This is a genomic window from Halosolutus sp. DAT137 (assembly GCF_059736405.1).
This window is the reverse complement of record NZ_JCAQID010000008.1, coordinates 1-110,866: the sequence shown is the minus strand read 5'-3', so window position 1 is coordinate 110,866 and position 110,866 is coordinate 1. Positions and strand designations below refer to the sequence as shown.

At 61.0% G+C, this 110,866-nt stretch carries 121 protein-coding genes, 3 tRNA genes and 1 pseudogene (1 of these 125 cut by a window edge); 86 read left to right on the top strand and 39 right to left on the bottom strand.

Annotated elements, in window-relative coordinates; translation table 11 throughout:
* Both AC6I6L_RS13710 and AC6I6L_RS13705 read right to left on the bottom strand, forming a co-directional pair.
* On the bottom strand, positions 1-350 hold the beginning of the coding sequence (locus tag AC6I6L_RS13710; RefSeq protein WP_497918329.1) for a glycosyltransferase. Its footprint begins 775 nt before the window's first position; the window shows 350 of its 1,125 coding nt (coding positions 1-350); its start codon is at positions 348-350; its stop codon lies off the left edge, out of view.
* A 207-nt stretch (positions 351-557) separates the two neighbouring features.
* A complete protein-coding gene (locus AC6I6L_RS13705; protein WP_497918328.1) occupies positions 558-1,610 on the bottom strand; it encodes a DUF1616 domain-containing protein in 1,053 nt (350 codons plus the stop codon).
* A gap of 283 nt (positions 1,611-1,893) precedes the next feature.
* Between AC6I6L_RS13705 and AC6I6L_RS13700 the strand changes: the two genes are divergently transcribed.
* The gene (locus tag AC6I6L_RS13700; RefSeq protein WP_497918327.1) at positions 1,894-2,826 is read left to right on the top strand and encodes an NAD-dependent epimerase/dehydratase family protein; all 933 of its coding nucleotides are present in this window, start codon (positions 1,894-1,896) and stop codon (positions 2,824-2,826) included.
* 15 nt (positions 2,827-2,841) lie between these two features.
* On the opposite strand, the gene larC is transcribed toward AC6I6L_RS13700, so the two are convergent.
* Entirely contained in the window at positions 2,842-4,227 is a 1,386-nt protein-coding gene (larC, locus tag AC6I6L_RS13695) for a nickel pincer cofactor biosynthesis protein LarC (protein WP_497918326.1), read from the bottom strand.
* A 202-nt stretch (positions 4,228-4,429) separates the two neighbouring features.
* Between larC and AC6I6L_RS13690 the strand changes: the two genes are divergently transcribed.
* From AC6I6L_RS13690 to AC6I6L_RS13675, 4 genes are all read left to right on the top strand, one after another.
* Entirely contained in the window at positions 4,430-6,658 is a 2,229-nt protein-coding gene (locus AC6I6L_RS13690; protein WP_497918325.1) for a CDC48 family AAA ATPase, read from the top strand.
* Between the two features lie 396 nt (positions 6,659-7,054).
* Positions 7,055-7,336: a DUF8028 family protein gene (locus tag AC6I6L_RS13685; RefSeq protein WP_497918324.1), complete on the top strand. Its 282-nt coding sequence runs from the start codon at positions 7,055-7,057 to the stop codon at positions 7,334-7,336.
* 483 nt (positions 7,337-7,819) lie between these two features.
* Positions 7,820-9,856, top strand: coding sequence for a hypothetical protein (locus AC6I6L_RS13680; RefSeq protein ID WP_497918323.1), 2,037 nt, complete (start codon positions 7,820-7,822; stop codon positions 9,854-9,856).
* Between the two features lie 6 nt (positions 9,857-9,862).
* On the top strand, positions 9,863-12,928 hold the full coding sequence (locus tag AC6I6L_RS13675) for a hypothetical protein (RefSeq protein WP_497918322.1): 3,066 nt from the start codon (positions 9,863-9,865) through the stop codon (positions 12,926-12,928).
* A 184-nt stretch (positions 12,929-13,112) separates the two neighbouring features.
* Here AC6I6L_RS13675 and AC6I6L_RS13670 read toward each other — a convergent pair whose 3' ends face one another.
* The gene (locus AC6I6L_RS13670; protein WP_497918321.1) at positions 13,113-14,039 is read right to left on the bottom strand and encodes a DMT family transporter; all 927 of its coding nucleotides are present in this window, start codon (positions 14,037-14,039) and stop codon (positions 13,113-13,115) included.
* Between the two features lie 137 nt (positions 14,040-14,176).
* The gene (locus AC6I6L_RS13665) at positions 14,177-14,542 is read right to left on the bottom strand and encodes a DUF7344 domain-containing protein (RefSeq protein WP_497918320.1); all 366 of its coding nucleotides are present in this window, start codon (positions 14,540-14,542) and stop codon (positions 14,177-14,179) included.
* 200 nt (positions 14,543-14,742) lie between these two features.
* On the opposite strand from AC6I6L_RS13665, the gene AC6I6L_RS13660 reads away from it, so the two are divergent.
* The 3 genes from AC6I6L_RS13660 to AC6I6L_RS13650 all read left to right on the top strand — a co-directional run bounded on the left by AC6I6L_RS13660 (position 14,743) and on the right by AC6I6L_RS13650 (position 16,466).
* The gene (locus tag AC6I6L_RS13660; RefSeq protein WP_497918319.1) at positions 14,743-15,384 is read left to right on the top strand and encodes a ribonuclease H family protein; all 642 of its coding nucleotides are present in this window, start codon (positions 14,743-14,745) and stop codon (positions 15,382-15,384) included.
* 125 nt (positions 15,385-15,509) lie between these two features.
* A complete protein-coding gene (locus AC6I6L_RS13655; RefSeq protein ID WP_497918318.1) occupies positions 15,510-15,962 on the top strand; it encodes a DUF2240 family protein in 453 nt (150 codons plus the stop codon).
* Positions 15,963-16,055: 93 nt separating this feature from the next.
* On the top strand, positions 16,056-16,466 hold the full coding sequence (locus AC6I6L_RS13650) for a DUF7993 family protein (RefSeq protein ID WP_497918317.1): 411 nt from the start codon (positions 16,056-16,058) through the stop codon (positions 16,464-16,466).
* A 93-nt stretch (positions 16,467-16,559) separates the two neighbouring features.
* Here AC6I6L_RS13650 and AC6I6L_RS13645 read toward each other — a convergent pair whose 3' ends face one another.
* The 5 genes from AC6I6L_RS13645 to AC6I6L_RS13625 all read right to left on the bottom strand — a co-directional run bounded on the left by AC6I6L_RS13645 (position 16,560) and on the right by AC6I6L_RS13625 (position 20,140).
* Positions 16,560-16,835: a hypothetical protein gene (locus AC6I6L_RS13645; RefSeq protein WP_497918316.1), complete on the bottom strand. Its 276-nt coding sequence runs from the start codon at positions 16,833-16,835 to the stop codon at positions 16,560-16,562.
* A 102-nt stretch (positions 16,836-16,937) separates the two neighbouring features.
* Positions 16,938-17,606 carry an HAD family hydrolase gene (locus tag AC6I6L_RS13640; protein ID WP_497918315.1) on the bottom strand — a complete coding sequence of 223 codons (669 nt, stop codon included), beginning with the start codon at positions 17,604-17,606 and terminating at the stop codon, positions 16,938-16,940.
* 236 nt (positions 17,607-17,842) lie between these two features.
* Positions 17,843-19,123, bottom strand: coding sequence for a cation:proton antiporter (locus AC6I6L_RS13635; RefSeq protein ID WP_497918314.1), 1,281 nt, complete (start codon positions 19,121-19,123; stop codon positions 17,843-17,845).
* Positions 19,124-19,158: 35 nt separating this feature from the next.
* Positions 19,159-19,653 carry a cation:proton antiporter regulatory subunit gene (locus AC6I6L_RS13630; protein ID WP_497918313.1) on the bottom strand — a complete coding sequence of 165 codons (495 nt, stop codon included), beginning with the start codon at positions 19,651-19,653 and terminating at the stop codon, positions 19,159-19,161.
* Between the two features lie 115 nt (positions 19,654-19,768).
* A complete protein-coding gene (locus AC6I6L_RS13625; protein ID WP_497918312.1) occupies positions 19,769-20,140 on the bottom strand; it encodes a methylglyoxal synthase in 372 nt (123 codons plus the stop codon).
* A 205-nt stretch (positions 20,141-20,345) separates the two neighbouring features.
* Between AC6I6L_RS13625 and AC6I6L_RS13620 the strand changes: the two genes are divergently transcribed.
* Positions 20,346-20,765, top strand: a complete 420-nt coding sequence (locus tag AC6I6L_RS13620; protein WP_497918311.1) for a VOC family protein — start codon at positions 20,346-20,348, stop codon at positions 20,763-20,765.
* A gap of 86 nt (positions 20,766-20,851) precedes the next feature.
* On the opposite strand, the gene AC6I6L_RS13615 is transcribed toward AC6I6L_RS13620, so the two are convergent.
* On the bottom strand, positions 20,852-21,124 hold the full coding sequence (locus AC6I6L_RS13615; protein WP_497918310.1) for a hypothetical protein: 273 nt from the start codon (positions 21,122-21,124) through the stop codon (positions 20,852-20,854).
* A gap of 159 nt (positions 21,125-21,283) precedes the next feature.
* Between AC6I6L_RS13615 and pyrF the strand changes: the two genes are divergently transcribed.
* Positions 21,284-22,084 carry an orotidine-5'-phosphate decarboxylase gene (gene pyrF / locus AC6I6L_RS13610; protein WP_497918309.1) on the top strand — a complete coding sequence of 267 codons (801 nt, stop codon included), beginning with the start codon at positions 21,284-21,286 and terminating at the stop codon, positions 22,082-22,084.
* 43 nt (positions 22,085-22,127) lie between these two features.
* On the opposite strand, the gene AC6I6L_RS13605 is transcribed toward pyrF, so the two are convergent.
* Positions 22,128-22,304, bottom strand: coding sequence for a hypothetical protein (locus AC6I6L_RS13605; protein ID WP_497918308.1), 177 nt, complete (start codon positions 22,302-22,304; stop codon positions 22,128-22,130).
* A 143-nt stretch (positions 22,305-22,447) separates the two neighbouring features.
* Here AC6I6L_RS13605 and AC6I6L_RS13600 point away from each other — a divergent pair, with 143 nt between their 5' ends.
* Positions 22,448-24,052, top strand: coding sequence for a GTPBP1 family GTP-binding protein (locus AC6I6L_RS13600; RefSeq protein ID WP_497918307.1), 1,605 nt, complete (start codon positions 22,448-22,450; stop codon positions 24,050-24,052).
* Positions 24,053-24,175: 123 nt separating this feature from the next.
* On the opposite strand, the gene AC6I6L_RS13595 is transcribed toward AC6I6L_RS13600, so the two are convergent.
* From AC6I6L_RS13595 to AC6I6L_RS13575, 5 genes are all read right to left on the bottom strand, one after another.
* Positions 24,176-24,664 carry a double winged helix-containing putative transcriptional regulator gene (locus AC6I6L_RS13595; protein WP_497918306.1) on the bottom strand — a complete coding sequence of 163 codons (489 nt, stop codon included), beginning with the start codon at positions 24,662-24,664 and terminating at the stop codon, positions 24,176-24,178.
* A 2-nt stretch (positions 24,665-24,666) separates the two neighbouring features.
* Entirely contained in the window at positions 24,667-25,599 is a 933-nt protein-coding gene (mch, locus tag AC6I6L_RS13590; protein ID WP_497918305.1) for a methenyltetrahydromethanopterin cyclohydrolase, read from the bottom strand.
* 117 nt (positions 25,600-25,716) lie between these two features.
* Entirely contained in the window at positions 25,717-26,031 is a 315-nt protein-coding gene (locus tag AC6I6L_RS13585; protein WP_497918304.1) for an MTH1187 family thiamine-binding protein, read from the bottom strand.
* Positions 26,032-26,243: 212 nt separating this feature from the next.
* A complete protein-coding gene (locus tag AC6I6L_RS13580; RefSeq protein WP_497918303.1) occupies positions 26,244-26,582 on the bottom strand; it encodes a HalOD1 output domain-containing protein in 339 nt (112 codons plus the stop codon).
* A 540-nt stretch (positions 26,583-27,122) separates the two neighbouring features.
* Positions 27,123-27,193, bottom strand: a tRNA-Gly gene (locus tag AC6I6L_RS13575).
* Positions 27,194-27,630: 437 nt separating this feature from the next.
* On the opposite strand from AC6I6L_RS13575, the gene AC6I6L_RS13570 reads away from it, so the two are divergent.
* The 27 genes from AC6I6L_RS13570 to AC6I6L_RS13440 all read left to right on the top strand — a co-directional run bounded on the left by AC6I6L_RS13570 (position 27,631) and on the right by AC6I6L_RS13440 (position 46,208).
* Entirely contained in the window at positions 27,631-28,533 is a 903-nt protein-coding gene (locus AC6I6L_RS13570; RefSeq protein ID WP_497918302.1) for a putative RNA uridine N3 methyltransferase, read from the top strand.
* A 4-nt stretch (positions 28,534-28,537) separates the two neighbouring features.
* Entirely contained in the window at positions 28,538-29,557 is a 1,020-nt protein-coding gene (locus AC6I6L_RS13565) for a 50S ribosomal protein L3 (RefSeq protein WP_497918301.1), read from the top strand.
* A 3-nt stretch (positions 29,558-29,560) separates the two neighbouring features.
* A complete protein-coding gene (rpl4p, locus tag AC6I6L_RS13560) occupies positions 29,561-30,313 on the top strand; it encodes a 50S ribosomal protein L4 (RefSeq protein WP_497918300.1) in 753 nt (250 codons plus the stop codon).
* Positions 30,310-30,564, top strand: a complete 255-nt coding sequence (locus AC6I6L_RS13555) for a 50S ribosomal protein L23 (protein WP_497918299.1) — start codon at positions 30,310-30,312, stop codon at positions 30,562-30,564. The genes rpl4p and AC6I6L_RS13555 overlap by 4 nt, the downstream gene beginning before the upstream one ends.
* 1 nt (position 30,565) lies before the next feature.
* Complete coding sequence (locus AC6I6L_RS13550; RefSeq protein WP_497918298.1) at positions 30,566-31,288, top strand: 50S ribosomal protein L2; 723 nt, start codon at positions 30,566-30,568, stop codon at positions 31,286-31,288.
* The gene (locus AC6I6L_RS13545) at positions 31,285-31,707 is read left to right on the top strand and encodes a 30S ribosomal protein S19 (protein ID WP_497918297.1); all 423 of its coding nucleotides are present in this window, start codon (positions 31,285-31,287) and stop codon (positions 31,705-31,707) included. The genes AC6I6L_RS13550 and AC6I6L_RS13545 overlap by 4 nt, the downstream gene beginning before the upstream one ends.
* 7 nt (positions 31,708-31,714) lie before the next feature.
* A complete protein-coding gene (locus AC6I6L_RS13540; protein WP_497918296.1) occupies positions 31,715-32,206 on the top strand; it encodes a 50S ribosomal protein L22 in 492 nt (163 codons plus the stop codon).
* Positions 32,206-33,165: a 30S ribosomal protein S3 gene (locus AC6I6L_RS13535; RefSeq protein ID WP_497918295.1), complete on the top strand. Its 960-nt coding sequence runs from the start codon at positions 32,206-32,208 to the stop codon at positions 33,163-33,165. The genes AC6I6L_RS13540 and AC6I6L_RS13535 overlap by 1 nt, the downstream gene beginning before the upstream one ends.
* Positions 33,165-33,377 carry a 50S ribosomal protein L29 gene (rpmC, locus tag AC6I6L_RS13530; RefSeq protein ID WP_497918294.1) on the top strand — a complete coding sequence of 71 codons (213 nt, stop codon included), beginning with the start codon at positions 33,165-33,167 and terminating at the stop codon, positions 33,375-33,377. Before AC6I6L_RS13535 ends, rpmC begins: the two co-directional genes overlap by 1 nt.
* A 6-nt stretch (positions 33,378-33,383) precedes the next feature.
* Positions 33,384-33,788 (top strand): ribonuclease P protein component 1, encoded by a 405-nt coding sequence (locus AC6I6L_RS13525; protein WP_497918293.1) that lies wholly within the window; start codon positions 33,384-33,386, stop codon positions 33,786-33,788.
* Positions 33,779-34,216 (top strand): 30S ribosomal protein S17, encoded by a 438-nt coding sequence (locus AC6I6L_RS13520; RefSeq protein ID WP_497918292.1) that lies wholly within the window; start codon positions 33,779-33,781, stop codon positions 34,214-34,216. Before AC6I6L_RS13525 ends, AC6I6L_RS13520 begins: the two co-directional genes overlap by 10 nt.
* The gene (locus tag AC6I6L_RS13515; protein ID WP_497918291.1) at positions 34,216-34,614 is read left to right on the top strand and encodes a 50S ribosomal protein L14; all 399 of its coding nucleotides are present in this window, start codon (positions 34,216-34,218) and stop codon (positions 34,612-34,614) included. The genes AC6I6L_RS13520 and AC6I6L_RS13515 overlap by 1 nt, the downstream gene beginning before the upstream one ends.
* Positions 34,614-34,970: a 50S ribosomal protein L24 gene (gene rplX, locus AC6I6L_RS13510; RefSeq protein ID WP_497918290.1), complete on the top strand. Its 357-nt coding sequence runs from the start codon at positions 34,614-34,616 to the stop codon at positions 34,968-34,970. The genes AC6I6L_RS13515 and rplX overlap by 1 nt, the downstream gene beginning before the upstream one ends.
* Entirely contained in the window at positions 34,967-35,755 is a 789-nt protein-coding gene (locus AC6I6L_RS13505) for a 30S ribosomal protein S4e (RefSeq protein WP_497918289.1), read from the top strand. The genes rplX and AC6I6L_RS13505 overlap by 4 nt, the downstream gene beginning before the upstream one ends.
* A complete protein-coding gene (locus AC6I6L_RS13500) occupies positions 35,752-36,291 on the top strand; it encodes a 50S ribosomal protein L5 (RefSeq protein WP_497918288.1) in 540 nt (179 codons plus the stop codon). Before AC6I6L_RS13505 ends, AC6I6L_RS13500 begins: the two co-directional genes overlap by 4 nt.
* A complete protein-coding gene (locus AC6I6L_RS13495) occupies positions 36,284-36,466 on the top strand; it encodes a 30S ribosomal protein S14 (RefSeq protein ID WP_497918287.1) in 183 nt (60 codons plus the stop codon). Before AC6I6L_RS13500 ends, AC6I6L_RS13495 begins: the two co-directional genes overlap by 8 nt.
* Position 36,467: 1 nt before the next feature.
* Positions 36,468-36,860 (top strand): 30S ribosomal protein S8, encoded by a 393-nt coding sequence (locus AC6I6L_RS13490; protein ID WP_497918286.1) that lies wholly within the window; start codon positions 36,468-36,470, stop codon positions 36,858-36,860.
* A gap of 2 nt (positions 36,861-36,862) precedes the next feature.
* Entirely contained in the window at positions 36,863-37,396 is a 534-nt protein-coding gene (locus AC6I6L_RS13485) for a 50S ribosomal protein L6 (protein WP_497918285.1), read from the top strand.
* Positions 37,397-37,399: 3 nt separating this feature from the next.
* Positions 37,400-38,113, top strand: coding sequence for a 50S ribosomal protein L32e (locus AC6I6L_RS13480; RefSeq protein ID WP_497918284.1), 714 nt, complete (start codon positions 37,400-37,402; stop codon positions 38,111-38,113).
* Entirely contained in the window at positions 38,106-38,555 is a 450-nt protein-coding gene (locus AC6I6L_RS13475; RefSeq protein ID WP_497918283.1) for a 50S ribosomal protein L19e, read from the top strand. The genes AC6I6L_RS13480 and AC6I6L_RS13475 overlap by 8 nt, the downstream gene beginning before the upstream one ends.
* Complete coding sequence (locus AC6I6L_RS13470; RefSeq protein WP_497918282.1) at positions 38,555-39,103, top strand: 50S ribosomal protein L18; 549 nt, start codon at positions 38,555-38,557, stop codon at positions 39,101-39,103. Before AC6I6L_RS13475 ends, AC6I6L_RS13470 begins: the two co-directional genes overlap by 1 nt.
* Positions 39,100-39,759, top strand: a complete 660-nt coding sequence (locus tag AC6I6L_RS13465; RefSeq protein WP_497918281.1) for a 30S ribosomal protein S5 — start codon at positions 39,100-39,102, stop codon at positions 39,757-39,759. The genes AC6I6L_RS13470 and AC6I6L_RS13465 overlap by 4 nt, the downstream gene beginning before the upstream one ends.
* Positions 39,756-40,223 carry a 50S ribosomal protein L30 gene (locus AC6I6L_RS13460; protein ID WP_497918280.1) on the top strand — a complete coding sequence of 156 codons (468 nt, stop codon included), beginning with the start codon at positions 39,756-39,758 and terminating at the stop codon, positions 40,221-40,223. The genes AC6I6L_RS13465 and AC6I6L_RS13460 overlap by 4 nt, the downstream gene beginning before the upstream one ends.
* Before the next feature lie 2 nt (positions 40,224-40,225).
* Positions 40,226-40,720 (top strand): uL15m family ribosomal protein, encoded by a 495-nt coding sequence (locus tag AC6I6L_RS13455; RefSeq protein ID WP_497918279.1) that lies wholly within the window; start codon positions 40,226-40,228, stop codon positions 40,718-40,720.
* A 3-nt stretch (positions 40,721-40,723) separates the two neighbouring features.
* Positions 40,724-42,184 (top strand): preprotein translocase subunit SecY, encoded by a 1,461-nt coding sequence (gene secY / locus AC6I6L_RS13450; RefSeq protein ID WP_497918278.1) that lies wholly within the window; start codon positions 40,724-40,726, stop codon positions 42,182-42,184.
* Between the two features lie 309 nt (positions 42,185-42,493).
* On the top strand, positions 42,494-44,803 hold the full coding sequence (locus AC6I6L_RS13445; protein ID WP_497918277.1) for an amino acid permease: 2,310 nt from the start codon (positions 42,494-42,496) through the stop codon (positions 44,801-44,803).
* Positions 44,804-44,861: 58 nt separating this feature from the next.
* The gene (locus AC6I6L_RS13440; RefSeq protein ID WP_497918276.1) at positions 44,862-46,208 is read left to right on the top strand and encodes a glycoside hydrolase family 68 protein; all 1,347 of its coding nucleotides are present in this window, start codon (positions 44,862-44,864) and stop codon (positions 46,206-46,208) included.
* Positions 46,209-46,259: 51 nt separating this feature from the next.
* On the opposite strand, the gene AC6I6L_RS13435 is transcribed toward AC6I6L_RS13440, so the two are convergent.
* Both AC6I6L_RS13435 and AC6I6L_RS13430 read right to left on the bottom strand, forming a co-directional pair.
* On the bottom strand, positions 46,260-48,416 hold the full coding sequence (locus tag AC6I6L_RS13435; RefSeq protein ID WP_497918275.1) for a glycoside hydrolase family 32 protein: 2,157 nt from the start codon (positions 48,414-48,416) through the stop codon (positions 46,260-46,262).
* Between the two features lie 289 nt (positions 48,417-48,705).
* Positions 48,706-48,972: a cytochrome C oxidase subunit IV family protein gene (locus AC6I6L_RS13430; protein ID WP_497918274.1), complete on the bottom strand. Its 267-nt coding sequence runs from the start codon at positions 48,970-48,972 to the stop codon at positions 48,706-48,708.
* A gap of 102 nt (positions 48,973-49,074) precedes the next feature.
* Here AC6I6L_RS13430 and AC6I6L_RS13425 point away from each other — a divergent pair, with 102 nt between their 5' ends.
* From AC6I6L_RS13425 to AC6I6L_RS13415, 3 genes are all read left to right on the top strand, one after another.
* Entirely contained in the window at positions 49,075-50,487 is a 1,413-nt protein-coding gene (locus tag AC6I6L_RS13425; protein ID WP_497918273.1) for a hypothetical protein, read from the top strand.
* Positions 50,488-50,605: 118 nt separating this feature from the next.
* Positions 50,606-50,878 (top strand): DUF7410 domain-containing protein, encoded by a 273-nt coding sequence (locus AC6I6L_RS13420; RefSeq protein WP_497918272.1) that lies wholly within the window; start codon positions 50,606-50,608, stop codon positions 50,876-50,878.
* Positions 50,879-51,059: 181 nt separating this feature from the next.
* Entirely contained in the window at positions 51,060-52,739 is a 1,680-nt protein-coding gene (locus tag AC6I6L_RS13415) for a S8 family serine peptidase (RefSeq protein WP_497918271.1), read from the top strand.
* 242 nt (positions 52,740-52,981) lie between these two features.
* Here AC6I6L_RS13415 and AC6I6L_RS13410 read toward each other — a convergent pair whose 3' ends face one another.
* A complete protein-coding gene (locus tag AC6I6L_RS13410; protein WP_497918270.1) occupies positions 52,982-55,438 on the bottom strand; it encodes a cbb3-type cytochrome c oxidase subunit I in 2,457 nt (818 codons plus the stop codon).
* On the bottom strand, positions 55,438-56,256 hold the full coding sequence (coxB, locus tag AC6I6L_RS13405) for a cytochrome c oxidase subunit II (RefSeq protein ID WP_497918269.1): 819 nt from the start codon (positions 56,254-56,256) through the stop codon (positions 55,438-55,440). Before coxB ends, AC6I6L_RS13410 begins: the two co-directional genes overlap by 1 nt.
* A gap of 516 nt (positions 56,257-56,772) precedes the next feature.
* On the opposite strand from coxB, the gene AC6I6L_RS13400 reads away from it, so the two are divergent.
* Positions 56,773-57,177 carry a universal stress protein gene (locus tag AC6I6L_RS13400; protein ID WP_497918268.1) on the top strand — a complete coding sequence of 135 codons (405 nt, stop codon included), beginning with the start codon at positions 56,773-56,775 and terminating at the stop codon, positions 57,175-57,177.
* A gap of 187 nt (positions 57,178-57,364) precedes the next feature.
* Here AC6I6L_RS13400 and AC6I6L_RS13395 read toward each other — a convergent pair.
* Positions 57,365-58,282: pseudogene (locus AC6I6L_RS13395) on the bottom strand (formate/nitrite transporter family protein); the annotation flags it as partial.
* A gap of 244 nt (positions 58,283-58,526) precedes the next feature.
* On the opposite strand from AC6I6L_RS13395, the gene AC6I6L_RS13390 reads away from it, so the two are divergent.
* Positions 58,527-58,817: an amphi-Trp domain-containing protein gene (locus AC6I6L_RS13390; protein WP_497918267.1), complete on the top strand. Its 291-nt coding sequence runs from the start codon at positions 58,527-58,529 to the stop codon at positions 58,815-58,817.
* A 135-nt stretch (positions 58,818-58,952) separates the two neighbouring features.
* On the opposite strand, the gene AC6I6L_RS13385 is transcribed toward AC6I6L_RS13390, so the two are convergent.
* Positions 58,953-59,369, bottom strand: coding sequence for a DUF7975 family protein (locus tag AC6I6L_RS13385; protein ID WP_497918266.1), 417 nt, complete (start codon positions 59,367-59,369; stop codon positions 58,953-58,955).
* 59 nt (positions 59,370-59,428) lie between these two features.
* On the opposite strand from AC6I6L_RS13385, the gene AC6I6L_RS13380 reads away from it, so the two are divergent.
* The gene (locus tag AC6I6L_RS13380; RefSeq protein WP_497918265.1) at positions 59,429-60,064 is read left to right on the top strand and encodes an adenylate kinase; all 636 of its coding nucleotides are present in this window, start codon (positions 59,429-59,431) and stop codon (positions 60,062-60,064) included.
* A 35-nt stretch (positions 60,065-60,099) separates the two neighbouring features.
* Here AC6I6L_RS13380 and AC6I6L_RS13375 read toward each other — a convergent pair whose 3' ends face one another.
* The gene (locus AC6I6L_RS13375) at positions 60,100-61,599 is read right to left on the bottom strand and encodes a DUF7289 family protein (protein WP_497918264.1); all 1,500 of its coding nucleotides are present in this window, start codon (positions 61,597-61,599) and stop codon (positions 60,100-60,102) included.
* Positions 61,600-61,849: 250 nt separating this feature from the next.
* On the opposite strand from AC6I6L_RS13375, the gene AC6I6L_RS13370 reads away from it, so the two are divergent.
* The 8 genes from AC6I6L_RS13370 to AC6I6L_RS13335 all read left to right on the top strand — a co-directional run bounded on the left by AC6I6L_RS13370 (position 61,850) and on the right by AC6I6L_RS13335 (position 67,934).
* The gene (locus tag AC6I6L_RS13370) at positions 61,850-62,803 is read left to right on the top strand and encodes a DUF106 domain-containing protein (RefSeq protein WP_497918263.1); all 954 of its coding nucleotides are present in this window, start codon (positions 61,850-61,852) and stop codon (positions 62,801-62,803) included.
* Between the two features lie 170 nt (positions 62,804-62,973).
* On the top strand, positions 62,974-63,552 hold the full coding sequence (gene cmk, locus AC6I6L_RS13365; protein ID WP_497918262.1) for a (d)CMP kinase: 579 nt from the start codon (positions 62,974-62,976) through the stop codon (positions 63,550-63,552).
* Positions 63,552-64,460 (top strand): RNA-guided pseudouridylation complex pseudouridine synthase subunit Cbf5, encoded by a 909-nt coding sequence (locus AC6I6L_RS13360; protein ID WP_497918261.1) that lies wholly within the window; start codon positions 63,552-63,554, stop codon positions 64,458-64,460. Before cmk ends, AC6I6L_RS13360 begins: the two co-directional genes overlap by 1 nt.
* A 100-nt stretch (positions 64,461-64,560) precedes the next feature.
* Positions 64,561-64,631 (top strand) — tRNA-Pro (locus tag AC6I6L_RS13355).
* Positions 64,632-64,857: 226 nt separating this feature from the next.
* Complete coding sequence (locus tag AC6I6L_RS13350) at positions 64,858-65,157, top strand: DUF7563 family protein (RefSeq protein ID WP_497918260.1); 300 nt, start codon at positions 64,858-64,860, stop codon at positions 65,155-65,157.
* A gap of 112 nt (positions 65,158-65,269) precedes the next feature.
* Positions 65,270-65,791 carry a PD-(D/E)XK family putative nuclease gene (locus AC6I6L_RS13345; RefSeq protein ID WP_497918259.1) on the top strand — a complete coding sequence of 174 codons (522 nt, stop codon included), beginning with the start codon at positions 65,270-65,272 and terminating at the stop codon, positions 65,789-65,791.
* Positions 65,788-66,306: a DUF488 family protein, N3 subclade gene (locus tag AC6I6L_RS13340; protein ID WP_497918258.1), complete on the top strand. Its 519-nt coding sequence runs from the start codon at positions 65,788-65,790 to the stop codon at positions 66,304-66,306. Before AC6I6L_RS13345 ends, AC6I6L_RS13340 begins: the two co-directional genes overlap by 4 nt.
* A complete protein-coding gene (locus AC6I6L_RS13335) occupies positions 66,306-67,934 on the top strand; it encodes a helix-turn-helix transcriptional regulator (protein WP_497918257.1) in 1,629 nt (542 codons plus the stop codon). Before AC6I6L_RS13340 ends, AC6I6L_RS13335 begins: the two co-directional genes overlap by 1 nt.
* Before the next feature lie 344 nt (positions 67,935-68,278).
* On the opposite strand, the gene AC6I6L_RS13330 is transcribed toward AC6I6L_RS13335, so the two are convergent.
* Both AC6I6L_RS13330 and AC6I6L_RS13325 read right to left on the bottom strand, forming a co-directional pair.
* On the bottom strand, positions 68,279-69,094 hold the full coding sequence (locus AC6I6L_RS13330; RefSeq protein ID WP_497918256.1) for a hypothetical protein: 816 nt from the start codon (positions 69,092-69,094) through the stop codon (positions 68,279-68,281).
* A 90-nt stretch (positions 69,095-69,184) separates the two neighbouring features.
* Positions 69,185-69,364 (bottom strand): DUF8053 family protein, encoded by a 180-nt coding sequence (locus AC6I6L_RS13325; RefSeq protein ID WP_497918255.1) that lies wholly within the window; start codon positions 69,362-69,364, stop codon positions 69,185-69,187.
* Between the two features lie 279 nt (positions 69,365-69,643).
* Between AC6I6L_RS13325 and AC6I6L_RS13320 the strand changes: the two genes are divergently transcribed.
* From AC6I6L_RS13320 to AC6I6L_RS13280, 9 genes are all read left to right on the top strand, one after another.
* Positions 69,644-71,323 (top strand): hypothetical protein, encoded by a 1,680-nt coding sequence (locus AC6I6L_RS13320; RefSeq protein WP_497918254.1) that lies wholly within the window; start codon positions 69,644-69,646, stop codon positions 71,321-71,323.
* Positions 71,324-71,328: 5 nt separating this feature from the next.
* Positions 71,329-71,736, top strand: coding sequence for a hypothetical protein (locus tag AC6I6L_RS13315; protein WP_497918253.1), 408 nt, complete (start codon positions 71,329-71,331; stop codon positions 71,734-71,736).
* Positions 71,737-71,741: 5 nt separating this feature from the next.
* Positions 71,742-72,167: a hypothetical protein gene (locus tag AC6I6L_RS13310; RefSeq protein ID WP_497918252.1), complete on the top strand. Its 426-nt coding sequence runs from the start codon at positions 71,742-71,744 to the stop codon at positions 72,165-72,167.
* A complete protein-coding gene (locus tag AC6I6L_RS13305) occupies positions 72,164-72,616 on the top strand; it encodes a hypothetical protein (RefSeq protein ID WP_497918251.1) in 453 nt (150 codons plus the stop codon). The genes AC6I6L_RS13310 and AC6I6L_RS13305 overlap by 4 nt, the downstream gene beginning before the upstream one ends.
* On the top strand, positions 72,613-72,894 hold the full coding sequence (locus AC6I6L_RS13300; protein ID WP_497918250.1) for a hypothetical protein: 282 nt from the start codon (positions 72,613-72,615) through the stop codon (positions 72,892-72,894). The genes AC6I6L_RS13305 and AC6I6L_RS13300 overlap by 4 nt, the downstream gene beginning before the upstream one ends.
* Before the next feature lie 82 nt (positions 72,895-72,976).
* Positions 72,977-73,327 (top strand): hypothetical protein, encoded by a 351-nt coding sequence (locus AC6I6L_RS13295; protein WP_497918249.1) that lies wholly within the window; start codon positions 72,977-72,979, stop codon positions 73,325-73,327.
* 5 nt (positions 73,328-73,332) lie between these two features.
* Positions 73,333-75,063: a hypothetical protein gene (locus tag AC6I6L_RS13290; RefSeq protein ID WP_497918248.1), complete on the top strand. Its 1,731-nt coding sequence runs from the start codon at positions 73,333-73,335 to the stop codon at positions 75,061-75,063.
* Entirely contained in the window at positions 75,056-75,904 is an 849-nt protein-coding gene (locus tag AC6I6L_RS13285) for a hypothetical protein (protein WP_497918247.1), read from the top strand. The genes AC6I6L_RS13290 and AC6I6L_RS13285 overlap by 8 nt, the downstream gene beginning before the upstream one ends.
* Positions 75,901-77,073, top strand: a complete 1,173-nt coding sequence (locus tag AC6I6L_RS13280; protein WP_497918246.1) for an ATP-binding protein — start codon at positions 75,901-75,903, stop codon at positions 77,071-77,073. Before AC6I6L_RS13285 ends, AC6I6L_RS13280 begins: the two co-directional genes overlap by 4 nt.
* A 472-nt stretch (positions 77,074-77,545) precedes the next feature.
* Here the strand turns inward: AC6I6L_RS13280 and AC6I6L_RS13275 are convergent, their stop codons facing one another.
* Complete coding sequence (locus tag AC6I6L_RS13275; protein WP_497918245.1) at positions 77,546-77,761, bottom strand: hypothetical protein; 216 nt, start codon at positions 77,759-77,761, stop codon at positions 77,546-77,548.
* Between the two features lie 36 nt (positions 77,762-77,797).
* Here AC6I6L_RS13275 and AC6I6L_RS13270 point away from each other — a divergent pair, with 36 nt between their 5' ends.
* From AC6I6L_RS13270 to AC6I6L_RS13260, 3 genes are read left to right on the top strand one after another with little or no spacing between them, the layout of a single operon-like run.
* Complete coding sequence (locus AC6I6L_RS13270) at positions 77,798-79,975, top strand: hypothetical protein (RefSeq protein ID WP_497918244.1); 2,178 nt, start codon at positions 77,798-77,800, stop codon at positions 79,973-79,975.
* Positions 79,972-80,661: a hypothetical protein gene (locus tag AC6I6L_RS13265; RefSeq protein ID WP_497918243.1), complete on the top strand. Its 690-nt coding sequence runs from the start codon at positions 79,972-79,974 to the stop codon at positions 80,659-80,661. Before AC6I6L_RS13270 ends, AC6I6L_RS13265 begins: the two co-directional genes overlap by 4 nt.
* Positions 80,658-81,053 (top strand): hypothetical protein, encoded by a 396-nt coding sequence (locus AC6I6L_RS13260; protein ID WP_497918242.1) that lies wholly within the window; start codon positions 80,658-80,660, stop codon positions 81,051-81,053. Before AC6I6L_RS13265 ends, AC6I6L_RS13260 begins: the two co-directional genes overlap by 4 nt.
* A 195-nt stretch (positions 81,054-81,248) precedes the next feature.
* On the opposite strand, the gene AC6I6L_RS13255 is transcribed toward AC6I6L_RS13260, so the two are convergent.
* Positions 81,249-81,443, bottom strand: a complete 195-nt coding sequence (locus tag AC6I6L_RS13255) for a hypothetical protein (protein ID WP_497918241.1) — start codon at positions 81,441-81,443, stop codon at positions 81,249-81,251.
* A gap of 60 nt (positions 81,444-81,503) precedes the next feature.
* Here AC6I6L_RS13255 and AC6I6L_RS13250 point away from each other — a divergent pair, with 60 nt between their 5' ends.
* The gene (locus tag AC6I6L_RS13250; protein ID WP_497918240.1) at positions 81,504-81,920 is read left to right on the top strand and encodes a hypothetical protein; all 417 of its coding nucleotides are present in this window, start codon (positions 81,504-81,506) and stop codon (positions 81,918-81,920) included.
* Between the two features lies 1 nt (position 81,921).
* On the opposite strand, the gene AC6I6L_RS13245 is transcribed toward AC6I6L_RS13250, so the two are convergent.
* Complete coding sequence (locus tag AC6I6L_RS13245; RefSeq protein WP_497918239.1) at positions 81,922-82,230, bottom strand: DUF7692 domain-containing protein; 309 nt, start codon at positions 82,228-82,230, stop codon at positions 81,922-81,924.
* A 285-nt stretch (positions 82,231-82,515) separates the two neighbouring features.
* Between AC6I6L_RS13245 and AC6I6L_RS13240 the strand changes: the two genes are divergently transcribed.
* The 4 genes from AC6I6L_RS13240 to AC6I6L_RS13225 all read left to right on the top strand — a co-directional run bounded on the left by AC6I6L_RS13240 (position 82,516) and on the right by AC6I6L_RS13225 (position 88,220).
* Positions 82,516-85,080 (top strand): ATP-binding protein, encoded by a 2,565-nt coding sequence (locus tag AC6I6L_RS13240; RefSeq protein ID WP_497918238.1) that lies wholly within the window; start codon positions 82,516-82,518, stop codon positions 85,078-85,080.
* A 59-nt stretch (positions 85,081-85,139) separates the two neighbouring features.
* Positions 85,140-86,465 (top strand): hypothetical protein, encoded by a 1,326-nt coding sequence (locus tag AC6I6L_RS13235; RefSeq protein WP_497918237.1) that lies wholly within the window; start codon positions 85,140-85,142, stop codon positions 86,463-86,465.
* A 296-nt stretch (positions 86,466-86,761) separates the two neighbouring features.
* Positions 86,762-87,775, top strand: a complete 1,014-nt coding sequence (locus AC6I6L_RS13230) for a Cdc6/Cdc18 family protein (RefSeq protein ID WP_497918236.1) — start codon at positions 86,762-86,764, stop codon at positions 87,773-87,775.
* Positions 87,776-87,926: 151 nt separating this feature from the next.
* Positions 87,927-88,220 carry a hypothetical protein gene (locus AC6I6L_RS13225; RefSeq protein ID WP_497918235.1) on the top strand — a complete coding sequence of 98 codons (294 nt, stop codon included), beginning with the start codon at positions 87,927-87,929 and terminating at the stop codon, positions 88,218-88,220.
* A 5-nt stretch (positions 88,221-88,225) separates the two neighbouring features.
* On the opposite strand, the gene AC6I6L_RS13220 is transcribed toward AC6I6L_RS13225, so the two are convergent.
* The gene (locus tag AC6I6L_RS13220; protein WP_497918234.1) at positions 88,226-88,489 is read right to left on the bottom strand and encodes a winged helix-turn-helix domain-containing protein; all 264 of its coding nucleotides are present in this window, start codon (positions 88,487-88,489) and stop codon (positions 88,226-88,228) included.
* A gap of 234 nt (positions 88,490-88,723) precedes the next feature.
* On the opposite strand from AC6I6L_RS13220, the gene AC6I6L_RS13215 reads away from it, so the two are divergent.
* The 6 genes from AC6I6L_RS13215 to AC6I6L_RS13190 all read left to right on the top strand — a co-directional run bounded on the left by AC6I6L_RS13215 (position 88,724) and on the right by AC6I6L_RS13190 (position 93,264).
* Entirely contained in the window at positions 88,724-89,146 is a 423-nt protein-coding gene (locus tag AC6I6L_RS13215) for a helix-turn-helix transcriptional regulator (protein ID WP_497918233.1), read from the top strand.
* On the top strand, positions 89,143-89,463 hold the full coding sequence (locus tag AC6I6L_RS13210) for a hypothetical protein (RefSeq protein ID WP_497918232.1): 321 nt from the start codon (positions 89,143-89,145) through the stop codon (positions 89,461-89,463). Before AC6I6L_RS13215 ends, AC6I6L_RS13210 begins: the two co-directional genes overlap by 4 nt.
* The gene (locus AC6I6L_RS13205; protein ID WP_497918231.1) at positions 89,453-89,767 is read left to right on the top strand and encodes a hypothetical protein; all 315 of its coding nucleotides are present in this window, start codon (positions 89,453-89,455) and stop codon (positions 89,765-89,767) included. Before AC6I6L_RS13210 ends, AC6I6L_RS13205 begins: the two co-directional genes overlap by 11 nt.
* 370 nt (positions 89,768-90,137) lie before the next feature.
* Positions 90,138-91,328, top strand: a complete 1,191-nt coding sequence (locus AC6I6L_RS13200) for a tyrosine-type recombinase/integrase (RefSeq protein ID WP_497918230.1) — start codon at positions 90,138-90,140, stop codon at positions 91,326-91,328.
* Between the two features lie 444 nt (positions 91,329-91,772).
* Complete coding sequence (locus AC6I6L_RS13195) at positions 91,773-92,594, top strand: Nmad3 family putative nucleotide modification protein (RefSeq protein ID WP_497918229.1); 822 nt, start codon at positions 91,773-91,775, stop codon at positions 92,592-92,594.
* Between the two features lie 70 nt (positions 92,595-92,664).
* Positions 92,665-93,264: an acyltransferase gene (locus tag AC6I6L_RS13190; RefSeq protein ID WP_497918228.1), complete on the top strand. Its 600-nt coding sequence runs from the start codon at positions 92,665-92,667 to the stop codon at positions 93,262-93,264.
* Positions 93,265-93,458: 194 nt separating this feature from the next.
* Here AC6I6L_RS13190 and AC6I6L_RS13185 read toward each other — a convergent pair whose 3' ends face one another.
* Positions 93,459-94,628 carry an NAD(P)/FAD-dependent oxidoreductase gene (locus tag AC6I6L_RS13185; RefSeq protein WP_497918227.1) on the bottom strand — a complete coding sequence of 390 codons (1,170 nt, stop codon included), beginning with the start codon at positions 94,626-94,628 and terminating at the stop codon, positions 93,459-93,461.
* A 94-nt stretch (positions 94,629-94,722) separates the two neighbouring features.
* Positions 94,723-95,643 (bottom strand): arginase, encoded by a 921-nt coding sequence (rocF, locus tag AC6I6L_RS13180; RefSeq protein ID WP_497918226.1) that lies wholly within the window; start codon positions 95,641-95,643, stop codon positions 94,723-94,725.
* Positions 95,644-95,736: 93 nt separating this feature from the next.
* Here rocF and AC6I6L_RS13175 point away from each other — a divergent pair, with 93 nt between their 5' ends.
* The gene (locus tag AC6I6L_RS13175) at positions 95,737-96,423 is read left to right on the top strand and encodes a metal-dependent transcriptional regulator (protein WP_497918225.1); all 687 of its coding nucleotides are present in this window, start codon (positions 95,737-95,739) and stop codon (positions 96,421-96,423) included.
* Between the two features lie 41 nt (positions 96,424-96,464).
* On the opposite strand, the gene AC6I6L_RS13170 is transcribed toward AC6I6L_RS13175, so the two are convergent.
* The gene (locus tag AC6I6L_RS13170; protein WP_497918224.1) at positions 96,465-97,430 is read right to left on the bottom strand and encodes a hypothetical protein; all 966 of its coding nucleotides are present in this window, start codon (positions 97,428-97,430) and stop codon (positions 96,465-96,467) included.
* Positions 97,431-97,853: 423 nt separating this feature from the next.
* The gene (locus AC6I6L_RS13165; protein ID WP_497918223.1) at positions 97,854-98,282 is read right to left on the bottom strand and encodes a hypothetical protein; all 429 of its coding nucleotides are present in this window, start codon (positions 98,280-98,282) and stop codon (positions 97,854-97,856) included.
* A gap of 659 nt (positions 98,283-98,941) precedes the next feature.
* Between AC6I6L_RS13165 and AC6I6L_RS13160 the strand changes: the two genes are divergently transcribed.
* Positions 98,942-100,801 carry a PGF-CTERM sorting domain-containing protein gene (locus AC6I6L_RS13160; RefSeq protein WP_497918222.1) on the top strand — a complete coding sequence of 620 codons (1,860 nt, stop codon included), beginning with the start codon at positions 98,942-98,944 and terminating at the stop codon, positions 100,799-100,801.
* A 247-nt stretch (positions 100,802-101,048) separates the two neighbouring features.
* On the opposite strand, the gene AC6I6L_RS13155 is transcribed toward AC6I6L_RS13160, so the two are convergent.
* Positions 101,049-101,816: a hypothetical protein gene (locus AC6I6L_RS13155; RefSeq protein WP_497918221.1), complete on the bottom strand. Its 768-nt coding sequence runs from the start codon at positions 101,814-101,816 to the stop codon at positions 101,049-101,051.
* Positions 101,817-101,945: 129 nt separating this feature from the next.
* On the opposite strand from AC6I6L_RS13155, the gene AC6I6L_RS13150 reads away from it, so the two are divergent.
* Positions 101,946-102,752, top strand: coding sequence for an AAA family ATPase (locus AC6I6L_RS13150; RefSeq protein WP_497918220.1), 807 nt, complete (start codon positions 101,946-101,948; stop codon positions 102,750-102,752).
* A 230-nt stretch (positions 102,753-102,982) separates the two neighbouring features.
* Here AC6I6L_RS13150 and AC6I6L_RS13145 read toward each other — a convergent pair whose 3' ends face one another.
* Positions 102,983-104,140, bottom strand: a complete 1,158-nt coding sequence (locus tag AC6I6L_RS13145; protein ID WP_497918219.1) for a CBS domain-containing protein — start codon at positions 104,138-104,140, stop codon at positions 102,983-102,985.
* Between the two features lie 99 nt (positions 104,141-104,239).
* On the opposite strand from AC6I6L_RS13145, the gene AC6I6L_RS13140 reads away from it, so the two are divergent.
* The 7 genes from AC6I6L_RS13140 (at position 104,240) to AC6I6L_RS13110 (ending at position 108,754) form a co-directional block, all read left to right on the top strand.
* Positions 104,240-104,548: a lycopene cyclase domain-containing protein gene (locus AC6I6L_RS13140; protein ID WP_497918218.1), complete on the top strand. Its 309-nt coding sequence runs from the start codon at positions 104,240-104,242 to the stop codon at positions 104,546-104,548.
* 179 nt (positions 104,549-104,727) lie between these two features.
* Positions 104,728-105,480 carry a CAP domain-containing protein gene (locus AC6I6L_RS13135; protein ID WP_497918217.1) on the top strand — a complete coding sequence of 251 codons (753 nt, stop codon included), beginning with the start codon at positions 104,728-104,730 and terminating at the stop codon, positions 105,478-105,480.
* Positions 105,481-105,636: 156 nt separating this feature from the next.
* Positions 105,637-106,449 (top strand): YihY/virulence factor BrkB family protein, encoded by an 813-nt coding sequence (locus AC6I6L_RS13130; protein ID WP_497918216.1) that lies wholly within the window; start codon positions 105,637-105,639, stop codon positions 106,447-106,449.
* A gap of 63 nt (positions 106,450-106,512) precedes the next feature.
* Positions 106,513-107,193 (top strand): hypothetical protein, encoded by a 681-nt coding sequence (locus AC6I6L_RS13125; RefSeq protein WP_497918215.1) that lies wholly within the window; start codon positions 106,513-106,515, stop codon positions 107,191-107,193.
* Between the two features lie 117 nt (positions 107,194-107,310).
* A complete protein-coding gene (locus tag AC6I6L_RS13120; RefSeq protein WP_497918214.1) occupies positions 107,311-107,616 on the top strand; it encodes a DUF7344 domain-containing protein in 306 nt (101 codons plus the stop codon).
* 415 nt (positions 107,617-108,031) lie between these two features.
* A complete protein-coding gene (locus tag AC6I6L_RS13115; RefSeq protein WP_497918213.1) occupies positions 108,032-108,301 on the top strand; it encodes a hypothetical protein in 270 nt (89 codons plus the stop codon).
* 78 nt (positions 108,302-108,379) lie between these two features.
* A complete protein-coding gene (locus AC6I6L_RS13110; protein ID WP_497918212.1) occupies positions 108,380-108,754 on the top strand; it encodes a hypothetical protein in 375 nt (124 codons plus the stop codon).
* A 334-nt stretch (positions 108,755-109,088) separates the two neighbouring features.
* On the opposite strand, the gene AC6I6L_RS13105 is transcribed toward AC6I6L_RS13110, so the two are convergent.
* From AC6I6L_RS13105 to AC6I6L_RS13095, 3 genes are all read right to left on the bottom strand, one after another.
* Positions 109,089-109,163 (bottom strand) — tRNA-Val (locus AC6I6L_RS13105).
* 54 nt (positions 109,164-109,217) lie between these two features.
* Positions 109,218-109,484 carry a DUF7553 family protein gene (locus AC6I6L_RS13100; protein WP_497918211.1) on the bottom strand — a complete coding sequence of 89 codons (267 nt, stop codon included), beginning with the start codon at positions 109,482-109,484 and terminating at the stop codon, positions 109,218-109,220.
* Positions 109,485-109,745: 261 nt separating this feature from the next.
* Positions 109,746-110,282, bottom strand: a complete 537-nt coding sequence (locus AC6I6L_RS13095) for a cob(I)yrinic acid a,c-diamide adenosyltransferase (RefSeq protein WP_497918210.1) — start codon at positions 110,280-110,282, stop codon at positions 109,746-109,748.
* A 114-nt stretch (positions 110,283-110,396) separates the two neighbouring features.
* Between AC6I6L_RS13095 and AC6I6L_RS13090 the strand changes: the two genes are divergently transcribed.
* The gene (locus AC6I6L_RS13090; RefSeq protein ID WP_497918209.1) at positions 110,397-110,564 is read left to right on the top strand and encodes a DUF7838 family putative zinc beta-ribbon protein; all 168 of its coding nucleotides are present in this window, start codon (positions 110,397-110,399) and stop codon (positions 110,562-110,564) included.
* Positions 110,565-110,866 lie beyond the last annotated feature (302 nt).

Genomic DNA, 110,866 nt, shown 5'->3' with positions numbered 1-110,866 from the left:
GTCGCTGCCAGTAGGCGGGGATACAACTTCGCGGCTTCGACGACGTAGTAGGCGAGATTGTGGCCCACCTGGGGAGACAGGCGTTTCGTGAGGAACGCGGGCATCTCGCCCCACCGCGTGTCGCTCGTCCAGTTCCCCACCGGGAGCCGCGACCAGTTCCCCACCGGGAGCCGAGACCAGTTCCACGCCCGCTCGCGCTGGGCCGCGAGTACGTCGCACGTGACCCCTCTCGACTCCAGTTCCTCGATCTGCTCGCGAAAGAAGGTCGCTTCGTCGTAGCTCACGAGCTGGAGGACGCGCAACTCCGTCGGACGCTCCTTCGATTCCTGAGGCTGAGAATTCGTTTCCATGGACGGTTTCATTCGGTTTCGGTCATTATCGCTCGCTCCGGTTCAGTGGTCATTGCTCGCTCCGGTTCAGTGGTCATCGCCGCAGTCGAGTCGGCAACTCTCGGCAGTCGCTTCCGGCGGGATACTCCGCGGCGAGGCACATAGCGGGTCCGACTGTTCCTCGCATAATACTCTCCTTTCGATTCGCTCAGGGACCACTGACGCACGTCAGTTAGCAGAATCATCGTCTTCGACGGTGGTCCACAGGTGGACGTACTTGTCCGCGTTCTCCACCGATGGCGACTCCGGGACCTCTCCACCGACGTACAGGAGCCAGACGATACGCACGTCCTCGCTCGGAACCGTCGGCTCCAGTTCGTAATCGTAGTACTCGGTCTCACCGTGTTCGAGATGGAGATCGAATCGATCGAGTTCTCGCTGGTCCTGAATCGTCATCTCGGTACCCTCGCGATCGGCGGGTTGCTCGAGGACGACGGCGGTGTAGGTCACGTCTCGGTGCTCGTTGTTCTCGACGCCGAGGACGACCGTCTCGCTGTCACCGACCGCGAACTCGGTCGGATAGCCGTCTGCGACCAGATCGCCGTCGTCGGTTTCCGTCAGGAGCGATAGCTCCGAGAACGACTCGCCCTGAGAGGTGTTCGTGACGGCGAAGCCCACGCTGGCAAACGCCAGCACCACGGCGGCGATCAGAACGATGGTCAGTGCCACGTCGAGTCGCGACCCCGATCGGACGAACGGTGAGTGAACGCTCGCCAGCCACGCTCGGTACGGCCACCGGTACCGCTCCTGTTCGGGGCGTTGCCACCGCCGAACGAGGGCGACGGCCGTCGCGCCCACGACAAATACGCTCAGTGCGGCGGTAATCGAGAGCAGGCCGAGCGATACCGACGAGATGGTCAAGGCGAGTGCGAGCAGCGGCACGATCGCAACGCTCAAACACGGCGCGAGGACGAGTCGTGCGGGACCGTCGAGTCCGAGAGAGCGACGCAGCACCCAGCTTCGATCGCCCGTTGTAGGGTCGTCGTTCGATCCGTCGGGACCCGCAGCACCCTCGGGATACAGCGCAGCGACGAACACGTAGCCGGGAACGAAGAGGACGAAGAGGAGTGCGAGGGGAAGCCGAATCAACGTCTCTCGGACGCCGAGTACGACGATTACGAGGGTGACGACGATCGTAAACACGACGACCATGGCCAGATCCAGCGGTACGTCTCGGCGGTACCGTGGCGAACGGAGCCAACTCGGGGACCGATCGGACATCTGGCCCACACAACGAGACTGGTGATTAAAACCGACCGGTACTGGTTCACGAGTAACCGAATATTACGACCCCGGGCCGCAGGCGCTTCCGCGTCACCCGACGATGGTGGCCCGGGTCACCCGGAGACGGCGGCCCGCGTCGATCGACCGTTCGAGGCCGGGCGTCCGGGACCGATCGGGCGCGGCCTTCGCGGCTGCGAAACCCGATCTTGGCCCGACCAAGGCACCCAGTACTCGCCGCAACGACCGGAACACTCTCCCGTTCAGTATCTTTGGCCCGGATATGCACCCTGCCAAGCCGATCGACCAGACGGTGCTCGTTACCGGCGGTGGCGGCTTCATCGGAGGTCACATCGCACGCGCACTCGTGCCGACTAACGACGTTCGAGTCGTGGACTCGTTTACGACTGGCTCCCGCGAGAACGTCCCGGACGAGGCCACAGTCATCGATCGAGACGTCCGCGACGCTGACGGGCTTGCCCGCGCCGTCGACGGCGTCGATCTCATCTTTCACGAAGCCGCCCTCGTGAGCGTCCAGCAGTCGATCGAGGACCCACTGATGAGCCACGAGATCAACGCCGAGGCGACCCTGTCGCTGCTCGAGGCCGCCCGCGAGCAAGACGCCCGCGTCGTCCTCGCCTCGAGTGCGGCGATCTACGGCCACCCCGATCGGGTTCCAATCGCTGAGGACGACCGGAAAACGCCGACGTCGCCGTACGGACTCGACAAACTCGTGATCGACCACTACGCGCGACAGTACCACGAGCTCTACGGGCTCGAAACCGTCGCGCTCCGGTACTTCAACGTCTTCGGGCCGGGGCAGGTCGCGGGGGACTACAGCGGCGTCATCAGCATCTTTCTCGACCAGGCGATCGAGGGCGAGCCGATCACCGTCGACGGCGACGGCTCCCAGACGCGCGATTTCGTCTCGGTCGAGGACGTCGTCGACGCGAACTTGCGCGCTGGCACGACTGACGCCGTCGGAACGGCCTACAACGTCGGGACGGGAAGCGCAGTTTCGATTCGCGAACTGGCCGAGACCGTTCGCGAGGTGACGGATTCGTCGTCGGAAATCGTCCATACTGATGCGCGGCCGGGCGATATCGATCGCTCCGAAGCCGACATCTCGCGGGCGCGGGCGCAACTCGGCTACGAGCCGACGGTCTCGCTTCGCGAGGGAGTCGAGCGGACGGCGGCGTGGTATCGAACTCGGTAATCTGGCCCCGCCAGGTCACTCAGCTGCGTCCTCGCCGCCGTCTTTCGTGCGTTCGTCGTCCGTCTCGAATGCGCCTCTCGCGGCTCGTTCAGCCCGACGACTCACGTCACGGATCGCCACGTCGGTTTCGGCCGCGACCGCCGCCACGTCGTCGTACTCCGCGCTCACGTCGTACACCCGGCCGTCGGCGTCGCTCGCGATCTTCACCGTCACCTCGTACTGTCCGCCGTCGATCTCGATCGCCACCGTCTCGAACTCGCGATTCGCGATCCAGCGGTGTGTCGCGCCGGCGTCCCGAACGCCGAGCGTCCCCGTCTCTGTTGCCAGCCGTCGAGCGAGACGCTCGCGGTCTTCGGGCTTGCAGATAACCGTGACGAGGTGACCTGGACGGGATTTCTTCATCGTCGCCGGAACGATCGAGACGTCACGCGCACCGGCCTCCGCGAGCGTCTCCTGGAGGCCACCCAGCACCTCCGGGGTCGCGTCGTCGAGGTTCGTCTCGAGGACCGCGATGTCGTCTTTCACCAGGCCCCCTCGCTCGCCGCCGTCTCCGACGAGCACGCGAAGCACGTTCGGGTGCGGGTCGAGATCGTAGCCGCCGGCACCGTATCCCGAGCCCTCGATATCGAGCGACGGGAGCGAATCGACGCCGTCGGCGTAGTGGCCGAGAATCGCCGCCCCCGTCGGCGTCAGTAGCTCCGACTCGACCGGGCCGCCACGCAGCGACCAGTCCGATCGCTGGGCGATTTCGACGACCGCGGGCGTCGGCACGGGATATTCGCCGTGACTCATGGAGACCGTTCCGCCGCCCGTCGCGATCGGCATCGTGACGATTCGATCGGGGTCGAGGTCGTCGACCAGCAACGCGGCTCCCACGATGTCCGCGATCGCGTCGTCGGCACCGACCTCGTGGAAGTGGATCTCCTCGAGCGACTCGCCGTGGACGCTCGCTTCGGCCTCCCCGAGCAGTTCGAAGATCGCGAGGGCGTCCCGCTCGATCGACGGCGCGAGGCCCATGTCCTCGACGATCTCGCAGACCTCGAGATAGCTCCGGTGGGGGCCGTGGCCCTCGGCGGGGACGTGATCGTGACTGTGGTGGTGGTCGTGATCGTGGTGGCCGTACTCGCCGTCGTGATCGTGGTGACCCTGCTCGTGGTCACCGCCGTGGTCGTGATGGCCGCCACCCTCTTCGCGATCATCGGCTCCGTCGGCGTCGGTCAACAGCACGTCGACGGTGGTCGCGGCGATCCCGCTTTTGGTCGCCTCACCGATCCGGTACTCGACGTCGAGCGCCGTCGTCACGGGTTCGAGGGCGGCGGGGTCCGCCCCTGCATCGAGCAGGGCCGCGAGGACCATGTCGCCGCTCGCCCCCATCCGTCCGTCGAACGCGATCGTTTGCATACGTATCACGGCGGGTGGAACCGGCAAAAAGCCACCCCACTCGCGCCAGGACGATCGGTCAGAATCGGCCGAAGCCGGTACATCTATGTACCTCCCTGCCGGAGTCTGATATGGTAGCATCTAGCATGGTACGATCCACCGCTAGCAAAAAGCCTATCCGACACCGAATCGGAGTCACTCACATCGCCGTCCATCCCGAAACATGAACGAAGTCCAACTGGAGGTTGCGAAGGCATACCCGAACGACTCGGGTCGTGGTATCGCCCGACTCGACCCGGACACGCTGTTGCATCTCAAGCTGAGTCCGGGCGACATCATCGAAATCGAAGGTGCAGACACCACCGCCGCAAAGGTCTGGCGGGCCGACCGGCAGGACTGGAACACGGACACCGTCCGGATCGACGGATTCACTCGACAGAACGCCGACGTGGGGATCGGTGAACGGGTGACGATCCGCAAGGCGGAAGCGACCAAAGCCGACAAGCTCACGCTCGCGCCGCCGGAAGAGGCGTCCGTCCAGTTCGGCTCCGACGCCGCCGGCATGGTCAAACGACAGATCCTCAAACGGCCGGTCGTCGGACGCGACATCGTCCCCGTCATGAGTTCGACGAACCACCCCTTCATGCGATCGCCGGGTCAGGCGATCCCGCTGATCGCCGTCGAGACCGAACCTGAAGGGGTCGTCCTCATCACCGAGGATACCGACGTCGAACTCCGCGAGGAGCCCATTTCGGGCTTCGAGAAGACCGGGGGCGGGATCACCTACGAGGACATCGGCGGGCTCCAGAACGAGATCCAGCGGGTCCGGGAGATGGTCGAACTCCCGATGAAACACCCGCAGATCTTCAAGAAACTGGGGATCGAGCCCCCCCAGGGCGTTCTCCTCCACGGGCCGCCGGGCACCGGGAAGACCCTGCTCGCGAAAGCGGTCGCCAACGAAACCTCCGCGAGTTTCTTCTCGATCGCCGGCCCGGAGATCATCTCGAAGTACTACGGCGAGTCCGAACAGCAACTTCGGGAAATCTTCGAGGACGCGAGCGAGGAGTCCCCCTCGATCATCTTCATCGACGAACTCGACTCGATCGCGCCCAAGCGTGAAGACGTAACCGGCGAGGTCGAGCGCCGCGTCGTCGCCCAGTTGCTGACGATGATGGACGGTCTCGAAGCGCGCGGCCAGGTCATCGTCATCGCCGCGACCAACCGCGTCGACAGCGTCGATCCAGCCCTCCGGCGTCCCGGCCGGTTCGATCGCGAAATCGAGATCGGCGTTCCCGACGAGGTCGGGCGCGAGGAGATACTCCAGATTCACACCCGCGGGATGCCGCTGTCGGACGACGTCAACCTCCCGCACCTGGCCGACGAGACCCACGGCTTCGTCGGTGCCGACATCGAGAGCCTGACCAAAGAGGCGGCGATGAAGGCGCTGCGACGATACCTCCCCGAGATCGATCTCGACGAGGAGGATATCCCGCCGAGCCTGATCGATCGGATGATCGTCAAGCGCAAGGACTTCCGTGGTGCACTGAACGAGGTTGAGCCCTCCGCGATGCGGGAAGTGCTGGTGGAGTTGCCCAAAATTTCCTGGGACGACGTCGGCGGGCTACGGGACGCCCAGGAACAGGTCCAGGAGTCCGTCGAGTGGCCGCTGAACAACCCCGAGCGGTTCGCCCGACTCGGGATCGATCCACCCGCCGGCGTGCTCCTCTACGGCCCACCCGGAACCGGAAAGACCCTGATGGCGAAAGCGGTCGCCAACGAGACCAACGCCAACTTCATCTCGGTGCGCGGGCCGCAACTCCTCTCGAAGTGGGTCGGCGAATCCGAGAAGGCAATCCGCCAGACCTTCCGCAAGGCGCGGCAGGTCTCTCCGACGGTGATCTTCTTCGACGAACTCGACGCCCTTGCGCCAGGCCGGGGCGGCGACACCGGCTCGAACGTCTCCGAGCGGGTTGTCAACCAGCTCCTGACCGAACTCGACGGCCTCGAGGAGATGGAGAACGTGATGGTCATCGGGGCGACGAACCGTCCGGACATGATCGACCCCGCACTCCTGCGATCGGGCCGGTTCGATCGCCTCGTCATGATTGGCGAGCCGGATATGGACGGACGCGAGCGGATTCTCGACATTCACACCCGGGACACGCCGCTTGCGGCCGACGTCAACCTGACCGAAATCGCTGAGATCACGGACGGCTACGTCGGGAGCGACCTCGAATCGATCGCGCGCGAGGCGGCGATCGAAGCGCTGCGTGAGGATCACGAGGCCGATCTCGTCGAGATGCGCCACTTCCGGAAAGCGATGGAGAACGTCCGCCCGACGATCACGGACGATATTCTCGACTACTACGAGCGGATCGAAGAGGAATTCAAGGGCGGATCGAGCGGCCCGGACCCGACCGGACGCCGGGGCAGTCGAATCGGCTTCCAGTAACGACCGGCGCGGTATCGGGATTCGAGAGCCGCTCCGTCACCGGGAACCGAGAGCCGCTCCGTTATTGGGATTTGAGACGGATGCTTGCGGGCCGTCGCAACCAGTCGATCTTTTCCTGTATTCGTCACCGCCCGTCTCGCACTGACGGTCGTGTCTCGTCGACGAGAAACGGACCGAACTGTCATCGTACGTGTCAACTAGCTCCGATCGCTCTCGAGTCAATGGCTCATTACGAGCGATCGCAGACGTCTACCACGACGCCGCTTCGGCGGGCGTCCGTCCGTGTTCGAACAACGCCATTTCGGCTTATTCGCGTGAACGCATCCCAATCCGGCGAAACAGTCGCGCCGATATATGTGACCGCGGTAAAAATCGGCATCCCGAGAACACGGTTTCATGCCGACTCCCCCATCTACACACGACCGGCGGTCGACCGGGTCGGACGAGACAGCCACGGGAACGTCTGATTCGGGAGCACTGGAGCGAACCGTTCCATCGCTGGCACCGTCGATCCGCAAAACCGGATTCTGGACGGCGATCGTCATGCCGTTTTTTCACGTGCCGCTGCTGCTCACAGGGCTGTCTTCGTCGTTCGAGACGCTGCTCTTTCTCGTCTTACTCGCCGTCAATCTCGCTGCGCTGTACGTCGGGCACGCCTACGGGTCGACGACGCAATGACTGACGGGCGTTCACGCGAATCCGTGACTCGTAGGGAGCAGCTTGTCTTTAGCCAAGCGAAAAACCGCACGGCACCGGCGGCCTATCGGAATAACGTTTCGCAAGGAATGAGGATGACTCAACTGTGCCTCTGTACAGTATGATCCTCTCTCCGGAGGAGTTTCGCCCAGCTGAACTAGCGACGATCTACCGATGCCGGTGGGATGTGGAGTTGTTGCTCCAGAAATTCAAGACACAGTAGGCATTGGACGAGTTCGACACCACGAAGAAGCACCCCGTAGGGACTACTGCAGTTAGTCACTGGTGATCGTCGGTAACGAGTTGCAATAATTCTTATCAAATTATCGCAATTACATTCCAGAAGTCGCTGTAACCTGGCGATTTATTATATCTGTATCGGATATATTTTTGTAAACATCAATCCATAACCATATTTATCCAAATACACATAAGGTTTATTAGATCACTCTATGTACTGATTTCATGGATGGAAAGTCCAAAAAGTATGCAGAGATGACCAATGGTATAACACGCCGGAGCCTACTACTTTCAGGTAGTGCTCTTGGAATGGGCGCGTTGTTCTCGGGCGGTGTAAGTGCGGGAATGGACGCGCCCGCCTACGCCTCGATCCTGTCGCCGTATTACGAATGGATCCCGAATGGTGCTCCCGACGGTGGGGACTCGCTTCGACTCTCCAACGATGGGGGAGCAACGTTACATTTCGCCCCGAGTACGCCCGACGACCTTACGATCGACTTTACATTCCGGGTTCACGACTATACAGAGGGTGAAGACGGTAGATGTGGCATAGGATATACGTTCAGCAACAAACAAAGAATCAACGTATATCGGAATTTTAGAGGGTACGTCGGCGGTTGCAGGGGCTCAGGCGGGAATTCGAGCGAGGGTACGGACTATGACGAGATTGCAACGGGAATGTATTTCGGCGGTGATACCGGCTTCTCGGGCATGAGTGTAGGTGATCAAGAATACTCCGACTTCGCCCAGTGGAACTCCGTCCGTCTTGTACTCGATGCCTCTGAAGAAACGTTCACCGTATACCTCAACGGCGAAAAGGAAAACGAAATGGGTTACTCCGGAGATGGATGGACCGGGAGACCCGAATTCAGAATCATGGGCGCCAGTTTCGGAACTGACGATACCGTCCTCGAATTCGGCCACTTCACCATCTGCCCCAAAGCAGTCCATGGAGGCTCCCTCACTGCGTTCTCCGATTGCGCTCACTACGCCCTCAACGACGGCCAGGGACGGTTACTTCGAAACGGTAGGGACGATGGTAACGATGACGACGAATGTAGCTTCGAGCCGTACCGCCAGGATACGATTGATACGAGTTTCGACCTGGATCAGAATTCAAAAAACAATCTCGGACACCCACGGAAAGCTGCGAGAGCGATCGACCACTTCGAACTCGCCTGCGAAAGCGACAGTCTTAGCCACAACACTGGCATGAAGCTCACCCAGCGGATGTTCTGGTCGACCGACCTCGTCAATTCGGGGGTCGAGGGGCTCGTCGGACGGCGTAGCTGGGAGGATGGGGAGATACTCGACGACGATGATCCGCAACTCGAGGGAGAGGCACCGACGAACCTCATTCAAAACTTCATCGATACGCTTGCGGAGCTTATCGACCTGGTCAGCCTCATTCAGGGCGTGATCAGCGGGACACTCAAGGCCGGCGCACGGTTTGTCGGTCAACACTACAGAGACAGGCTGGAGGAACTGTACGACAGGCTGAAAGATAGCCTCCGGAACGTTCGGTGGCTCAGAGAACTCGGTGCCGATATCGACTACTGGGTCGATGAAGGTAGAAAAGAGGTAGAGGATTTCGTCAAGAAACGATTTGAGGGACGAGCCGATAACTCAGCCGAGTGGTACGAAGAACAGTTCAACCTCTCTGACATGGCAAAAGGTCAACTTCGAAACGTGCTCGTCGACAATTTCGAGAAATCCGACTTCGATCAAAATGACGAGACATGGGAGACCTGGATGACCATACGTGAAAATGAGGACGAGGAGAGGGCGATAGACACGGCCCAAATACTGACGCCGGGGTTCGGGGATCTGACGTACTTTTCGATCGAAAAAATGAAACTCAAAGACGGAGAACCACAGATCACGTCAGCATACGACCAGAACGCTGCCAGCGCGGCGCATCTCAGCGGACTCACCTCGATCAATAATAGTCGATATGCCGCGGAGGTACTTTTCGATGAGTCCCTGCAGGTCGACAGCGATAATGTGGCCAGCCAGGTCATCCAGTGGATCGAGGATGCCGCTGAGTGGCTTAGTGAGACGATCCCTGAGGAAGTTCTGACCCACTTCGATTGGGTGAATAATCGGATGGAACAGATCGAAGCACTTGTCGAATTAACGACCACTGCCCTCGAAAAAGTATACCTGATCCTCGAATCAGTCGGTATGACAGTGGGCTTCGGTGCGCTGTTAAACATCTCTACAGAAACGGAAGACGCAACGGCAGACGTTCTTACGGTGTAAGTATCAATGCCACTCACAGAATCCACGTTCGAGACGCTGTTCGACGATCTAGAATCACAACTCGAGGCGAACGATTACGAGGCGGTCGATTCGACGATCGACGCCTACATTGACCACTGGGACCAATCTCGTAGCGAAGAGGACTCACTCGAGGATCAACTTCGCAATTCCACGACTGGGACCCAACACGACGTTCTCACTGATGAGGCGGTCACCGAGTTCGGTACACTCGCGATGGAGAAACGACTCCTCCGTCGAAGGCTTTACGCCAAGTTGGTTTCGTACTCGATAAATCCAACCGAAGACAAAGCGACAGACATTCTCGACTTCCTGTCGGACATCCGTGACACTGAGTCGGCATACGCAGCGAGTCTCGAATCGACCAGAACGGAGTTCTCGGCTGGAACCACTCCGGAACTCACCGCGGCACTCACCGAGACACCACCGGCGAACGTTCCGTATATCCATCAGTGGCTCCCCGAGGAGGATACGTTCACCGAAGTGGAAATTGTTATTCGCAACGACTCTGCAGAGGACTTCGAAAACGTCGGCATCTACAACACGATGCGAGGATTCAGTCCGTACTCAGGGTCCATGGAAGAATACGAAAGTTGGCCCTCGATCCATCCCGACGACGCCGTTATCGACGTGATCCCCGCCGGTGAAACCATCACGCGTCGCGTCCGGTTTCGAGCCTTGCCCAGAGATAACTTTGACACGCTCTTTTTTATTCCGTACGGAAACGACAGTGCCGATCTGTGGAGCAGTGAGCTACCGGAGATCGGTGATCGCGTCAATCTCTGGATTGACTCCGTCGCTCGAAAGAAGCAGTTCTTCTTCACGGAGTTGTACGAAACGATCGATCGCAACCGGTTCGTCCTCGAAATCGACCCGCTCGCATCGGCGTTCCAACCGCTGTTGGATCTCGTCGACGTTGATACGTTCGCCGATCCGATCGATCCGACGGACTGGTCGGTCGACGAGCAGATGCACAACGAGTGGCTGATCGACGTCCACGAACGGCTCGCTGGTATCGAAGCGGCGCTTCCCGAGTTCGAGGCGGCGGTCGAGTCGTTCGATGGGGACGATCACGACGTTCCGTTAATTATGGAGCGATTGATCGAACAGTTCCCCGACAACATCGCACAGAGCGTCGAGCACGCGACCGCTGCCTGGGACGATCAGGAGGAGGCGCTCATGAACTACAACGTAACGGCCGACGACTTCGCCGGCGTGAAAGTCGGCGAGACGCTCACCGTCGAAAACGACGGCGAGTGGTACTCGCGACTCAAACTCGAAGACGAAGACGGTGATCTCGTCGGGAAGATGCCGCCGATTCTGCCGGGAACGAACACCATCGAACTCGAATCAGCAGCGTCGGTTGCACACGTGTATATTTTTGATGGGGACTGGGTGGAACTCGACCTCACTGAACGCGTCGATCCGTCTGCGATTACGGTATACCTCGATGGCGAGGACGTTGTCGTCGAAAATGGGATGGAACAGGACGCAACACTCCTGTTCGGCTCTGACGGCAGACTCGACGGGACCGAGGTGACCGCAGCACCCGGCACGAACAGCTACCAGGCGGACGCGGACGAGGTCGTCTCCGAACTCTCAATCTGGGACCCGATCGAGGAAGCGTGGCTCACCGTCGAGCTCCTTGCAGTCGACGCGAACGCGATCGACGGCGCGGTCGAAGATGGGGCGTTCATCGTGACGAACGACACCGACGACGAGGTCCAGATCGCCTTCGGGTCCGACGGCGCACTCGACGGGACGATCGATGCGGCCGACTCCGGAACGACAGCGTTCGAACTCGAAGACGGAGAGACCGTCGAGGAGTTGCTCGTGTGGGACCCCGATAGCTGGGAGTGGGTCCCGAGCGCGTACGACTCCGGTGCGAGCGAACCCGAAGCCGATCCAACGTCGGTCTTCGTCAACTTCCAGCCGCCGGTCGCGGGGATGAACGCCGAAACCCCCGACGGCTACCTCGCCGACGTTGGTCGCGAGTACGGCAATCACGACGGTGAGATCGACTACGGGTGGATCGGCGGCCCGGTCGAAGAGTATCGCGAACGCGGATCCGACGACGACGTTCGCTACGATACGCTCGCGCACATGAATCACCCGAACCATGATGCGATAGACGCCGAAGCGGAAGTCTGGGCGATCGACGTCCCCAACGGGACGTACGACATGAAGCTCGTGATGGGCGATCCCGACTACAACAATTCGGATAACAGCGTCGTCGTCGAGAACACGACGTTCGTCGACCAGGAGGGATCGGGCGGGTCGAACTTTACCATGCACCGGGGAACCGTCGAAGTCACCGACGGGCAGCTTCAGATCGAACCGACGGACGACGCAATCAATCAGAAGCTCACGTTCCTCGAACTCGTTCCCAAGGATGAGGTCGAGAGCGAACCTGGACTGATCGACCGCTTCGAGTACCCGGCCGGCGGTCTTGACGATCGCTATTATGTCTACTACCCAGACGAGCTCTATGGGGATCCAACGTACCATCACGATATCACGTACGATCGCCTCGTAATGGGCGACAGCACCCGGCTGTACGCCGCACCGGGGCTGACCGGCCACGATCTGAACTATTACCCCAAACCTGGTGACCGAATCAGTACGACGGTCTTGCTCGGCGACGAGGATGTCGTCGCCATATTCAACTTTGGCGTCGATCGCGACGATCCGCTCCGTGGGTATAGGGCCACACTCGATCCGACGAGTCAACATCCAAGCAGCGACGCGACCGTTCAGTTCTACAGCTATACCGGTGATGGGGACTATTCAAACCTCGAAGAACGCAAGATCGATCTGGACGGCGAGACGGAGTACGAGTTCGTCGTCGACTGGACCGATACCGCGGTGCAGCTACGATTGTTCGAGGCGGACGGAACCGAACTCACCGAGACGCCGCTCGAAATCGAGACGGTCGATGAATTCGACGAGTACCGAGGCGTTGCGTTCCAGACTCACTATCTCGACGATACCGCGGTCGGAGAGACGACGTGGCGGGACGCGATCGCGGCGATCGGTGCTGGCGACAACTCGTAGCGTCTCGCGAACACACCGTTTCGCGTTCGTCGCCTCCCACGTCCACATCGCCCCGAACTCGTCTCGCTATCGATCGGCGGCAAGCCGACGATCGTCTGTGTCACGACGACGGTTGGTGTCAGCCGATACGCCGCCGGGAGCGCACGTGCGAACCGTAGGGTAACACGTTTTGCGAGTCTCTCTCTCAGTCGCTCGACTGGCGGCGGGAGGCCGCTCGGAGTTCATCACGAAGCGCCCGACGTTTGACCAGGACGAATCCGACGGCGATGAGGCCGAATCCGACGAGCGTCGTCGTGTCGACGACCTCGCCAAGATAGAGGAAGCCGACGATGGCCGTAAAGACCGGCGCGACGTACGAGACCATGTTGATCTCGACGGCCCCGAGTCGCTCGAGCAGGTCGAAGTACAGTAGGAAGCCGATCGCGCTCGCGACCACGGCGAGATAGCCGAGTGCGCCGATCGCCTCCGGGTGGGTCCAGGTGGCCGGTTCGATCGGTTCACCGAGACCGAGGCTCACGAGGTGCATGAGTAACGCGCCGCCAAGCATCGACCAGGCTTCCATCGTTTCGATCGGGAGCGACGCGTCGATGCGTCGCGTGAGAACGCTCCCGAGGGCGAACGAGGCAGCCGCACAGAATACGAGGGCCTTCGCGACGACGTCGGTCGCCAGTAGATTCGACGGATCGGGCTGGGCGATCACGGCCACACCGATCAGTCCGATGATGACGCCGACGATACCGACGGCCGAGAGGGCGTCGCTTGGGACCAGCGCCCGTGCGAACCCGGTGGTCAGGACCGGCGAGAGGCTCACGAGGATCGCCGCTGCAGCGGCGGTCGTGTTCTGTTGGCCGACGAACAGGAACGCGTGATACGCTGCGATCAGGAACACGGCACCGACGGTGACGACGGCCCACTCGCTGCGACCGCGGGGCTGCCAGTCGTCCGTGACGTGGACGGCGTACCCGAGCATGAGTAGCCCCGCGATATCGTATCGGAGCGCTGCGAACAACACCGGTGGATAGTGCTCGAGACCCGCGCTGATCGCGACGAACGCCGTCCCCCACAGGGCAGCAAGTGTCAGAAAGAGGGCGATATTTCGGTACCGGCTCACACCGGTGATCGTCGGAGACGGGGCCTATGTATTTCGATTCGTGACTGTCGGCGGACGAAGCCACCAGAATCGATCGCACGGCCGACCAGCGGCGTACTACCGTAACGAAACGCGATCGACTTCCGCCCAGAAGCGGCTTACAGCGGCGGGAGCTGACGGATTTCCAGTCTGTCCTCCGTCTGTCTGAACTGGTCTAACAGGCCTCTGATGTCGTCGAACCCCTCCGCGAGGACGACGTCACCGCTTCGGAGGTCGTACTCGACGATATCGTGATCTGCGAGTCGCGGGAGGTGGTTGTGGACCATCGAGACGTACAGTCGCTGCTCGTGCTCCGTCTCGATCCTCCCGGGTGGGAGATCCAGTTTCCACGCGGCGATCTGTTCGAGGAGGTCCTCGAGGTTCGCAGTCTCGGCTTCAGCCAGTTGGTAAAGCAGAAATCGGCGCTCCGACTCCGCGAGTAGCGAGCATGCGGCTTCCATGCGCGAGGCCCTGGTCTGGCTCATACTCGGTCCGAGGCCGGCCCACGTAATACACACGTCGCCTAAAGAGATTGGTCGTCGATCGAAGGGATCGCACCGACCCGATCGAAACCGACAGACGGCACGGTCGTTCGATCGACGCGAGCGTAATCGGCTATCGTACCACGATGTAGCATGCTACGGCCGTCAGAACAGTTAAGTTTTGGAATGTCCAACTGTGATTCATGGCCGCTCACGGCCGACCCGCCTTGCGGGACCTGTTCGACGAGTCACCGACGCCCCACATTGCCCACCCTCCTCGCACCCACCATCGTGACTTCTACGTCGCTACCGATGGGTCTTTCCGCGAATCCGGTGGTGGGCTGGGTGCGGTTATCGAAACGCGAGACGGCACCCGCGTCGCCCGCGTCGCGACGACGGATACGCCGCCGGACAACAACGTCGCCGAGTATCGGGCGTTGCACCTCGGACTCGACGTCCTCGCGGCTCGAACACCCCGTGAGGCAAGCGTCGGCATACTCGTCGATCACGACGCCCTCGCTAGCAACGTCAACAACACCGTTCTCGCGGCGAGTCATCCGGATCGGACCCCGCCACGCCCGATTTCGGTCCCCGCTGCGACCCGGTATCACTGGCGGGGCATCCAGGCACGGCTCAGTTCGTTCGACGAGATCCGTGCCGCCCGGATCGACAGCGACCAGAACCCCGCACACCCGCTGGCCAACGCGCCGACCCAGTATCGACACGTCAACCGCGAACCGGACCGCTGTGTCCTGCCGGAACCCCCCGAGCCGACCGGAACGACGGAGTTCCCGCCGCCGTCTCGCGCGGATCGTAACGGCGGCCGCGGGCAGGCGTCCGACTAGTGACGCCCTGCCGTCGTCTGATTCGCGTTCCTTGACACCCGACGGAAATCGATCGCCGTTCGAAACCCCGCCCGGATCGAGCGGAACCGCTACCGTTATTTCGTCGCTCACGAGAGTCGTGTTCGATGAGCCTCCGCGTCGCCGTCGCCGCCCCGTTCGCCCAGAACGGTACCCGACGCCTCCGGGAAAACGAGTTCGTCGTCGCGCTATCGCTCGATCGCGACTGGTTTTCCCCCGATCAGTCACAGCGGCTGATCGACATCGCAACCCGCGAATCGCTGCTCGTCCGCGACGGTGGCGAACTCGAACTCGCGTTCGATCCGACGGCGGTATCGATCCCGGACGACTTCGTCCCCGACAACGACATTCTGCAGGAACGATCGGCCTTCGAGCAGGTTCTCGACGCCCTCGTCGCGGATGGCGTCGAAAAGCAGGTCGCCGTCGGCTCGATTAACACGCTCCAGCGCGAACTCGGTCTCACGATCGAAGCCGCTGCCGTCGTCTACGCCCACCGGGAGGGCATCGACGTGGACGATGTCGCCCCGATCGCTCGATCGGCGCTGACCGACGACCAATAAGTAAGTAATGGGGCAGACGCTGATCTGCTGTCCGCTGGGGCCGCGATCGGCGCTGATCGAAGGCATTAGGGACTGGTGTGTCGATCGATCAGTATGGTCGAGCAACGGATCACCGACGGGCGTCGGATCGCAGAACTGCTCGCGTCGGAACTCGACGGGCGCAACGACGGTGTTCTCGGTCGCGTCGCCGTCGTGAACGCCGATCGGGACGTCGAACCAACCCCAGACGGGTCGCGAGCGTACGACGTAACGGGTATCCGCGGCGACGGGGACGAAGACGGCGCGCGCCTCGCACGCGCGTTCGTCCACGACAATCGGTTACGTCTCGAATTCAGTAGTGGACAGGACGCAGCGATCGACGCAGCCGAAGCCGCCGGTCTCCGCGTCAGGCCAAAAGCGACGGAACCTCCGAGCGTGCTCGTCTTCGTCGAGAGCGGTGCCGAAGTCAAGCGAGCCTCCGACGTCGTCCAGTCGGCGGTCCGATCGATCGTCGATCGATCGTAAAGATGCCATCACTGGGTCGCAGGCGCACTCGTGTGGGGGGTGCAGTCGAATAGCAGTGACCGAATACAGTGACCGAAATCCGAGGCGGTGTCGCTACTCGTCTCGAAGCACCTCCGCGATCGATTCGAGTTGTGCTTTCCTGAACGGACGCGCCGCATTCTCGGATGCGTCATCCAGGCCGTCGATCGTTCGGAGAATTTCCGCACGCATCTCGGGTGTCGGCGGCAGTTGATTCCGATCGGTATCGTCACCGACGGCATCACAGATCGCGGCCAGGGCTTCTTTCGTAAACGCGGTCGATTCAATTCGTTCGTGCCTTCCTACGGCCAGTCGGATTTCGTTTCGGAGTTCGTCGACGGTCTGTGTCATACGAAGTGAAACGGACGGCGGTACCGAGTGCGTTGTGGTCCCACGTCGCCCATCCGTCTCGACTTCAGAGGGCGGTCGGTCGCCGGAAGCGAGGGGAGACCGTCAAGTCGGTGTGTCGATCGAGTCGAGCGCCCGCGGGACCGCCGTCGCGACGTCGCCCTGTTCGACGTGGGCGATCGCACGCGGGTCCGGGTCGGGACCGTCGGGCTGGAGGACCTGAATCGCCTGGAGACCGGCGTTGGTCGCGCCGTAGATGTCCGCTTCGACTTCGTCACCAACGTAGATCGCGTCTCCGGGATCGACCGCCAGGTCCGCGACGATCGCTTCGAACGCACGCCGGTCGGGTTTGCCGGCCTCGAGTTCGCCGGTGACGAGCGCGGCGTCGAAAGCGTCTTCCCATCCGAGCGTCGCCAGTTTGTCCCGTTGTGCGACGACGGGTCCGTTGGTCAACAGACCGACGCGATACTCCTCGCGAAGACGATCGAGCATTCCCTCGACGCCGGGAAGCGGTTCGATCGCGGCCGCGATCGACTCGCGGTAGGCTCGCGCGACGGCGGCCGGGTCGACGTCGCTGTCTCGGTCGGCAAGCAACGCCGCGAAGATCGGTTCTCTCGTCTCACGGGTGAGGTGCTGGCGGTGGGCCGCGAGGTACTCGCCCCGAGAGAGGTCGGGTGCGTCGGCGGCGTCCGTGGCTTCCGAGAGGATCGTCGCTCGATCTCGTCGGGGAACGGCGAGGGTGTAATCGAGGTCGAAGACGATCGCCCGTGGCATACTCCACAAAGGGGTCTCGAAGCGTTTGAAGCTACCTCTTCTGACCGGCTCGCAGAGCGGGCGGAGAACGAACGGCTACTGCGGGCGGAGCAAGAGCGACGTACTCCGACGAACCCTCCACATCGCCGGTAACGCGGTAGAACAGCCCCCTCTCTCATACGGATCAGTGTCATCAATTACCGCAGATCGGCCAAGACGGTTCGCCGTTCGGCGGTACCGACGGTCACTAATCCGTATCAGTCGTCGGTCGGCCGGGCCGCTCCGTCGGTCCTGCTCTCGAGGAACGGGACGACGGTCGATTCGATCCTGTCCGAGTACTGCATGAGCGTCGTGCCGAGAATGCTCATGAACAGTACGTAACCGACGGCGAAGGCGTAGACGGTCTCGGCGGTCCCTTCAGCGAGACCGGTTCCCGCCCCCGCGAGGGCGATACTGGCGATGATCAGCGAGAACTCGCCTCGAGTGGTCATGCCGAGACCGACTCGAACGGAGCGGCGCTCGTTGAGATCGTAGATGCGACCGCCGAGGTAGCCGCTGACGAGTTTCGAGGGGGTCGTCAGGAGAACCGCGAGCGCGATGATCCCGATGACGCCCAGGAATAGCATCGGATCGGTTATCAGGCCGATCCAGAAGAAAAACACCGCCGCGAACGTGTCCCGAAGCGGTTCGAGCAGGCTTTCGAGATCGTGGACGTGATCCGTAGAAGAGAATGCCATTCCGACGAAGAACGCCGCAACGGCTTCGCTGACGCCCAGAGAGAGCGCGGCACCGGAGATGAGGATCGTGATCCCGAGTGCCCGGAGCACAATAAACTCGTGGGAGTCGGTTTCGAGGCTCCGCTGGAACCACGTCGTCCCGAGGTAGACGAGCACGAGCAGTGCGAGGATGAACCCGATCGCGATCCCGATCTGGCCCGCTGCCTCGCTCACGTCGCCGCCGCCCAGGACCAGCGCCGAGGCGATCGCCAGGTAGACGGCGATAAAGAGGTCCTCGTAGACGAGCGTTCCGAGCATCGGGTTCGCTTCGTCGTTTGCGATCCAGCCGAGGTCGATCAGCGACTTCGTGATGATCGCACTCGAGGAGATGTAAACGATGCCGGCGGTGAGAAACGCCGGGAGGAACGAGCCAAAGATAACCCAGCCGAGGATGAGCCCGATCCCGAAATTAATCACGAGATCGACCGTGCCGGCCTTCCCGATCCGCTCTTTAGCCGCGATGAGCCGATCGAGATTGAACTCGAGCCCGAGGAAAAACAACAGAAGGACGATTCCGAGTTCGGCCCCCAGGTAGATGAAATCGGTTTCGAGAAGGGTGAGTTCGGTCCCGTGGGGGACGAGGTCGGTTCCCAGAAGGGCCGGGAAATCGATCCGTCCGAGGACGTACTCGCCAAGTATCATCCCGACGAGAATGTAGAACGGAATCACCGACTGGTTGATCCGTTTGGCAAGCAACCCGGCGAGTGCAACGGCGGCAAACAGAACACCAACGTCTATGAGTGCGGTCGATTCAGCTGTCACTTCCGCTCACCCCCAGCCTCGTCATCATTGCTGACCTACGCCTCGTGATTCTCGCCGAGCAGCTTCTCGAATTCGATACAGGCCTCTCGGTCACCGACGACGACCAGCGTGTCGCCGGCTTCGATGACGGTTTCCGGCGTCGGCGGCGTCACCACCTCGTCGTCGCGCTGGACCGCGACGATCGAAACTCCCGTTCGTTCTCGGATTTGTGCCTCAGCGATACTCTGACCGTCGATTTCCGCATCCGTGGTGACTCCGTACCACTCGAGGAAGGTATCGTCCGAGAGCATCGTCTCGACGCGATCGGTCTGGACCGGCTGGAAATACGCACCTTCGAGGATCGTCCCGATCTTGCGCGCGAGCCGATCGGACGCCTCGAACAGCTTCTCGCTGTCAGCGTCCTCGTCCGGCTTCAGGTACACCTCTCGTTTCCCCGTATTGTGTGTCACGATGACGAGTCTCGTCCCGTCATCGAGTTCGACCTCGAACTTTTTTCCGACCCCAGGAAGGTCACTCTCGTAGATGGTCATACACGAAATCCGGAGCGACAGATAATAAATGGCGTGACACCGCTTGGTCCACTGATACTGCCACGTCCCGATTCGATCGCAACTCCCTGGCCGGGGCGGGAGGTCAAATCGATACTTACGCCGAGCCGAGCCCCTCGATCAGGAACGTCGCCGACGCGAGATTCGTCGCCAGCGCCACGTCGTGAACGTCACAGATGCGCAAGAGGGCGGAGATGTCGGGTTCGTGTGGCTGGGCCCGCAGCGGATCCCTGAGGAAGACGATCCCGTCGAGTTGCCCCGCCGCGATCTCGCCGCCGATCTGGAGATCGCCGCCGAGCGGGCCCGAGGACTTGCGTTCGACCTCGAGATCCGTCGCGTCGATCAATCGCTTGCCGGTCGTCCCGGTTCCGACGAGGTCGTACTCCGCCAACTGTTCCTCGTGGCGCTGGGCGAACTCGATCAGGTCCGGCTTCTTTTCGTCGTGTGCGATCAGCGCGATGCGCGTCATAGGTCTGCATTCGTTTCGGGGGAGAAAACGCTAGGCGTTCGACGGCGATCGGTCGCAGGCGGCGACGACGGTCCCCGGCCTGTGTACGCATCGTCGGATACCCCTGACGATCGAGTGAGACACCCTCGCCTGCGGTCGGTTGACCGTCGGATGCCGTGCCTGCCGCAGTCGAACGGTTTTCCCGTCTCCTTACGAGAGTGGTGATATGGCCGATTGCAGCGCACACCACGTCGGTATCACCGTCAGCGACCTCGAAGCGACCGTCGCGTTCTACCGCGACGTGCTGGAACTGGACGTCCTCGATCGGTTCACGGTCGGCGGGACGGCGTTTGCCGAGGGTGTCGGCGTCGAGGAGGCACGCGCCCAGTTCGTCCACCTCGACGCCGGCGACATCCGACTGGAACTCGTCGAGTACGCCCCCGAAGCACGGCCCTCGCCGGCGGCCGGACTCAACCAGCCGGGGGCGACCCACCTCGCGGTTTCGGTCGACGACCTCGACGCGTTCTTCGCTGACTTGCCCGCGGACGTGCCGACGATCAGCGAGCCACAGACGACCGAAAGCGGAACCTCGATCCTGTTTCTTCGAGATCCGGAGGAAAACCTGGTTGAGGTTCTCGAACGCTGACCGCTGGGAGTGTTGTCCGCAGCATCCACGGATTCCAATGATAGCCGAGCGCCGGCGGTACGTCCCGAGGAAACCCGTCCGCAGAATTATCGGTTCCCGAGCGTCGACGGAACCTGCTCGACGTCGTTTTCACACCCCGAGCACGTCTGTTTCTCCGACGCGATGAACACGACCCCACAGGTCGAGCAGTGAAAGAGATTACCCGTCGAATCGTCTGTCGCCCCCGGCGCGTCTGCCGCCGGGTCGCTCCTGCCAGTCGCATCGGTCTGGTCGCCGGCGTTAGGAGTGAGCGTCGATCGAACGCGATCGCGAAGTCGACCGAGGCGCGAGGACGATGTCCGTTGCTGTCCGTGTTGCATACCGTGGTCGTCCACAACGACCGACAAATAAGTACCGTCAAATCACGTTGGCGAACGCCTGTGAGTCTCACACAGATGGCAATCATCTCGATCGGACGGTCGATGTCCGGGAGACCGTGGATAGCAACCTTTTCGACCGTCGGGTGGCCACTCGCCAGCATGAACTTCTTCGATCGCCTGCACGATCGGATTCGGACGGTCGATAGCGTGGTGAGCGTCGGACTCGACCCGGATCCGTCGCGCATCCCCGACCACCTCCAGGAGTACGACCTGCCGCGGTGGGCGTTCAACCGCCGGATCATCGACGCGACCCACGAACACGCCGCGATCTACAAACCGAACGCGGCCTTTTACGAGGACCCCGACGGCTGGCGCGCACTCGATGAGACGATCGCCTACGCCCACGGAAAAGGGGTTCCAGTCCTGCTGGATGCAAAGCGGGCGGACATCGGAAATACGACCCGCCAGTACGCCGAGGCCCTCGAGCGAGTCGATGCGATCACGGTCAACCCGTACATGGGTCGGGACTCGCTACAGCCGTTTCTGGCGGACGAAGAGTCGGGCGTCTTCATCCTCTGTCGCACGTCGAACCCCGGCGGCGCGGACCTGCAGGATCTCGAACTCGACAGCGGTGAGGCGGTCTACGAACGCGTCGCAGCACTTGCGGACCTCTGGAACGAGAACGACAACGTCGGACTCGTCGTCGGCGCGACCCAGCCCGAGGAACTCGAGGACCTCCGCGAGCAGGTTCCCGACCTGCCCTTCCTCGTCCCCGGAATCGGTGCGCAAGGCGGTGATGCCGAGGCTGCAGTCGAGTTCGGACTGGCCAACGGCGTCGGGTTAGTCAACTCCTCTCGGGGAATCATCTTCGCGGGCGAAAACGAGGGAGAAGCGTTCGCAACGGCGAGCGGACAGGCCGCAAAGCGGCTGAAAGATCGATTGAACCGCTATCGCGAGTAGTTCGAAGCGATCGACCTCGGTGTCTCTACGGGTGTTCGGCTGGTCAGAAGCGATTGATGTCGACGTCCTCGTTCCCACCGGGACGGGCCTGTGCGGCGCAGTCCGCACACAGTCTCGCGTCGCGATCGTAGTGGACCGAACAGGCGAACGTCCCGCAGTTGCGACACCGCTCCTCGGCGGTTCGGGATTCACAGATCTGGCAGAGTCCGCTTACGCTCATGTCTCAGCGTACGGACTCGAAGGCTATGAAACCGGGGCCGGATCGGCGCTTCCGAACTCCATCGTCGCTCTCGGTAGCGCTACCGTGTCTCCCGTTGACAACGCACGAGAAGGCTTTTGCCATGTGAGCCGCTACCGAACGGTATGAGCCGTGACCGGGCTCTCCTCGAGCGAGCCCTGGACCGTGGCGAACAGGACGGAGGGAACGTCGAATTCAAGGAACGCCTTCTACGGAACGTTCACCTCGAGGGTGGACGACGGGAGAGTCTGGCCGCACAGCTTCGCCACCGACTCCTCTCCGGAGACGGCGAGGCGACGTACGTTGTTGGCGTCACTGACGACGGCGGACTCGCGGGCATCGACTCGGATTCGTTCTCCGAATCGATGGACGTCCTCTCCCTGCTCGCAGAAGAGGCCGACGCCCACATCGATGACGTCCAGACGTGGGGCGTCAAAGACGGTCTCGTCGGCGTCGCCATCATCCACGACGGCGCGGTTCTCGAGACGGACGACGAACACGTCGTCATCGGAACTGCCGGCCACGTCGATCACGGAAAGAGCACGCTCGTTGGCTCACTCGTCACCGGGAACCCGGACGACGGCGACGGTGCCACGCGCGCGTTCCTCGACGTCCAGCCCCACGAGGTCGAACGTGGCCTCTCCGCGGACCTCTCGTACGCCGTCTACGGTTTCGACGACGACGAGGGCCCCATCCGCGTCCGGAATCCCAACCGTAAGACCGATCGCGCCGAAGTCGTCGAGGAGGCCGACCGTCTCGTCTCGTTCGTCGACACCGTCGGCCACGAACCCTGGCTGCGGACGACGATCCGCGGCCTGGTCGGGCAGAAACTCGATTACGGGTTGCTCGTCGTCGCCGCCGACGACGGTCCCACGCGCACGACGCGCGAACACCTCGGTGTCCTCTTGGCGACCGAACTGCCGACGATCGTCGCGATCACGAAAACCGACGCCGTCGACGACGATCGCGTTACGGAGGTCGAACGGGAGGTCGAACGACTGCTCCGTGAGGTCGATAAGTCGCCGCTGCGGGTCGCCCGCCACGGCGTCGACGCGGCGATCGAGGAAGTCAACGAACGCGTCGTTCCGATCGTGTCGACCAGCGCCATCACGATGGACGGTCTCGACACGCTCGACGAACTGTTCGATCGACTCCCGAAAACGTCCCAGGACACCGGCGAATTCAGAATGTACGTCGATCGAAGCTACTCGGTCACCGGTGTCGGCGCGGTGGCCTCGGGCACCGTTATGGCCGGCGAGGTCGAAACGGGCGACGATCTCCTCATCGGCCCGATGCCCGATGGGCGCTTTCAGGAGGTCGAAGTACGATCGATCGAGATGCACTACCACCAGGTCGACAAAGCCCGCGCGGGCCGAATCGTCGGCATCGCCCTCAAGGGAATCAAGGAGAGTGCGATCGAGCGCGGAATGGTTCTCCTCCCGGCCGACGCCGATCCCGAGCCAGTCCGGGAGTTCGAGGCCGAAGTGATGGTCCTCAACCACCCCACCCGGATCGGGGACGGCTACGAACCCGTCGTTCACCTGGAGACGATCGGTGAGGCTGCCGCGTTCCACCCCACGGAGGGGCGACTCCTCCCCGGCGATACGGGGGAGACCACCGTCCGGTTCAAGTTCCGCCCATACCTCGTCGAGGAGGGCCAGAAGTTCGTCTTCCGCGAGGGGCGAAGCAAGGGCGTCGGAACCGTGACCGACGTTCACCCCGTCCGCTGAGAGGGATGTTTCGGCGCTCTCTGAACGCGAGGTTCTCGACGAGAACACAGACTCCAGATCCAGATCGATCGCTGTGCCCGGCGTCGGGGTCCGCGCCCGTCGTCCTTCCCATCGTCGGAGTGTCTACGCCCGTCGATAGCCGTCCTCGGTTCGATCGACCAACCCGAGCAACGCGGCCCACTCCAGTAGTCGTTCGATTCGATCGCCTTCGTCTCCGTCGGCCCGGCCCGATCGGGCGCGTCGATCACCGTCTCGATCGGTTTCTCGTAGACCGGTCGTGAGAGCACTCGCTGAGAGGGGTTCGTCCGCCTCCTCGAGTCGCGCGAGCAGTTCCTCCGCACCGTAGACGCGATCGCGAAAGGCCCGTTGTAGCTCCGCGAGGTCTGGATCGGAGCGTGTCCGTCGAAAGCCCGATTGCGACTCGACTGCGAGCCCGAGTGCTCGAAGAAACGTCAGCCACTCGGCTGCCGCGTCGCGTTCGTCGAGATCGGTCCGCTCCAGCAGTCGCGCACAGCAGTCGTCGGTCTCGTCGGGATCGCCCGGAACGGCTTCGCGAACGGTCTCCAGAAACGCGATCGAGTCGGGGGCCACAGGAACGGGCTTGAACTGCATCGCTACAGGTCGAACGAGTCGGCGAGCAGTTCCTCGTCCGTCTCGCCGTGGACGTACGTCGGGCCGCCGAGTACGTCGATCGTCACCTTCCCTGGGGCGAACAGGTCCGCGGGGACCTCCGAGAACTCCCAGTCGAGTTCGTCGAAGAGCGTTCCGAACGAGCGACCGTGATCGTCGGCAACCGTCGATGGCACGTCCGAGAAGATGTCCGCATCCTCACGAACCGTCAGGTGAGCCGTCCCGCCGTAGGCGATCGCATCGTTCGTCCGGGCGATCGCGGTCCGTTCGTCCTCGGCGACCGGTGCGAGGGGTGCCCGGCCCGTGGCCGACACAATGTCGAGGGGGTCGTAGCCGAGTTCGGAGAGTCGGAACGTGGCGAGTTCGGCTGCGCGTGCGGCGTTCGTGATCGAACCGACGAGGCTCGCCGTTCGGTAGGCCAACAAAAAGACGCTGCTGGTGTTGACCTCAGCGAGGGTGGCTACCTGTTCGGCCGCGGACTCGGGCGGCAGACTGTCGGTCTCGAGAGCGAGTGCGGTCAGGTCGAAGGCGTCCGTGTAGCCCACTTTACGAAACTCCGCCTCCTCGGCGACCAGCGCCCGTGCTGGGCCGCTTCCAAGCCCCTCGAAGTCTTCGGTCGCGAGCTCCCAGCCCGCCTTCTGGGAGCACAGCAGTGACAGCGCTGGCTGGTCGGTCGTCAGCTCGACGAACGGGATCGGTGCCCCCCCGATCTCGCCGAGTTCGTGACTCGGCGTGGCCATGCCGGCCGTCTGGATCTCGGTCAGCAACAGCCCCGCTTCGACCCCGCCGTCGAACTCCACCCCGAAATCGAGTACCGTCGCCTCGTTCGCGAGGTCGTACCCCCCGATATTCAGCTCCTCGGCGTACTCGAGGGCTTCGTCGACCAGCTCGATCGCCATCCGGTTGAGACTCTCCATACCAGCCCTTCTGTCTCCCCGCTAAAACAGTTTGTCAGTTCGACTGCCGCCGTGACCGCTCCGTCAACGTCGTATCCAGCCTCCTCGATCCCCCGGTGGTCCAGACAGCCCGTTTGCTCACTTCCCGGCGCTCGTCGGCTCTCGGCCCAGTTCCTCGGCAACAGCGTCGACCTTCTCCTGAGCGCTCGACGTGTGCCCCCGCTTGTCGTCGATCTTGAGTACGGTACTGACGCGATCGGCGTCGACGGCGTCGTGTGCGGCCTGGGCGGCCGCGAACAGTTCGTCCGTGCTCTCGGCTTCGATTACGGTGCCCATCGGGTTAGTCTCGTACTCGACGTCGTACTCGTCGAGTGCGTCGACGGCGGCTGCAACCTCGCTTGCCATGCTGTCTTCGATCACCGGTGCGACGCTCAACAGCCCAATAACTGTCATACTCGGTTTCGACGCGATCGAAGCCCCTAAATCCGTACCTTGCTCTCGTCCCGCTCGATTTCTGAGACGAGACATCCTAGTCACTCGCGGAATCGATCGACAACGAACCGTACGACGCGTCCAGTACGGTCCTCGACGGGTCGGCGGCGAGACGGAGCGATCGACGCTGGCGTGAGGCGGCGAACCGAGCGCAAACCTGCCCCTCCGGACCGTTACGGGCGGTTGTCCGAGGGCGGGTAAATGATGATATCGCCGTTTGCGTAGACGTAAACCTCGTGGTCGAGCGCCGTGAACGCGATGTGGCCGCCGGTTCGCTTTGTCCCGTCGGCTTTCGCCCCAAATATTCGCTCGAGTGCGTCCGGATCGACGCTATCGTAGAGCGAAAATTCGCCCTGCGAGACGTCGGTGTCCGCGATCGACGCGAGGGCGTGGACGATCGTCGCAGTGAGCGTTGCACTCTGGTCGCTGTCGTGATTGAACACGTAGCGGTCGTTAGCCTGGTCGTACCGGCCGTCGGTCGTTTCGGTGGCGCGTGTCGGTTCTGTTTGCATAGGAGGACTGCTATTCAATCGTTGGTTGTGCCGTAGCATCTGCGAGCATAAAAATCGATCGTCGATCAGAATCGTTCTACAACCGTCGGTGAAAGTCACTCAAAATAATGTATTTGTTGCATTCCGTTCCCCGTACTGCGAGACGCCGTCGCCCCTCTGTCGGGGGGTCTGTCGAACCGATCGGAATAAACGTGGTCTTTCCGACCGAAACTCGCTTCGCTCCGTCTCGAAGGCGGTTGTCTCGGTTCTCGAAAAATACGCTGGCTGGGATTTGAACCACGCAAAGACGTTCCGTGTCGTTCGCTTCGCTCACTTCCCGGGTTGTGACTTCTCTACTTCAACTCCAGATCCGATTTCTGTCGCTCACGAGATTGTTCGCGCCAGAAATGCGCTGGCTGGGATTTGAACCACGGTCGGACGTACTCGCTTGCTTTCGCTCGCTGCGTGCGACCTCCCTGATTCAAACCCAGGGCGACTTTACGGCTCACGGATGACGAGCACACGCTACGCGGTGCTCGTCGAAACTGCTCGCCGTAGAAGTGCGCTGGCTGGGATTTGAACCCAGGTTGTGACCATGGCAAGGTCACGTGATACCACTACACTACCAGCGCCCTGTTGCATTTACATCTAACTCGGGAGCGGTGTATAAGAGTTGCGAATCGCACCCGGTATGGGTCTCGAAGTCGTGTCACACGGTGGCGATCGAACCGTTGTAGTCCCGTGTCTGGCTTGCAGTCCCGGTCGAAGACCGCCAACGCCTGTGCGCGAGCGCGCACACGAAACCAAAAATTTCTGGTCGACATAATTCTTCGCCCAGTACCCGAGCGAGCACTGCCACCCAGTCGATCTCCCTCGAATGGACGCGAGTAGCGGAATATCACTGTCCTCCGGATGCATCACCCCCTGTGACCTATTACCTTGAGAACCTGTATCGTGCGAATTTGCCCTTGTGGGCGGTTCACAGTGGGGATCGAATCCGCTATCCTTTTACCACCCTGTCGGTAAAAGATCGCTACAGTCTAGTGACGCGGTATCGAAGCGTCACGGCATGACCACCAACGTACTCGTGCCGTCGTCGATCACGCGGGAGGCCGAGGACAAACGCGAGGCAACTCGCAAGCTCGGATACGTCGCCCGCGCGGCGACGATCTTCCGGGTCGATCGCCTCGTCGTCTACCCCGATCGGGAAGGCGAACGCGGGCGATTCGACGGCGGGTTCGTAACGACCGTACTGCGGTACGCCGCAACGCCCCCATATCTCCGCAACGAGGCCTGGGGGATGCGAGACGAACTGGAGTACGTCGGGGTCTTGCCGCCGCTCCACGCCACGTCACAGACCGGCTCCGAATCTGACGGTTCGGGGTCGTCAAGACAAGGAATCGTGACCGAGGTCGGACCTGAAGGGCGCGTCCGGGTCAATTGCGGCTTGCAACACCCGATCTCCCTCAATACGCCTCCCAGTATGGAGGTGTCGGAGGGAGAGCGCGTGACCGTCAGGATCTCTTCGCGACGACCGGTCCGGGCGAAACTCGTCGACGAGCCTCTTCCGGGGCTGTCGGTCGAGCGGACGGACCTGCGGGCAGCTCTCGGCCGTGAGGACGCCGGCGTTCGCATCGCGGCCTCCCGATTCGGTGAGGAACTCACCGTCGGGCGGCTCGGAACGCTGGCCGGGCAGATCGATCGCGACGGGATGACCGTCGCGTTCGGCGCGCCCGAGAGAGGGCTGCCGGCTATCCTCGGAATCGAGGAATCCGCCGTCGGCGTTGACCCAGCGGGTCAACGAGACAGCGACGCGCTTTCGGCGCGTCGGGATGCGGATAACGGAGTCGAACCCACCGCCGATCCGGGGTTCGACCTCTGGCTGAACACGATTCCGGATCAGGGAAGCGAGGTCGTGCGAACGGAGGAGGCTCTGTTCGCGACGCTCGCATCCCTCTCACTGAGAGAGTGATAGAATGCCACAAGCAAATTCACCACGCAAAGGCTCACTCGGGTTCGGCCCACGGCAGCGTGCGACCAGCGAGGTCCCGCGCTTTAACTCGTGGCCGGACGACGACGGACAGCCGACGCTTCAGGGTTTCGCGGGCTACAAAGCCGGCATGACCCACGTCGTCATGGTCGACGATAAAGCGAACTCGCCGACCGAAGGGATGGAAGAGACCGTCCCCGTGACGATCGTGGAGACGCCAGCGATGCGCGCGGTTGCGCTGCGAGCGTACGAACAGACGCCGTATGGAATGAAACCAGTCACCGAGGTCTGGACCGACGAACTCCTTTCGGAGCTCGATCGCGTCCTCGACGTTCCCGGTGACGACTACGACAGCGACGCTGCCGCGGAGGAACTCCGCGGGCTCCTCTCCGAGGGGCGCGTCGACGACGTGCGCGTCATCACGCACACGGTTCCCGGATCCGTGCCGTCGGTTCCGAAGAAGAAACCGGACGTGATGGAGACGCGCGTCGGCGGCGGCTCCGTCGAGGACCGCGTCGACTTCGCCCTCGAACTGGTCGAGGACGGTGGCGAGCACGTCATGAACGACGTGTTCCGCGCCGGCGAGTACGTCGACGCAAGCGGCGTCACGAAAGGCAAAGGCACCCAGGGACCCGTCAAGCGATGGGGCGTCCAGAAACGAAAGGGCAAACACGCCCGGCAGGGATGGCGACGCCGCATCGGGAACCTCGGCCCCTGGAACCCGTCTCGCGTCCGGTCGACGGTCCCACAGCAGGGACAGACCGGCTACCACCAGCGGACGGAACTGAACAAGCGCCTCGTCGACATCGGCGACGGGGCTGACGCGACGGTCGACGGCGGCTTCGTCAACTACGGCGAAGTCGACGGCCCGCACGCGTTGATCAAGGGATCGCTCCCCGGGCCGAACAAGCGCCTCGTGCGCTTCCGCCCGGCGATCCGACCCGGAGACCAGCCGCGCCTCGATCCCGAGGTGCGCTACGTCTCCACCGCATCCAACCAGGGATAACACATGGACGCAACAGTACGAGACCTGGACGGCTCGGACGCGGGGCAGGTCAAACTGCCGGCAGTGTTCGAGACCCAGTACCGCCCGGACCTGATCGCTCAGGCCGTTCGCGCCGCCCAGGCAAACCGGAAACAGGACTACGGTGCCGACGAGTTCGCCGGCATGCGAACGCCCGCCGAATCGTTCGGTAGCGGCCGCGGGATGGCCCACGTTCCCCGCCAGGACGGACGCGCACGACGCGTTCCCCAGGCCGTCAAGGGACGCAAGGCCCACCCGCCGAAAGCCGAGAAGGACTGGTCTGAATCGATCAACACGAAAACGAAGAAACTGGCCGTCCGCAGCGCGATCGCTGCGACGACCGACGCCGAACTCGTCGCCGAGCGCGGCCACGAGTTCGACGAGGACGCCGAGATTCCAGTCGTCGTCAGCGACGAGTTCGAGGACCTCCAGAAAACGAAAGAGGTCGTCTCGTTCCTCGAGGCCGCCGGCCTCGCGGACGACATCGAACGCGCAGACGAGGGCCGAAGCGTCCGATCGGGTCGCGGGAAGACCCGCGGACGGAAGTACAAGACGCCGACGTCGATCCTCTTCGTGACCTCGAGCGAAACCGGCCCGTCACGTGCGGCCCGGAACCTCGCCGGTGCGGACGTCGCGACGGCCGCGGAAGTCAACGCCGAGGACCTCGCGCCGGGCGCACAGCCCGGTCGACTGACCGTCTGGACCGAGAGCGCACTCGAGGAGGTGGCCGACCGATGAGCACGCTGATCGATCACCCACTGGTCACGGAGAAGGCGATGAACGACATGGACTTCGAGAACAAGCTCCAGTTCGTCGTCAACCCGGACGCCACCAAGCCCGAGATTCGGGCCGAAGTCGAGGAGCGCTTCGACGTCGGGGTCGACGACGTCAACACGCAACTGACCATGAAGGGCACAAAGAAAGCAACCGTCAAACTCTCCGCCGAGGACGACGCCCAGGAAGTCGCCTCGCGAATCGGGGTGTTCTGAGATGGGACGACGCATTCTCGGACAACGACGAGGACGCGGCACGCCGACGTTCCGCGCCCCGTCGCACCGATACAAGGCGAAACTCGACCACAAGAAGGAAGAAGACGCAGACGTCGTCCGCGGAACGATCGTGGACATCGAGCACGACCCGGCTCGATCGGCCCCCGTTGCGGCCGTCGAGTTCGAAGACGGCGACCAGCGACTCATCCTCGCTCCCGAAGGCGTTTCCGTCGGGGAGGAGATTCAGGTCGGCGTCAGTGCGGAGATCAAGCCCGGAAACACGCTTCCGCTCGCGGAGATCCCGGAAGGAGTTCCGGTCTGTAACGTCGAAGCCAACCAGGGCGACGGCGGTCGGTTCGCTCGCGCATCCGGCGTCAACGCGGACCTGATCACCCACGACCGTAACGCGGCGGTCGTCCAGCTTCCAAGCGGCGAGGTCAAGCGCCTCGATCCGCAGTGTCGTGCCACGATCGGCGTCGTCGCCGGCGGTGGCCGAACGGAGAAGCCGATGGTCAAAGCTGGGAACAAGTATCACAAGATGAAAGCCCGGGGCTCGAAGTGGCCTCGCGTCCGCGGTGTTGCGATGAACGCCGTCGACCACCCGTTCGGTGGCGGCGGCCGCCAGCACCCCGGCAAACCCAAGTCCGTCTCGCGGGATGCCCCGCCGGGACGGAAGGTGGGTGACATCTCCTCGCGCCGTACCGGTCGAGGTGGAAACAAATGAGCCAGGAGTACAGAACCGGCCGCGAAGGTGAGTTCACCTACCGCGGCCACACGCTCGACGAGTTGCAGGATCTGGAACTCGAAGAGGTTGCGGAACTGCTGCCCGCTCGCAAGCGGCGAAGTATCGAACGCGGCCTGTCGGTCGAGAAGCAAAAGCTCCTCGAGAAGGCCCGCGGGAAAGACGAGGAAGAGACGGCGAACAACCCCGTTCGCACGCACCTCCGAGATATGCCGATCCTGCCGGAGTTCGTCGGACTAACCTTCGAGGTCTACAACGGACAGGCCTTCGAGCGCGTCCGCGTCGACCCGGAGATGATCGGTCATTATCTCGGTGAGTTCCAGCTCACCCGTAACTCGGTCGAACACGGACAGGCTGGTATCGGTGCAACCCGATCGTCGAAATTCGTCCCACTGAAGTGATCATCGTATGGGAATCAACTACTCAGTCGACGCGGATCCGGACGCGACCGCGAAAGCGATGCTCCGGGAGCGTCACATGAGCCACAAGCACAGCAAGGAGGTCGCACGCGAACTCAAGGGCCGGACCGTCGCGGACGCCCAGGCCTACCTCCAGGACGTTATCGACGAGAAGCAGTCGGTGCCGTTCCGATCGCACAACACCGGTGCCGGCCACCGATCGGATATCGACGGCTGGGACGCCGGCAAGTACCCGGAGAAAGTCTCCGAGGAATTCCTCGACCTGCTCGAGAACGTCGAGGCGAACGCGGATCATCAGGGCTTTGACGGCTCCTCGATGGAAATCGCCCACGTCGCCGCCCACAAGGTCGGTGAGTCGGTCGGTCGCAAGCCCCGCGCGATGGGGCGTGCATCGGCCTGGAACACGCCGCAGGTCGATGTCGAGATCGTCGTCAGCGAGGAGAACGGCTCCTCGGACGAAAACGAGGAGGATGACAACTAATGGCTGACGAACACCAGTTCATCGAAAACGGCCTGCAGCGGTCCCAGATCGACGAGTTCTTCCAGGAAGAACTCGGCCGCGCAGGGTACGGTGGTATGGACGTCGCCAAGACGCCGATGGGAACGCAAATCGTCCTCAAGGCCGAAAAGCCCGGGATGGTCATCGGCAAAGGCGGCGAGAACATCCGGAAGGTCACGACGGCCCTCGAAGAGAAGTTCAACCTCGAGGACCCCCAGATCGACGTTCAGGAGGTCGAAGAACCCGACCTGAATGCACGGATCGTCGCAGATCGACTGGCCAACGCACTCGAGCGTGGCTGGTACTTCCGGAAAGCCGGTCACACCACGATCGATCGGATCATGGAAGCCGGCGCACTCGGTGCCGAGATCGTCCTCTCCGGGAAGGTCACGGGCGCACGATCGCGCGTCGAGAAGTTCAACCGCGGCTACATCAAGCACAACGGTGAACCCGCCGAAGAGGTCGTCGACCACGGCCAGGGTGTCGCGGTCATGAAACTCGGCACGATCGGTGTCGACGTGAAGATCATCCCGCCGGGTGCCGAACTGCCCGACGACTTCCAGATCCACGACGACGTGGACCCCGAAGAACTCGTTCCGGAGGCCGTCGAGGCCAACGAGGCCGAGGGCGTCGAAGAACTGCTCGAGGGAGAACCGGAGACTGCCGAGGCGGCCGACGCCGGCGCTGAAGCCGCGGCTGAGGACGCCGTCGAAACCGATGCGGAGGCCGACCTCGACGAAGACGTCGTCGAGGAGGTCATCGAAGAAGAGACGGCCGACGACCTCGACGAGGACGTCGAAGTCCCCGACGACTCGCCGATCGAGGACGATCTGGACGAACTCGAGGAAGACGTCGAAGCGGAAGCCGAGCAGCTCGTCGCCGAAATGGACGACGACGCCGAGGCCGACGCGGAAGAGGCAGACGAGGGGGGTGACGCCTGATGGCGATCCTCCACGTCGAAGAGATTCGCGACATGACGGCCGCTGAGCGCGAAGAGGAACTCGAAGAACTCGAGACGGAACTGTTGAACCAGAAGTCCGTTCTCGCAGCCGGTGGCGCCCCGGAGAATCCGGGCCGAATCGGTGAACTGAGTCGCACGATCGCTCGAATCAAGACGATTCAGAGCGAGGAAGGCGACTTCGACGACGAATAACACACGATGCCACTGACACCCGAGACGCTGCCACGTCACGAACTCAACGGCCTTCCCGTACGGGTCGTCGACAGCGACGACCCCTCGCGGGTCGGCTTAGCGGGGCGTGTCGTCATCGAGACGACGAATACCCTGTCGGTAGAAGTTCGTGACGACGGCGACTCTCGGGTCGTCATGGTTCCCAAATCGGGCTCGACGTTCGAGTTCGCGATCACAGATGACGCCGCCGACTCCGAGAAGGGGTTGGGGACTGCGCCCAAACTGGCCGAAACTCAACCTGAGACTGCCGAGCAGTTGGCAGATACAGACAGCGCTGGCGAGGGTGTAGCCTACGTTACGGTCGATGGTTCGCGACTGCTCTCACGACCCGCCCGACGCACGGAAACGAATGGTGATTCACCATGGCAATAGGATTAGACGTTGAAACCCCTCCGGAACCAGAAAACCCGGAGGAATACGACTACGAGAAGTGTCCGTTCTACGGCGAACTTCCCGTTCGAGGGCAGATCCTCGAAGGGCAGGTCGTCTCGACGGACATGGCAAAGACCGTAGTCGTCGAACGAGAGTACGATGTAGCGGTCCCGAAGTACGATCGCTACATGAAGCGACGCTCGCGCATCCCGGCACACGTGCCGGGCGTGCTCGAGCCGCTCTCGGTCGGTGACACGGTCAAGATCGCAGAGACCCGACCACTGTCGAAGACGAAATCGCACGTGGTCGTCGAAGTAACCCAGGAAGCGACCGCCGAGGACGTCGCCGAACTCACGAGCCAGGCCGAGCCTGAGCCGGAGCTGTCGGCCGAAGACCTCGCGGCAGCCGCAGACGAGGGTGATGAGTGATGGAGGCGATGAAAGCCGACGTCACGCAGGGCCTGAAGAAAGGCTCCCTGATCACGTGTGCCGACAACACCGGCGCGCGTGAACTGAAGGTCATCAGCGTCGCGGGCTACCAGGGCACCAAGAACCGCCAGCCGAAGGCGGGACTCGGTGACAAGGTGACCGTCTCGGTCACCAAGGGTACCCCGGAGATGCGCCGGCAGGTCCTCGAGGCCGTTATCGTCCGCCAGCGGAAATCGATCCGCCGACCGGACGGCACGCGCCTCAAGTTCGAGGACAACGCCGCCGTCATCATCGACGAGAACGAAGAGCCCCGCGGCACCGAAATCAAGGGCCCGATCGCCCGCGAGGTCGCAGAGCGCTTCGGAGCAATCGCGTCCACCGCGACGATGATCGTATAATGACTACGCAACCACACAAACAGCGAACCCAGACGGAGCGTGCACCCCTCCACGAGCGAGGGAAGCAACTCCACGCGACGCTGTCCGACGAGCTCCGCGAGGAGTACGACACGCGACGGACCCGCGTCAACGCGGGCGACACCGTCGAAGTCATGCGCGGCGACCACGCCGGCGAGGAAGGCGAGGTTCTCCGCGCGATTCTCGAAGACGGCACGATTCACGTCGAAGACGTGACCGTCGAGACGGCCGACGGCGAAGAGGTGCCACGGCCGCTCGCCCCGTCGAACGTCCGTATCACGGACCTCGACCTCGAAGACGAGCGTCGTGAGGCACGCCTCGAAGGTGATACCGAATGACGAAACACCAGAAACGACTGTCAGTACCGAAGTCCTGGCCGGTCGAGCGCAAGACGAACGTCTTCACCGTCAAAGCCGGTGCCGGCCCGCACGGCGAAGACGGCGTCCCGCTCGTCGTCTTGCTCCGGGACGTTCTCGGCTACGTCGACTCGAAAAAGGAAGCACGATACGCGCTGAGCGAGGATTCGATCCTCGTCAACGGCGACCCGATCAACGACGAACAGCGGCCGATCGGAATGTTCGACATCGTCGCGTTCCCCGGTCGCGAGGAGTACTACCGCGTCTTCCCCGACGAAGGCGGCCGCCTCGCACTGACCGAAATCGACGCCGACGCGGCGGAAAGCCGCCTCGGCAAGATCGAGGGCAAACAGCAGGTCCCCGGTGGCGACACCCAGCTGACGCTGCACGACGGAACCAACATCACCGTCACCGACGAGTACAGCACGAACGACTCGATCGTCGTCGACAACGAGGACAAGTCGATCGTCGCACACTTCCCATACGAAGAAGGTGCACTCGTAACGGCCGTCAGCGGCAACCACGGCGGCAAGGTCGGCGAGATCGAGACGATCGAGGTCACGCCCGGCAGCGGCTCGAACACCGTCAGCGTCTCCACCAGCGTTGCGTCGGAGACGCAACGAGCAGACGGCGAAGCCGTCGACGAGGACGGCGGGTTCGAGACCGTCGAAGAGTACGTCGTCGTGATCGACGAGAACTTCACTGGCGACGACTCGTCGTCGGACAACGCGAACGGTGAAACCGTGAGCGGAGGTGACGACGAATGAGCGAAGCTGACTCTGCGGAGTTCCACGAGATGCGCGAACCGCGTGTCGAGAAAGTCGTCGTCCACATGGGCGTCGGCCGCGGTGGCCGCGAACTCGGCAAAGCCGAGGACATCATCGAGGAGGTCACGGGCCAACAGAGCGTCCGCACCCAGGCGAAAAAGACCGAACCCGACTTCGGCATTCGCCAGGGCGACCCGATCGGCACGAAGGTCACCCTCCGGAGCGACGACGCGATCGCCTTCCTCGAAAAGTCCCTGCCGCTCGCGGATCTCTCCGCGACGCAGTTCGACGACACGGGGAACTTCAGTTTCGGTGTCGAAGAACACACCGAGTTCCCCAGCCAGGAGTACGACCCGAACGTCGGAATCTACGGCCTGGACGTCACCGTCAACCTGGTGCGTCCCGGCTATCGTATCGCCAAACGCGACAAGGCGAGCCGATCGATTCCGTCGAATCACCGACTGACGCCCGAGGACGCGATCGCGTTCATCGAGGCGAACTTCGACGCCACCGTGGAGGAAGCCACAGATGAGTGAAAGCGAAACAGAAGCCGATCGCACGGGCGAACACGCCGCAAAGCGCACCGGCCAGATCGAGGACTGCCAGCGCTGTGGCCGCAAACAGGGACTCGTCGGAAAGTACGACATCAACCTGTGCCGACAGTGCTTCCGCGAAATCGCCCGCGACATGGGATTCAAGAAGTATCGATAATATGACCGGAAACGATCCACTCAGCAACGCGCTTTCGGGACTCGACAACGCCGAAAGCGTGGGACATCTGACCCACGAGGTAACGCCCGCCTCGAACGAGATCGGCAGCGTACTCGAGGTCTTCTACGACCGCGGGTACATCGACGGCTTCGAGTACGTCGACGACGGTAAAGCCGGTCAGTTCGAGATCGAACTGAAAGGAGCGATCAACGAGTGTGGCCCCGTCAAGCCCCGCTACGCCGCAGGTGCCGACGACTTCGAGAAGTGGGAGAAACGCTATCTCCCCGCTCGAGACTTCGGTGCGCTCGTCGTCACGACGAGCAGCGGTATCATGAGCCACTACGAGGCTCGTGAGCAGGGGATCGGCGGCCAGGTGATCGCATACGTCTACTAACCATGCGAGTTGAACTGGAAATCCCCGAAACCGTATCCGTCGAGGTCGATCATCTCGACGTGACCGTCGAGGGCCCGGACGGCAGCGTGAGCCGCCGTCTCTGGTACCCGGACGTGACCGTCGAGGTCGAAGACGACACCGTGGTAATCGAAAGCGACGCCGAGGACGCGAAAACGAACGCGACCGTCGGCACCTTCGAGAGCCACATCCAGAACGCGTTCCACGGCGTGACCGAAGGCTGGGAGTACAAGATGGAAGTCTTCTACTCTCACTTCCCGATGCAGGTCCGCGCCGAGGGCGACGAGGTCGTCATCGAGAACTTCCTCGGCGAAAAGGCACCGCGACGTACGACCATTCACGGTGACACCGATGTCTCCGTCGACGACGAGAAACTGGTCCTCTCCGGACCGAACAAAGAACACGTCGGGCAGACGGCGGCTGACATCGAGCAGCTAACGCGTGTCAGCGGCAAGGACACCCGCGTCTTCCAGGACGGCGTCTACATCACCGAGAAACCCGCGAAAGGAGGTGCCTGATAGATGGCAGACGACGAACCACAGGAACTCGAAGACATCAGCGGCGTCGGCGCGAGCAAAGCGGAGGCGCTGCGCGAAGCCGGCTTCGAGTCGATCGACGACATCAAGGAGGCAGACCAGAGCGAGCTGGCCGAGGCCGACGGCGTCGGGAACGCGCTCGCAGCGCGTATCAAAGCCGACGTCGGCGACCTCGAAGTCTCCGAGGAGACCGAGGCAGAGATCGAAGACGAAGACGCCGAGGAGGCCGAGGAGGCCGACGAGGACGTCGAAACCGAACTGCAGCCACGCGGGCTGACCGAGAAGACGCCGGAGCTCTCCGAGTCCGAAGAGCGTCTGCTCAACCGCCGACGGAGCGTCGGCAAGCCGCAGTTCAACCGACAGGACTATCACAAGAAAAAGCGGACGCCGACGTCCTGGCGCCGACCACGTGGCCAGCTCTCGAAGCAGCGACGTGGCGTCAAAGGCAAAGGACAGAAGGTCCAGGCCGGATTCCGAACCCCGAAAGCAGTTCGGGGCAAACATCCGAGCGGCTTCGAGGAAGTCCACGTCGAGAACGTCGACGACCTCGAGGGCGTAGACGGCGACCGCGAGGCGGTTCGGATCGCTTCAGCCGTCGGTGCGCGCAAGCGCGAACGGATCGAAGAGGAGGCCGAAGCCCAGGGCGTTCGTGTCCTGAATCCGACCTACGAAGAAGTCGAGGTGGAATCCAATGACTGATCTCTCCGCACAGAAGCGACTCGCAGCCGACGTTCTCGACGTCGGGCAAAACCGAGTCTGGCTCGACCCCGAGGCCCAGGCGGACATCGCCGAAGCGATCACTCGCGACGAGATCCGAGAGCTCGTCGACGAAGGTCGCATTCAGGCTGATGACGCAAAAGGCAACTCCCGCGGTCGTGCCCGAGAGCGCAACGCAAAACGCGCATACGGCCACCAGAACGGGCCCGGCAAGCGCCGCGGCAAGAAAGGCGCACGTCAGAACGAGAAAGACGAGTGGCAGAACAAGATTCGAGCACAGCGACGGAAACTCCGCGAACTCCGCGACAAGGGCGAACTCACGCCCACGCAGTACCGCACGCTTTATAGAAAGGCTGGCGGTGGCGAGTTCCGGAGCGTCCGGTACCTGTTGAACTATATCGACGACAACTACGGTGACCAATAATGGCGACAGGACCACGATACAACGTTCCGATGCGCCGTCGCCGTGAGGTCCGGACGGACTACCATCAGAGGTTGCGCCTGCTGAAATCGGGCAAGCCACGCCTCGTCGCTCGCAAGAGCAACAAGCACACTACGGCGCAGCTGATCACTCCCGGACCTCAGGGAGACGAAACACTTGCAAGTGCACACTCGAGCGATCTCGAGGAATACGGCTGGGAGGCCCCGACGAGTAACATCTCGGCGGCCTACCTGACCGGCCTGCTGGCCGGGAAACGAGCCGTCGACGCCGGTCTCGAGGAAGCCGTCCTCGACATCGGTCTCAACACGGCGACGCCCGGCAACAAGGTGTTCGCCGTCCAGGAGGGCGCGATCGACGCCGGTCTCGAGATTCCGCACAACGACAGCGTACTCGCTGACTGGTCGCGTACACGCGGCGAACACGTCGCCGAGTACGCCGAACAGCTCGACGAGCCGCTGTACAGCGGCGAGTTCGACGCGACCGACCTACCAGAACACTTCGACGAGGTACGAGAGGCGATTCTCGAATGAGCAACTACAACGACAGTGGATGGGAGCCCGTAACCCGTCTCGGCCGCAAGGTTCAGGAGGGCGACATCGACACGATGGAGGCTGCCCTCAACTCGGGGCTTCCGCTGAAGGAACCCGAGATCGTCGATCAGCTCCTCCCCGGACTGGACGACGAGGTGCTGGACATCAACATGGTCCAGCGCATGACCGACTCCGGCCGACGCGTGAAGTTCCGCTGCGTCGTCGCCGTCGGCAACCGCGACGGCTTCATCGGCTACGCGGAAGGCCGGGACGACCAGGTCGGCTCCGCCATCCAGAAGGCGATCGGTATCGCGAAACTGAACATCATCCAGGTCCCCCGCGGCTCCGGGTCGTGGGAAGACAGATCCGATCGGCCCCACTCGCTGACCCGCCGGACGAAAGGCAAAGCCGGCTCCGTCGAGGTCGAACTTATCCCTGCCCCCGAAGGGCTGGGATTGGCTGCGAGTGACACCGTTCGCGCGGTCATCGAACTCGCCGGTATCGAGAATGCCTGGACGAAGAGCCACGGCAACACGCGAACGACCGTGAACCTGGCCAAGGCGACGTTCAACGCACTCGAGAACGCCTCGAAGTCGCGTCACCCACAGCGCCGTCCGAACCGCGAGCGAGAGGACGCCGAGGTGGCTGACCAATGAAAGCGATCGTTCAGGTCCGCGGGGAAGTGAACCGTCAACAGGACGTACAGGATACGCTCGAGATGCTCAACATCCACAGCGTCAACCACTGCACGCTGGTTCCCGAGACGGACACCTACCGCGGGATGATCACGAAAGTCAACGACTACGTCGCGGTCGGTGAGCCTGACGCGGACGTCCTCGAGACGCTGCTCGCAAAGCGATCGGAGCCCCTCGAGGGCAAGCAGTCCGACGTGGACGAGGAGTGGCTGGCCGAGAACACCGAGTACGATGACTTCGGTGCGCTCGCCGAGGCATTGCTCGACGAGGAGACGACGCTTCGGGACGTCGGCCTGTCCCCGACGCTTCGGCTCCACCCGCCGCGTGGCGGCCACGAGGGAATCAAGAAGCCGACCGTCGAGGGCGGCCAACTCGGAAAACATACAACTGCGCAGATTAACGACCTGCTAGAATCGATGCGATAACAATGACGAGTAAAAAACGACGCCAGCGCGGTTCGCGCACGCACGGCGGTGGTACCCACAAGAACCGACGTGGTGCGGGCCATCGCGGTGGTCGCGGTCGCGCCGGGCGGAGCAAACACGAGTTCCACAACTACGAACCGAAAGGCAAACACGGCTTCAAGCGACCTGACGGCATCCGCGAGGACGTCGCAGAGATCGATGTCCAGAAGCTAGACGAGGACGCGATCCTCTACGTCGCAGACGGCGAGGCCGAAGCAACCGACGACGGCTACGCGATCGACGCCCGTGACGTCGTCGAGGACGGCCACGAGGTCGATGTCGTCAAGGTCCTCGGCTCGGGTCAGGTCCGCAATTCGCTGACGGTCACCGCGGACGCGTTCTCCGACGCAGCTCGCGAGAAACTCGAAGCTGCCGGCGGCAACGCGGTGGTATCGGAGCGCGCACAGGAGGACACAGCGGAAGCCGACGAAGACGACACCGAACAGGACGAGGAGTAACACATGGGATGGAAGGAAGCCGCTGAACCGGTCCTGACGCGGATGCCCACAGTTCGCCGTCCGGAGGGGCACGTCCCCTTCAAGCGAAAGCTCACGTGGACGGCCGGCATCCTGATGTTGTACTTTTTCCTGACCAACATCGCCCTGCTCGGTCTCTCCGGGGAGGGGACCGACCTCTTCGGTGAGTTCCGTGCGATCCTCGCCGGCGAGTTCGGATCGCTGTTGCAGGTCGGCATCGGACCGATCGTCACGGCCAGCATCGTCTTGCAGCTGCTGGGTGGTGCGAATCTACTCGGACTCGATACCGACGATCCGCGCGATCAGGTCCTCTATCAGGGCCTCCAGAAGTTGCTCGTCATCATCATGACGGCGCTGACCGCGCTTCCGATGGTGTTCGCCGGCGGCTTCCTGCCTGCCCAGCAGTCGCTGACGCTCGGCGGGTTTACCTTCGACCAGACGCAGGTCCAGATCCTGATGTTCGTCCAGATCTTCATCGGCGGCGTCCTCATCCTCTATATGGACGAGGTCGTCAGCAAGTGGGGAGTTGGCAGCGGGATCGGCCTGTTCATCATCGCCGGCGTCAGCCAGCGACTCGTGACGGGCTTCATTCAGCCCGCGACGGGCGGGTTCTTCTACAACTGGTACCAGATCATCGTCGGCGAGGTCGCCGTCGGGTCGGTTATCAGCGGCGACGGTCTAAACACGCTCTTGCTCGGCGAGGGCCAGATCATCGCCCTCTTGACGACGCTGTTGATCTTCGGCATCGTCGTCTACGCGGAATCCGTCCGAATCGAGATTCCGCTCAGTCACGCTCGGGTGAAGGGTGCTCGCGGTCGCTTCCCCGTGAAGCTCATCTACGCGAGCGTCCTGCCGATGATCCTCGTTCGCGCCCTTCAGGCGAACGTCCAGTTCATGGGCCAGATCCTGAACAGCCAGTGGGCCGGCATGCCATCCTGGCTTGGAACGTACAACCAACAGGGTCAGCCCGTCGAAGGGTTCTTCTACTACACGGCTCCGATCTATTCGCCCGAAGACTGGATGTGGTGGACCGGTGAAGTCGCTCAAGAGGCCTGGATGGTCATGATTCGCGTCAGTATCGACCTGACGTTCATGATCGTCGGCGGCGCGATCTTCGCGATCTTCTGGGTCGAAACCACGAACATGGGACCGGAAGCCACGGCAAAACAGATCCAGAACTCCGGGATGCAGATTCCCGGCTTCCGACAGAACGTCGGCGTCATCGAGAAGGTCATGGAGCGATATATCCCGCAGGTGACCGTCATCGGCGGCGCGCTCGTCGGCCTGCTGGCCGTCTGGGCGAATATGCTCGGGACGATCGGTGCCGTTACCGGGACCGGGTTGTTGCTGGCTGTCTCCATCACGTACAAACTGTACGAGGAGATCGCCGAAGAGCAGATGATGGAGATGCATCCGATGATGCGCCAGATGTTCGGTCGCGAATAACGGACGCGATCGATCGCGTCCGTCGTTTTCTCTATTGTCGGTTCGGTGGCTATCGAACCGAGCGACCTGCGTCGGAGCGATGATACCAACCGAAATTGCTCGCACAGCGATCGCATCGACTCGCGATCGGTCTCCCCAAATGCAAAATATTCAAGCCGGTGTGGTTTCTTGACCAGTATGTCTCTCTCCCGGTGGTCGGGATCGGATATTGTCCCGGCAAACGCACAGTACCGAGTAGAGTCTGGAAGCAACGATGGATATACCGGCACACATGTCTCTTACAGCCAACACCCACGACGGTGACGACCGATGAGCGCCGACGAGGAACTCGCAAAGGACCTGGGACCGCTTGCAGCCCTGACCATCGGTATCGGGACGATGATCGGGGCGGGTATTTTCGTGTTACCGGGGCCCGCCGTCGCTCAACTCGGGCCGCTGGCCGCGCTTGCGTTCGTCATCGGCGGGGCGATCGCACTATTGACAGCGCTCTCCGCATCGGAACTGGGAACCGCGATGCCGGTGTCCGGCGGGGCGTACTATTACGTAAACCAGGGGCTCGGACCGCTGTTTGGCTCGATCGCCGGCTGGGGGAACTGGATCGGGCTCGCGTTCGCCTCCGCGTTCTATATGTACGGGTTCGGGGAGTACGTCAACGCGTTCGTCGTCGTCTCGGGAGTCGAACTCGGCCCTCTTGCACTCGAACCGGCACAGCTAATCGGCCTGGTCGGGGCAGCGTTTTTCATTGCTATTAACTACGTTGGGGCGAAGGAGACGGGTCGGTTACAGAATATTATCGTCGTGTTGCTCGTCGGCATTCTGGCGGTGTTTACGCTGTTTGGGATACTCAACGCGGACCTAGAAACGCTCACGCCGATCGATCCGTTCGGCTGGACGCCGCTGTTACCGGTGACGGGTCTCGTGTTCGTCTCCTATCTCGGTTTCGTCCAGATTACCTCCGTCGCAGAGGAGATACAGGAGCCCGGCAAAAACCTCCCTCGGGCGGTTATTGGCAGCGTCGTGATCGTGACCGTGATGTACGCCTTCATCCTCCTGGCGGTGCTAGCAGCCGTCGAAACCGACGTCGTGGCGAACAACGAAACCGCCGTCGTCGACGTTGCACGGATGCTAATAGGGCCACTCGGTGCGGCAGCCCTGCTGATGGGCGGGTTGCTCGCGACCGCGTCGTCGGCAAACGCGTCGATCCTCGCTTCCTCGCGGATCAATTTCGCGATGGGGCGAGATAAACTCGTTACGCCGAAAATCAACGAGATTCACCCGCGATTCGCGACGCCGTACCGCGCCATCGCCATCACCGGCGGACTCATCCTGCTGTTTATTGTGGCGGGCAACCTCGAACTGCTGGCGACGGCGGGGAGCGTGCTTCACCTCATTGTGTACGGGCTGTTGAATATCGCACTGATCGTCTTCCGGGAGGCAGATCCCGACAGCTACGAACCGACGTTTGAGGTTCCGTTCTACCCCGCCACGCCGATTCTCGGTGCAGTGTTCTCGTTCGCACTGATCGCGTTCATCGAACCGATCGTAATCATGCTCTCGCTCGCGTTCGTCGCGTTCGGTACCGTCTGGTATCTCGGATACGCTCGCGCGCAGGTCGAAGAGTCTGGGGTGCTTGCTCGGTACGTTCTGGAACACTCCGAAAAGGTCCCGAACGCTGCGGTCGCAGCGTCGACATCTGTCCAACCCGAAAAGAGCGATTATCGCGTCATGGTTCCGCTTGCGAACCCTGCGCACGAAAAACACCTGATTACGCTGGCCTCTGCAATCGCTGACCAGCGTGACGGAACGGTCGTCGCCGTCAACATCGAACAGGTGCCAGATCAGACATCGCTGGAAGCGGCTCGCACCCAGGAGGAGTACGAGACGGCGCATCATCTCCTCGACCAGGCACGAGTCGACGCAGAAACCTACGGCGTCGACGTCGAAACGCACGTCGTCCTCTCACATCGGGCATTCGAGGAGGTGTTCGACGCTGCCAGGCGCTACGGTGCGGACATTACGGTAATGGGGTGGGGTCCAGACTCCCACGGTGCGCCGGGCCGTGCCGAACGCACCATCGACGAACTCGCACACTCACTCCCGTGTGACTTCCTGGTGTTTCGCGATCGCGGGTTCGATCCGTCACGTGTCCTGCTACCGACCGCTGGCGGACCGGACTCCGACCTGGCGGCGGCGGTCGCACGCACACTTCGCGAGCAGTTCGATTCGGACGTGACGCTCTTGCACGTGGCGTCCGATCTGAATCACGGGCGGCAGTTCCTCGAGTCTTGGGCCGCCGAACACGAACTAGCCGACGCGGAGTTACGCGTCGTAAGCGGTGACGTTCAGACCCAGATCTCCGACGCAGCCACGGACGCGACGATGCTCCTCATCGGCGCGACCGAGAAGGGGATGCTCTCTCGACTCGTTCGCGGTTCGCTCGTTCTCGACGTCCTCAACGATGTCGAGTGTTCGGTTATCCTCTCGGAGAAGCGCCACGAGCGGAGCCTTCGCGAACGGATTCTCGGGACGAGTGAGTCGGCCCGCGAGGTGGACAACACCGGCGTCACGACCGAACCGACGACGCCAGATTCGGAGGGCGTGCAGCCGAGGGACGAATAATTAACAACAGCTGTAGTGAACCGGAACTGTTTTTCCGCCATCTTGCGCAGTTCGTCGTATGAACCCGCAGCCACCACGATCGGGATCGGCGCGATCGGTCCCGCGCTGGACGCGGTCGCAAGCGGAGGAGATCCAGCGTACCGATGGGACGATCGCCCCGATCATCTATCCCCCCGACGAGAAGACCGACCCGGAGTTGCACCTCTGGGATACCTGGATGCTTCGAAACCGGGACGGCTCGATCGCGGAGATCGACGGCTACCGCGTCATCTTTTCGTTGACTGCCCCGACGACGCTGTTACCGGGGAAACGCCACGATGTCGCGACGATTCGGTATTTCTACTCACCCGACGGCAGGGACTGGACCTGCGGCGGACCCGTCTTCGAGGCTGACGCCGCCTTTGGGTCGCGCCAGTGGGCCGGCTCGGCGCTGTACGACGATGGCGAACTGTTTCTGTTTTATACGGCTGCCGGCTCGCGCGGGGAGACGGACCTGACGTACACACAGCGCATCGCCGTCGGTTCCGGCGGTTCGATCGAAACGAGCGAAGGCGGGCTTTCGATCGTGGGTCCGTTCGACCACGACATCCTGCTCGAACCCGACGGCGAATACTACGAGCGCGAGGACCAATCCCGGGGAATGATCTACACCTTCCGCGATCCGTGGTTCTTCGAGGACCCGCAGACGGGCGAGACGTGCCTGTTGTTCGAGGCGAACACCCCGATCCCCGACCCCGAACTGGAAGACCGGTACGACGTGGACCTCGCGGCGCTGGATTTCAACGGGAGCGTGGGTGTAGCCGTGTCGCCGTCCGGCGACCCGACCGAGTGGGAACTCGAGGAGCCACTGCTCGAGGGCGTCGGGACCAACCAGGAACTGGAACGACCGCACGTCGTCGTCCACGACGATCGCTACTACCTCTTTATCTCGAGCCACGAGCACACGTTCGCACCCGGCCTCGTCGGCTTTGACGCGCTGTACGGCTTCGTTTCCGACTCGCTTCGCGGCGAGTACGCGCCGCTCAACGAGTCCGGTCTGGTTCTCACCAACCCCGCCGATGCGCCCTTCCAGACGTACTCGTGGCTCGCTTATCCCTGTGACGAGGAAATACTCGTCACGAGCTTTTTCAACTACTACGATCTGCAGGGACTCACGCTCGACGACGTCGCCAACTTGCCCCCCGACGAACAACACCGCCGCTTCGGAGGGACCCTCGCGCCGACGGTCAGGCTGACGGCCGAAAACGATCGGACGCGGGTCCTCGGGACGCTCGACCACGGCCACCTGCCGATTCCAGGCGAGGAGCTGCCGCCGTTGCTCGCCTCGTTCGTCGACGAGGGAACCGACGATCGGTCCGACGTTCGATACGGTGGCAAGACTCCCGATCGAGATCCGGCCGAATAGCCCCGTTTCGTCGTCCGCGTTCGTCTCTCGTCTTCTGGCTCTCGATTCTCGTCACTCGTGTTCAGCCCAGGCGCTCCCGAGCGTCCAGACGGTCAGGTCGTCCACAGTAGCCGTTCCCTCGATCGCGGCGAGTGAAAGAGCCGTGCTTTCCTCCCGAGTCGGATAAATCCGGGTCGTCAGACAGTGGCGATCGTTCGCGAAGAGTTCGACGACGGAGCCGTCGACGAACACGCGCAGGGAGAGTGACTCATCGAACGGCGACACGGGCATCGAGACGGGCGCGGTGGACGCGCGCGGGTCGCGACTCGATTCGGATCGATCGACGATCAGGTCGCTCTCGCGGGTGTACCGGATGGGCGTCCGCTCGTCGCCGTCGGGTGACTCGCGGACGACGAGTTCGACCGCTTCGGCGTCTTCGATCCGGATTTCCGCGCGGAGTTCGAACGATCGACTCTCGACTGGCAGGTCCAGGCGCTCGTCTTCGAGTGTGGGGCACCCGTGATAGGCGCGAGCCTCCCGAAGGGCGGTTAGTTCGGGTGCAGGACGCTGGCGGAGCCGTCCCTCCTCGTCGAGATCGACGTGTCGCGGTAGCGAGAGCGTTCCCGACCAGCCGGCGTCCCACTGGGCGCTCACGTCGCGGCCTTCCTGTATCCAGCCCCACGTCAGCCATCGACCCTCAGCGTCCCGTAGGGACTGCGGTGCGTAGAACTCGCCGTAGTCGAGGAGTCCGCATCGATCGACGTCGAATTCGGCGTCGTCAGCGTCGTAGGCACCGAGGTAGTACCGCACCTCGTCGTAGTTCGAGACGTACAGCAGCTGGGCGTCGTCGAAATCGAGCAGTTCCGGACACTCCCACATGCGACCGTCTCGTTCGGGATCGCCCGTGAGGATCGGTCCCTGATACTCCCAGTCGGTTAGATCGCCGTCGCTCGTATAGCACAGCGCCGTCCCGCCGCCGTCTTCGACGCCGGAACCGATCAGGTGGTGCCAGGTACCGTCGTCGGCCCGCCAGACGGCGTGATCTCGAAACTCCGCGTGCCAGTGGTCGGTCGATCGCAGCGGCGGCTCGTCGGGGACGCTGTCGATGATCGGGTTCTCGCTCGATTTCTTCCATTCGGTGAGGTCGTCGTCGACTGCGGTCGCGAGACAGGGCAGTTGCAAGTCGTTGCGGCCGCCGGTGTAGAGGATTCGTACGGTTCCGTCGTCGTCGATCGCACACCCCGACCAGCAGCCGTCTCGATCCGGACCGTCGGGTGAGGGGATCAGGGCGACCGGACGATCCTCCCAGGTGACGAGGTCGTCGCTGACGGCGTGACCCCAGTGGATCGTCTCGTGGTAGGGTCCGCCAGGATTGTACTGGTAGAACGCGTGATACCGCCCGTTCCACTGGATCAGTCCGTTCGGATCGTTGAGCCAGTTCGCTGGCGGCGAGAGGTGATACCGCGGGCGGTGGTGGTCGTCGGCCAGCCGCCGTCGAGCTTCGGAGAGGGCGGCGGCGTCTTTCGGCCGCCCCGTCGCGAGTCGGCGGTTCTCGGTCGCCAGGGTGGAAAGCAGGTTCGTGACCAGCCGCGATCGGTTGCCAGCCGCCACCTCGGGCGGCGTTTCCGCGAACCGCAGCGCCGTCCCGAGACCGGCAACGTCTCCGGCACCGACCCGCCATCCCACGAGGGCGACCTCGTTGGGCGACTCGTGGCCGTCTCGAAGGGTGCTCGCGAGCACTTCGCCTCGTTCGGGAAGGACCGATTCGTACCGCGTGACGGGCTGTGACCCTCCCGGAGCCCGCGTCCGGATCCGAAGTCCGTCTACCCAGTCGAACACCGGAGACGCCTCGAATAGCGCCTTACAGAGCAGCCCGGTCGTCGTGGTCGGCGCTTCGACTGCGGAGACGTCCGGGGAGACGGCATCGATCCCCAGCGCGCGGACGGCTTCGACCGCCCGTAACGACAGCAAGAGTCCGCCACCGCCGCGCAGGTACGACTGGACCGGCCCCCGACAGTCGGCAATCTCGGTAACCGACGCGATCGATTCGGCCCGGTGCCACCAGCAGACGGGGTAGGAATCGAGAATGTGGGGGTCCTCCACCAGCCGGTCGAGTGAGACCCGTTCGACGTCGAGACCGACCTCGGAACACCAGTCCAGTGTCGATCGCTGTTCGGCTGACAGGTCGCCATCGACGAGGAACCCGACTGGGTTCGAGAGCGCGTTCATCAGTACGAACTCCAACACCCGATAGGTATAGAATTGCCGCCGTTTTTCGGTGGGTGTCACCGTTCATCGGGATCAGGGTCAATTTATCCGTCAGGAACTCAGGGTCGATCGTCCTCCCGGCTGTGAACCGGCTCCGAGCGACGACTCGAACGGGGTATTCGAGGTGTTCGCTGGCTCGTCAGTCGGCACTCCCCGGTGTAGAACGACGGACGACGGAACGACGAGTGGCGAACGAAGACCGCTGGTGAGAAAAACGCGACTGACGACCGAAATCCGCTCACAGGATCGATTACTGGATCGAGTAGCCCGCTGCGATCGTCAGCAGGAATACCATGAACACCGCAGTCGCCATCATGTAGGTGATCGATCGCGGTTCCTCGATCAGGTGCTGGAAGTAGCCGGCGATCAGCAGGGACTTGACGATTGCGAGGACGATCGTCCCGCCTAGCGCCATCTGGTAGGAGAATATCTCGGGAAACGAGAAGAAAATGAACTTGCTCGTCCCCAACACCAGCAGTGCGACGTAGATGAGCGTGTACGTGCGAACGTCAGCCATTGGTAGGCAATGAGGCTGACGGCCACTTATACCTTCCTCATGCGATCGACTCCAACCGATCGAAACGACACGTAGATGGGGCCAGGGACGAACTAGCGACCAATGAGTGGAGGGCCGGCTCGCAGTCGACGAACTGCGATCGCTCTCGCGATCGGTGTCGCGACGCTCGCGGCGGGCGTGGGCGTCGCGGCCGCGAGTAACGTCGCCGTCGGACTCACCGAACAGTCCGGCGACGTGACCGTTCCGACGTGGCTCTACCTGGCGACCGGCGGCGGCGTCATCGGTGCGTCCGCGCTCATGACGATGCTCGTCACCGATCGCGCCCTGATCGCAGACTATCACGACCGAGCGCGCGGCGTGACCGTCGATCGGCTGCTCACCGCCGGATCGCTCCTGGCCGGCACCCTCGGCCTGCTGGGCCTGACGATCGTGATCGTCGCCGCTGCGACGAATCCCACCGTCGCCGGATTCGCCAGTGCGGCCGTCCTGGTGACGTTCGTCGGCGGACGGGCGCTGCTGACGATCGTCGCCTACGGCGTCGGTAACCCCTGGCCGGCGCTGAACCCGTGGCGACGGATCGCCGAGGTACTCCCGAGCGGTCTCCTGGCCGAGGAGTACCCGCAACGGTGGGGCCTGTGGCCCGCCGTCGCCGCACTCCTGGCGCTCATCTGGCTCGAAATCGTCGCGCCGCTGAGTTCATCGCCCGGTGCCCTCCTGATCGCGGTGGCTGGCTACTCGGCGTATACGATCGGCGGTGCGGTCGCGTTCTCCTCGGAATCGTGGTTCGAACGTGGCGATCCGCTCTCGGTCTGGTTTCGCCTGTACGGTGCCGTTGCCCCGATACAGCGGACCGCGGACGGTCTCGAGGTGCGCTTTCCCGGATCGCGATTGAGCGACGACGACGTAATTACCGACGTGTCGTCGATCGCGTTCGTTCTCGTGCTCGTCTGGGAACTCACCTTCAGTGGCTTCATCGTCACGGCACCCGGCGTCACCACGATCGAGTTCCTGGTCGGAGTCGGCGTTCCGCCGGCGATCGTCTACCTCGGGCTGTTGCTCGCCGGATTCTGGCTGTTCTGGCGAGTCTACTGGCTCGCCGCCACACGGACCCGTGAGCGAGCCCAAACCTACATTTCAACGCGCTACCTCGCGATTCGGTTCGCGCCGCCGCTGCTCGCGATCGCGGCTGGCTACCACTTCGCACACTACGCCGGCTTTTCGATCACGCTGTGGCCGTCGTTGCTCGAGACCGTCGCGACGCCGCTGAACCCGCCCGCCAATCCCACGCAGTATCGACTCACCTCCTGGTTCGGCTACGTCGAGATCGCCGGCATCCTGCTCGGGCACATCCTCGCCGTCTGGGTCGCGCACACGGTCTCGTTCGAGTTGTTCCCCGGCAAACTCCAGGCCATTCGCAGCCAGTACCCCTTCATCGTCGTGATGATCTTCTTTACGATGGTCAGCCTCTACCTCGTCTCGTTGCCCGCGGTAGAGCCACCGTACGTGCCCGGTTGACACCTTCCTCGCCCGAATCGACACCGACATACACTTTGGTCCGACGCGCCAATTACCGGCTATCGGAATGAACACCGACCAGTTCGGAGGAAGCGGACTGAGAACGGGAGTCGAACAGGTGAGCGACGTCGAGTACGACGTCCCGACCGATGAGTCGCCCGCGTATACCTGTCCCTACTGCGACCGGCCGTTTCGATCGGAACGATACGGAACGTTTCACGTCGGAACCGCCCACCCCGCGGCGTGTTCCGAAGCGGAACGGGAAGCGTGGGACGAGGAACGAGACGACGAGCAGTTCGAGTTGTTCACGTTCCACGTGAAAGCGGCCGTGAGCGTGTTCATGCTGTACTTCATGTTTACATTCCTCTACGCCCTGGTCTGGGCCGGCTGATCGCGACGCCTCGGTACGTGGCTGGCCACCCACGGCACCCCGATACGTGGCCAGCCACCCGCGACACCCCGACGCGGGTCGGCCACCCACGGCCGCCGACCACCGGATTGCAGATCCGGTGCGGTTCGACACTGCGTTCGTCCAGAATCTCTTTAGTTCGTGACTGACCAGTACACGTATCATGGCCGTCCGTCTCCGCCGCTCGTGCTCGGGACAGAGATCTCGATCGAACGCACGCGCTGTCGCCGTTCTGGCGCTCTCGATCGTCCTGACGATCGGCCTCCTCTGTGCCCCGATCGTCCCCATCGCCGCGGGCGCGACGACCCCGGAGACGGGCGACAGCGGGCCAGGCGTCGCCACCAGCAATGCGACCGATGTGGTAGACGACGCGATTCCGTCGAACGGAACAATCGAAGTGGTCGTCCGACTCGAGGATGCGGCGGTCACCGACTCGATGCCAGAAGCAGACGTCGTGGAGACGCTCGAGACGCACGCCGAGGAAACCCAGGACCCGCTGCTCGACTACGCTGGGGCGACGAGCGGGATCTCGGTCGAGCAGGAATTCTGGCTCACCAACGCGGTCGTGTTGACGGTCGATACCGATCGCACCGACCTCGAGTCGATCGCCGAACTCGACGGGGTTGAGCGCGTCCACGAGAACTTCGCGATTCCCCATCCCAGTCCTGCGTCGGTGTCGGCCACTCCTGGCGAAGCCGAGAGGACCGACTCCGAGACGAGCCTCACTCGCCAGACGTGGGGACTCGAGCAGCTGAACGCACCCGCCGTCTGGGAGGCGTACGACACGCGTGGCGAGGGTGTACGCGTCGCCGTCCTCGACACCGGCGTCGACGCAGCCCATCCGGACATCGATCTGTACACCGACGATCCGTCGGACCCGACCTATCCCGGCGGCTGGGCGGAATTTACCGAAACGGGCGAACGCGTACCCGGCTCGACACCGTACGACAGTGGCATCCACGGAACGCACGTGAGCGGGACCGTCGCCGGCGGCAACGAAAGCGGCACGCAGATCGGCGTCGCACCCGACGTCGAACTGCTCCACGGGCTCGTTCTCTCCGACGCCGGCGGCTCGTTCGCGCAAGTCGTTGCCGGCATGGAGTGGGCGGTGGCGAACGACGCCGACGTCGCCAGTCTGAGCTTCGGCGCGTCCGGGACCCACCGGGCGTTCGTCGATCCGGTCCAGCACGCCATCGACAGCGGAACGATCGTCGTGGCCGCGATCGGTAACGACGGCCACGAGACGTCGAGTTCGCCGGGGAACGTCTACGGTGCGCTCAGTGTCGGCGCTGTCGACGCCAACGGAACGGTTCCCGACTTTTCCGGCGGCGAGCGACTGAACCGATCGGACTGGACGGACCCACCATCGACGTGGCCCGACTCGCATACGGTTCCCGACGTCGTCGCACCCGGTGTCGGAATCACGAGCGCCGTCCCCGGCGGACAGTACAGAAACCTCCCGGGAACGTCGATGGCAACGCCACACGTCACCGGAACGGTCGCACTCCTTTTGTCTCTCGAAGCGAATGCAACCGTGGACGAAATCACGGCAGTGGTAACCCAAACCGCCTGGCTCCCCGACACAGCAGCAGTCGACGCCGGCACCGACCGTGAGACGCGCTACGGCAACGGCATCGTCGACGCCAGCGCAGCGGCCGACGCGCTTCTCGCGGATCGAGCCGATGCTGACCCGACAGCTGCTCGAGAGGGTGGTACCGGGGAAGAACATACATCAGGCGATCCGCGCTCGATCGGTTCGGTCGGCATCGTCGGCTTGCTCGTCGCGATCGGACTCGTCGCGATAGTACTAACAGTCGGACTATTACGGCTCGACGATTGGTAGCTCGGGGGTGCGGTTTTTCGGGTCGTTGCGTCGCCACGCGATCGGCACCGGACGCACAGCCGATCGGTCGGTCGACGATCACTCGCGATCGACCGGTTCCTCGTCTCTCCGAAAACCGGCGCTGCCCGCCCGATACAGGCCGAAAAAACTCAAAAGAAGCCTGAGCACGACCGTCGGGACAGTAGCAAGAACAAGCGGCCAATCGATCGGTCGAGTAGAAAAACCGGCTCAGCGCCGAGGTGCTACATCAGGTAGAACAGTGGGAACAGGAAGACCCACACGATGTCGACGAAGTGCCAGTAGAGACCGAAGTATTCGACCGGCCGATGATCGTCGAGATAGGCATCCACCGAGACGATCCGGTAGATCATGAAGACCGCGACGAGCAGGCCGAGGATCACGTGGAGTGCGTGCAACCCGGTAGTGACGAAGTAGATCGAGTACTCGATCCCTTTCCACCAGTAATCGCCGTCGGCGAACTTCACGCTGTACTCGAAGGCCTTGACACCCATGAAGACCAGTCCGAGCAACAGCGTCGCGCTGAGTGCGCCGAGGAGCCCGCGCTTGTTCTTCCGTTCGGCAAACACGAGCGCGAGGATGACCGTGAAACTCGACGTGAGCAAGACGTACGTGTTGAGCAGACCGGGCCAGGAGGCAAACGGCACGGTCGTCCACTCGGTCCAGCCCGTGTGCAACCGCATGAAGATGTACGCGCCGATCGCGGCACCGAAGACGACGACGTCAGAGGCCAGGAAGACCCAGACGCCGAACTTCGTGTTGTCGACACCGCCGAACGGCCAGCGCTCAGCGATCGCCATCTCGGGAACGACGAACTGTTCTTTCCCGAAATTAAACAGCGTGTAGGCCATGATCGCGAGTCCGATGGCCAGGATTGCGGGATAGATAATGCTGGTTTCGCCCATATCGGAGATGCCTTCGGCACCTCGTTCGGCGGCGAACTGGGTGATGTACGGCGTGATTCCGCTCAGTCCGAGGAAGAATACGAACGTTCCGAGACCGATTCCCAGCGGCCAGATACTGGCGTGGTCGGCGTGTTCTTCCTCGTGGGTGACCGTCTTCGTGGCTGCGACGCCGCCGTCAGTCGCAGTCGCGCTGTCGTTGACGAACTCGAGCCGGCCGCTGGCGTAGCTCGGACGATCGTCCCAGTTCTCGAGCGGCGGTGGCGAGGGGATCGCCCACTCGGCAGTTCGCGAGAACTCCCACGGATTCTCCGGTGCGTCAGGTCCCCGCAGCCAGCTGTGGGCGAACGTCGCGAACATGATCAGGAACGACGTGCCGAAGACGAAGGCCCCGACCGTCGAAAGCTGGTGGTAGATCTGGACGCCCTCTCCGTAGTGGAAGACGCGCCGCGGCGTCTCCCAGGCCAGGAACTGCGGGAAGTACAGCAGGTTGAATCCGATGAAGTACACCGCGAAGTTGAGCTTTCCGAGCGCCTCGGAGTACATTTTCCCGCTGATTTTCGGCCACCAGTAGTAGAGACCGGCGATCAACGCGGTCACGCCCGAAACCATCACGTAGTGGAAGTGAGCAACGACCCAGTAGGTGCCCCGGAACTCGTAGTCGAGCACGACGGCTCCGAGGAAGACCCCGGTGATTCCGCCGAGGATGAACAACACGAGCGCGCCGAGACTGAACAGGAACGGCGTCGTAAACCGAACCCGGCCCTTGACCATCGTGTAGATCAGCGCGAAGACCATCAGGTCGAACGGCAGCGAAATCCCGATCGTCGTCGCCATGAACAGGGTCTTGATTTCGAGGTTGATCGTCGTCAGGAACATGTGGTGCATCCAGACCAAAAACGACTGGACAGCGACGAGCACCATCGCGATGATGACCCACTTTCGACCGACGAGGCGTCGGCCACAGAAGGTCTGGAACGTCTCGAACATGATCCCCAGCGCCGGGAAGAAGACGATGTACACCTCCGGATGGCCGAAGAACCAGAACAGGTGGGCCCACAACAGTCCCGACCCCTGGTCGGTCGCGAAGTACTGCGTGAGGAAGATGCGATCGGTGCTCAGCAACAGTAACGCGGCGAGCAGCGCTGCGAACGCAAAGAGCATCATCCAGACGGTCAGCAGCCACGACCAGGTGAACATCGGCAGGTTCCACAGGCCGAGCCCCTCCGCGCGCGATCGGTGAATCGTCACGAGGAAGTTCACCGTCCCGATCGTGATCGAGAAGACGAACAACATCAGGGCGAGAATCGTCGCGTTACCGCCAGTCGTCGCCTGCATCGCCGGCGTGTACGTCGGCACGTTCAGCGGCGCGTACATGGTCCAGCCGCCGGCAAAGGAGCCTCCCTGGAAGAACGAGATGCCAAGCAGGATGCCCGAGAACAGGTAGAACCAGTAACTCAGGGCGTTCATTCGCGGGAACGCGAGGTCTTTCGCCCCGATCTGGAGGGGGACGAAGTAGTTCGCGAACCCGGCGGCAAACGGCGAGAGGAACCAGAAGACCATCAAGAGACCGTGTGACGTGACGGCCTGGTTGAACTCGCGGTTCGTTAGCAGATCGATCCCGCCCGATTCCCACAGGTGGGCACGGAAGACGAGTGCGAGGACGCCTCCGAAGATCAGGAAGAACAGGGCGGTCGCGAGATAGAGAATCCCGACGTCTTTGTGATTTGTCGTGACCAGCCAGCGCTTGACCGACGTCATCGGCGGCAGATCACTCATCAGTTCTCACCTCCGTCCGTGGTATTGTCAGTAGACTCCTCGTCACCGTTTTCACCGTCTCCGTTTCCGTTCTCGGCTTCGCCGCCGTTTTCTTCGGTGTCGTCGGCTTCGTCACCGTTTTCTTCGCTACCGTTGGCTTCCTCGCCGTTCTCTTCTTCACCGTTCTCGTCCGCTCGCTGGTCTTCGAGCCAGCTGTCGAACTCGTCTTGCGGAAGGACCTCGACCGTTCCGACCATCTGCGTATGGCCGTCGCCGCAGAGTTCGAAGCACTGAATCTCGTGCGTTTCGCCGGCTTCCTCAGCGATGAACCACGTTTCATCGTACTCTCCGGGGATGGCGTCGGCTTTCACCCGTTGATCGGGTATGCCGAACGTGTGCCAGACGTCTCCGCTTGTCACCTCGATTCGGATCGGCGTATCCGCCGGAACGGTCATCGTCGATCGCTGGAGTTCGTACTCCTCACCGTAATCGAAACTCCATGCGAAGCCGGCACCTTCGACTTCGATCTCGATTGCATCTTCCGGGCTCTCGCTCGGTCCGTCCTCGACGTACAGGAGCATCCCGTACGTCCAGATGACCAGCGAGATAACGATGATCGCGCTCAGTCCGAACGAGAGGAATAGTTTCTTGCCGCCCTCTCCACCTGTCGGTAGCTCTCCGAGCGTCGGTGTGTCTTTGTCGCTTTCGGAGCCGCTATCGCGATACTTGTACGCGTTGTACAGCGTATACCCGATCACGACAACACCGACGAGCGTGCCGAGTCCAAGGAAGACGAGGAAAATCTCCTCGAACACGTCGACGCGCGTCTGCACCTGCATCGGAGTAGCTGCGTTGAAGATCGTATTCACCTCTGTTGAAGACCTCTTATATGTCGGACGATCATGGCTGAGAGCACTTATCTATTTGGAAACCGCCCAACTGAACCCGCCGTTTAGTGGGTTGTCGGGCAATTCGTCTTCGCGGTCCGCGACCGGTGCTCGTGACCCACGTCTCAGGTCGTCACTCGTCAGTTGGAGCGCGCCGTCTTTTGTCTATCGTTCGTCTCGGTGGGACGCCGTCGTCCAACTTCGAGTTACTCCCCATCGTCTCGTGTAGAACGAACGTGTTCGGTTCAGGGTCAGCGAGGGAGCCGCAGAATCGAGATCGAGACGACCAGCGGTTCCCAAACGGTCGCGCCTTCGAACGACACCTCCTGGGGCGCGATCGGTTCCTCACCCGGTGAGGTCGCTGCGACCACCGGGTTCGTACCGCCCATCGCAATAGGTCGCCGCTCGTGAACAGTCAGTAGACGAGGCAATCCGTACTGTCTTCGGTCGCAAGCGCGTCTGTCAGCTATGAACGTACTCGTTGCGATGGACGACTCCCCCAGGTCACGACAGGCACTGGAGTTCGCCCTCGATACGTTTCCGGACGCTCGTCTCCTCGCCGTCACCGCCCTCGAAGTAACGACCGTAGACCTCGGCACCGCCGACACCTCTCCGGTTGCGGCTGCACGTGACCGGGCCGACGACATCCTCGACAACGCAACTGCCATCGCAACCCGCTACGGACGCGACGTGCAAACCGAGGTGATCAGTGGCCACGCTGCCACGGCGATCGTTTCGTTCGCTGCCGAGATGGACGTCGATCACGTGGTCGTTGGAAGCCGCGGTGCGTCCGGTCTCGAACGGATTCTACTCGGGAGCGTCGCGGAAACGATCGTTCGGCGGGCACCGTGTCCGGTAACGGTAGTTCGCTGAGAGTCGTCCGTGGCGATCGTCCGGTGACCCGTCAGTCCTCGTTGGAGTACTCGATCGTTTCACCCGTCTCCTCGGGTTCTGCGTCGAGTTCTTCCGGATCCGTGTCCTCGGCCATCCACTTCGAGGCCGCTCCCGATTCGATGCCGAGTTGGTCTTCGGGAAGTCGCGAGACCTTGCCGGGTCTGGCCGGAACGTACGCTCGTCCGGCAAGACCGCCGATGACCCACTCACGCAACGTTAGCTGTCTGTCCGAGCCGTCCTCGCGAGCGGCTTCGAGTCGCCGTTCCGTGGTCTGGAAGTAGTTGACCACCGTGACGAGCAAGACGCCGCCAGTGGTGTTCCCCAGCAATACCGGGAGCACGAATCCGGTCAGTCCGGAGAGGAGTACCGGCTCGCCGAGGAAGACCAGATACATCAGCTCGGTAAAGGAGACGACGACGTGAAACAGGTCGGCGTAGGGAATCATCAGGAAGGCGATATAGATGAGGAAAAACCGGGTAATCGTGTCGCGAACGGCGTAATCGAGCCAGACGACGCCCGCGACGATCAGTCCGGCGAAGCCGGCTTTGAAGAACAGATCCCAGAACGCGGTTTCGATCCCCTTCATTGCGATATCGCTGGCGGCGAGGGCTGCGGGATCCGAGAACACGCCCGTGTAGGCGAGGACGAGTGCGCCGACCGTGCCGCCGGCAAAGTTTCCGATCAGGACGACGGTCCAGATGCGAAACAGGGCCGGGAGACTCGCCAATCGTTCGAGCACGAGGGTGACCGGCGGAAGCGTATTTTCCGTGTACAACTGGTAGCCGCCCAGAATAATGTAGACGAAACCGATCGGGTAGAGGATCCCACTCAGAATCGGGTGCCCGTCCGTCGAGGCGGTCATCGAGGCGTAGATCAGGAACGTCAGCGTGATCGCAAACCCGCCCGCGAGACTACTAAAGAACAGTTCTCGAAGCCCGATGTCGATCTCTTCGTCAGCGGCGGCGATGATTCGCTGGAAGACTTCGTTGCTCTCGAATCGGTCTCGAACGACTGCACCTTCCGCCGGTGCCCCGTGACTGGACTGTTCGAGTTCACTCCGGAGAGTGTCGTCTGGATCGGTCATCACAGCGGGATGTAGCCTCGGCAGGCAAAACGTCTTGCATTCCGGTCTTTCCGTCGATTCCGCCTGAAAAATACTGAGAGATCAACCTCGCGATCGAGTGAGTTTGTGACCGAGCACTCGTCTGTTGCCGAATTCGTTCGATCGCGATCCGTTCCGACCCGCCGACAGCGTGGTGTGTCGATGATCGTCTCGGGACGGATATTCTGACCATAGATTCTATACCCTGGGCCACTTATGAAACAGTATGCCGGAAGAAGTTCTGTTCAAGTTCGAACGATCGATGGAAACCGCTGAGATCGCTGACTACCTCCGGACGGTTGCCGACAATCTGGAGCGGGGTAAGGAACTCACGATCGACGCTGGCGGTGAGTCGGTAACGATGACGCCGCCCGCACGACCGACCTTCGAGATCAAGGCTGAACGAGAAACGTCCAGCTCCGGAGGCGACCCCGAGTTGAGCATCGAGTTCGAACTCGAGTGGGACGAGGGTGCCCCAGGGAACGACGAGGGTGACGGCGGGTTGACGATCGAGTAGGAGGGTGACGGCCGAGTAGGACTCGGACACGCACGCCCAACGATCAACGATTGCGGAACCCCGACACAGTCGCCGTCCGAGCCTTCGATCGCGGTAGCAATCGAGAACACATGATGAGTTGCATACCCGAAAACGTTAGAGTTCGACGACCCACACCCGGAACTCCGGGGAAAGGCCGTACGCACGCTGGAACGCGGCGTCGATGAACTGTGCGATTCGGTTCGCGTCGGCTTTGGCGCTGATCCGCACGTTGACGCCGTCGGCCGCCTCCGGTCGGGAGAGATCGTCGATTTTAAACGCCGGGTACTCTCCGAGCAGCGCCTTTATTTCCTCGAGTTCGTCGTCCGTGCAGTCGAGGTTTAGCGTGTCACCACCGAGCTGGATCCAGGGAACGCCGAGATCAGGGTCCGGACCGTCCTCGCCCTGGTCCGCGATGGACTCGACGTCGACTTCCAGGGTGAGGAACTCGCTTCCGCGCGCGCGATGGGCCGTAATCGCATCCACGTACAATTTTCGCCGTTTTCCTGGGTCTGCTGCGTCGAAACGGGTCATACCCGTACGCACGTGCGCAATTCTTTAAGCCTTTATGTGGTGGCGCTGAACGAGCGCATATGGCACAGCCACGAATACTCATCCTGGGAGCACCGGGAGCGGGAAAGGGGACCCAGAGCCAGAAGATCATCGAAGCGTTCGACGTCGAACACGTCACGACCGGCGACGCGCTTCGTGCCAACAAGGATATGGACATCTCCGAGATGGACACGGAGTACGACACGCCCCGCGAGTACATGGACCGCGGCGAACTCGTCCCCGACGCGGTGGTCAACGCGATCGTCGACGAAGCGCTCGCCCAGGCTGGCGGGTTCGTCCTCGACGGTTACCCGCGAAATCTCGAACAGGCCGAGGAACTCGACGGAATGACCGACCTCGACGTCGTCCTCTATCTCGACGTCAGCGAGGAGGAACTCGTCCACCGGCTCACCGGCCGCCGGATGGATCCCGAGACGGGCGACATCTACCACGTCGAATACAACCCGCCAGAAGACCCCGACGTCGAGGCCCGCCTCGAGCAGCGCGACGACGACACGGAGGAGACCGTTCGAGAGCGACTCCGCGTCTTCCGCGAGAACACCGAACCCGTCATCGAATACTACGAGGAACAAGGCGACCTGGAGCGCATCGACGGCGAGCAGTCGCCTGCTGAGGTCTGGGAAGACGTGAAGGCGACGATCGAAAACGCAGCATAGTCACGTTTCGATACTATCGAACAGAATCGAGCGGCTCAGTAGTTTTCGACGTCGAGCGTGTGAACGGCGATATTCAGGTACGTTATCTGTGGTGGAAGATCGTATCCATCCGGATACACCTCGATCTCTTCACCACTCAGGTCGGAATCGTAATCGAACGCAACGGAGTTCGAGTGAGCACAAGCCGAGTAGGCAACAAGCGAGCCGAAGAAGTCGCCACCACCTTGCATGTGAACCTGGTGGTGATCCTCGCACCTACCGTTCGCGCCGTTCCACCAGTTATTCTCTTCTTCGGAGGCGACGTAGAGCAGTCCTTCAAAACTCCCCGTGTTACCCGGTCCAAAGTCTACTGCCTGATGCGAGGGACCGTAGTATTGAATCGCCGACGCGTCACTCTCACAATCGGCAGTCGCACACACGTCTCCTTCCAGTATCGCCTTGTCGCCGCCGGAGTATATCCGCAGGATGTTCTCTTCGTCGTCGTCTCTGTCCGTAACACTGATGTGGCTATCTTCGGTGAGATGCACGGATTCCTCGACGATCAGCGTCGCATCGCCCTCCGTCAGGTTAAATTCGTACTCGACGTCGCCGTCGATCGAATCGACGAAATACGTTCCACTGTCTAACTCGTAACTATCGTTCGAGAGGACTCGATCGACGTCGCCGTCGTTTGCGTCGTCGATCAGTTCCTCGATAACCGGGTCCATCTCTGGCATCGGTGTTCCCCGTTCGTTAACGCCAGCGAACTTGTCGTGTTGATCGTGAAAGTGTCGATCCTCGTTCGAGCTGATGGTTGCTCCCTGCTCGAACGCCTGATCCAACTCAGTGTATCCAAACGTCGCAGTGACCGTTCGGTTTGCGTGATCGACATCCGGTGACCGCTCGGTCTGTTGCTGGAAGAACGTCTCCCAGCCTCGGTAGTACTCGCTTTGGACCGTAATCGTTACCGTATCGTCCCGGACGTAACTCGCGTTCTCGATCGGTTTCGTGCTGTTGTATCCGATCGAAATCTCACCGGAGTTCAGGGTTTGTTCACCTGAAACGGTCGACATCGGGAACCAGAGGGTATGGGCGTCCGAATCGTACTGGATGTTCGGCGCTGAAAGCATCCGCGTTTGATTCCCGCGTTCACTCCAGACCCCGCCCGACTGGAAGGCTACGATGGAGCCGTCATCGCCCTCGTACTCGATCGATCCGATCGATTCGTTGATTTCGACACCGCCGCCCTCGATCCAGATCCGCCCCGTGTCGGATTTTGCGATCGCACCCGAATCGCCGGCGTCGAACGTTACCGATCGAACCCCGTCGCTGTCCGCAGCAGCGGTCGACATCGTGTGTCCTAACTCGACAAACGCCTGTTCAATTCGTTCTTGTTCGGTCTGAGATTCCGCACTGGTAAGTACGTCCCCGGCGACGAGAAAAATTCCGACGCTTACTGTCGCAACCATCCCGATCAACAACACGATTCCGATCAGCGCTGCCTGGCCCCGATCGGAGCGCGTAGACCGGCGATGTTCGCGACAGAGCACGCTCATGTACACGTCCACGACAATCACAGTGTTAAATGATTCGGCCGAACCGATCGTCCATGCTGATTCGTTTCGACGCGGGGATCGGTCCCTGAATGCGTGTTGTCAGGGGCCGGTCAGTCTCTCGCCGGTGAACCGTTTCGTCGCCAGACCCTCCTCGTCTGTGCCGCGACGCATCGTTCTACTAGTGGACGGACGATTCGTGAGCGCTGTGAAGAAAAACACTTGTATATCGGACGGGCCTAGGTTTCGTCAGATGACGCGTACAGCCGAGAAGATCAACGCCCTCGTAAGCGAGGATTCCTCCATGTCGGAGGCGCTGGAGGCCATCCGCGAGGTAGCCGACGAGAACGGCGGCTCGGTCGAGTGGGGTGACGTCCGCGAGGACCTCACGAGCGGCCAGTGGGGCCGTCTGATCGAGAAGGGAGTACTGGTCGACGGCAACGCGGGGTTCGAGATTGCCGATCGCGAGGCCTTCGACGAGGCTCTCGACGGCGATGGTGACAGTGATTCCGGAGTTCCGGATGTCGACATCGACGACGAGGCGACCAGCTGGTCACAGTGGGACAAACTGGCAGCAGTCGGTGCGATCCTACTGATGGTCGGCTACTGGCTCGATTCCGTCCGCAACACGGTTGGCGGTGCGCTTGACCTCGTGTTGGGTCCGCTCGACGCGTTCCTGCCGTTCCATATCGTGATTCTGTCGGTCGCGCTGTTGACTGGGCTGTACTCGACGCTCCTGCAGGCGAACCTGATGAATCCCGAGATCATCGGCAAGTACCAAGAGCGGATGAAGGCGATGCAGAACAAACAGAAAGACATCCGTGAACGAAAGAAAGACGCCGAGGAGCGGGGCGCAAGCGAAGCCGAAATCGAACGTATCGACAACGAACTCGACGACGCCCGCGAAGAACAGATGGAAGCGATGGCGGAGAACATCGGGATGTTCAAAGAGCAGTTCCGGCCGATGGTCTGGATCATGCTCTTTACCATCCCGCTGTTCCTCTGGATGTACTGGAAGATCCTCGACGGCCACGTCAGCGAAGCCGAACTGACGATGGTGATGCCGATCGCCGGCGAGGTCTCGCTGGACGAGTCGCTGCTCGGCCCGATGTGGGCCTGGATCATCTGGTACTTCCTCTGTTCGATGGGCTTTACGCAACTGCTGCGGAAGGCATTGAACATCGACATGTCGCCGACAGGAGCCTGACGACGCCGAACCGACGCGAACCGCACTACTCGGGCCAACCGCTACTACTTTGACTCCCCTTCGACTGACGGCGCGACGGCCCCGGTTTCGTATTCACTCATCCCCGCGAGGGTCGGTCGATACCCCGATCGATTCAAAACCCATTTTACTCACCGCATCGGAGCAGAGATATGTTACTCACCGTCTCCGGTCCGCCGGGAAGCGGGAAGAGCACGACTGCGGAGTTGCTTGCCGAGTCCTTCGATCTCGACCACGTCAGCGGCGGTGACATTTTTCGCGAACTGGCCGACGAGCGAGGGTACACGCCACTCGAGTTCAACAAACTCGCGGAAGAAAACGACGAGATCGATCGCGACCTCGATCGACGGCTGCGCGAAATCGCCACTGAGTCGGACGGACTGGTGCTCGAATCCCGTCTCGCCGGGTGGCTCGCGGGCGACCACGCTGATTTCCGATTCTGGCTCGACGCGCCGGTCGGCGTCCGCGGAAAGCGTATTGCCGAGCGTGAGGGGAAAGACCCCGATCGAGCGACGGAGGAGACGAAAGCCCGAGAGGCGAGCGAGGCACAGCGATACCTCGAGTACTACGGAATCGATATCGGGGATCTGGGGATCTACGACCTCTCGGTGAACACGGCCCGCTGGGAACCCGATGCCGTCCTCGACATGCTCGTCACCGCCGTCGGGGAGTACGAGACCGCCGGTGACGAGGGGAAAGCGACCGTAACCGGTATCGAATACGAGTTCTGATGAGCCTTCGAGGCCCACCCGAGGACCGATCGCCGGCCGACCTCCTCACCTTCGGCGTCGTCAACCTCGACAAACCGCCCGGTCCCTCTTCCCATCAGATCAGCGGCTGGCTCCGGGATTCCGTCGCCGAGACGCTTGCCGACCGCGGTACCGACGCCACGATCGAGCAGGCGGCCCACGCGGGGACGCTCGATCCGAAAGTGACCGGGTGCCTGCCGGTGATGCTCGGGGATGCGACGCGACTCGCCCAGGTCTTCCTCGAGGGGGCAAAAGAGTACGTCGCGGTACTCGAGTGTCACGGTCCCGTGCCGGCCGACGTCGAGTCCGTCCTCGCGGAGTTCGAGGGACCGATCTACCAGAAGCCACCGCGAAAGAGCGCCGTTTCGCGCCGCCTCCGCGTGCGAGAGATTTACGGGCTGGACGTTCTCGAGAGGACCGATCGGCAGGTGCTGCTTCGCATCCGGTGTGAGAGCGGGACCTACGTCCGCAAACTCTGTCACGACCTCGGTTTGGCGCTTGGAACCGGCGGCCACATGGGACACCTTCGCAGGACGATGACCGACCCGTTCGATGACACGGCCCTCCACACGGCCGAGGTGTTCCTCGATGCGCTCGCGTTCTGGGTCGAAGACGACGATCCAGAGCCACTCCGGGAAGTCGTCTCGCCCGCCGAGCGCATTCTGGACGGGATTCCCGCCATCGAAATCGCCGAGAGCGCAGCGCGGGAAGTCGCGACGGGAGCGCCGGTGTACGCCCCCGGCGTTCTCGAGGTCGGTTCGGATGCCGATCGAGGCGATCTCGTGGCCTGTTACACGCCCGACGGCGCAGCCGTCTGTCTGGGCACGTTGGTCGGCAACCCGACCGCGGAAGAGGGTGTCGTGGTCGATCTCGAGCGGGTGCTGGTGTGAACGGGTGTTCGACCGCCATCCCGTCGCAGGCCTGTTTCTAGCTGTCGAGGAGCGATCGAAACGACACGCTTAAACGGCAGACGACCATCGGTCCGCATGCGGGACCGTGGGGTAGTGGTATCCTCTGCGGATGGGGTCCGTAGGACCCGAGTTCAATTCTCGGCGGTCCCATTCAACGTTCTGCTGGATGAAAATTACGACCAGCACAGCTGTTCTGCACTCAAAATACACTCCGGAATAGCATGGTGTAAACCCCTCTCTTTAAATGGAGGTGCGTCGGCGTGAGTAGTGACGCCGACGAAGTCCCTCCAGCGGTGCACGTTTGCCGATTCTGTGGCTTCGAGATCGACGACCAGAACCAGCAGTGCGTCGCGAAAGACGAAGGGGTGTGTCGGCCATGATGCGTCTCAACGTCGAGACGGATCCAAGCCACTGTCTCCGCTGCGGAGCACACGTCACTCCCGAGTTTCGACGTGGTTACGGTGACGATCGCGACCGCGCACACCGCTGTCCCGATTGCGACACCTACACGCGACTGAGTTCCGGAAGCGCCGCGGGCCTGGCGATCGCGATCGCCGATCCGCTTGACGACCCGAGCCGGTTCAACGAGTGTTACGAGGATCTGGCACCGCACGTACAGGCGGTTTGTCGCTATGGCTCTGGCGAGATTGCGACCGATGGGGGTGAATCAGCGTGAGCCGTCTGGTCGAATCCGACGAGTGCGAACGCTGTGGCGATCGAATTCATGGGCTACGTCAGCTCTGTTCTGACTGTACGCGCGACGTTCGCGACGCTCGGGAGGGACCGCTATGAGTTCGCGAACCTCACCGCTCGAGAGTCCGAAGGCCAGCGGGGACGCCATCGAGGCACACATCGTTCAGGACCTCACCGAACTCGAGTACGTCGGTGACCGAACGGCTACGTGGCACGACGCGCGGACATCGACGTTGCTCGAGCCGCGTCGATCGCTGCCGTTCTACGGAATCGTGTTGCTCGAGACGGACATCCCGGTCGAAATCAAAGGCTGCCAGCTCGAAACGAGTAACGGCGACGGAACGACCCACGGTCGAATCTACGTCAAGCGGGCGGCCCACGAACAATTGCTCGACGCGGCCGGAATGTACCTGATTGTCGTCTACCTCCCCCGGCCGGGATTGCCACAGGTCGCCCGCGCGATCGTGCCGGCAACGATCCTCGACGAACTCCTGTCCGGTCGGTGGTACGAGGTTAGCGGCGATCGATCGGAGCAAGAGGTCGCGAAACTCGCGTGGTCGCACGTGATCGATCCGGCGGGTGTCGATCCCGCGGTTACTGTGGGTGATCGGTCGTGACGGTCCACACGACGTACTTCGGGCGGCTACCGAGCTGCGAACCGTCCGACGACGCTTCCATCTACGGTGTCGTTCGCTATCCGAAGGATTTCGTCGAACGAATCACTGATCGGAACATCCCGGCGGTCGCGCCACCCGACGACCTACTCGACGCCTACAAGACCGTCGAGTCCGCTGCCGAAAAGAACGGCGAGGCCAACCCCGCCGTAATCGCGTGGGACTCCGTCGACTACGAGCGGCGGTATCTCGAGTACCTGAATCAAGCTGGTCCACAGACTGTGCTCGACGAGCTGACCAATCGCGCTCGGGAGCGTGATCTGTGGCTGGTCTGTTGGGAGAAGGACGCGCGGTGGTGCCACCGGCGGTTGCTCGCGAACACGATCGTCGCTGACTTGGAAGACGTCGAGATCGTTCACCACCCCGATCCGTCTACCATCCCGATCGACGATGGTGACGACGAGGTCGAGGATCCCGATGCGACACTGACCGACTTCGCCGAATCCGGGGGTGCGTGATGGCGGATCATCCGGCGTCAGCGGCTCACGAGATCCGCGGCTACCTCACCTTTACCGATCATGGCGACTCGCCGTACTGGCAGCTCGGCGAGCTGATCGGTGCACTCGACGGCGGTCAAAAAGACATGAACGTCGAGATCGACGGCGAGCCGTGGGTTGTCTCGGTTGGATATCAAAACGGGGGTCTGAAGCCCCGTCCGTCAGACAAAGTCGACGGTAATCTTCGGGAGTATCGAATCACCGCACACGGACGTGACGAGCGTAAGTTACCGCTGTTGATACAACCGCGACTCGATTGGTCGAGCGAGCGCCGGCCACAGTCCGTTCCGGCCGATCTCGGTCTCGCGACGAATGTGAAACTCGAAACGTGCTCGAATCTCGAGCCGCGAGAGATTCGCGAGCTAATCCCGCGCATTATGCGCACGCTTGCCGAAAAGGCCGGGATCGGATGGAACCCAGAATACTTCACCGGAACTCCTCACGAATACTCGAGAGTTACTCAGTATGAGCGCTACTTTCGCGTAAACCGAGAGTATGCGCGAAAAGTCGTCAAGTCCGATGGGATCTTTCACCGGCTGTTCCATCTGCTCGCCGACCAGGAGGGAAGCAAGATCGTCTTTTCAGCCGACAATCGCGAGATCGTGGGGTACAATCACCAGCTCCGTCTCCCAACGCGAGCCGTTTCAGAAATGTTTCCCGACGGTACTCGCCACGGACTCCAACTCAAGCACTACCACCCGGAGCACGTCCGCAAGAAAGACGACAGCGACCCACTCTATCATCCGAAACTCGGCTCACTGTTCAAGAAAGGTCTCAACGGCGAAGCGATCCCATGGCACGAGATCGACGAACTCGGTCACGAGCTCGAGGAAACGATTATCAATACGCTCGAGTGGGCAGGGGTGCCGACAAAGGGAGACGTCGCGTTCATATCCGACTGGCATTTTGACGCAAGCGCTCGCTCCGATCGCGACGTTGCACTGTTCGACGATCCTACCCCCGAAATCGAATCGCATCAAGACTCCGTACTCATGTCGACACTGACGCGGCTGTCGGATCGCGATCGCGACGTACTCGAGCGCGTCGCTTTGACCGATGGCGGAGACGCACACGTCAACGAGATCGCTGACGACACTGGTTGGGCGACCTCGACAATTTACCGCGCGCTATCGAAACTCGGAGATCTGCTCGAGAACGAGAATGGAAACGTCTCGTTCCTCTCTCAGAAGATTCGCGATCGTGTAGCCGACCTCGTCGACCAGCTCGACGAGACCGTTGAGGCAACGACTCGAATCATCGAGGATACGCTCAACGTCGATCCACGAGATCTCGAACGCAAGGGGCGAGCGTGGCAAAATTGGCTCACTCGCTACGGAGCCGAGCTCGTTCGCGACGGCAACAATCCCCAGGAGAACGCTAAAATCCGGATCCGCGAGATCCTGTCCACGTTCAAACACGATTCGTATGACCACGTCGGCGAGATCGTCGATTACGGTAAAATCGCATGGATCCGAGCCGGGCGCGATCCCGTCACCTTCGAGAACGCGACGGTCGTGTTCGACGATCCCGATGGGAACACGATCGCAAACAAAGCCCGCCTATTGATTGACCGCTACGACACCGGGTAAACAAGCCCGGTCGATAGTGGCAACGCCGTCTCCCGTTCATTCTTTTATAAGTGATACTCTGTTTTCCCGACTAACCCCCGTTTCATGTCGAGACCGCGTTTCGAGTGGAACTACTTTATTGCGTTCACCGACGGTTGTAACTCAGTCACCGTTCCCACTGCGCGGGCACATCCCCTTAGCGAGTGTGTCTAACGACACAATGTCAAAAATTACTCCGCCCCGCACAGCCCCGCTGCGCCGAAAATTTTGGGGTTTCGGATGGTTGAGACCCGATTCGCACACACCCCTCCCTACTTTTCCGAATCTCGAGTTGAAGGACACGAAACAGGGGTTGATGATTGACTCTATAAATACTCACAGTTGCCGGGGTACGTTGCCATCCCTTCATACTCAATGAGTTTCTTCTGTAATGCATCGATTTCAGATTCCATTTGATCCAATACAGTCGCTGCTTCAGAGGCAATGTTGTACTCTTCGTACTTATCGATTTGATCGATCACTTCCTGTAGGACAGAAGCTACCATCTCCTGATCATTCTCGATAGAGTTGTCCGATTGACGGGTAAGAATCACCTTATAGCTGTTTCCTCCACTACCAGGATATTTTATTTCATCCGCATGTCTACTAGTATTGCGCCCTAATGCTTGCTCAACTCTTTTATCGAGACCACTTTTCATCAGATCTGTCCGCTCAAGGAGGATTATTCGGTTAAAAACCCATTCATTATACCACTCTGTGGGTTCAAGATTGAGTGGTGCAGATTTGATCGGTTCAGAATCATTAAATTGGTCTACAAATTCATCTTTCAGAGTCTCGAACGATTCATTTAGATCTTCGATCTGGTTCTTATGTTGGCGGAGTTCATCTCCGTGATTCTTGATTAGATCCTGAAAATAGTTGTCCTCTTCGAGATTTGAGGGGGCAACGCGAAATGGATCATTTTGGCCAAAGACATATACAGGTTCTGCTGATTGGATTTGTGTTTTCTGTACGTCTGGCAGATGTTCTAACCATTCCTGTATTCGTTCACGTAATATGTCTGAATGATACCTTCGGCGCTCACGATTGTTTTGGCGATGAAGCAAATAGGTATAGTACCCAGTAACTAACACCAAAACAACCGTGGATCCAGCTTGGAGCCACGCAGGTTCGATAGTCATTATAACAACAAGATTTTTCTCGATCAAAAAACACACGCAATACCTCTAACATATGAAATTCGGCATCATGATACTCCATGGGTCAGTTGTTTAAAAATTATCAGGGTCAACTGCTTTAATCCTGTACTCGCCATCGCCAACGCGATCGACTGCGACACGAGCGTCTTTGATTTCACCGTCGTCGTCGACCAGGCCGTCTCGGAATAGGTCGTCTTTCGGGAGCGTCACTCCACCAGACCCGTCTATGTTTCTGAGCTTTCGGATTGGCATCGAATATCGGCACACCTCGTCCCCTCGTCTTAAAGGGTGGTGCTTCCGGGGGGTAGTACCCCGGAGAACCCGTTACATTCCTGAGGACTATCTGTTCGGTCCAAATCTGGTTCTCAGAGCGAGCGCGGTAGCGTTCGCTGTATACAGGTGACAGAATGTACCCAGAACAGATCGGTAAGACGCGGTGGCATCGAGGGGTTGTAGCGTGATCTCCGGTGTAACGATCGTGGGCTCGATGCTTACGCTCGTCGCGATCGCGGACGTATGGAGGGGAAGGCCGTGACAGACGACGAGCACGGGCTCGGAGGAAGCCCGGCTTTCCGCAAGTACATCAATCGGCTCCGAAGGCAATGGACGCCGGATCCCGAACTGGCAGCGAAACACGGTGTGCCCGCCGTAAACGGGCGATCTTACGATATCGACATGACCGAAACAAGCAGTGGCGAGAACGGAGCACAACTCAACGAATCACAGATGGGCCGACGCGCGTTTTGCGTCGGTACAGTCGCGACGATCGCGCTCGCGGGAGCTGGAACGGCGGTAGCTGACGACGGCGAACAACTCGCGTTCGACGCGGACGCCGTGCCAAACCCGTTCGCGAGCGCGACGACGACGATCGGGACGCACGAGCCCGGCTGGAACCCGCTTGAGTACGAGGGAGACGACGGCGAGGCGACGACGCTCCCAGCGGTGATCGACGATCGTGACCCGAACGATCACGACGAGACGACGGCGAACGTTTTCGGGCTCCGCGCGGATCGACTCGACGCGAGCGATTACCGCTCGTTCCCGCGCGACGTGACGTACGAGGACTCCGACGGCGACGTGCAAGACGTCTCCGCGATCGATCCGGAGTTTTGGACCGCCGGTGCGGACATGACTGTCACGGAGGGCGATCTCGAGATCGATAGCGTGCGGATCTCGACGGACGGCGTCGTCGACGGTGGCAGCACGACGGCGACTTTCGACGCGGACAGCCATGCTGACGTTCTTGCCGACGCGGATCCCCGTCAGTACTTCCAGCTCGGCGTGAACATCAGCACGATCGCGGCGGACGGGCTCGTCGAGTTCGCGTTCGTCGACGACGTCGGCGGAGCAAAGACCGTGCGGATCGATCCGAACGGGGACGAGACGGCCAACGAAGTCGTCGCGACCGCGACCGGCAGCGGGATCGTTCATCAGGTTCAATTCGGCGAGCTTGCTAACGAGCTCGAAGAAATCACGGCCGTCGAGATCACGGTCTCGGACGCTGACGCGGACGTGACGCTGTTCGGACTCAACGGACAGCGCAAGAGCCGGTGGGAGTTCGGAACGCGCGTCGTCGACGAAAACACCGACGACGAAGACACGGAGACGATTCGGGAGCCGTCGGGGATGTTTTGGGCGACGGATCTCGAGGGCGATCTCGTCGCGAACGCGACGCGGCACGATCTCGAGCTACCGCTCGCGTACGATGCGTCGAGCACGGACGTCGAGACGTCGCATAGTCTCGAGCAAACCGACCGGTATCCGCCATACGACGCGCTGTCGGAAACGCACGCGCGCATTGAGGTGCCGACGGCGTACGAGCTCTCACACAGCGATCTCACGCTCGAGATGCAACAGGAGCTCCCCGACGAGCGGTATCACGTCCTGGAGGTCGCGGAGGACACGGCGGACACCGACGACGAGGACGTCGACGGTGAGGATCGCCGGAATCAGCTCCCCGGCGAGGGTGACTATGCCGAGCTTGAGGAATTCGTTTCGACCGGCGTCGAGTACTCGGTCGTGGCGGAGCTGAAACTGACCGACAGCGAGACGGACCAGCTGTTTACCGACGGCGGGGGCGGCGGGTTCGGCGCTCGAAGCTCCGGCGGCGGTGGCTGGTTCAGCGGCGCTCGTGGGTTCGCACTCGCTGCCGTGACAGCCGTTACGGGCTACTTTGGACTGGTTCGGAAACGACTGCCGTTCACGGGGTGATTTAAATGGCAACTGACCCGGACAGTCTGTTCGACCGCGCGGGTGACGCACTCGACTCCGGCGGCTGGCGTCGGCTCCTGGAGACGGGATTCGGCACGATCTTCTTGGCCTGGGTCTGGAGTGTCTCGAACATCATGGGATCGTTCTTCCAGACGGTGTTCGCGCCGGTTCGCGCGATCATGCAGGGATTCGCTGATTTTATCTCCGGCACGATCGGCGCGGGCGTCGGCGTGATCGAGGCGGGTGGACTCTCGTCGGAACAGTCGTTGCTCGTCGGGATCGGATCGTTCGCTGGTCCGTTCGCCTTCCCGCTCGGAGTCGTGTCGGTCGTGATGGCATTGCTAATCGTCGATTGGTGGTGGGACCGCACGGAGATCGTTCCGTGGGGGATTATCACGAATAGGTTTGGGTGACAAGAATGGGAGACGACTGGGGTTGGACTCCGCCATCGCACGGTGGGACCAGCGGCGACGACGGCGGATCACTGTCAGACAGAGCGGGCGAGTACGTCGAAGACGGAATTCGTTGGTCGAAGCTCCTGCGAGATAGTGTCGGGGCCGTGATCCTTGCGTATTTCTTCTACGTCGTCGAGGTCGTCTCGTTCTTCCTGAGTAGTATCGAGGCGGCCATGCACCTGCTGTCTGGCTGGCTCTCAAACCTGATCTACGAGACCGTGACGTCACCAGCTGACGGGATGCAACGAGCGGTCGTCGAACTAATCAATTTCCTACACCACGAGGTGTTTGGGATTTTCGGGCTCCCGGCCGCGATCCTGATCTTCTTACTAACGCTGACTGTGATCGATCGCGTCTATCAGTGGGTTAGCGAAGAGGTGATTCCGTGAGTGACGACGATCTCGGAGAGCTGAGAGAACTTGTCGACTATGTAGACGAACTCACGAATATCGCGAGCTATGCGGATGAGATCACCGACTTCGCACAAGCACCGGGAGAATACATCCGCAATAGGATATTTGTCGTGATTGTTGAATCGTTCTTAAACATCGTCACCGGGCTGATCGGGTTGTTCCAGGAGATCGGATCTCTGTTTCTCGACGGTGTGTTGGGATCCGCGGGGAGCGCTGTGGTCGACTCTCTATCGGTCGTCGGCGCGATCCCGCTCTATCTGGTCAACTTGGTAAACGAGCTGTTGCTGTCGGCGTCGCTCGCTGCGGGGCCGGCCGCACCGATCGTGTACGTCGCGATGTGGGCGGCGATAATCACCGTGCTCGCGGAGTTCGGTATGCAGGCGTTCAATCAAATTGTCGGGAGAATCCCGGTGTTGTCCACATGAGCGACCGATATCTTGCGGGCGTGATCGGTACTGTCGCGGGCGTAACGGCAGATCTCGTCGTGTTCGGCGGCGACGTGATCGTCGCCGTGTTCCTGTTACTGTTTCAGGATCCGACAGTTGTGCTGTCGTTCGTCGCGACGCTGTCGACCTACGCGGCTCGAGCCGACTGGATCCCGCACGGAGCGGTCGATCAGGCGTATAACGCGATAATCGTAATCGTGCTGGCGTTCATGGCGATTCGATTACTCGAAAGATTGTATCAGAAAACAACAAAATGAGACGAGCAAAACGACCACGACCGGAGTATCGGCAGCGGCAGAGACGACAGCGACCGACGGGCGATCCCGGTGGTCGGCCGTGATGTCGACGCTGGGGCTCGGCGTCGCGCTCGGGCTGATCTCGACGGTCTGGCTCGCGCTCTACGCGGCCGCGGACGGAGACTCCGAGACCGCGACGCGGAATCTCGTCGGCGGCGTCGGCGGGCTCCTGGTCGGAAGCGTGACCGTGTTCGTCGCGGCGGCTCAGGAGGGCGCGGCCGTGCTCGGGATGTTTGGCGACGTGATCGGCGCGAACGCTCCGGCGGTGAGCAATCTGTTCGCGATCGCGCTCGGGTATCTCGTCAGTGCGGGATCCATCGGGATCACGCCGGAGACGTGGATCGTCGTCACGGTCGCGGCAATGGTCGTGCTCGCCATGTTCGATCGGAGGTAACTGGAATGAGAGCCACGCGTCACACGCTGACCGCGATCGCGATCGCGACCGTGCTCGCGCTGTCGCTGGCGACGGCTGGCGTCGCGGCGGCACAAGAGGGCAACGAGACCGCTGGAAACGAGACCGACGTCGAGATCAACGAGACCGACGCCGACGAGCTCGACGAGAGCTACGGTCTCGACACGCTCCGGGGCGGCGGGAGCGAGATCGCGGGAGCGGATCCGTCGACTCGCTGGCTGTCTGACTCGGGAAGCGTGTACGTCGACTACGGCGGTCACAATCCGATACTCTCGGAGTCAACCGAGGACTGGGAAGCGGAGAACTTGCTCGCGAACGGCGATCTCGTTCGCGTCGACGAACTCACGTTGCACGCGAACCGCGGCCGGTCGGCCGAGACCGCGGATCTCGAGCTGGTCGTCGTCTACTGGGATCCCGAAACGCGCGAGCGCGGTAACGAGACGGTCGCGGCCGCGAACGTCTACGCGGAGGACAGACACGAGATATCGCTCTCGGGCTCGTTCGATCGCGAGACGGTCCGTCTCCAGCGATCCGACGAACAGCGACACGTGACGATGTGGCTCGAAGACAGCGACGGCGATCGCGTCGACGGCGCGCAATGGACGTTCCGCCACCAATCGCTCGCGACGACGGCCGACGCCGGCGTCGACAGCGAGGGAGAGTACCTGTGGCGGGCGATCGTCGAGTTCCTGCTACCGATCGGCGTCGGAGCGTTTGTCGTCGGCGGGCTCGCGAACAAGGCGGTCAAACGCGCGGGCGCTGGTCCACAGATCGGCTACGTACCGTGGATCGTCGGACTGACGATCGGCACGTTCCTGTTCGTTGCGTTCCAGTTCGAGACGCTGGCGGATCTCGTCGTCGGCGCTCCGCTGATCGCGGCGCTGTATCTCACTGGGGTAATCGGGATCGTCGTGCTCGAGAGCGACCAGAGCGCGATCAAGGAAACGCTGTTCGTGCGACCGCACCTGGTGGACGTCGCGAACCCGCGCGGCGACGACGTCGTCGATTCGCTTCTCGGCGACGTCCAATCCGAGAAAATCGTCGAAATGAGCGGCGGGCGGCAGGCGGTCGTTCGTCCGGGCTTGCGCCCGTTCCTTTCGAGAGTCTTCGGGGGAATGGCGCGGCTCGAGCCGACGCGCCCGCTCACGACGGAGATGAATCTCGCCGAGAGCGAATGGGATCAGCTGATCTTTGTCGATCCGGACGCCGACGAAACGATCGACTACGAGCCGGAGGGCTGGAAATTCGAGACTCCGGAGATCAACGGCCGCGACGACGCACTCCGGCTGGCGACGATCGGAATGGTCGGAATCGGAATCGTGACGCTGGTCGGGACGTCCCTGGCGTGGTCCTGGGGGATCGCAACCGGGATCGCCCTCATCGTCGCGTACACGGCGACGCCGACGGAGACGAGCGCGACCGTCGAGCCCGCGACCGGCCACGAACGGGCGGCGTTCGTGAGCATGATGTATCTCGCGCAGGAGCACGATAGCGCGGAAACAATCGAATCGGCACGCGAAAAGCTGATTCAGGAACGTGCACGGTCCGAGCGCGACGTCGACGACGCGCTCGAAACTCAAGACGCAACGCTAATCGAGGAAATGTTCGGCTCGGACGTCGACCGACGAATCCTCGACGACGGCTCGAGTACGGAGACGAACTCGAGCGGCGACGGCGATCGCGACCAGGAGGCAAACGAGGTGCCGGCCGATGACTGATCGCGACGACGCCGTCGACGTCGCTCGCTCGCTCTTGCACAACGCGTCGACCGACGATCGGTCGAGCGGCGTCGATCCGGAGATCGCCGAGAGTCACCGACCGGCGCTCCAAAAACTCTCGCTTGATCTCCGGGATCTCCGTCACGAGCTCCTGGAGGGATTCAGCTCGCGCCGTGAGATCCTAACGTGGTCGCAACGGCTCACGGTCCGGACTCTTGGGGAGATTGATCAGGATTGGTATCTCGAGCTCGCGCGGCAATTCCGTGGCGTTCCATCCAGCGGGCGCGAGCGGGCGCTGTTGTCGGCGCTGTTGACGGCGGAGGAACGGAGCCGGCAGTTGGACCCGTCGGCTGTCGACGAGCTGAGAGAGCGAATGTCGGCAGTCTTGCTCGGCTCGTCGGGACACCGCGCCATGCGTGAGCTCCGGAACGACGCCGGAGAGTATCTCGACGATCGCGATAGCGGATCGAAACACGACCCGCAGTTACAGCGCTATATCGCAATGCGACCGGCGCTCGACGAGCTGGAGCGATATCAACAGCGGGCGCTCGCGGACTGTCTCGACGGGCTCCCTGATCGCGGAGCAATCCTCGAATGGGGAGACGATCTCGAGCTCGCGACGCACGGTGAGCTCTCGGAGTCGTTCGTCGAGCGGATGTACCGCGAGCCGTCGACGTCGTCGCTGTTGACGTCGACCGAGCCAACGGATCAACGCGCTCGCGAGCTGTTCGCGGCGTACCACCTGATCCCGGCATTCAATGCGGGCGTGCGCGATCTCGCCGGTCGCGCGGGAGAACAGCCAGACGACGAAAAACAGCGAACAGAACCTGAATTAGCATGAGTCTGAGTATACCACGATCAGCGGAGACGACAGACGACGAGACGAAACGAGAGCTCCTACAGCAATTCGCCGAACCGGTCCGAAACACGCGGCAAGCGCTAGCGGACGGGACGGATCCGGACTCCGACGGCGATCGTCGGAGACACACGGACGCCGACAGTATGCGGCGTCACTTCGGAATCCCGTCGTGGGATCCGGCTCGATTTAATTACGGAACGGTACTTCCGAATTGTTTCGAGAGCTACTGGGACGATTCGCCGGACGGTCAGCTCGAAGGCGGTTCAGATCTCTTGATCCGCGGCAAGCCGGGGAGCGGCAAATCGACACTGACGAACTTCCTTGCGGTTCGCGAACTCGAGATCAACGACGCGGCGGTCGTCTGGCGCGGCTCGAGCTCACGCTCGGAGTGGCTGCCGCTCGCTCCGTGGACGCGACTCTGTCTCCCGGAGGGCGCTGATCCGGAGATCAGGCTCGACGCGAAGAACCCGACGGAGCCGTCGGCGGTGCTCGACGTCGACGATCTCGACGAGATCGTGCGCGAGGTCGTGCGGTACTCGGACCCGATCGATCTCAATCACCGCGTTCTCCAGCAGGGCGCGTTTCATGTGGTCTATCCAGACCCGGAAATGCGCGGCTGTCAGGCCGTGTACGAGGAAAGCGACGAGCGGACTGTCGACCCACCACAGCGCGGCGAACTGTTCGCTCCGGAGGATCCCGCGAACCACTGGTGGTTCGCTTGGGCTCTTGCTCGCGTCGAGCACGGGCCGTTTCATTGGACTGCCTGGATGTGCGACGAACTCGGGGATATCATGCCGCAGGGCGCTCAGAAAGACCAGTTCGGGAGTTACCAGAAAGTCGATCTCATGAAAGACGCGTGGGTCGATCTCCGGAAGTTCGGCGTGTCGTTCTACGGCGTCGTGCACAGCGAGACGGACGTGCACGAAAAGATCCGCCGGAAACTCCGCTGGCGCTGCCAAATGCCGACGACGAGCAATCCGACGAGCGCGGGCGACGTCGTCGGGTTCGACAGCGTGCCAATGGAGACGGATATCACGTCGAGACGGTCGGTCGGAACCGCGCTGATGTTCAACGAGACGAATTTCGAGCTGTTCAAGTGGAAGAACATGCCGAGGGCGTCGAATCACAATCTGAAAATCAAACTGGGGTAATTTCAAAATGAAAATTTTTCAATCGAAAGGTAGGGTCGGTCGGATCGATTCGGACGGCTCGGCGGCTGTGTCGCCGGTCGACCAGCGGAATACGCGCGCGCGTAGCTCAGATAGGCACGGTGGGGTCCCCGGGCGTGTGCACGATCGCATTATGCGCGCGCTCCCGCCAGTACGTACTATGGTCACGTTGCTGGTAGTTCTCTTGATGGCGACGTCGGTGATCGCGCCGGTCGCAGCGGCGGGCGGCGACGTCGATCGCACGGATCGCGTCTCGTCGATCGCGTCGACGAGCTCGCCGGGCGGAATGGTTGGCGTACCGTCCGATCAGGTCGGACCACCGGACGATCGCGGCGGCGGTCCCGGTCTCCAGGGCGGACCTGGAGCCGACGCCGGTCCGCCGGATCACGCCGGACCGCCGGTCCACGCGAGCGATCGGATTCCCGATGACGCGGGGGTCTGGAACGTGATGGCGTCAGATCACGCGGGCGATCTTGGCGTCGAGATCGGAGAGACCGACGGCGGCGAGCTGGCGCTGGTTCTGAGCGACGACGTCAATCACGACGGCCGCGAGGTCGCGATCTCGCGCGACGCGCTCCGAGACGCGATCGGTCACGAGCCGTCGGCGGCGCATGGCGTGCACGAGAGCGGCGATCGGTGGTCGTCGTCGATCGATTACAGCGGCGATCATGCGACATTCAAGGTTCCGAAGTTCTCGACGAACACGGTGACATTTGACGGCGAGGTCGTGCTAACCGGCGACCCAGTAAGTGATGGATCTGGTTTTAGCTATGAATTGGCAGAAGATGAGGATCCGGGAGATGTTGAGATTGATCTTATCGGCGTTGAAAATGAGGAAAATAAGACTAAGACGGGAGTGATTGAAGCCGGTAAGTCGGAGACCATTGATATTGGTGGTACGAAATCCCCAACCGGACACGAAACTCTGAAACCGATGATCTCAACAGAAAAGAAGCTTGAGGAAGTTAGTGAAGACGGTTCGGTGGGGATTGACCTTCCGGAAACTGGCGACACAGACACGATCTATATTCCGGAGGCAGAGGGTGATTTGAAAGAGGTGGAGGTGCGTCAATATCACAATCATGACGTCGACACAAGACACGAGCTAGAGTCGTCGGTTTACTTTAAAGAGGGGGATGTTGGTAGTGATGTTTTCAACGGTATCAAGGTCGGCTCTATGTGGTCTGATGAATGGGATTCGGTAGTATCTGAAACTCAGACTGAGGATATTGACAAGAATATAAATGGGGCTACGATCGGGATACAGACCGACAAAGGTCACGATCTCAATAGTCCTGAAGATATAGAGGTGTCGTCCCAATGGTTCACTTTCACCTATGAGCGAGGGCACGAGCTGACTGTCGAAACGAACGGTGATAGTGTGGAGATCATAGATGGCGGCGAGAAAGAAATTGGTCTGGAAACTGACGATGAAGTTCTTAACGTTTCCGGTGAGGGGGCAGCTGATTACGAATTAAATTGGAAGGAAGTAACAGAATCCGCTAACCCAACTGTGACGATAAACGACGAGACTGTCTCTTACGACGGTACTCTGTCGGAAGATGAAAACACCACGTTGACCGCTGACAGTGGATCCATTGTTGAGGGTGAAAATACGGTATCAGTCTCCGTCAGTGAGGGTATCGATGGTCCGGAGGGCTACGTTAACCTCGAATATCGACACGCGGCCAGATCCGACCAAACTGTCGATTTTGTCGGGGAAACATGGACCGAGAAATACAATCTATCCCGCACATGGTCGGAAGACAGATCAGACGCAAGTGTCGAAATACCGTTTGCGAGCGATCGAATCGTCGAGATCCGAGACGTCGAGACACGCACGAACGGCGGGGAGTGGTCGTCACTCCCTGCTGACGCGATCGCGCTCGACGGCACGACCATGACCGCCGAACTCGGAAACGTCTCCGAGGGCGACGAGATCGACGTTCGCGCGACCGGCTCGAAAGTCGACGTCGACGGCGGCGCGATCGACGTCCTGAAGCCGACCGTCGAGGGTGACACGCTCGACACGGAGATCGCGATCGTCGATCACTCCGACGAGTTCGCGATCGACGTCGGCGGGACGTCCGAAGGGAATTGGCTACACACGACAGCAAACGAGAGTTGGACCGCACCGGAGACGTCCGTCGTGATCGGAGCGGACGGCTCCCAAAACGTGCGCGCACCGAAAGCGAGCGCGGGTAGCACTACGCGCGTGCAAACGCTGCCGCTGGAGGTCACGCCGAACGCGGGCAACGTCGAGCTCGCGCTCGTCGAGAGCAACGAGGAACTGACGTTCGACGTCGATCCGAGCGCAACGACGTCGGAGATCGACTACCGCTATCACGACACGGTCTCCGGCGATCGGTACGTTCTCTATTCGGAGACGCACGGCGTCGCTCGTGACACCGGATATGCGTCGAGCCCGGTCACGCTGACGGGCGACAGTTTCAGCGAGCGGCTATCGATCGTGCACGATAGCGACGACGGCGACGGCGTGACGACGTCGTCGGGCGGCGATGGCTCCGGCTCCGCGTTCGCGACGGCGACGGCTGGCGGCGTCTCGCCGCTCTTAGTCCTAATCGTCGGCGTGATCGCGACCGGCGGCGCGGCGGTCGTGGCGAGCCGGACACAGCTCCCGATGTGGATCATTGGCGGCGTTGGTCTCCTGGTCGGCGTGCTCGGGCTCGAGGCGATCTCGCCGGGATCGATCTCCGACGGATTCCGATCGGCGATCGTGCTGGTCTCGTCGGAGGTCGGTCAAGTGATGCCGCTCGTCGTGTTGATCGCGGTCGGCGTCGCCGGGTATATGGCCGTCCGCTGGTGGCAGTCTCGGACCGGTCCCGATACCGAGGTCGTGTTCGAATTGGGTGGTCGCCAGTGACGTACGACGTCGACACACCGCCGCGCTCCGTCGAGCGGCAACGCGAGTTCGAGGAGATCGGCACCGCGATCCGGGCGGCGCTCGCCGAGCTGATCACGCCGGAGCGGCTGGCGCTCGTGTTGCTCGTCGGGCTCGGTGGCTACGCGCTCGCGTTCGGAGAGCCGAGCTCGTCGGAGACGTCGGCGGCGCTCGAGGGTGTGACGCTCGTCGACGTCGGGACGTGGATCGCGATCGCGCTCGGAATCGGCGTGCTCCTGGTCGCGATCATTACGATCCACGAGCTGTGCCACTGGCTCGCGTTCTACTCTCTCGGGATCCCGGCGTGGTGGTCGGTTCACTGGCTCTCGGTCGGCGGACGGAACGTCTACCCGTTCGCGTTTAGCGGCGCGTGCGGTGCGAAAGCGAGCTCGAAGCAAGTGCGCATGAGCTGGCTCGAGAGCACGTTCGTTTCCCTAGCGCCGCTGGCGTTCACGGCCGCCGTGGTCGCGCCCGTGGTCGCGTATCACGTGCTCGTCGAGCCGGTCTCGTCGCTCCGATGGATCGTCGCCCTGATCGTGCTCATCACCGGACCGTCTCCAACGGACTGGCGGTTTGTCTTCCAGACCCCGCGCGAGCGCTGGGAGCAACTGGTCGAGCTCGAGGGCGCGTTCGATCGACACGCGTCGGTGGAGGGGATCGCTCGGTGAGACCCGTCGACGAGCTCGTCGAAACGCTCCAGTGGCCGATGGCGCTGGTCGCGATCAACGGCGGCGGGTGGCTGGCACGATACACGATGGTCCCGGCGGAGTGGGCGGACGTCGTCGCCGGGCTCCTGGTGGTCGTCGCGATCGCGTCGGTGATCGGAGCGCTCCGGGCGGCGGGCGTCGATCTCGAGGGCAGGCGCTGTCGGGCGGAGACGACGGACGGATCGCGCTGTCGACTGTCGCGAGATCCCGGCGACGACGTCTGTCACGTACACCAGCGCACGCACGACGTCCGATTGCACCCGGACGCGCTGGCGGAGACGGACGCGGTCGTGGCCGAGCACGATCGCGACCACGCGGACGGAGACGGGAGCGAGTACGTACGGACCCGCTGACGCACGTTTTCGCGTCGGTGTACGAGTGTTCGCGGGCGAGCGGCGGCGCTGGCGCGTATGCGCTATTAGACGCGGCCGTGCCGACGCCCGTAACCGTGCCCGCGGACGGACACGGGACCGCTCAGGTCCGCGCGAACGGGGTTGTGGGCACGGCCGCGAACGCCCGAATGCTGGTGCCCGCGGGCGGGAGATATATCACTCGTCTCGAAAAACAATCCTGATATGAGACGACGGGCGTTCATTGCGACGATCGGCGCGACGGCGGCAGCTGGTTGTCTCTCTCGCGGGGAGCCGGACGGCGGCGAGGACGTCGACGACGACGATCGCGACGCCGACGACCAGAGCGATCGCCAAGAGCCGGAGGCCCGAGATCGCGACCAAGACGATCACGACGTCACGGATGAACTGTCGTTTGGCGAGTGGGCGGAATTAAGCCGATTCGGTGTTGTTGTGGACGGCGTCGAGTTCGTCGACAACGTGATTCTGTCGGGAATGGGTGGTGAAGTGGAACATGAATTCGACCCGGATCAGCTCGCTGTAATCGACTATCGATTGAAAATGCTCGACCCGGAGCCCGCTGAGCTAATGCCTGGTTTTGATCTTGAAATCGAAATCGGAAACGATCGGCGTGAAGTTGGGTTGTCGAACGACGTCTTTTCAGATGCCGAGGTTTGCGAGTCCGAATCAGTGTGTCACGACCTTGGACGTAGCGATATGGAGGTTCGCGATCAACTCCGAGGGCACACTGGGCATTTTTTCGAAACAGGGGAAACGAACGAGCGATGGGACTGTGTGATCGTTCCAGGCCAAACGGATCTATCCGATATCGCGATCGTCGTCGACGATGTCGCCTGGTCGCTCGAATAACTCAGTCGCGCTGTTTCTCGGCGGTGATTGCTGTCTCGACGTCGAACCGGACGTTACCAGTTGAGAGTGTCGACGCAATCTCTCGGCGCTGTTTGCGTGTGAGGTCGTCGCGGCGAAGGACTGTCTTCACGGCAGAGACCATTCGGGTGACGTCGTGGCACGCGAACGCGGCGGCGTTGCTCCGGTTCGTGTTGTACCAGTCGGCGGCACGTTCTATTTCGTCGAATCTCCATTCGTTCCCGTCTCCGGTCCGGATTCGGATCGACCCGGGGACATCGTTTTGACCCATGTTCGTGAACACGAGGTCCATATCCTAGTAATCTCGGGTGAGCGAACGGACGCGCGTTTATAAAGGACGGGCGCGGGCGGGCTCAGTATCGTGTCGGCGCGCGGGTGATCGGACGCGATCGCGACCGCTGGTGAACACGCAACGCTCGCGCTCGTGTTCATATTCGGGAAACCGGTTTCGTCGACGTGCAACCCCTGGGAGAAGTGGGAAAAACGGACTGGTGGCAAAGCATACAAAACAAAATGAGAAGACTGCATTTGAAATTATTACCAAAAAACTAATCAGTTAGGTAACGTGATCATAGTTATGACCACGTCTGAAGTGGATCAGGCCCCAGAATCATTGTATGACACTGCACAAGAGTTTGGGGATCCAGAAGATTCCATCGATATTGACATTAGCTTTCGTATTATAAGGCAATTTTCCAAACAACTATACGATAATCCACGTAGGGCGATTGAAGAACTTGTTTGCAATAGTTATGATGCTAACGCTGAGGAATGTTATATTCACACTCCAGACAATACTGACGATGCACTCTATGTGCTCGATGATGGCCATTCAATGGATATGGAAGGTCTAGAGTGGCTCTGGAAGGTTGCTTCTAGTCGTAAATCCCAAGGAGGCAGTGATGACCGAGTAAGCGGAGACAGACAACAGATCGGGAAATTTGGGGTTGGAAAGTTGGCATCATTCGCTTTAGGCTCTAGATTGACTTACGTTGCAACAAAGAATGGAACAACCCGTGTGGTTTCGGTTCATCAGGAGCGATTAAAAGAAGATACGGAAGATGACGATTTTGATGTTTATGAGTTTCCGTCTGGTGAAGCAGAAGAACATATAGGCCACTTTTTCAGCAGTATTCCAAACCCTTGGGAAAAGAATTGGGAGAGTTGGACCCTAGCAGTGGTGGAAGATATTCCAGAAGGAAATACTGGTACAGATCTCCAGCCTTGGTATTTGAAGAATATGATCCGTACAGCAATCCCGACTTCTACAAATTTCACGGCTTACTTGAATCAAGAGCAAATCTCTGAAAGAGAGCCTAATGGAGAAGAAGTCTTCTCTGTTGACGTGACTGAAGATGTGATGATTGAGCGTATAGAAACCACATTGAAAAATTATTGGTCCTCTAGGAAGAATGTTGCCCCTGATGATGTGGACGAAGAATTGTATGAAGTCGAACTAACAACGTTCACCGATCCAAAGAATACCAATAATAGGCTAGCTGGGATTGATGTGCCAAAATTAGGTTATGTGTCTGGCCAAGGCCAATACTTTAACAGATCACTCACAACAGACAAACGACGCGAGAGAGGTTTTCAAGATCACGGCTTTCGAGTGAACGTAAGAGGTAAGCTCATTAATAAGTCGGATCCGCTCTTTGGATTGGAACCGTTGAGTTTCTCTACGTGGGCCCAGTTCTTGGGTGAGTTTGAGATGCCTGGCCTTGATGATGTCATCCGAGTCCAGAGAGATCAGTTAATGGACGAGCCGGAAACACATATAGCAAGAAGAATTCTCAAGCAGACTTTTCAAGAGGTCAGGAAACAACAGCGAAACCGTGACGAAGAAGAAAGTGACGGTATTATTGGAGAATCCAATTCTGGTTCTGAAGAGACTCTACAACGGACTTTCTCAGATAGGCTTCAAGAAAGATCTAATCATTATGCATATGATGCAGTAAGTGGACTCCATGATGAAACTGACAAAAGAGATCTCGATTTAGATGATATTGACATTAAGGTACAACCACTGAAACCTACCGACAGAGCAGTTGAATACGATTCAGACGAGCTGTTAGTCATCATCAATGAGGAACACCCACTCATAGATACTCTAAGAAGGTCATCAGATTTTACGAGAAATATCGAGGACGCATTCAAAGAGATACTAGCTGCCAGGCTCCTAATTTATGGTTATTTGAGAAAGAACGGTGCTGATAGGGTAGCATTGGCAGCCAGCAGGCAGATCTTCGATTCTGTATTGAGAAGTGCAGCTGGTAATCTTGGCGCTGATGAACTAGACTATCAACTTTCTGAGTTAGACGATGCAAGTACAGTTGGAGGAACAAGATTTGAAGAAGCAATAGTCGATATTTTCCAGAATATAGGGCTCAGTGCTGCACAGGAGGGTGGGCCAGACACCCATGACGGAGTAATAGAGATTCCACAAGTCGGTGATAACTTTAGGGTATCTGTGGAGGCCAAAGGATCACAAGGTATAGTGTCACATTCACAGTTGAGTTTTGATTCTGTGAATAGACACAGAGCTGAACAAAATTGTGACCATGCAATAGTCATTGCTCGTGAATTCCAGACAGAAGGCAGAAATGATCAAAGAAGTGCTCTACTTCGGAATCTTGATCCTGAAATCAATGAAGAGGCAGTAAGTAACATTTCACTTATGACGACAGAAGCAATTGAAACTTTTCTCCGACTTCATGATAGGCAACCATTCACCTATTCTGAGACAAAACAAATCCTTTCTAATGATGCTCTTCCAAGCGATTTACCTGATGAAATCGTCGCAGCTTGGCAAAATAAACCAGATGATGAGTTGACAAAATCTATACTCAAAATAGGACACGAGATGATGAAAACAGATCCGAATAACCCACCATCAGTTGGCGCTGTCGCATATGATGAAAGAATGAGAAATAGAGGGATTACACGAGAAGAAATTGAAGAGCGACTAGAGTCACTAGATGTTCTTACAAAATCAGTAAAGATGTTAGGTGATGGAAAGTTCGAGATTGATGCGGATGCGGATACAATATTGACTGAAGTTGACGATTCAAGAGAATCGGTAGACGAGGCATTGGGTGACAAGCTTATTGTGAATAGCAACAATATCGCAGAAGACCAATAATATACTCGTCTAACTGAACTCCATCGAAAGCTTGACGTCATGGAGTGCGATGTAGTAATATGAACAGTCAAGCTGGAGATGAAGACCTTGATCCTTTAGATCTTCCCGATCGGAAGCAGTATACCCATCGAGCGCATCGATTTCCTGGAAAGTTCCATCCACCGCTGATTGCCGAAATCATAGATCAACACTCAGGCCACGAGGTTATTGGAGATCCAATGTGTGGGTCTGGGACTACTGGCGTTGAAAGTGTTGTTTCGGGTAAAGACACTCTATGTGTTGATATCGATCCGCTTAGTGCGCTCATGACCCGCGCTAAGACCACCCCTGTAGACAAACAAGAATTTCAGGAGGTGTGTGAAAACATAGTTGATCAGGTTGATAAGTTCCCAGAGAAGGGGAGTTACTCAGAAGATGACGCCCGACAAGAAGTTGAGAATAATGTTTCTGTTGGTCGGTATGCTATACCCTATAATCTCTTCCATTGGTTCGATCCATACGTTGCGGTTGGCTATTCTCGTCTCTTGTATAAGTCACACCACGTACTCCAAAACGAATCTAGAGAGATGACCGACGCGGTTCGTACAGCTCTTGCAGCTATGGTACGACAAATTTCTCGAGCAGACCCCGACCCAGTAAGCGGCCTTGAAGTGACAAAAGTACGTCGTCAAAAACTTAATCAAGGGATTACCTTTGATGTTGAAAGTTCTTTTACTACAGTATCAAACCGTATTGCCAGAGGATATGGGCAATTGAATAGACTAGATGATTTTGGGAATAGTTGCGTCGTCGAAGGAGATGCAAAGAACTTCTCTGAAATATGTTCAAATGCAAGTAAAGAGCCGACCATGATCATTACATCACCACCATACTGTAATGCCATCGAATATTCTCGACGCCATCGATTAGAATACGAATGGCTAGGGCTGTTTAATGAACCAGATGTTGATAACCAGCGCAGGGAGCGTATCGAAACTTCGCGAAACTTTGTTGGCAGCACAACACCAAAGCAAGATACACTTCGAAACCTGCCTGAAGTACCACATGACGATATAAAACGTATTACAGGAGAAATCGAAGAGATGGGACAAGAGCGTAAAGCAAATCTACTCCGCAAGTATTTTTTGGACGCTTACGATTGGATCAATCAGGTTTATAAGGCGCTCCCGAAGGGTGGTCTCTTTTGTATGATCATTGGCCCAAGTACATCATATGGGAAAACAATCGATACACCAAACTATCTTAAAGAGATTGCAACAAATGAAACTGGCTTCGAGCTTGAAGAAGAACCTAAGCGGTACAAACTAGTTAATAACAAGATGCAGTATCCAACTAATGGTGAAACTACTGACTTAGAGTGCCTTCTAAAGCTTAGATCTCATTAGCAACAATATTCTAATTTTGTTAGATATCCGTCCTCAATCTGTAAGGCAGCGTCCTCTAATCCAATCCCATACATGGCAACAATCTCAACAGCAAGCAGCCCGGCACGATCAGCACGGTTAGGCTGAGGGTCTTGAATGCCGACGGCGCACTGAATTGGTGCCTCGACTACGAACAAGTCATCCCGCGGGTGTCGTCGGAGTGCATCGTCAACATTGGCCGCGGTCTCTCATTTAAACCCTCAGCTTGGGTTGTATTAATCGTCAGTAATTAATAGGGTGTCTGACACTGATATTGCATGATCACCAACGCTCGAGCCCTCGAGACGACGTACGTCCCGAAGGACCTCGAGCACAGAGACGGGCAAATCGATCAACTCGCTACCGCGCTAGAACCGATCGCCCACGGCCTGAGCGGTGAGCACAGCTTGATTTTCGGGCCATCGGGTTCGGGAAAGACAACGCTCGCGAAGTACGTCGTTCGGATGCTCCGGGAAGAGTCGTTCGGCGTGCGACGGGCGTACTGGAACTGCATGTCCGGATCCTCGAAAACCGAAGTCCTCCACGGGCTCGCTCAGGACTCCGGAATCGGTAACCATCTCTCGAGGGACGGGACCGCTGCCAGCGCGTTCATCGATGAGTTCCGCGAGTCCGACGATCACGTTGTCGCGATCATCGACGAGGTCGACGTGCTCGAGGACGAAACGTTATTACTCGGTCTCGGCGATCTCCCGAACGTGACGATCGTCGCGGTCACGATCGACGAGGACGATTTCTTCGCGAGGCATCGACTCAACGGGCGAGTGAAATCTCGGTACTCGAGCGCGGAAACGCTTCGACTCCGGAAGTACACGCACCGAGAGTTAGTCGATATCCTCCTGGCGCGGATCGACGCGGGGCTCCGTCCCGGCGTGATCGGGATGGATACCGTCGAGTATATCGCTGATTTCGCAGCTGGGGACGCACGAAAAGCGATCAAGCTTCTCGAGAGAGCCACCCGTCGAGTCGATCAGTCCGACCGATCGCAGATCACGCTCGAGGACGTCGACGCGATCCACGACCAGGCGCGGCGCGATCTCCAACAGGATCACATCAACTCACTCGGGACGCACAAGCGGTTGCTGTTCGATATCGTTGCCGACGCGGGCGAGATCGGCGTGACGAATTTGCATGCGACGTATGAGGAACGGGCCGCAGATCCGAAACCGAACCGGACCCGCCGGCGCTATCTCTCGACACTCGTAGACAAGTACGGCTTGCTCGAGTCTTCCGGGTCGGGCCGGGGGAAATCGTACACCGTCCCCGAACCGTGACGCGGTTTTCTCTTTCCGGCCAGTTTCCGGCCAGTTTCCGGCCACGGGTATTAGCCCGTCTCGTCGCTGTTTTCGTGCGGTAGATCGGTTTCGGGAAGTTTCCGGCCACTGCCGGTGTAGCAATATGGGGTAGACGTTCCTCGAGTCGTGTATGTCCAAGAGTACAACCAGATCACCGCCGGAATCAGGCGATTCACTCGGGGGCTTCGAGGTCGAGACGCCGATCGGTCAGGCAGCGGTTGAGGTCACGGGAGCGCCAGCCAATTGCGCGCGCGTTGATGTCCGGGTCGAAAACGGGCGTCACTGGGTGTTTGGAGTAAACGGTGACACTGCCGCGCTCGTGTTGGTTCTGAACCAGAACGGGCAACGCGTCGACGACGATCTCCCGAGCTGGATTGAGCCGATTATTCAGCGAACCGGACTCGAAGGGGTTGAGAAGGCGTGAACCGATCACTCCTCGGTCGACTCGAGGTTGTCGGCGTCGAGGTCTCCCGAGAGGTACTGCTCACCCAAATCAGTAATGGCGTAGTATCCCTCATCAACTCGCGTTACGAGACCATAATCAACCAAAACAGACAGTCTCCGATTTACCCCTGTTCGGTGGCGGTCTATATTTCTCGCGATGGTTGTAGGCCCGAGTTCCAACCCGGTGCTAAGGACCTCCAGAATCCTCTCGTCGGTTGGATTCTGCATCCAGCTACCGGGTTTTCTCATCACACGTGTATATCCCACCACCTTCTTACATGGTTCGAAATGTTGGATGTATTGTACAGAATAGGCCACCATAGTCTACTATATTGTAGAAGAATTTATTGCGGTGGACTCGAGAGTGGTCAGGTAACGCGAGTTTCACGTGGACCCGACTGTCCGTTGGGTCCGTTCGGAAAATGCGGTCCAGTGCTTAGGACACTGGGTCCGCGCGGCTCGCGTAACTGTGGTACGCGAACCATGTACGACGACAATTCGCGGGGTCTTGAATGCCCCGACACGATCGACGCATCGACTGTTACTGACCAGCGACTCGTAGCCGACGGCGGCACGACCTGGGGCGATCTAACCGGATTCCAGCGCGACTGTCTCGAGGCGATCTCCCGGCTCGAGCGCGACGGCGAGACCAGTTACGGACTCGCGATCATGCAAAAACTCGAGCGCGAACACGGAGAGGTCAACCACGGCCGACTGTATCCGAATCTCGACGAACTCGTTGATCGCGACCTGGTCGAGAAATCCGAGTTCGACAAACGCACGAACGAGTACGCGCTCACGGACAGCGGGCGCTCGCTTCTGTACCAGCGCGTTGAACGGCTCGCGGACGCGTGCGAAATGGCGATCGCCGTGGCCGACGGTTCCGGTGAGGTCGATCGCGAATGATCGACATTTCGGAACTCTCTGACGAGGAAATCGAGGCCGTCGTCAACACGCGCGGGTTTCAGAAGATGCTCGCGTACCGGCGACTCTCGGACGGCATCGAAGTCCTCGAAGACGAAGACCAGATTTTCGAGTCGATGGTCTCGTCGATCACGAAACAGCATTCGCAGGTCCGTTCCGAAGACAGCACTCGCGAGTTCTTCCGACTGTTCCGAAACGAAGTCGAGACGTTCACCGAAGGACTCGCCGACGAGGAAAACCAGGCCGGACAGGGCGATCTCGAAGACCTCTACGCCGACGGTGATCGCGATGGGGAGTGACGAGTTCCTTGCGGTTGATGCACAGGTAGACGTTCTCGAGCGGCAGGCGGAAGCCTTCGAGGCGATCGCGACGGAACTCCGTTACCAGAACGCGATTCTGTGCGAACATCTCGAGGCGATGGACGATCTTTCCGCGCGGGTGGATGATCACTACCCGGCGGAGAACGAGCCACGCGATCGATCCGGGCGCGCACTCCAGAGGGATATCAAGGACCGGCTGTTCGATCGCGATCGCGCCGAAGACGACCATCCCGAGTTTCGGTGGGGAAAACCCGAGAACTGGAAGGGTGGTGATCTCCGGTGACCGGTGAAGTCTGCGACAGCTGCGGAATCGAGAAAATCGGAGATCGGTGTCTCACTCGTTGGTGCGACGATCGTCACGAATCGGTCGATCGGCTCACGAAAGCGGAGGCAAATCGCGATGTCTGAGACCGGGACTGAGCGCTGTCTCGTCCACGTTGACAGTGAGACTCACAACGGTGAATGGCTCAGAATGGTTTCATGTCCGATCCCTCACTGTAATGCGGTCATGGGTCGGGATTACGAACGATTTGCGAGCCATTTGAGTGCTGAGCACGGACCTGAAGACGTTGGTCTGTCACCCGGCCGATGCCGTGTCGCCGCCGACGGTGGGCGCACACTACAGGCGGGGACTAAACGCGACGGTGGTGCGGATGGGCGGTGACGATCGAATCGACGACCTGGTCGACGAGATCGGGCGCTTGTCGGACCAGCTTGACGACGACCAGGAGGAACTCGAGCCGACCGATCCCAGAGAGGCGTTCGATCTCTGGATGCAGCAACTCGATCGCGCCGAGTCAACGCTCCAGTCCTATGAGTACCGGATCGAGCCGTTCCTCGAGTTCTGCGACGAGAACGTCGAAACGCTCGATCAGCTGACGTCGCGAAAGATCAAGGAATTCGAAGCCGTGCGGCGAGCGTCCGGACTCCAGCGGCAGACGATCAACAACCAGTTCGGGACGTTGAAACAGTTCCTCCGGTACTGCGAAGAGATCGAAGCGGTCAGTGAGGACGTCGTTGTCGCGCTCGACGTTCCGGACCTGTCCAAAGAAGACCGAGTAAACACTGAGAAGTTGGTCGCCGAGCGCGCCGAGACGATCCTTGAGGGGATGGAACGGTTTCAGTACGCTTCGCGCGAGCACGTATTGTTCATCCTTCTGTGGCGAACAACCGCCCGGATTGGGACGATTTACGCGCTCGATCTCGAGGACGTCTACATTGACGACGACGATCGCGAACGGCTACGCGTGTATCTCCGAGAGAGCGGCTACTCGGCGGATGTCGTTGAGGAAATTCTCGAAGAGGCGTCGCTGCCGTTCATTTTCCCACAGAACCGTCCGGAGACGGGAACCCGGCTGAAGAACGGCGATCTCGGCGAGCGCGTCATCAATATCGCCGACTGGGTCGCCGAGACGATCCGTGACTATATCGACGTCAACCGACCCGACCAGACCGACAAGCATGGCCGAAAGCCGTTGCTGACGACCCGGAAGGGGAACGGGCGACTCTCCAAGTCGTCGATGCGGAACTGGATTTACATCTACACGCAGCCCTGCGAATTCGGCGGGGAGTGTCCGCACGATCGCGACCCGGAGACCTGCGAAGCGCGCGAGCACGGGAAAGGATCGAAGTGTCCGAGCTCGCGCAGCCCGCACAAGCTCCGAACGGGATCGATCACGTGGCACCGCGACCAGGGCTGGCCGATTTCCGATCTCTCGGACAAGGCCAACGCCGGAGAGGACCTCATCAAGAGCGTCTACGACCAGCCGGAGAAGCTGGTTCGCGGCGCTGGACGTCGACAGCATTTGAACAAACTCGATAGCGAACGCGGTGACTCAGAATGATAACTAAACATATAGTTACGAGTACGAACACGACGCTGTATAGCACAATGGAACACGTCGGACTGCTGAGTAAGACCTCGGCGGTCCCACTTTTCGCGACGCGAAAATGGGAATAGGGAGCAGTTTATCTGCGACCGGGATCCCACTCGAAATTATCTAAGTGTTCAATTCTTAGACGCTCAACCCCCTCAGCCTGCCGAAAATCCAATTCTCGATTTCGCTATATTTTCACATACCCGATATGGCTTAAACAGGAGGTGGTCGGCGTGACGATCACGCCCTGGCCGTCGACTGGCAGTCAGTCAACCTGCCGTCACTGTGGTGCTCACGCCATCGATCGATTCGGTCAGGTGTTCGGTGACCGCTGCGAATATATCGTTTCCTCGAGAGTGAGCTTCGACCTCGATCGAGACCCTTTCGTCCATTCGATCGGAACGTCCGTCTATGACGGTCGTCCTCGCGGGTGTCGGCGCTGACAGCACAAATCTGGGTGTACTGGGGCCGCTGTACGACGATGGCAGCTTCGAATACGTGCCGATCCCGGAGAAAACCCGCCAGACCACCGAATCCGAGACCCTCGGTTCTTGGTCGCTGCGGGGCCAAGAAGGGTCCGCGGCTGACCTGACGACCCGGATCGAACCCCAGCCGGTACGCGGCGAGGCCGACTCCGTCAGCGGCGACGAACTCGCGGCGTGGCCGCTCCACCACGACCCGAACTTCGAGGCGCTGACCTACGGTGAACACCGGACCAGTGGGTACGTCTCTCGGCTATCGGCGCTCGACCCTGGCGATATCGTCGGCTTCTACGCTGGACTCCGGCGACCGGATGGCGATCGCGCTCATCGGTACCTCATCGGGTACATGACCGTTGCCGGCGTGACGTGTATCGATCCCGAGGCCCCGGCCGCCGAACGCCGTCAGCTTCTCGCAGCCCATCGCGAGAACGCCCACGCCAAGCGCGCCCGCGACGGCGACCTGTATCTCGACAAACCGGTCGTCGTCGTCGACGGCCGACGGCCGGGCGGGCTGTTCGATCGCCATCCAATCCGACTCAGCGACTACTACGTGAAAGACGGTAACGAACGCCCGCAATACTACCTCCGGGAGTCGATCGCGTCGGCATTTGCCGTCGAGGCCGGCGGACGGAACATGATGTACAAGCCGGCCTACCGGTGTCGCCTCTCGGATACGGCGTTTCGCGAGTTAGTGGGGACGCCCGGCGATCGGGATAGCGCCGAACTCGGTTCGGGGGCGTCCGAGACGTGACGCGACCGAGTTCTCACCGCCCGCCAGAATCGATCGGTTTCATTAGGTAAGCGTCCGAACCCGCGTTGCAGTGACCGACGACAGGACCCGACGACACGACCGCGTCACCGCCCATCCGACGCCCGGTCCGGGCAACTCCCTCGCGGAGTGGACGCGCGCCCGCCACCCGCTGCGGGTCGCGATCAACTACGTGATAATCTGGCTCGTACGGATCTCCCCGAGCCTGCGGCTCAAGCGCTGGCTCATGCGCCGGATCGGCGTCGCGGTCGGGCCGGGCGTTTCCTGGGGACTCGAGGCGACGCCTGACGTCTTCTGGCCGGACCTCATCACGATCGAGCGCGAGGCGATCGTCGGCTACGACGCGACGATTCTCTGCCACGAGTTCTTACAGGAGGAGTACCGCACCGGCGAGGTCGTCATCGGTGAGCGAGCCATGATCGGGGCCGGCGCAATCGTGCTTCCCGGAGTCGAGATCGGCGCGGGCGCGAGCGTGGCTGCAAACTCGCTCGTAACGCAGGACGTGCCTCCGGAGACGACGGTCGCGGGCGTCCCGGCGCGGCCGATGGACAGCGACACGATCCACGACGGCGAGAACGAACCGGCCGTCGGCAATGAGAACGAGACGGGGGACACCGGCAGTACGGAACCGGAAGAGACGACTCGAGAGTGATAGGGACCGTCGTAATTCGTTTCCGGCGATCGCTCGAACGGGGCGGCGATCGCGCAAACCGTTACAGCACTTCCTCTGAAAACGGAAATCGCGGGAGCGAGACGGCTGGGGTCACGGCGACAATCGACCGGCGACCGTCGCCGACAGTTCGGGCTGGCGAGTGGGTTTTCTCGGTTCGGACGGGTCCGGAGTCGTTACAGCGACGACCAGCACTTGCGGGCCGTATTCCAGGACGTGATGTCAGCGATCCAGCGAGCCGCGATCATCTTTTTCAAGTTCTTCGCCGGAACGCCACCGAAGGTCTCGACGGGCAACGAGATGCCAAACGCGGGCTTGATCTCGTGGGCGACCGCTTTCTCGCCGACGGAGACGACGGTCCCCTTGTTCTCGTACTCCCAGGTCTTCAGCGGACGCCCTTCGATCGCGCGAGCGATGTTCTCCCCGACGACCTCCGCAGCCTGCCAGGCCGCCTGTGCCGTCGGCGGCGCAGGCTGGTCGCCCTGGTCGATGATCGCCGAGTCGCCGATCGCGAACACGCGCTCGTCGGAGGTCCGGAAGGTCGCGTCGGCGTTGACGCGGTTGTGCTCTTTTTCCACGTCGGCGGTTTCGAGTGCATCACGGCCGGTGATCCCGCCGGTCCAGACGAGCACGTCGTGTTCTAGCGGTTCACCGTCGTCGAATTCGATGACATCTTCGGCGGCTTCGGTGATCGGGTCGTCCGTGTGTATTCGGACGCCGGCTTCCTCGAGGAGGTCGCGAAGCGCCTGCTGAATCTCCGGGTCGTTGCCGGGGAAAATCTCGTCGAGCGCTTCGACGAGGTGAATCTCCAGCGGTGCGCGGTGACTATCACGGAATTCCGCGATTTCGCCCGCGGTCTGGATGCCCGAGAGACCGGCACCGCCGATGACGATCTGGGCTGGTTCGCCGCGAGTCGCCTCCTGGCTGGCCGTTTTGATCGCCTCGTGGATCTCGAGTGCGTCGTCGAGACTCTTCAGCGTCAGCGAGTGGTCTTCGAGACCGGGGATGCCGTAGTAGGCGGTCTTCGTTCCGAGTCCGACCATCACGTAGTCGTACTGAACGTTTTCCTCGTCGGCCAGTTCGACGACGCGATCGTCCGTATCGAGTCCCGTGACTTCGGCCTGAATGAACTGAGTCGACGGGTCAGCGATTTCCTCGACTGGGAACGTGATGTCCGATCGGACGCCCGGATCGCGGATCGCGCGGTGGGATTCGTGGAGCACCAGGTGGTAATCGACGTCGGCGATCCACGTTAGCCGCGCGTTGCTCCCGAGTTCCGATTGGAGCGTCTTGATCGCACCGGCACCGGCATATCCGGCTCCGAGTACGACGACGTTTTCAGTCATACCCGACAGTCAGCAACACTCCGATACAAAGGTGTTGAAAGACGAATACGCGTGCCCAACGTTCACACGCCTCTTGCAGGTGTACGTGACGAACTCAAAGAATTCGCTTTCCGAACGTACTCGCGGTGAGTTCCGCGGCGAGCGTGGCCGTCTCGTTTGCCTCGTCGAGAATCGGATTCACCTCGACGACATCCATCGATCGAAGCACGCCGTCGCGTTCGTGGCGCTTCGAGACGGTTTCGAGGGCGGCGTGGGCCTCGCGGTACGTGACGCCACCACGGACCGGCGTTCCGACGCCCGGTGCCGTCTTCGGATCGAGCCAGTCGAGATCGAGGCTGACGTGGACGCCGTCGGTTCCGTCGGTCGCGACCGCGAGGGCGTCTTCGACGACCGGGGCGACGCCGCGCTGGTCGATGTCGGACATGGTGAACGCGGTCATCTCGCTGTCGCGAACGAGTTCGCGCTCGCGGTCGTCGATGCTCCGAAGGCCAACGTAGGCGATCGATTCCTCGCGCAGGCCCGGTGCCGGTGCCCACTCGAGTTCGTCGAACAGTCCACGGCCGAGTGAGGCGGCGAGGGGCATGCCGTGGACGTTTCCGCTGGGGGACGTTTCGGGCGTGTTGAGGTCGGCGTGAGCGTCGAACCAGATCGCGCCGAGATCGGCCTCCCGCGAGGACCCGTGCATCGATCCGGTCGCGACGGAATGGTCTCCACCGAGCACGAGAGGAAAAGCTCCGTCGTCGAGCGTCGCCGCGACCTCGTCTCCAAGTCGCCGACAGACGTCCTCGACTTCCCGGAGGAACTTCGCAGTGCCACGGTTCGGCGGATTCGCGTCGGGGTCGCGCTCTTCGGCCCGCGGGATGTGCAGGTCGCCCCCGTCGATCGAGGCGATTCCCGCCGCCTCGAGTCTGTCTCCCAGTCCGGCGTACCGGATCGCGGAGGGACCCATGTCGACGCCGCGTCGATCCGCACCGTAGTCCATCGGTGCACCGATAATTCGGACAGAGTCGCGCATACGACTGCTACGAGAGAGAGATGTTTGATCCTACTGGTTCGAGATCTCGATGGCGACAGTTTTAGGGTTAGACCGCTCTAAACCTCCGATAGAATGATGCTGAGTGACGTGATGGAAGACTACCTCAAGGCCATCTACCAGCTCCAGCAGACCACCGACGACCGGATTAAAACGTCGGCAATCGCCGAGGAGCTAGACGTTACGTCACCGACCGTCACCAGCATGCTCGACAAACTCGAAGAGCGGGGGTTCGTCGACCGCAAAAAGTACCGCGGCGTCACGCTCACGAACGAGGGTGAGACGGTCGCACTCGAGGTAATTCGCCACCACAGACTGCTCGAAGCCTACTTGACCGAACACTTAGACTACGACTGGTCGGAGGTCCACGAGGAAGCCGACCGACTCGAACACCACATCAGCGAGGATTTCGAGGCGCGTCTCGCGGACGTTCTCGACGAGCCCGAAGTCGATCCACACGGCTCGCCGATTCCGGGTGCCGACCTCCAACCGCCGGACCGCCCCGCTGCCGAATCGATCGCGACGTTTTCGGAAGGTGAGACGGTGGTCGTCGAGGAAGTTGCCGATCAGGATCCGGAGATGCTCTCGTATCTCGCTGATCACGGTGTCGAGCCGGGTATCGAACTCGAAATCCTCGAAATCGCCCCGTTCGGAATGATTACGGCCCAGTCGAGCCAACACGACGAACCCGTTTCGCTTCCCGAAACCATCGCCCTCAACATCCGCGTCGGCCGACCTGTCGATGTCGATCAGGTATCGTAGCCACTGATACGGATTAGTGTCAACAATTAACTCTATGCAAATCAGTTCTCCTCGTCGTCATCGTCGATTTCGATCGACGTTTCGGACGTAACGGTCGACTGTCCGACGCTCTCGCTCGCCCCAGCGCGCCGATCGCCGTCTCCGCCAGAAACGATCGCCGTCGAAGTCGAGCGTGCGCCGTCGTCGGAGACGGTCGTGGCGGAGACCGACACGTCGCCAGCCGCATCTACGGTGATCTCGATCGTCCGTTCACTGGTTTCCTGATCGATCGTGTGGGCGACCGTTCCCCACTCGAAGGTCGTCGTCTCCGCATCCGAGGCGGCCTGCCCGCCGTCGGTCGAGTCGGAGCCAGCCACTACGGAGACCGAGTTGTGGGTGTCGTTTTCGAGGGTTACGTCGACGTGTACGGTCCCGGTTTCGGGGTCGATCTCGGAGGCCACCGTACCCCACTCGAAGGTCGTTTCGGTCGTCGGCTCCGTATCCTGATCGATCGTCTCGGTCTCGAATTCGATGTCGATAGTCGTCGCTGCCGACGCGTCTCCGGAGGCGACAGCATCGGAATCGATCGCGACGGCGGTCCCGTCGGCCCCGTCCGCGCCGTCGGTCCCGGTCGTCACTGCACTTCCCCCGTCGCCCCCGTCACCACCGTCGCCACCAGCGGCGGTGATCCCGGTTCCATCCGCACCGTCGTCGCCGGATGCACCGCCGCCGCCGATCGCGGTAGCGTCTCCGCCGTCTCCACCATCGCCGCCTGCGCCGCCGAGTCCGCCGTCACCGCCATCGCCACCATCGCCGCCTACCGCACGAACGTTGCCGTCGGCACCGTCGGCACCGTCTCCACCGAGCACCTCGTCGAGTACCGCCGTCTCGTTCGCGCCCGGCTCCGCTTCAGGCGCTGACTCGCTCCCATCGGGAATCCCGTCCGAGGCACCGCCGAACGTGACAAATCCGACTAACACCACCAGTATCAGTACCCCGGCCAGAAACGCAGCGATCGTTCGGAGCATTCGTGTGCCCCGTTCGCATTCATCCGTATGAAAACGGCCCACGGTTTCACCGGTAGCTGGCCCATAATACGACTCCAGAACCCTGCAGGCACGCGATTCCGGCTGTCGGCGGCAAGCGACGAAATTCGGGTCGTAACACCGGCTTTCGGACACCGATCGAAGTGTCGAGCGGACTCCGACGCACGGGGCGACCGTGAACGCGGGAGCCGAGTCCTCGTCAGTACCGACGACACTGGCGCACGCAGAAATGGGGACAGGTCGCGAGACGGCAACCGGTATACCAACTGCGCGTACACTATCGTAGTCGGTCAGCCGTCTAGCGATTCGGTAGTTACGCCGCTTTCGTCGTAGAACTCACAACGGTAGCCACTCCCCTCGCGCCGCGTAACTCGCAAAAAATGAGGAACGAACCGACGAGCGGAGTTACCAGTTGTAGTTGTTCTGCGTGGTGTCGCTGAAGGCGAAGGCGTTGCCGCCGTCACCAGCGTCGCCAGTGTTGATGTTGACCGCGTTACCGCCGTTACCGCCGTTACCGCCGTCACCGGCTTCGTTGTCGTCAACGCCGTCACCGCCGTCACCGCCGTCACCGCCGACGCCGATCAGGAATCCGAACCCGTCGCCGCCGTCACCACCGTCACCGCCGGCGCCGATCGCGTTAGCGTCGCCGCCATCGCCGCCATCGCCGCCGTCGGCGCTGGCGTCCTGAACGATGTCTCCACCGGACGCATCAGCGACCGTCGTGGAGTCCGAGTAGTTGACCTGCGTGACGCCGGCCGCTGCAGCGCCACTCATCATAAATAGCATTCCCACTGCCGCCGCAACCGTAAGCAGTACCGTGAGTGTCCGTTTCATGGTTTGATCAGCGGGCACACACGCGCCAACGGAGCCCGGCAACGCCGTCACGGCTTCGGTAGCACCGTCACAGCGTGCCAAATTCGGCTCGTCTACGTCCGTGGGTGTGCTGCCCAGTCGACCCAGATGAGCGAGTTGCGTATTAATCAGACATATCGTTTCACGTATACTATCCTGAATTAGTCCCGAAACTGCCGACGGTTTCTCGAGAGAGACGGTACAGATCTCGTGGCCATCACTGTTTGTTGGCGTTGTCTGCGTGCTACCGGGGAGGGTGGTGCTGAAACAATTCCGATAGCAGTCCATGAACCCAATCCCCAGTATCGGTAATTTGCGATGGGGAACAGTTACATTCGTAAATACGTCGTAGAGTGATCATTGACATCGAGATACGTTTCATATATGTCTATATTTCCGGAGTAACATTCCACTTCGTAATCAGATTCGAATATCGTCGATTGGTCGAGAAATACGCTAATTTCACACAGTCAAGCTATCCGTAACGTCTGTCGCCACGATTACTGCCGTCTCGCACAGTCTGGTAGCCACCTTCTTCGCATCCCTAACGTACAGATTACAAAGACTGTCTTCCGGATACGTTGGTTCGCATCGCGCATTTGTAGCAAGAAACGACCCTCACGGGTCACGGACCAACACCAATGTCAACACGATCGAAACTTACGACGGTACTCGTCGTCGGTATGCTCGTTCTCTCGATGGTCGCAATCGCAACGCCTGCGGCCGCTTCGGGGGAGAGCCCTGACGACATGAACACGGTAGAAACGCTCGAAAACGACGAAGGACTCTATTTAGTCTTCGGTGCTGATCTCGGCGATCAGACGCTCGAGGAGTACGTCAAATCCCACGCGGCGGGTACCACGCACGCCAACCCGAGCGAGGCGAACTCCACCTCAGTCGTCCAGTATCAAGACGTCGGACAGGTAAATATCAACCAACAAGGTCAGGCGGTCTCCATCGCGATCGACGGCGGTCAGGCAACCGCGATTCAGGAAGTCGATCAGCAGAACATAAACATGCAAGAGGACTCCGCGACCGCCGAAAACATCCCCTCGGATCAGTACGACGCCGAGTTCGGCAACGTCGGCGACGTGCACCTGATCTTCGGTGAGAACGGCGACCACAGCTTCGACGGCTGGGCCGTCGTCGACGACGACGCGGACGTGACCCAGACGGCCGAAGCCAGCGTAACGCAGGCACAGCAAGTCTCTCAGTCGAACATCAACCAGGGGGCCACCTCGCTCGCGTTCGCCGAGGACGACAGCACGGCAACCTCCCTCCAGCAGGTCCGACAGTCCAACCAGAACCTGCAGGAAGGATCTGCGACGGCGACGAACGTTCTCGCAACTGACCTCGAGGAGGACAAAGATCGCGATCGCCACCACAAGCACAAGAAACACGACGAGGTAACTGGCATCGACCAGAGTGCAGAGGCGACGGTCGAGCAAGGCCAGGCAGTCTCTCAGACCAACGTCAACGAGGCGGGAAGTGCAGTCGCGATCGCGGTCGGAGAAAACTCGACGGCGACGGCGATCCAGATCGTCGACCAGTCGAACCTCAACCAGCAACTCGGCTTTGCCGAAGCGGTCAACGTCATGATGGACTCCGCCGGCATGAACGTCGCGACCGCCGGGACCGGCGCTGGCGAGGATATCATGAGCCAGGACGGCCAGGAGAAGATGCTTCCGGAGGAGACAAAACACGACAAGCCCGAGATGGATGACGACGGCGTCACCCAGACGGCCCAGGCCAGCGTTACGCAGGTCCAGAGCGTCGAACAGGCGAACATCAACCTCAACAGTTCTGCCGAAGCGATCGCGACGAACAACAGTGCCGCGACGGCGGTCCAGCTAACGTTCCAACAGAACCTCAACGCGCAGGTCGCCGCCGCTGACGCCCTGAACATCTTCGAGGAAGTCGAAGAGGTCACTGACAAGAAACACTACGACAAGTTACCAGAAGACGGCCACGAACACGAGTACGAGGGGTCCGTCTACACGCACTCGACGACGGTCTCGGTCGGTGACAACCCGGTCTCGGACATCGACCACATGTCGTTCGACTACGACGGAAACAACGATCAGCTCAACGACGCCGACCAGTACTCGAGCGCACTCGTCGAACAGAGCCAGAACGTCACGCAGGCGAACCTGCACTCGAACACCGCACTCGCCGTTGCCGAAGACGGCGGTAACGCGAACGCGTTCCAGTTCAGTATGCAGGAGAACGAGAACGTCCAGTTCACGTCTTCCGAAACGACCAGCGTCGCGGAAGGACCGATCGACGGTGACGAACAGGACGACCACGACGAGGAGAAAGAAGACGAGTACGATAGCGACGACCACGACGACTCCAACGACGAGGCGGAGACGGTCGAAGCGACCCAGACCGAGTCCGAGGACGACACCAGTGAGGACGACTCGGTGCCGGGTCTCGGCGTCGTCGTCGCCCTCGTCGCAGTGCTCGCTGCAGCCATGCTCGCAGCGCGCGGACAGCACTGACCGCTGACCGACGGTCCCGACCGTCGCTCCAGCAACCAGAATCGCATTCCGATCCGGTCGCGATTCGACCGGGCTGTGTTACCTGCATTCATAGGGATTATCGTAGGAATTCATAGTTTTCCTCTGAAGAACCGAGACACAGCGCCGAAGGCCCGGTTTCGAGACCTCCAGTTGGCTACGATAATCCCTATCAGATGACAGACGAATTACCTCACGCTGACCGAGGTCGAACCGTCGCTGCCGGCGTTCAGTTGCCCATCTTCTCGTCGTCTACGGAGTCAGACTCGCTATCGCCGCGGTGTCGTGTGAGGGCCTCCTCGATCGTCAACTCGCCCGCCGCAACCCGTCTGGCGAGTAGTTCGTCGATCGCCCGGTTCGTCTCGCTCTGTTCGCGCGATCTGTCCTTGATGACCTGCAACTCGCCCTCGGTCGGTTCGATCTCCCTGGCGTGGACCACCTCGCCGTCGAGGCGGGCAATGTTGATCGCGGCGACGACGTCGCCCATCCCCCGCGCGCCGGTTCCGAGGTAGGGCGTGGTTCCCGTCTCGTCGACCAGTTCGACCCGCAGATCTTCCAGATCGTTGACGAGCGTCGCGCCCTCGAGCCGAGAGCCATCACCGATACGGACGATCGGTGCGGGAGCGTCACTCGCTTCGCGCTGGATGACCTCGACGGCGTCCGAGAGCGGAACCTGAAAGACACCGACGACGACGTCGCCCGTCAGAACGGCGATGCCGGGTTTGCGTCCCGGGTCGACGCCGATGATCGTTCGTCCGCCGCTCCCTCGCATGGCGGTCAGGGCTCGGTCGACCGCACGCCGCGGCTCGTTCGGTCTGGCGACGATCGTCGGCACGTCACCGAAATTCGGTGCGTTGTCATCGCCGGTGATGATGACCGACGTTCCCTCCGGAAGGGCGTCGTCCGGTTCGATAGTGGTAAACGTCGCTCCCCGGTCGCGTAGTTCGGTGACGATTTCGTGATAGACCTCGAAATTCGACGTTGCGACGACGATCACGGCCGACGGTTGCACCCGGACTCGAATAAACGTATCTCGCTCGGCCGGGTGTGCTCGAACGACCGTCCGGACAGGAACGATCGCAGCCGGTTTCGAGGCCTTTTTGCACGCGTCCTGCGAACGTCACCCGTGACCGACGAGGCGATCCCGACCGGCTGCCAGCCGGTCGACGAGCTACTCGGAGCAGGGTTCGAGCGCGGAACCGTCACACAGCTATACGGTCCGCCAGCCGCCGGCAAGACGAACATCGCACTCTCGGCCGCAGTCGAGACGGCCGCACGCGGCGGCACCGCGGTCTATATCGACACCGAGGGCGTCTCCGTCGATCGGTTCGAGCAACTGCTCTCGGCCCGCGTCGGTGACGCGCGGTCGGAGGGCACTCGAGGCGGCGAGAGCGCGCGCACGATCGACGCGACGCGCGTCAAACCCGCGACGGGTTCGGACGAAACAGCCGACTCGACCGACGATCTCGAGTCCGTCGCCTCCCGGATCATCATCGAGGAAGCCCTCGACTTCGAAGAACAGGCCGAAGCCGTCCGCGACGCCGAGGGGTTCGCTGATCGGGCGGACCTGATCGTCCTCGACAGCGCAACCGGCTTCTACCGTCTCGAGCGAACCGGCGAGGGCGACGACGGCGAGGCCCTCAGGCGGGTCGCACGGCAGGTAACGCACCTCCTCTCGCTCGCCCGGAAACACGACCTCGCGGTGGTCGTAACCAATCAGGTGTTTTCAGACCCCGAGGCCGACCGGACCCGCCCACTCGGCGGGAACACGCTAGAGCACTGGACCGGCGCAGTGGTCCGGATCGATCGGTTCCGCGGCGGAAATCGTCGGGCGACGCTCGAGAAACATCGATCGAAGGCCGTCGGAGAGTCGGCCCAGTTTCGAATTACCGATGCTGGACTCGAAGGCGGTGACGACCGCCACCGTCACTGATACGACTTGGTGTACTGTGTTGCCAGTGATCGCTGCCTGCTCGCGTGATCACCGATAACGCGGGATACCGATCCGTACGAATCCGTCGCTCGTCGCTCTCCACTGGTCTCGATGCCCACTCGTTTTCGGGGACTTGAATTGGGATCTGGTGACACACATCGAGAAACGGACGTCTGCGTGTCGCGAGGTACGATCACGCAAACGCATGTAACAAAGAACGAGCGGTCGTCTTACAACTCGTTTAGCTTCCGAAGTACCTGGCCGCGATACTCCTCGTCGCTCGTGATGCCTTTCACTTCGAGGACGTTTCGCTCGAGTTTGTCGAGTGCCACTCGGAACGCGTTCTCCGCGCCGTATCCTTCACCGGTGCCGGCGACCTGCCCTTTGTTGGTCCGGAGGCGAATCTGACACTGGATCAGGGGCGTCCCGCGGAGTTTCTCGTTGTGTTCTTTAAACCGGACGTGGGCGTGCATCACCTGCATATCCTGATACTTATCCGCGACGTCCTGGATGCTCTCGACGATCGATTCCCGAGTGATCGTATCCAGCAGCGAGATGTTCGTGATCTGGACGTCCATGTGGTCTTCTTCGGTGTAGGTCAGCGCGCGCAACACGTCAGTTTTCGTGATGACGCCGATGACGACTCGATCGTCGTCCTCCGGCGTGACCATCAGGCCCGCGTAGTCCTTTTGGAGCATCGTCTCGACGGCCGCCTGCACGCTGGTGTCGAGGGTGGTCGTGACGACCGGACTGTTCATGATGTCGTAGATGGGCACGTCGAGCATCCGCTGGTTGTCCCCAACCCGGTCGCCGGTCGTCATTCTGTTGTTCTCACGGATGACGAAATCTGCAATGTCGTGGGTCGTGACGACGCCGGTGAGAAAGCCGTTCTCGTTGAGCACCGGCAGCCGGGAGATGCCGTGCTCGCGAAGGTGGTTAATTGCCTTGCCGATGCCGTCGTCTTCCTGTAGCGTCACTGGGCTATCGGTGTAGATATCCTCGACATCGAGCGTATCCAGGTTCTCGAGTACCGCTTCGAGGATCGCGTCGTCGGTAATCACGCCCCAGAGGTCGTCGTTCTCGAAGACCGGTGCCACCTTCGAGTTCGATTCGATCAGCATTCGCGCCGTCTCCCTGACGTCTTCGTGTCGATCGACTTTCGGGGCCGGCGAGTTTCGACTCGGTTTGATCAGGGCGGCGACCTTGGCGTCGTCTTCGACGTGGGACTGGAGGACCTCCCGCTCGCTGATGACGCCCTCGTACGCACCGTCGTCGGTGACGATAATTCCCTTGGGGTTGCCGTTCTCGAAGGTCGAACGAACTTTCCCCATGCGCGTTCCAACGTCGACTTCGATGTAATCCTGGATGGCGATATCAGCGATATTCATCGTTCTGGACGGTTGTTTGCCTGCGGAGGTATTTAAGGTACCGCCCAGATTCCTACTCGTCGGCAGCGCGTTTTTCTATCGTGTCACCGTACCGGGCGTATGGCACCGGACATCAGCGTCTTCGGCCGATATACGTACCTTGCTACCGAACTGTTCTGGGGCACCGTCGCCCTCCTCTTGCTCCGGCGGGCAGGTGCCCTCCGCAGGGCAGCGGTCACGGTCCTCGCCCTGTACCCGATCGCCTACGTCTGGGACCGGTACACGCTGGCCGTCGGCGTCTTCGATATCAAACTGCGAACCGGGATCGACGTTGCCGGTATCCCGCTCGAAGAGCACCTGTTTATGGCCGTCGTTCCCGGACTCGTCATCGGCATTCACGAGACGTTGTTCGGCGCTGACACGAAGTAACGGTCGTGTTTCGTCTGGCGAGGGGGCACGACGGTCGTCGAGGGTTCAGGTGCGCCCGTCAGGGACGTTACGTCGCCCTCGTCGAGCAACACGAACCCGACCGTTCAGCGATCATGACGGTATCACCCGCTGCAAGCCACCGTCGTAGCCTTATCCACTCACGACGAGACGGACAGTAGATGACTGGCCGCCCACGCGCCCCCGAACGCGGCGACGGTCCCCGCAATCGGGCCATCCTGGGAGCAGTGCTCAGGTTCCTCGTCGCCGTCGTCCTCCTCTGTGCGATCGTCTTCGGCACGCTTCTGTTCGCGCCGGGATTCGTCGACGACGTCGAAATCGGCGACATCGAAATCGAATCCCAGCCATCGCCCAGTTCCGAGCCACCACCGGCGGGCGAACGCAACCCGAACGTCACCGATCCCGACGACCCCGGCGTCTCGACGTACGAGACCGACGTCGAACCGATCGATTCCGAGACGGTCGAGGATTTCGTCCACGCGGAAGTCAACGATCGGCGTGACGACCACGACCTTCCGCCGCTTCCGTGGGACGGCACCGTCGCCTCCGTCGCGCGCGCTCACAGCGTCGACATGGCCGAACGCGACTACTTCGACCACACGAACCCCGACGGCGAGGGCCCGTACGATCGGTTCGCCGCCGTCGACGACTACTGTCGCGGCTACGGGGAAAATATCGCGCTCACCTGGGTGGACCGCCCCGTCGATCGACCGGGCGACGACGGAGTCACGGAGTACCGGACCGCCGAAGCCGTCGCGACCGGTCTCGTCGATCAGTGGATGAACTCGACCGCTCACCGAGAGGCGATTCTCGAAGACCACGGCGGCGATCCCTGGGATCGCGGCGGCGTCGGCGTCTACGTCGGAGACGACGGTGCGGTCTATGCGAGTCACAATTTCTGCGTCGAATGGTGATCGTGGGCGTGCCGTTCTGTTCCCGTTTGCGATCGTGCTGGTTTCGTTTACACCGTGCCCGAGCCGGCGATCGTCGTCCGTTCGCTTCGGCCGTGTTTCGGTCCGCTCGCTGCGAGCGTGTCTCAGGTTCTTTGCACTGGAGTCCGTAGCCATCTCATGGAGATTCCGGAGACGCTGACTGCGATCTACGCGACCGCGAGCGATCGCGATATTACCTTTCTGGCGGCCGGCTTCGCCTACTACGCCTTCGTCTCGATGATCCCGATGGTGCTGCTGGCCCTCGTCGTCGGTTCGTTGCTCGGCGGAGAACAAGCGGCCGAGCGGCTGATTCTCGTCGCGGGCGATTTCCTCCCGCCCGCCGGCGAGGACCTCGTCACCGATGCCCTGACGACGGAATCTGGGCGCACGCAGGCAACCGTCGTCGCACTCCTCGTGGCCTCGTGGGGTGCCCTAAAGGTCTTTCGCGGACTCAGCCTCGCGTTCGACAAGGTCTACGACGAAGTTGCAGAAGACACGCTGGTCGACGAGATTCGGGATGGGTTGACGGTGATCCTCGCTGGCGCGGGCGCGCTCGTACTGATGGTCGTGATCGGCACGGTACTCGGGACCGCCGCCGATACGGTTCCGTTCGCAGGGTTGCTAAGCTGGCTCACACTGTTGTTCGGGCTCGTACTCGTCTTCCTGCCGATCTACTACGTCCTCCCGCCGATTTCGGTCGAGTTCGGTGAGATTCTCCCAGGAGTGGTCTTCGCCGCCGCCGGCTGGACGATTCTCCAGATCGGGTTCCAGATATACGCCGCAAACGCCGGGCAGTACGCAGCCTACGGTGCGGTCGGTGCAGTGCTCTTGTTCGTCACCTGGCTCTACTTCGCCGGCATTCTCATTCTCATCGGCGCGGTCATCAACGTCGTCCTCGCACGGCCAGCACTCGCAGACGAACCAGCGGCGGAGTCGGCCGTTAGCGACTGACGCGGCTTCCAATCAGGGCCGGCAGGGGAAACGTTATGCGTCCGGCACCGACACACCCTCTCAATGAGCGACGGACCATCGACCCCGACCGATTCCGGAGCCGAGTCCGGCGAGTCGGCCACAGACGGCGACGACGGCAGACCGGGTGGGGGTCCCCGACGAGTCGTCTCCGAGGAGAGCGTCGACGACATTCTCGACTCCCTGAAAAAGACGACGGAGACCGACCAGCACGAGGAAGACGACGATGCCCAGCGGACGCATCTGGACGGAGACTACGTCGAGTCGATCGAATCGCCCCCGATAGAGCCGTCGACCGCACCCCCATCGCCGGCGGCTACCGAGAGCGACGAGACCAGCGAGGAAGGGAGCGACCGGACCGTCGTCGAGGACGACGAGAACGATGCGGACGGCACCTCACAGACCGGTGAGCACGATACGACTGACGAATCGATCGACGACCTGGCCGATCGAATCGAGCGCGGAGCCGTCACCGGCGCGGACGTTCGCGCGGCCGAATCGGGCGAGGGGCGCGAGGAAACGCCCGGCATCGACGATATCGAACTCACGATGGACGACCTCGACCAGACCGACAGTCCGTCGATCGACTCTCGGTCCGACGACGTGGTCGATACGGACGCCGGCCCACTCGCCGGATCGATCGAGGAGTCCGAGTCGAGTAACAACGATGAAACAGACTCGTCTGGCGGCGTTCTCGATCGGCTCAAAGCGCTTTTTTCGCGATAGCTCGACGTCGATCGAAGTTCTGTGATCGATCGAGGGTTCGTGAGTGATCGAATTCCGTGCCCCTCGTCCTCACAACCCACAGCACAGTTTTACCGTTCCGAGAAGACAACCTTTATAATGCTCGATCTGACTCTTCAGATCCTCTCGAACAAACGACGACGCAGGGTCCTCACCGAATTGTTACGATCGCCTGATAATACCGGTATTTGTATTCCCGAAGAGGTCGTCGATGAAAACCAACGGTTGGAACCTGCCACTACTGAATTTCGACATCGCCACCTTCCACTCCTGGAAGAAGCACAGTTCGTCGAATGGAACACGGACAGACAGACAGTGACGCGAGGATCGAAATTCGACGAGATCAGCCCATTGCTCGGGCTGCTAACGGGTAATCCTAACAAACTCCCCGGAGAATGGACGTGAGTGGATTCCTTCGGACCACTCGTTCGCTATTTCGGTAGCAGTAAGGGTTGGGGCAGATTTGAACCACGCCGAGACGTTCCGGGTCGCTCACTTCGTTCGCGTCCCGGGCTGCGACTCGTCTGGTTCAAACTACCGACCGTTTTGACGACACGGACTCGTCGCTTCGCTCCTCGTTATTGTGTCGTCAAAAATGGGTTGGGGAACCGACCATGTCGGAGAGGGGCGTTGTCGACTTCACGGTGGAGCGATTGAGGACGCTGGCGCTCCCGAGCATAACCAGAACGCACAGAAGCACGCCCTAAACGCCGACCCGTACCCTATCATCAGTCGCTCGATGAGGAAGGGAGGGTTCGTTCGAGACGTTTCCGCGACGATTGAGGACCGGATCCGAGCAAGGTCCGGCGACGTTGACTACATGGATCGAGTTCTGGCCCGCCGAGTCGCCATCAAACTGCATATCGTCTCGAAGGCGTCTGCCGACGTCGAGAACGTTTCCGGGCTGGTCCAGACGATCTCGACTGAACACTCGTCGTATGAGGAAGAGGCGGCCCTTCTCAGCGAGATTCGCCAGTACGACAAGTCGATCATGCAGGATCTCAAGCGGCTCGGCGTCCTCGACGATCCTGAGTCGCAGAAGGCCGACGCGCTCGAACAATGGCGTGGGTTCATCGAAGGCGGCGAGTAGATCCTTCACCGTCTGTTTGAATAGGTTGGTTTTCGACGATACATTGATAATATAGACTACGCTGTTTGTCAGTAGGCCATGACTGACCTTTACACGGTGATGGAGAACCTGGAGATCGGGGATACGATTTTCTGGGTTGCGACGGCCGAGGAACGAGATACAAACATCTCTACCGTAGACGCAATTATTGAGACGACCGATGGTATCGAGATCAGAGTCTCTGGACCGGGGGGCGGGAAGTACACGCTCGACTTCCCCGAGGACAAACATCCAAATACTCACTGGCACCCTCCGGAAAAGAGCAAAGAGACCCACACCGATGCAGGCCACCAGGTCCGACGTGGTGAGGTTTACGTCGGCCGCGGCCCGCTCACGATGCTCGCTCTCGTTGGTCGAGCCGAGGATACGCCCGAAAGTATGGAACACGAACGCCTTCAAGAATTACTCGCCTAATCGTCTGGCCCTCTGTGAGATTCAGTAGATCGCTGCTCATGCCATCTCTTGGTTGAACAGGCCAATGGCGCTGCCCTGCATAGCCAATCGCAGTTAGCGGCAAGTGAGAAAGCTTCTCGAGCAGGTGAACGCCAAGCGTCTTCTTGAGAGAGATTCGACGTGGCTGACGAGAGAGACGAGTAACTATTTGTCAAAGGCAGGTCTTCCTTTCAGCGTAATCGCGTCACGGCGGAGGCCCGACATCGTGAACCTGGTGAAATTCCGTCTAGAGATCCTGATAGGATATATAAACACCTCTCTGCCGTCCCGTAATTCGTCAGGAGTAGGAACGCAGTGGGTTGGGGCAGATTTGAACTGCCGACTTCCTCCGTGTGAAGGAGGTATCATAACCGGACTAGATCACCAACCCGCACGGTGACGTATCCGTGCGTCCAACTTAAGACTTCCTTTCACTGGTGACGGGCTACTCCGATCGCTCTGATCGGTCCCTGCGGCTCGCGACCGACGATCGCGCCGCGGCGATCGTGTGTCGGGCCCGTCGGTCGGCCGCGTGCTTGGTAGTACCAGCACGTGCACGGAGCCGTTCGCGTCGTCGTTCAGGTTCGACCTCGCGCCCGGTGAATTTTCGGAGGCGGGTTTCGCCCCGATCGATCGTTTCGCGAACGCCGAGTGTGGCGTGTTCTGTGGCACGGGACAGGTAGTACAGGGTGTCTCGGAAGTGTTTATTCATGGGAATCAACACAACGGATAGGGCGAGCGAGAATATAGCCCTTTCGCAGACAACACAATCGGGCCGACGTCCACCGAATCGGTCCTCGAGTGGTATTCCGGCGGGATCGAACCGAACCCACACCGCGGGCGAGACGAATCGTTGTGCCGTGATACAGGTGTTTGCTGTCCCGTTCGAGCGACCATCAGTAACGAATCACAACAGATTGCCTGCGGTGTCGGAGTGGAGACACCGCTGCCGGGGAGGGTATGGGCGTATCGGTCACGCGTACCGCGGCGACTCCTCCGGGCTGCCGTCGCGCGAATTTACCACGCGGGCGATGGTAAAGAGACCGTCCGAGAGGCGATTCAGGTACTGGACAGCCTGTTCGTTGATCTGCTCGTCGGTCGCGAGGGCGACTGCGCGACGCTCGGCGCGGCGACAGACGGTGCGCGCGTGGTGGAGCCGGGCACCGTATTCGCTCCCCGTCGGGAGGATAAACGAGGTCAGCGCCTCGAGTTCCTCGTCGTACTCGTCGATCCAGTTCTCGATCGTCTCGACGTGGTCGGCACGGATCGCCGGGTCGTCCTCGTCGGGGTCGGGATTCGCGAAATCCGCTTGCACGACGTGGAGGTGATTCTGGACGGTACGCAGTCGATCGTCGACGTCGTCGTGGCCGGTCGGACGAACCGTCCCGATGAGGGCGTTGAGTTCGTCGACGGTGCCGTAGGCTTCGATCCGGGGACTGGCCTTCGAGACCCGAGTCATGTCCCGGAGATCGGTCTCGCCGTCGTCGCCGCGACCTGTGTAAATCGACATGGACGAATCGACGGCCGACGGTCACTTAACTCCGCTGTCGTCGGGGCTTCGCCCGAGTACCCGACCGTGGGTAGAACCAGTACGTTAAACTCGCTCCGGTCGGTAGAACCGCGTATGTCAATGGAACGCGACCACGAGTGTCCGAACTGCGGGGAGGTAACGTTCTATCGCGCTGCGAGCACGACGCTTCATCTCGGCACGAAGATCAAGTGGCACTGTCCGAACTGCGACTACGGCTTCGTCCAGATCAACGGGATCGACTCGAGCGAGGCGGAGGCGTAGTTCGCCCGGTTCCGGTCGCGTTGGCGACCGCTTCTGACAGGCCTGAATCTACCTACCGACGGCCGCCAGTGTGGCGTGGCGCGTCGTTTCGCAGCCGAGTTTGAATACAGCATTCGATGCAAGGACGGAGACTGGCAACGACGGACCGACTTATCGCGATCGTCAGCCCCGACAGCGACGAAGCCCTCCACCGGCTTAAATCCTCAGGTTCAAAGCCTCTACCTTCTGGTATCCGAACTTCCGGGAACCTCGTTAGTCCCAGCAAGGCGAATCTGAGGTTCAAAGCTCTCTTTTGGGTAGTC

Bases quoted from the DNA above. Each gene is read 5' to 3' on its own strand.
- AC6I6L_RS13505 (WP_497918289.1), top strand. From the start codon at position 34,967: ATGACGAAACACCAGAAACGACTGTCAGTACCGAAGTCCTGGCCGGTC.
- AC6I6L_RS13690 (WP_497918325.1), top strand. From the start codon at position 4,430: ATGAACGAAGTCCAACTGGAGGTTGCGAAGGCATACCCGAACGACTCG.
- rocF (WP_497918226.1), bottom strand. From the start codon at position 95,643: ATGCGCGACTCTGTCCGAATTATCGGTGCACCGATGGACTACGGTGCG.
- AC6I6L_RS13680 (WP_497918323.1), top strand. From the start codon at position 7,820: ATGGATGGAAAGTCCAAAAAGTATGCAGAGATGACCAATGGTATAACA.
- AC6I6L_RS13140 (WP_497918218.1), top strand. From the start codon at position 104,240: ATGGCACCGGACATCAGCGTCTTCGGCCGATATACGTACCTTGCTACC.
- AC6I6L_RS13090 (WP_497918209.1), top strand. From the start codon at position 110,397: ATGTCAATGGAACGCGACCACGAGTGTCCGAACTGCGGGGAGGTAACG.
- AC6I6L_RS13525 (WP_497918293.1), top strand. From the start codon at position 33,384: ATGCCACTGACACCCGAGACGCTGCCACGTCACGAACTCAACGGCCTT.
- AC6I6L_RS13370 (WP_497918263.1), top strand. From the start codon at position 61,850: ATGACGCGTACAGCCGAGAAGATCAACGCCCTCGTAAGCGAGGATTCC.
- AC6I6L_RS13400 (WP_497918268.1), top strand. From the start codon at position 56,773: ATGAACGTACTCGTTGCGATGGACGACTCCCCCAGGTCACGACAGGCA.
- AC6I6L_RS13440 (WP_497918276.1), top strand. From the start codon at position 44,862: ATGAACCCGCAGCCACCACGATCGGGATCGGCGCGATCGGTCCCGCGC.
- AC6I6L_RS13515 (WP_497918291.1), top strand. From the start codon at position 34,216: ATGGAGGCGATGAAAGCCGACGTCACGCAGGGCCTGAAGAAAGGCTCC.
- AC6I6L_RS13310 (WP_497918252.1), top strand. From the start codon at position 71,742: ATGGGAGACGACTGGGGTTGGACTCCGCCATCGCACGGTGGGACCAGC.
- AC6I6L_RS13705 (WP_497918328.1), bottom strand. From the start codon at position 1,610: ATGTCCGATCGGTCCCCGAGTTGGCTCCGTTCGCCACGGTACCGCCGA.
- AC6I6L_RS13570 (WP_497918302.1), top strand. From the start codon at position 27,631: ATGACCACCAACGTACTCGTGCCGTCGTCGATCACGCGGGAGGCCGAG.
- AC6I6L_RS13540 (WP_497918296.1), top strand. From the start codon at position 31,715: ATGGGAATCAACTACTCAGTCGACGCGGATCCGGACGCGACCGCGAAA.
- AC6I6L_RS13325 (WP_497918255.1), bottom strand. From the start codon at position 69,364: ATGCCAATCCGAAAGCTCAGAAACATAGACGGGTCTGGTGGAGTGACG.
- AC6I6L_RS13555 (WP_497918299.1), top strand. From the start codon at position 30,310: ATGAGCACGCTGATCGATCACCCACTGGTCACGGAGAAGGCGATGAAC.
- AC6I6L_RS13330 (WP_497918256.1), bottom strand. From the start codon at position 69,094: ATGACTATCGAACCTGCGTGGCTCCAAGCTGGATCCACGGTTGTTTTG.
- AC6I6L_RS13600 (WP_497918307.1), top strand. From the start codon at position 22,448: ATGAGCCGTGACCGGGCTCTCCTCGAGCGAGCCCTGGACCGTGGCGAA.
- AC6I6L_RS13595 (WP_497918306.1), bottom strand. From the start codon at position 24,664: ATGCAGTTCAAGCCCGTTCCTGTGGCCCCCGACTCGATCGCGTTTCTG.
- AC6I6L_RS13470 (WP_497918282.1), top strand. From the start codon at position 38,555: ATGGCGACAGGACCACGATACAACGTTCCGATGCGCCGTCGCCGTGAG.
- AC6I6L_RS13700 (WP_497918327.1), top strand. From the start codon at position 1,894: ATGCACCCTGCCAAGCCGATCGACCAGACGGTGCTCGTTACCGGCGGT.
- AC6I6L_RS13200 (WP_497918230.1), top strand. From the start codon at position 90,138: ATGGGCGGTGACGATCGAATCGACGACCTGGTCGACGAGATCGGGCGC.
- AC6I6L_RS13275 (WP_497918245.1), bottom strand. From the start codon at position 77,761: ATGATCGCCGCTGTAATCGATCGACGACGACCACCGATCGCCGCTCTC.
- AC6I6L_RS13620 (WP_497918311.1), top strand. From the start codon at position 20,346: ATGGCCGATTGCAGCGCACACCACGTCGGTATCACCGTCAGCGACCTC.
- AC6I6L_RS13245 (WP_497918239.1), bottom strand. From the start codon at position 82,230: ATGGACCTCGTGTTCACGAACATGGGTCAAAACGATGTCCCCGGGTCG.
- AC6I6L_RS13115 (WP_497918213.1), top strand. From the start codon at position 108,032: ATGGATCGAGTTCTGGCCCGCCGAGTCGCCATCAAACTGCATATCGTC.
- AC6I6L_RS13215 (WP_497918233.1), top strand. From the start codon at position 88,724: ATGTACGACGACAATTCGCGGGGTCTTGAATGCCCCGACACGATCGAC.
- AC6I6L_RS13685 (WP_497918324.1), top strand. From the start codon at position 7,055: ATGCCGACTCCCCCATCTACACACGACCGGCGGTCGACCGGGTCGGAC.
- AC6I6L_RS13225 (WP_497918235.1), top strand. From the start codon at position 87,927: ATGTCCAAGAGTACAACCAGATCACCGCCGGAATCAGGCGATTCACTC.
- AC6I6L_RS13295 (WP_497918249.1), top strand. From the start codon at position 72,977: ATGTCGACGCTGGGGCTCGGCGTCGCGCTCGGGCTGATCTCGACGGTC.
- AC6I6L_RS13160 (WP_497918222.1), top strand. From the start codon at position 98,942: ATGTCAACACGATCGAAACTTACGACGGTACTCGTCGTCGGTATGCTC.
- AC6I6L_RS13125 (WP_497918215.1), top strand. From the start codon at position 106,513: ATGAGCGACGGACCATCGACCCCGACCGATTCCGGAGCCGAGTCCGGC.
- AC6I6L_RS13465 (WP_497918281.1), top strand. From the start codon at position 39,100: ATGAGCAACTACAACGACAGTGGATGGGAGCCCGTAACCCGTCTCGGC.
- AC6I6L_RS13550 (WP_497918298.1), top strand. From the start codon at position 30,566: ATGGGACGACGCATTCTCGGACAACGACGAGGACGCGGCACGCCGACG.
- AC6I6L_RS13170 (WP_497918224.1), bottom strand. From the start codon at position 97,430: ATGCTCCGAACGATCGCTGCGTTTCTGGCCGGGGTACTGATACTGGTG.
- AC6I6L_RS13385 (WP_497918266.1), bottom strand. From the start codon at position 59,369: ATGACCCGTTTCGACGCAGCAGACCCAGGAAAACGGCGAAAATTGTAC.
- rpmC (WP_497918294.1), top strand. From the start codon at position 33,165: ATGGCGATCCTCCACGTCGAAGAGATTCGCGACATGACGGCCGCTGAG.
- AC6I6L_RS13335 (WP_497918257.1), top strand. From the start codon at position 66,306: ATGGCGGATCATCCGGCGTCAGCGGCTCACGAGATCCGCGGCTACCTC.
- AC6I6L_RS13625 (WP_497918312.1), bottom strand. From the start codon at position 20,140: ATGACGCGCATCGCGCTGATCGCACACGACGAAAAGAAGCCGGACCTG.
- AC6I6L_RS13120 (WP_497918214.1), top strand. From the start codon at position 107,311: ATGCTCGATCTGACTCTTCAGATCCTCTCGAACAAACGACGACGCAGG.
- AC6I6L_RS13480 (WP_497918284.1), top strand. From the start codon at position 37,400: ATGGCAGACGACGAACCACAGGAACTCGAAGACATCAGCGGCGTCGGC.
- AC6I6L_RS13455 (WP_497918279.1), top strand. From the start codon at position 40,226: ATGACGAGTAAAAAACGACGCCAGCGCGGTTCGCGCACGCACGGCGGT.
- AC6I6L_RS13425 (WP_497918273.1), top strand. From the start codon at position 49,075: ATGAGTGGAGGGCCGGCTCGCAGTCGACGAACTGCGATCGCTCTCGCG.
- rplX (WP_497918290.1), top strand. From the start codon at position 34,614: ATGACTACGCAACCACACAAACAGCGAACCCAGACGGAGCGTGCACCC.
- AC6I6L_RS13135 (WP_497918217.1), top strand. From the start codon at position 104,728: ATGACTGGCCGCCCACGCGCCCCCGAACGCGGCGACGGTCCCCGCAAT.
- AC6I6L_RS13280 (WP_497918246.1), top strand. From the start codon at position 75,901: ATGAGTCTGAGTATACCACGATCAGCGGAGACGACAGACGACGAGACG.
- AC6I6L_RS13565 (WP_497918301.1), top strand. From the start codon at position 28,538: ATGCCACAAGCAAATTCACCACGCAAAGGCTCACTCGGGTTCGGCCCA.
- AC6I6L_RS13175 (WP_497918225.1), top strand. From the start codon at position 95,737: ATGATGCTGAGTGACGTGATGGAAGACTACCTCAAGGCCATCTACCAG.
- AC6I6L_RS13380 (WP_497918265.1), top strand. From the start codon at position 59,429: ATGGCACAGCCACGAATACTCATCCTGGGAGCACCGGGAGCGGGAAAG.
- AC6I6L_RS13410 (WP_497918270.1), bottom strand. From the start codon at position 55,438: ATGAGTGATCTGCCGCCGATGACGTCGGTCAAGCGCTGGCTGGTCACG.
- AC6I6L_RS13640 (WP_497918315.1), bottom strand. From the start codon at position 17,606: ATGCCACGGGCGATCGTCTTCGACCTCGATTACACCCTCGCCGTTCCC.
- pyrF (WP_497918309.1), top strand. From the start codon at position 21,284: ATGAACTTCTTCGATCGCCTGCACGATCGGATTCGGACGGTCGATAGC.
- AC6I6L_RS13630 (WP_497918313.1), bottom strand. From the start codon at position 19,653: ATGACCATCTACGAGAGTGACCTTCCTGGGGTCGGAAAAAAGTTCGAG.
- AC6I6L_RS13130 (WP_497918216.1), top strand. From the start codon at position 105,637: ATGGAGATTCCGGAGACGCTGACTGCGATCTACGCGACCGCGAGCGAT.
- AC6I6L_RS13605 (WP_497918308.1), bottom strand. From the start codon at position 22,304: ATGAGCGTAAGCGGACTCTGCCAGATCTGTGAATCCCGAACCGCCGAG.
- AC6I6L_RS13645 (WP_497918316.1), bottom strand. From the start codon at position 16,835: ATGACACAGACCGTCGACGAACTCCGAAACGAAATCCGACTGGCCGTA.
- mch (WP_497918305.1), bottom strand. From the start codon at position 25,599: ATGGAGAGTCTCAACCGGATGGCGATCGAGCTGGTCGACGAAGCCCTC.
- AC6I6L_RS13650 (WP_497918317.1), top strand. From the start codon at position 16,056: ATGGTCGAGCAACGGATCACCGACGGGCGTCGGATCGCAGAACTGCTC.
- AC6I6L_RS13210 (WP_497918232.1), top strand. From the start codon at position 89,143: ATGATCGACATTTCGGAACTCTCTGACGAGGAAATCGAGGCCGTCGTC.
- AC6I6L_RS13460 (WP_497918280.1), top strand. From the start codon at position 39,756: ATGAAAGCGATCGTTCAGGTCCGCGGGGAAGTGAACCGTCAACAGGAC.
- AC6I6L_RS13390 (WP_497918267.1), top strand. From the start codon at position 58,527: ATGCCGGAAGAAGTTCTGTTCAAGTTCGAACGATCGATGGAAACCGCT.
- coxB (WP_497918269.1), bottom strand. From the start codon at position 56,256: ATGCAGGTGCAGACGCGCGTCGACGTGTTCGAGGAGATTTTCCTCGTC.
- AC6I6L_RS13445 (WP_497918277.1), top strand. From the start codon at position 42,494: ATGAGCGCCGACGAGGAACTCGCAAAGGACCTGGGACCGCTTGCAGCC.
- AC6I6L_RS13535 (WP_497918295.1), top strand. From the start codon at position 32,206: ATGGCTGACGAACACCAGTTCATCGAAAACGGCCTGCAGCGGTCCCAG.
- AC6I6L_RS13205 (WP_497918231.1), top strand. From the start codon at position 89,453: ATGGGGAGTGACGAGTTCCTTGCGGTTGATGCACAGGTAGACGTTCTC.
- AC6I6L_RS13315 (WP_497918253.1), top strand. From the start codon at position 71,329: ATGGCAACTGACCCGGACAGTCTGTTCGACCGCGCGGGTGACGCACTC.
- AC6I6L_RS13490 (WP_497918286.1), top strand. From the start codon at position 36,468: ATGACCGGAAACGATCCACTCAGCAACGCGCTTTCGGGACTCGACAAC.
- AC6I6L_RS13195 (WP_497918229.1), top strand. From the start codon at position 91,773: ATGACGGTCGTCCTCGCGGGTGTCGGCGCTGACAGCACAAATCTGGGT.
- AC6I6L_RS13580 (WP_497918303.1), bottom strand. From the start codon at position 26,582: ATGCAAACAGAACCGACACGCGCCACCGAAACGACCGACGGCCGGTAC.
- AC6I6L_RS13145 (WP_497918219.1), bottom strand. From the start codon at position 104,140: ATGAATATCGCTGATATCGCCATCCAGGATTACATCGAAGTCGACGTT.
- AC6I6L_RS13375 (WP_497918264.1), bottom strand. From the start codon at position 61,599: ATGAGCGTGCTCTGTCGCGAACATCGCCGGTCTACGCGCTCCGATCGG.
- AC6I6L_RS13110 (WP_497918212.1), top strand. From the start codon at position 108,380: ATGACTGACCTTTACACGGTGATGGAGAACCTGGAGATCGGGGATACG.
- cmk (WP_497918262.1), top strand. From the start codon at position 62,974: ATGTTACTCACCGTCTCCGGTCCGCCGGGAAGCGGGAAGAGCACGACT.
- AC6I6L_RS13495 (WP_497918287.1), top strand. From the start codon at position 36,284: ATGAGTGAAAGCGAAACAGAAGCCGATCGCACGGGCGAACACGCCGCA.
- AC6I6L_RS13655 (WP_497918318.1), top strand. From the start codon at position 15,510: ATGAGCCTCCGCGTCGCCGTCGCCGCCCCGTTCGCCCAGAACGGTACC.
- AC6I6L_RS13435 (WP_497918275.1), bottom strand. From the start codon at position 48,416: ATGAACGCGCTCTCGAACCCAGTCGGGTTCCTCGTCGATGGCGACCTG.
- AC6I6L_RS13240 (WP_497918238.1), top strand. From the start codon at position 82,516: ATGACCACGTCTGAAGTGGATCAGGCCCCAGAATCATTGTATGACACT.
- AC6I6L_RS13485 (WP_497918285.1), top strand. From the start codon at position 36,863: ATGCGAGTTGAACTGGAAATCCCCGAAACCGTATCCGTCGAGGTCGAT.
- AC6I6L_RS13345 (WP_497918259.1), top strand. From the start codon at position 65,270: ATGAGTTCGCGAACCTCACCGCTCGAGAGTCCGAAGGCCAGCGGGGAC.
- AC6I6L_RS13220 (WP_497918234.1), bottom strand. From the start codon at position 88,489: ATGAGAAAACCCGGTAGCTGGATGCAGAATCCAACCGACGAGAGGATT.
- AC6I6L_RS13185 (WP_497918227.1), bottom strand. From the start codon at position 94,628: ATGACTGAAAACGTCGTCGTACTCGGAGCCGGATATGCCGGTGCCGGT.
- AC6I6L_RS13165 (WP_497918223.1), bottom strand. From the start codon at position 98,282: ATGAAACGGACACTCACGGTACTGCTTACGGTTGCGGCGGCAGTGGGA.
- AC6I6L_RS13520 (WP_497918292.1), top strand. From the start codon at position 33,779: ATGGCAATAGGATTAGACGTTGAAACCCCTCCGGAACCAGAAAACCCG.
- AC6I6L_RS13475 (WP_497918283.1), top strand. From the start codon at position 38,106: ATGACTGATCTCTCCGCACAGAAGCGACTCGCAGCCGACGTTCTCGAC.
- AC6I6L_RS13360 (WP_497918261.1), top strand. From the start codon at position 63,552: ATGAGCCTTCGAGGCCCACCCGAGGACCGATCGCCGGCCGACCTCCTC.
- AC6I6L_RS13235 (WP_497918237.1), top strand. From the start codon at position 85,140: ATGAACAGTCAAGCTGGAGATGAAGACCTTGATCCTTTAGATCTTCCC.
- AC6I6L_RS13615 (WP_497918310.1), bottom strand. From the start codon at position 21,124: ATGCAACACGGACAGCAACGGACATCGTCCTCGCGCCTCGGTCGACTT.
- AC6I6L_RS13100 (WP_497918211.1), bottom strand. From the start codon at position 109,484: ATGAATAAACACTTCCGAGACACCCTGTACTACCTGTCCCGTGCCACA.
- AC6I6L_RS13300 (WP_497918250.1), top strand. From the start codon at position 72,613: ATGAGCGACCGATATCTTGCGGGCGTGATCGGTACTGTCGCGGGCGTA.
- AC6I6L_RS13290 (WP_497918248.1), top strand. From the start codon at position 73,333: ATGAGAGCCACGCGTCACACGCTGACCGCGATCGCGATCGCGACCGTG.
- AC6I6L_RS13675 (WP_497918322.1), top strand. From the start codon at position 9,863: ATGCCACTCACAGAATCCACGTTCGAGACGCTGTTCGACGATCTAGAA.
- AC6I6L_RS13665 (WP_497918320.1), bottom strand. From the start codon at position 14,542: ATGAGCCAGACCAGGGCCTCGCGCATGGAAGCCGCATGCTCGCTACTC.
- AC6I6L_RS13285 (WP_497918247.1), top strand. From the start codon at position 75,056: ATGACTGATCGCGACGACGCCGTCGACGTCGCTCGCTCGCTCTTGCAC.
- secY (WP_497918278.1), top strand. From the start codon at position 40,724: ATGGGATGGAAGGAAGCCGCTGAACCGGTCCTGACGCGGATGCCCACA.
- rpl4p (WP_497918300.1), top strand. From the start codon at position 29,561: ATGGACGCAACAGTACGAGACCTGGACGGCTCGGACGCGGGGCAGGTC.
- AC6I6L_RS13585 (WP_497918304.1), bottom strand. From the start codon at position 26,031: ATGACAGTTATTGGGCTGTTGAGCGTCGCACCGGTGATCGAAGACAGC.
- AC6I6L_RS13415 (WP_497918271.1), top strand. From the start codon at position 51,060: ATGGCCGTCCGTCTCCGCCGCTCGTGCTCGGGACAGAGATCTCGATCG.
- larC (WP_497918326.1), bottom strand. From the start codon at position 4,227: ATGCAAACGATCGCGTTCGACGGACGGATGGGGGCGAGCGGCGACATG.
- AC6I6L_RS13500 (WP_497918288.1), top strand. From the start codon at position 35,752: ATGAGCGAAGCTGACTCTGCGGAGTTCCACGAGATGCGCGAACCGCGT.
- AC6I6L_RS13545 (WP_497918297.1), top strand. From the start codon at position 31,285: ATGAGCCAGGAGTACAGAACCGGCCGCGAAGGTGAGTTCACCTACCGC.
- AC6I6L_RS13350 (WP_497918260.1), top strand. From the start codon at position 64,858: ATGATGCGTCTCAACGTCGAGACGGATCCAAGCCACTGTCTCCGCTGC.
- AC6I6L_RS13660 (WP_497918319.1), top strand. From the start codon at position 14,743: ATGGCCGCTCACGGCCGACCCGCCTTGCGGGACCTGTTCGACGAGTCA.
- AC6I6L_RS13230 (WP_497918236.1), top strand. From the start codon at position 86,762: ATGATCACCAACGCTCGAGCCCTCGAGACGACGTACGTCCCGAAGGAC.
- AC6I6L_RS13430 (WP_497918274.1), bottom strand. From the start codon at position 48,972: ATGGCTGACGTTCGCACGTACACGCTCATCTACGTCGCACTGCTGGTG.
- AC6I6L_RS13095 (WP_497918210.1), bottom strand. From the start codon at position 110,282: ATGTCGATTTACACAGGTCGCGGCGACGACGGCGAGACCGATCTCCGG.